Consider the following 107,849-nt stretch of genomic DNA (forward strand, 5'->3'; position numbering starts at 1 on the left):
CGACTTCCTCGCGGTCTGGGCCGCGACCCAGTGGGCCGAGGAGCGCGCCCGCACCAACCAGGGCGCGACGGTCATCGAGCTGTTCACCTATCGCGGCGCCCCGCACTCCACCTCCGACGACCCCAGCCGCTACCGCCCCGGCGACGAGCATGAGAAGTGGCCGCTGGGCGATCCGGTCGAGCGTCTGAAGCAGCACCTGATCCAGCTCGGCGAGTGGTCCGACGCGCAGCAGGAAGAGGCCGAGAAGGACGCCGTCGAACAGGTGCGGGCCGCGGGCAAGGAGTCGGAGGCGATCGGCACTCTGGGTCAGTCGCGCCCGTCGGTGAAGACCATGTTCGAGGAGGTCTACGCCACCGAGGACTGGCGTCTGGTCGAACAGCGCCGCGAGGTGGGAGTCTGAGCATGAGCGACAACGCCACCTTCACCGAGGCCGACCGCACGGACGGCGTCGAGCCCGACATGGTCGACCAGAAGAACGCCCCGGCATCGACCGCGCCGCGGTCCGACGTCCAGCCCATGAACATGATCCAGGCGCTGAACTCCGCGCTGGACGTGAAGATGTCGGAAGACCCCGACGTCCTGTCCTTCGGCGAGGACGCGGGCTACTTCGGCGGCGTCTTCCGCGTCACCGACCACCTGCAGAAGAAGCACGGTCTGACCCGCAGCTTCGACGCCCCGATCAGCGAATGCGGCATCGTGGCCGCCGCCATCGGCATGGGCGCCTATGGCCTGCGCCCGGTCGTGGAGATCCAGTTCGCCGACTACATCTATCCGGCCTACGACCAGATCGTCAGTGAGGCGGCCAAGCTGCGCTATCGCTCGGGCGGCCAGTTCACCTCGCCGATCACCATCCGCAGCCCCTACGGCGGCGGCATCTTCGGCGGACAGACGCACAGCCAGTCGCCGGAAAGCCTGTTCACCCACATCGCGGGCCTGAAGGTCGTCATTCCGTCCAATCCGTACGACGCCAAGGGCCTTCTGACGGCCGCCATCGAGGACGACGACCCGGTCGTCTTCTTCGAGCCGAAGCGCCTCTACAACGGCCCCTTCGACGGCTGGCACGAGAAGCCCGTTTCGCCGTGGAAGGCGCAGGAGCTGGCCCAGGTCCCGACCGGCAAGTACGTCGAGCCGATCGGCAAGGCGCGCATGATGAAGGAAGGCGCCGACGTCACCATCCTGGCCTACGGCACCATGGTCTGGGTCAGCCTCGCGGGCGCCGAGCACGCGGGCGTGGACGCCGAGGTGATCGACCTGCGCACCCTCGTGCCGCTGGACATCGAGACCATCGAGGCCTCGGTGAAGAAGACCGGCCGCTGCGTCATCGTGCACGAGGCGCCGAAGACGTCGGGGTTCGGCGCCGAGCTGTCGGCCCTGGTGCAGGAGCGATGCTTCCACTGGCTGGAGGCGCCGATCGCGCGCGTCACCGGCTGGGACACGCCCTATCCCCACGCCTTCGAGTGGGAGTACTTCCCCGGCCCGCAACGCGTGGCCGACGCCCTGAAAGTCACGATGAGCGGGGGCCGCTGATGGGTCGTTTCGTCTTCAAGCTGCCCGACGTGGGCGAGGGCACCGCCGAGGCCGAACTGGTCGGCTGGCACGTCAAGGTCGGCGACGTGGTCGCCGAGGACCAGATCGTCGCCGACGTCATGACCGACAAGGCGACGGTGGAGATCACCGCTCCTGTCAGCGGCAAGGTCACCGCCATTCACGGCGAACCCGGCCAGATGATCCCCGTGCGCGGCCCGCTGGTGGAGTTCGAGGTCGAGGGCGCGGGCAACGCGTCCGCCGACGAACCGGCCCCGGCGCCCGCGCCGAAGGCCGAAGCCGCTTCGCCTTCGGTCGAGACGCCCGCGCCCGCTGCGGCGTCGACCGCGCAGCCGGCCTCGGGCGCCAACTACGTCTTCAAATTGCCCGACGTGGGCGAAGGCACGGCCGAGGCCGAGCTGGTCGGCTGGCACGTCAAGGTCGGCGACGCCGTGTCCGAGGACCAGATCCTGGCCGACGTCATGACCGACAAGGCGACGGTCGAGATCACTTCGCCCGTCTCCGGCGTCGTCGTCGCCACGCACGGCGAGGCGGGCCAGCAGGTGCCGGTCGGCGGCCCGCTGGTCAGCTTCCAGGTCGAGGGCAAGGGCAACGTCGCGGCGTCCGCGCCCGCTCCGGCCACCGCGCCCGCCCCGAAGTCCGAGCCCGCTCCGGCTCCAGCCGCCAAGGCCGCTGCTCCTGTGCCCGAGGCCGCGTCGCGACCGCAGGCCGAAGCCTTCACCACCCGCGTCGCCGGCCAACGCCCGCTGGCCTCCCCCGCCGTCCGCGCCCGCGCCCGCGATCTGGGGATCGAGCTGCAATACGTCCCCGGCTCCGGCCCGGCCGGCCGCATCGAGCACGGCGATCTGGACGCCTATGTCGCCTCCGGCGGACGCGGATCGTCCGTGTCCGGAGGAACGACCGGCTCGACCTATGCGAAGGCCGAGGGCGCGACCGAAACCCGCATCATCGGCCTGCGCCGCAAGATCGCGGAGAAGATGGCCGAGAGCGTGCGCCGCATCCCGCACATCACCTATGTCGAGGAGATCGACGTCACGGCGCTGGAGGAGCTGCGCGCCCATCTGAACGCCGAGGCGAAAAAGACGGGCAAGCCCAAGCTGAACGTCCTGCCCTTCATCGCCCGCGCCATCGTCGTCGCCCTGCGCGACCAGCCGACCATCAACAGCTGGTACGACGACGAGGCCGGCGTGCTGACGACGCACAACGCCGTGCATCTGGGCATCGCCGCCCAGACGCCGAACGGCCTGATGGTGCCGGTCGTCCGCCACGCCGAGGCGCGCGATCCCTGGGACACGGCCGAGGAGATCGCCCGCGTCTCCGGCGCCGCCAAGTCCGGCAAGGCCAGCCGCGACGAGCTGTCCGGCTCGACCATCACCATCACCTCGCTGGGCACGCTGGGCGGCGTCGTCCACACGCCCATCATCAACCACCCCGAGGTCGCCATCGTCGGCCCCAACAAGATCCAGGAGCGGGTCGTGGTGAAGGACGGCCAGATGGTCGTGCGCAAGATGATGAACCTGTCCTCCAGCTTCGATCACCGCATCGTCGACGGCCACGACGCGGCGGTGTTCGTGCAGCGGATCAAGGGGCTTTTGGAGCACCCTGCGACGCTGTGGATGGGGTGAGGGATGCGGGCCCTCGCATTGGTTGGTGTCCTCGCGTTGCAAGCATCGCCCCTGATCGCCTGCGAGCCTGCGGAGATCGACGTGAGGGCAATGGCGTCGGTGCGGGACGTGCTGGGCGAGGTCGAGTCCGTTCGCTTCGACGGGATCGTCATGCGGGATTTCCGGATCGTGCGGCGTTGGACGGCGACCGTGCGTCCGGTCAGCACACTGCGCGGAACAGAGTCGGCCGAGCGTTTCATTTACCGGTTTGACGACGAGCGGCCCGGATGTGGCTGGCGGGACTTTCAGGTCCGTCGTGGCTCGCAAGCGGTCTTCTTCTTCGAGCCCGCATCGCGGTCGCCCTATTGGGCGCTCGCCCGATCTGACTACCGACTGGCCCGGCCCTGACCCGTCGCGCTCAACGCTAGCTGCCTCAGCTGAGACATTTCATGACCCAGACCCTCACCCCCAAAGTCCTCATCATCGGCGCCGGCACCGGCGGCTACGTCGCGGGCATCCGCTGCGGCCAGCTGGGGCTGGACACCGTGCTGGTCGACGGCGGGGACGGGTTGGGCGGCACCTGCCTGAACGTCGGCTGCATCCCCTCCAAGGCAGTGATCCACGCCGCGAACAAGTTCGAGACGGTCGCCAAGGCCGCCGACGGCGGCACGCTGGGCATCACGGCGTCGAAGCCCGCGATCGACCTGAAGGCCACGGTCGCGTGGAAGGACGGCATCGTCAAAAAGCTGAACGGCGGCGTCGCGGCCCTGCTGAAGAAGGCGAAGGTCAAGGTGGTGAAGGGCTGGGCCGAGTTCAGCGACGCCAAGACCTGCACGGTCAAGACCGCCGAGGGTGACGTCACCATCACCGCCGAACACGTGATCCTGGCCACCGGCTCCGAGCCCGTCGAACTGCCCTTCCTGCCCTTCGGCGGCGACGTCATTTCCTCGACCGAGGCCCTGTCGCTGGACAAGGTGCCGGGCGGGCTGGTCGTGGTCGGCGGCGGCTACATCGGGCTGGAGCTGGGCATCGCCTATCGCAAGCTGGGCGCCGAGGTGACGGTGGTCGAAATGGCCGACCGCATCCTGCCGCTCTACGACAAGGCCCTGACCGACCCCGTCGCCAAGTGGATGGAAAAGCACGGCGTCACCCTGATGCTGGGCGCCAAGGCCGGCGCTTTCGAAAAGGGCGCGCTGAACGTCACCGACAAGGACGGCAAGGCGATCAAGCTGAAGGCCGACAAGGTGCTGGTCACCGTCGGCCGCCGGCCTCGCACGCAAGGCTGGGGTCTGGAGAACATGGGCGTGGCCATGGACGGGCCGTTCGTGAAGATCGACGACCGCTGCGCCACCTCGATGAAGAACGTCTGGGCCGTCGGCGACCTGACCGGCGAGCCGATGCTGGCGCACAAGGGCTCGGCCCAGGGCGAGGTGGTGGCCGAGATCATCGCCGGCCATGACAGGCGCTTCGACCCCGTCACCATCGCCGCCGTCTGCTTCACCGAGCCGGAGATCGTGTCGGCGGGCCTCGGCCCGCAGGACGTGCAGGTGCGCGACGACGTGATCCAGGCCGTCTTCCCCCTGTCGGCCATCGGCCGCGCGCTGGCCATCGAGGCGGGCGAGGACGGCGGTTTCGTGCGCGTGATCGCGTCCAGGGCCGATCACCGCCTTCTGGGCGTCCAGGCCGTCGGCCAGCACGTCTCGGAAATGTCCAACAGCTTCGCCCAGATGCTGGAGATGGGCGCGGTTCTGGAAGACGTCGCCGGCGTCATCCACGTGCACCCCACCCTGGGCGAGGCCTTTCACGAGGCGTCCCTGCGCGCGCTTGGCCACGCGATCCATATTTAGTGGGCCCTACCGCTCGCGACGCGGTCGCTCGCTGCTTGAGGGCGGTCGCCGTCTACCCTTCCGCTCGACCCGAATGTCTGTAGGCTGAGGGTCGCGGCGGGGAGGCCGCGCCCATGAAGTTCATCCGCACCGCGACCGCAGTGGTCGCCATGGGGGCGCTGGCGGCCTGCGCCTCCACGCCCCGGGGGTTCGTTCCGGTCATGTCGGTCGCGCCCGAGGACGCGGCGGCCTTCCAGACGGCGTTCGACGTCTGCGGCGCGGAGGTCGCGGCCGGGCGGCGCGAAAATTTCCGCGAGGGACGGGGCGGATCGGCGGCCGGGGGACTGGCCATCGGCGGCGCGGCGGCGCTGGTCACCGGCGCCTCGGCGGCGTCGGGCGCCGGCATGCTGGCGGGGGTGGCGGGCGGCATCGGCCTGACCGCCGGTCTGATCGTCTTCGCGCCCCTGGCCATGTTCGGCGTCTCGCGGATGCAGCGCGCCCACAAGGAGCGCGAGATCACCGCGGCCATGAGTGCCTGCCTGGCCGAAGAAGGCTACGTCGTCGACGACTGGCGTCTGATGGAGCAGGGCGAGACCGGCCCGACGTCGCCGACGGCGGCGGCCGGCGGCGGCGCGGCGCCCTGAAGACAGGCACCTTACCGCGCTTTCACTTGAGGCGCGGACGCCGGGGACGCATCCTGCGGGCTCAATCCTGGAGCCCTTCATGCGCCTCGCCCTGTTCGCCCTCGTCTCCCCGGCGCTCGCCGCCGCCCTCCTGACCGCCGGCGCCGCCGCGGCCCAGGATCCCTCGACGGACGGCGAGTACCGCGCCGCCCTGACCCGGATGCTCGTCGAGACGACGCAGGGCGTCTGTCCCGCCGACGTCATGGCCGACAGCCTGCTGGAGGCCTGTGAGGGTCAGATCACCCAAATGGCCCCCGCGCTGCAGTCGCTGGGCGGCATCTCCTCGATGGTGCTGGTGAGCGCCGAAGGCGAGGGCGCCGCCAAGGTTGAGCGCTACGAGGTCACCTACGACGCCGGCCCCACGCTGGTGTGGTTCATCGGCGACCGCGGCGCCGACGGCCGCTTCAGCTCGGCGGGAACCGGCCGCTGATGCGCGCCGCGCTCGCCGCCGCCGTCTTCGCCACCGCCCTGCTTTCGTCAGGCGCGGCGGCGGCCCAGGACCCGACGAAGGACGGGGAGTTCCGCGTCCCGCTGGAATCCATCATCGTCGGTCTGGCCGAGGGGACCTGCGACCCGGTCCACCTCGCGCCCGATTTCATTCCGTTGTGCGAGGAGCAACTGTGGGAGGTCGGTCAGGCGCTGCAGATGTTCGGCGCGATCACCGAAATGCGGTTGATCGACCGGGAAGGCGAGGGCGACGCCCGGCGCGAAATCTATGAGGTCGATTTCTCGTCCGGGCGCACCGTGAAGGCCGGCATCGGCGGCCGCATCGACGGCAAGTTCACCAGCCTGTCGTTTGACGGCTGATCAGGCCGCCTTCGCCTGCATGGCCTCGGCGTTGACGGCCGCGTCCGCGATCGTCGTCAGGTCCTCGTCGGTCTGCGACTCCTCGGTCAGCGTCTCGTCGAGCAGCTTCACCGCCTCGTCCATGCCCAGCACCTGGGCCCAGCGCTTCAGCGTGCCGTAGCGCGTGATCTCATAGTGCTCCACGGCCTGGGCCGCCGCCAGCAGGCCGGCGTCCAGAGCGGGCGTGTCCTTGTACTCCTCGGCGATTTCGTCGCCCTCGGCCAGGATGCCCTCGATGGCGTCGCAGGTCTTGCCGCGGGGCGCCTTGCCGATGATCTCGAACACGCGCTGCAGGCGCTCGATCTGACCCTCGGTCTGATCCTTGTGCTTCTCGAAGGCCGCCTTCAGCTCCGGGGCCTGAGCCGCCCGGGCCATCTTCGGCAGTGACTTCAGGATTTTCCGCTCGGCGTAATAGATGTCGCGCAGGGTGTCGTGAAACAGGTCGTCGAGGGTCTTCTCGGCCATCGTGTCCTCCATGGGGTGAGGCCCATGGAAAGCGCGGCGCGGACGCCGGTTCCTGTGTCCTCAAGCCGACTCTGGCTGCATGGACGCCTCTCCCAGAACGGCTTCCGTCCGCGCCCGGAGCATGGCGTGGCATTCGCACGACGCGCTCTCCAGACCAGCCCGGTCCAGGATGCGGATCGTGCCGCGCGCGTAGGCGATCAGCTTGAGCCGCTTGAGCGACGAGGCCGCCTCGCTCACGGTCGTCCGGCGCGCGCCGATCAGCCGGGCCAGTTCCTCCTGGCGGAATGTCAGAACCTGCTCCGGCGACAGGTCCGCCGCCGTCAGGATCCAGCGCGCCACCCGCTGGGGCACGGGGTGGGCGGCGTTGCAGGCCGCCGCCTGCGCCGCCTGCGCCTGATAGAGGTCCGTAAGAGTCAGAAGCTTCCTCATCAGCGACGGCCGCTCGGCCGCCAGAGCCCGCAGGGCGGCAGCCGGGCAGACCCACGCCTCGCCGGGCGACCGGCACCTCACCTCCCAGGCGCAGGGCCGGTCCGCCATGAAGGGCGCAAGGCCGGTCACGCCCTCCTGACCGATGACCGCGGTCTCGATCGCCCGCCCGTCAGGGAACCGTATAAGGTTGGCGAACTGGGCGTCGGCGGGAAAGTGCACGTCCGTGACGGGCGCATTCTGGCGCACCACCACCAAGTCCATTGGAACGACGACGCGGCGGAGCAGCGGCGCCATTGCGGCGCGATCCGACGGCTCCAGCTGCGCCAGGAAGCGGTTGTTCATGTTCGGGGCCATGGGGACTGAACGCGAACGGCCACGCCCGGCTCCCGAGTCGGGGAGCGGACATTGGAACCGGGCTTTCTCCGGCCCCGTTCCGCCGTCGGAGGAAATGAACATGACCGAGGATCCCGAGAGGCGACGTCGCCCCGTCCGCCCTACGACGCGGGAAGACGCCGACTGTCTTCCCGCGACACCGCAGACCTCGTGGCCGCTCTGGTCGAGCGCGGCTTCTACGTGATCGGAGGCTTGCCTGACGATGACCGCGCCGGAACTGACCTCGACCCTTCCCCCGACGACCGCCGCCCGGCTGAAGGAGATCATGGGCCGACTGGATGACGACGGGCTCAGGCTGGCGCTCGCCGAGAGTTGCACCGGCGGGCTGGTCAGCGCCGCCTTCTCGGGCGTCGAGGGCCTGTCGCATCTGCTGGAATGCGGTTTCGTGACCTATTCGGACGCGGCCAAACGCGCGGTCCTGGGCGTGCCGTCGTCCGTGTTGGAACGGGCGGGCGCCGTCTCCCGTGTCTGCGCGGTGGCCATGGCCGAGGGCGCGCTGCGCCGTTCGCGGGCGGATCTGGCCGTGTCGGTCACGGGCTATGCCGGTCCGGCCGGTCCCGACGCCGAGGAAGGTCTGGTCCATTTCGCCCTCGCCCGCGAGGGCCGCGAGACCGAGGCGCGGGAGGCGCATTTCGGGCCCATCGGCCGCGATGCGGTGCGCCTGTCCTGCCTGAAATGCGTGCTCGACCTGATCGAGATGAGCCTGAACGCGGACGCCCGCGCGGCCGCCTGACCCGAAAGGACCTGCCATGCCCCGAGGCGACAAGTCGAAATACACCGCAAAGCAGGAGCGCAAGGCCGACCACATCGCCGAGGGCTACGAGAAGCGCGGCGTCTCCGAAAAAGAGGCGGAACGCCGGGCCTGGGCCACCGTCAACAAGGACGACGGAGGCGGCAACAGGTCCGGCTCAGGGCGCGGAAAGCGGACGGGCAATCCCGCCGCGCACAAGGGCGGCCGGAAGGGCGGCGCCGCTTCGGCTTCGCGTTCGAAGGCCGACCGTTCCGCCGCCGCGAAGAAGGGTTGGGAAACGCGCCGCCGCAAGGCCGGCAAGTCTTGAGGAGAAGGTGATGGACAGTCTGCAGAACTCCCCCTGGCTGGCGGTGGTCGCGCTCGGGCCGCTCGCCCTGCTGGTCGCCTTCATCTGGGCCCGCGTGCGCACCGGCAAGCGGAACGACCGGCTGGATCCGGACACGCCTTCGGACGACCCGTCCAAGGGCATGCCCGGCCACGACTGAGAGAACGGTCACGGATGAGCGACGTCATCTCGCCGCCGTCAGCCACCGGCGCGCGCGGTCGCGACCTCCCCGCCTATCTTTCGAACGGCCTGATCGGCCTGCGCGTGCGCGAGGATTCCCTGACGCCCGGACTTTGCATCGTGTCCGGCTTCGTCGGCGAGCACCACGAGCGCCGGATCGAAGCCGCCGCCCCGGGCCCGTATCCGCTCGGCCTCGACGTGGCGCTGGACGGTCTGTGGGCCTCTGGTCAGGCCGGCGCGGTCGAGCCTCTGGATCAGACCTACGACTTCGCCACAGGCGAACTGACGACGAGGGTCCGGCTGCGGGTCGGGGATGCGACGGCGGTGGTCGAGACGGTCGCCTTCTGCAGCCGGACCCATCCGACCCTGGTGTGCGAACGCATCCGGGCGACGCCCGAAGGCTCGCACGAGGTCCAGGTGCGTCCCCGGGTGGCCATCGCCGCCCTTCGGGGCAAGTCGCTCGAGCGCCGCCTCGACACGCCGGGCGAGCCGGAGCCGGCGGCGGACGGGACCCTGCTGTGGGAGTCCGAAGGCGGCGCCGGTCGGCTGGGCGTCGCCCTGTCGACCTCGGCCCGCGAGCAGGCGGCGCGGACCCAGGAGCCCTGGGACGAGCAGGGCCCCCTGTCGACGACGTGGAGCTTCCCGCGCGTCGCGCGTCCGGCGAGCGTCGACCGGCTCGTCTCCCTCGTGCCCGAGGTCATGCACGCCCAGCCGCACCGCCAGGCGCTCCGGCTCGTCGCCCCCGGCGCCGAACTCGGCTTCGACGAGCTGCGCCGCCGCAACCGCGCGGCCTGGGAAGACCTCTGGAAGGGCCGGATTCGCCTCGTCGGCGCGGACCGGAAGTGGCAGGCCCTCGCCGACGCCGGCCTTTTCTACCTGAACTCATCCGTGCACAGAGCGTCGCCCTCGTCGACGTCGATCTACGGCCTCGCGACCTGGATCGACTACCACTACTATTTCGGCCACGTGATGTGGGACGTGGACGCCTTCGCGGTTCCGCCCCTCAGCCTGCTCCAGCCGGAAGCCGCCCGCGCGATGCTCGACTACCGGACCCGGTGCCTGCCCGCGGCCCGGATGAACGCGCGCCTGCAGGGGCGCGTCGGGCTGCAGTTTCCGTGGGAGAGCGGACCGCGGGCCGGGGAGGAGACCAGTCCCGGGGCCGGCTCGGCGGCGGTGCGGGAGGTCCACGTCAACCTGCACGTGGCGCGAGCCTTCGCCCTGCACGCCGACGCCACCGGCGACCCGCGCTTCCTCGCCGACCGCGCCTGGCCGGTGCTTGAGGGCGTGTGCGACTGGATCGTCGACCGGGTGACGCCCACGCGGGACGGCTTCCGCTTCGAGGAGCTGGGCGGTCCGGCGGAGAATCCGGGCTTCATCGACGAGGACGCGCTGACGACCCTGACCGCCCGGACGGTCCTGCGCCGCACGGTCAGGGCCGCCGAACAGCTGGGCCGCCCCACCCCTGCGCGCTGGGCGGAGGTCGCCGACGGCCTGCGGCCCGTGATCCGGTCCGACGGCGCGGTCGCCTCCCACGCCGACTTCCGCGTGGACGAACCCAAGGGCGCCACGCCGGGGCCGTTGATGGCGATCTTCCCCGTTTGGGCCGAGATGGACGCCACGACGCGGGAGCGCACGCTGGCCTTCTATCTGGCGCACTGGCGCGACTACGTCGGGTCCCCGATGCTGGCCGCGCTGTACGGCACGTGGGCCGCGTGGGCCGGGGACCGCGACCTGGCCCTGAAGCTCTTCGACGAGGGCTATGCCAAGTATCAGACCGGCCGCTTCGCCCAGACGCTGGAGTATCGGCTGGACAAGATCGGCGGCGTCGCTTCCGGACCCTTCTTCGCCAACATCGGGGGCTTCGTCACCGGCCTCCTGACGGGTCTGCCGCGTCTGCGCGTCAGCGACGCCGATCCCGCGACGTGGGCGCAGGATCGGGTCGTCCTGCCGACCGGGTGGACGGCGATCGAATGCGACCGCGTGTGGATCCGGGGCGAGCCGTGGCGGCTGGTCGCCCGCCACGGCGAACGGGCCGAGCTGACGCCGGCCTGAGGCTCAGGTGAAGGGCGGCGTGCCGGCGTCGCTGGCCGCGGCGCCCGGCGTGACCTCGGCCAGTTCCGCAGCCTGCGACTTCGCCGGCCCCGCGTTCAGATCGTCCTGGGTGGTGTAGTCGCCGACCGCCTTCACGCCCAAGACGCTCTCACCCGGCAGGGCCAGAGGCATGGCCGCGTCGGTGGCCTGGACGTCGGTCTCGGACGGCACGCGCACGATGCGGATCTCTCCGCCGCGCCCCAAGGTCACCTCATAGACGCGCATGGTCATGATCGCTCTCCTTCTGCTTGACGAAGGAGCGCCGGGGCGCGCGAGCGGTTCCGAACGTCAGCCGCGCTTCAGGTCCGGCGGCGTCGCCTCTTCGGTCAGGATGCGGATGGCCTCCTCGACGGTGACCACCTCCTGCGCCTGGCTGCCCAGCCGGCGGATCGCGACCTCGCCCTTCTCGGCTTCGTTGCGCCCGACCACGGCGATGACCGGCACCTTGGCCACGGAGTGCTCGCGCACCTTGTAGCCGACCTTCTCGTTGCGCAGGTCGGTCTCGACGCGCAGGCCCGCGGCGCGGAACCTGGCGGCCACCTCCTCGGCATACGGATCCGCTTCCGACACGATGGTCGCCACCACGGCCTGCACCGGCGCCAGCCACAGGGGGAAGGCTCCGGCATAGTTCTCGATCATGATGCCGATGAACCGCTCGAAGCTGCCCAGGATGGCCCGGTGCAGCATCACGGGGCGATGCTTCTGACCGTCCTCGGCGACGTACTCGGCGCCCAGACGCTCCGGCAGGACGTAGTCCAGCTGGATCGTGCCGCAGGTCCATTCCCGCCCGATGGCGTCCTTGACGATGAAGTCCAGCTTGGGCGCGTAGAAGGCGCCGTCGCCCGGCGTGATCACCGGCTCGGTCCCGGCGGCGCGCGCCGCCTCGGCCATCAGCGCCTCGGCCTTGTCCCAGAACTCGTCCGAACCCGCCCGCGTCTCCGGTCGGGTGCCCAGGCTGATGTAGGCCGTCTCCATGCCCAGGTCGGCGTGGACGCTGCGGGCCAGCTCGATGAACCGCGCCGTCTCGTCGACGATCTGGTCCTCGCGGCAGAAGATGTGGGCGTCGTCCTGCACGAAGCCGCGCACCCGCATCAGCCCGTGCAGGCTGCCCGACGGCTCATACCGGTGACACGCCCCGAACTCGGCCATGCGGAGCGGCAGCTCGCGGTACGACCGCTGGCCCTGATCGAAGATCTGCACGTGGCCCGGGCAGTTCATCGGCTTGAGGGACAGCTCCTCGCCCTCGACCGTCTCGCACACGAACATGTTGGGCCGGTATTTTTCCCAGTGCCCGGACGCCTCCCAGAATTTTCGGTCCAGCACCTGGGGCGTCTTGACCTCGACGTAGCCCGCGGCGTCCAGCCGGCGGCGCATGTAGGCCTCGATGACCCGCCACAGTACCCAGCCCTTGGGGTGCCAGAAGACCATGCCGCGGCCTTCCTCCTGCATGTGGAACAGGTTCATCGCCCGTCCCAGCTTGCGGTGGTCGCGCTTCTCCGCCTCCTCGATGCGCGCCAGGTGCGCGTCCAGGTCCTCCCTGGTCGCCCAGGCGGTGCCGTAGATGCGCTGCAGCTGCTCGCGCCTGGAGTCGCCCCGCCAATAGGCGCCGGCCAGCTTGGTCAGCTTGAAGGCCTTGCCGACGTGCCGCGTGGAGGGGAAGTGCGGCCCCCGGCACAGGTCGATCCACTCGCCCTGCTTGTACAGGGTGATCGTCTGATCCTCCGGCAGGTCCCGGATCAGCTCGGCCTTGAACTTCTCGCCCCTGGCCTCGAAGAACTCGATCGCGTCGTTCCGGTCCCAGACCTCGCGCTCGAACTTCGCGTCGCGGTCGACGATCCGGCCCATCTCCTTCTCGATGGCGGCGAAGTCGTCGGTCGAGAACGGCTCCTCGCGGAAGAAGTCGTAATAGAATCCGTCCTCGATCGCCGGGCCGATGGTCACCTGGGTGCCGGGGAACAGGGTCTGAACGGCCTCGGCCAGCACGTGCGCGGCGTCGTGGCGGATCGTGTACAGCGCCTCGGGGTCGTCACGCATGATCAGGCGGAAGTCGCCGCCGGTCTCCAGCTCGCGGCCCATGTCGCGCTGCTCGCCGTTCAGCTCGGCCAGCAGGGCCTTCTTGGCCAGAGACGGCGAGATGGACGCCGCCACGTCGCGGGCCGTCGATCCGGCCGGATACTGGCGCACGGCGCCGTCTGGGAATTTCAGTTCGATCATTCTTCTGGCTTCTTCGGCGGCACCGGATCGTAGCCCGATCCGCCCCATGGATGGCACTTACACAGGCGGCGCGCCGTCAGCCATCCCCCGCGGACCGGCCCATGGGCGATCAGGGCGTCGCGGGCATAGTCCGAACAGGTCGGCAGAAACCGGCACTGCTGTCCGAACACCAGGCTGAACGACAGCTTGTAGGCCCTGTGGGCCAGCCGAACGCCGCGTTCATAGGGTCCTTCGCCGGTCGCCATCGCCGCGCTTATCCCCGATGCCGGAGACGGCGGCTAGGTGGAACCGGCGCGGCGAGTTCGCTCGGCTTCCTGCTGTTCCCAGTCGGGCTCGGCATAGAAGGGCGGGCTCCAGGTCAGACGGTTCTCGATCGCGTTCTCGATGGCGTCGCACAGAGCCTCGATCGCCACCATGGAAGAGGCGTGCCGCGCCGGATAAGCCGCCACGGGCTTCAAGATCCTCAGACCTTCGAATCGGCCCGTCGGTCCCTCGCCGCCCGACTTCAGCATGTCGCGCATCGCATCACGGGCGGCCCGCGCCTCGGGCAGGGCCGCGCCGACGGCGTTCGCCCCGATGATCGACGCCGCGGCCTGGCCCAGGGCGCAGGCCTTCACGTCCTGGGCGAAATGCTCGACCATCGTGCCCCGACCGATCTTCACGTCGACGATCGCGCGCGAACCGCACAGCTTCGCCGTGCGCTGGCCCGTGCCGTGCGGCCATTCCAGCCGTCCGGCATGCGGCAGGTCCGCGGCCAGACGCAGGATTTCTCTGGAATAGATCTCGTCGATCATGACCGGAACATAGGGTCTTGCGGACCCGGGGGCGAGCCTACTGCAGCGAGCTCCAGGTCCGGCCGCCCGCGCCGGTCCCGTCGGCGGACCTTTGCCGGATCCACGCGAGGTTCGCGTCGGCCATCTCCGGCGGCAGGTCGCGGCGCAGCATCCGCTCGGCCTCGCCCAGTTCGCCCTTGAGCCCCAGCACCAGCGCCAGGTTCTGCCGCACCTTCAGCCCCGCCTCGGGATGGGCCGCGGCGCGCCGCAGATAGTCTTCCGCCGTCACCAGGTCGCCCGCCATCATGGGCCCCATGGCCATGTTGGTCAGGATGGCGGGATTCTCCGGCGAGAGGGCCAGCCCCTGCGCCCAGGCCGCCGCCGCGTCTTCCGGCCGCCGCGTCTGCTCATAGGCCACGCCCAGCAGCGAATGCGGCCGCCAGTCGCGCGGCGCCAGCCGCGCCGCGCGCTCCAGAGGAGCGATGCCGTAAAAGGCCTGACCGCGGGCGATGTGGGCCCGGCCCGCTTCCAGCAGCACCTCGACGTTGTCCGGCTGGACGACGAGCGCCCGCTCCGCCGCCTCGGCCGCTTCCTGATGCCGGCCCAGCTCGCGCAGGGAGCGGGGCAGGGCCGCGCCCGCCTCCGGATCGGCCGGGTTCTTCTCGAACTCCTGCGACCAGAACAGGCTGCGGCTCAACGGATCCATGCGCTCGTAGCTCGCCCGCACCTCGGCCGTGGCGGGCGCGGCCGTTTGCTGCTGAGCCAGCGCGGGAGTGGCCAGCAGGGTCAGGGCGGTTGCGGCGAGGAGGAGGGTGCGCGACATGATCGACGTCCAATCGGCGTGACGTCGAGAATCGCGCCGCCGCGTCAAGGGAGCGTTAACGCTCGCCGCCCGGAGTGCCCGCATGATCGCCGCCGCCGACGTCCTGATCGCCGACTCCGAAGCCGCCCTGCCGGTGCGCCCCGCGCGCGGCGGTTCGGGACTGGAGGGCGCGGTCGCCGCATGGGCCGCGGCGAACGACTTCGTCGGCAAGCCGGGCCAGCTGCTGATCGTTCCCGGCCCCGCCGGCGCGCCCGACCACGCCCTCCTGGGCGTCGGCGACGCGGCCGTGGACGCCATGGCGGGTCGGGCGCTGGCCGCGAAGCTGCCCGTCGGCGACTGGCGGCTGGAGGGGTGGGAGCCGGCCGAGGCCCACGGGTTGGCCCTCTCCTTCGCCCTCGGGGCGTACCGGTTCGACCGCTACAAGGCGAAGCCCGCAGTCCCGCCCCGCCTGGTGGGGCCCGAGGGCCTCGACCTCGCGGCCGCGCAGGCCGTCGCCGACGCCTGTTTCCGGGTCCGACGCATGGTCGACACGCCGGCGGCCGACATGGGCCCGGCCGAGATCGAAGCGGAGGCGCGCGAGGTGGCGCAGGCGCACGGCGCTTCGATCCAGGTCACGACCGGCGACGCCCTGCTGAAGGCGAACTATCCCGCCGTTCACGCCGTCGGCCGCGCCGCCGCCCCGCATCGCGCGCCGCGGCTGATCGAGATGGGCTGGAACCTCGACGCCGCAGACCGGCCGCTGGTCGCGCTGGTCGGCAAGGGCGTGGCCTTCGATTCCGGCGGTCTGGACATCAAGCCCGCCGCCGGCATGCGCAACATGAAGAAGGACATGGGCGGCGCCGCCCACGTGCTCGGCCTCGCCCGGCTGATCATGGGCGCGAAGCTGCCGGTGCGGCTGGTCGTGCTGGTCGCGGCGGTCGAGAACGCCATCTCCGGCGACGCCTTCCGTCCCGGGGACGTGCTGAAGACGCGCAAGGGCCTGACCGTCGAAGTCGGCAACACCGACGCCGAGGGGCGGTTGATCCTGTCCGACGCCCTGGCCCGCGCGGGCGAGCACCGGCCGGACCTGACCCTCGACTTCGCCACCCTGACCGGCGCGGCCCGCGTCGCGCTGGGTCCGGAACTGCCGCCGCTCTACACCGACGACGAGGCGTTGGCCGCCGACCTGCTGGCCGCCTCGGCCCGCGTCGGCGACCCCATGTGGCGCATGCCGCTGTGGTCCGGATACCGGTCCTCGGTCGAGGCCGAGATCGCCGACCTGCGCAACGATTCCGCCGCCTGGGCCCAGGCCGGTTCGGTCACCGCCGCCCTGTTCCTCCAACGCTTCGCGCCGGAGACCGGCGCCTGGGCGCACCTGGACGTCTTCGCCTGGAACCCGCGCGCGCGCCCCGGCTGGCCCGAGGGCGGCGAGGCGCAGGGAATCCGCGCCGCCTTCGACATGCTGGAGCGCCGCTATGCGTCGAGGGCCCAGGGTTTGGGAAAAGGCGGAGCCGCGGCGTCTCCAGGCCCTGATTCCCAAGCCCTGAGCCCTCCCCCGCGTTAACGGCCCTTTTGGCCTTACGCGTCAGGATCGGCGACGAACCGGACCCGCCGCTTGACGCACGATCTCCACACACCGGACCCGCGCTTCCTGCCGGCGCGCCCCGCCTTCGCCGCCCAGGCGCTGGAGGGAATCGTCCGCGCGCCGGAGTATCGCGCCGTCGAGGCCACGCGCGGCGCGACGGCCGCGGCCGACGTGCTGGACGACGCGGGAAACCTGGTCAGCCAGCTGCTGCATGGCGAGGCGTTCGAAGTCCTGCTGCGCGAGGGCGGCCGGGCCTGGGGCCAGTGCCGCCGCGACGGCGTGGTCGGCTGGATCGCCGCCGACGCCCTGGCCGCCGGAAGCGGCGCCCCGACGCACAGGGTGTCGTCGATCGGGGGGCGCCTGCCGTTGAATGCGATGGTCGACGTGGCCGGCGCCCCCGTCGGGGACGTCGCCCTCATGCCCATCGGCGAATTCGAGCCCGACCTGGCCGCGGTGGCCGAGCGTCTTCCGGGCCTGCCGCACCGGCTGGGCGGCCGGTCCGACCGCGGCATGGACTGCGCCGGACTGGTCCAGACCTGCCTGATCGCCTGCGGCCGCGCGGCGCCCCGCTATGCCGATGGGCAGGCGGAGATGGGACGGCCCGTCGAACAGAAGGGCCTGCGTCGCGGCGATCTGGTCGTCTGGCCGCATGGGAGGGGCGGGCCGGGCTGGAGCGGCCACGCGGCGATCATGCTGGACGGCGAAACCCTGATCCACGCTTCCGGGCGGGCAGGTCAGGTCGTGCGAGAGGCGCTGTCCGACGTCGATGCGCGACAGCGGTCCGAAGGCTTCGACGCCCCGACGTTCCGGCGCATCTGAGCCTCAAACGAGAACGCGGGCCCGAAGGCCCGCGCTCCGATCCTGAAACTCAGCCGCCCGTCGGGGCGCTGGTCGCGGCCGGCGGGGCCGCCGGCGTCGTCTGGGTCGCCGGGGTTCCCGGAGCGCCCGTGGTCGCCCCTGCTTCGGCGGCGCCCTCGGCCGGAGCCTCGCCCTCGGCCGGAGCCGCGCCTTCCGCCGGAGCGGCCGCGCCCGGCTGACGCGAGGGATCCGGCGCCGGGATGGCGAAGCCGCCGGAACCCTGGGCCCGCAGATAGGCGATCAGGTTGACGCGCGTCTCTTCGTCGCGCAGGCCGGCGAACGACATCTTGGTCCCGGGCACGTAGCGGGCCGGGGCCGTGATGAAGGCGTCCAGCTCGTCATAGCCCCAGGTCGGGGCTTCGGCCTTGTGCGCGGCCATGGCGTCGGAATAGGCGAAGCCGGCCGAGTGCATCACCGGGCCGCCGACCACGCCGTACAGGTTCGGGCCGATGCCGTCGGCGCCGCCCGCCGTGATGGTGTGGCACGCCTTGCAGCGCGCGAAGGCGGCCTCGCCCGCGGCCAGGTCGGCCGTCGGCAGGACCGTGCCCCAGTCGATCGGCAGGGCCTCGGCCGCGCCGCCGGCCGCCGCCTCTTCGGGCGCGTCGACGAAATAGCCCATCTTCTCGGGGGGCTCGGAGTGATAGATCGCGCCGGTCACCTGCTGCACGCCGATGATCACGAAGGCGGTCGCCAGGCCGGCGCCCATGATCTTGTTCCACTTCAGGTCGCCGCTCATCGCGTCGTCGCATCCCATGTCTTGATGACGCCAGACCGCGCGCGCGGATGCGCGGGCGGCCTCGCCTTGCGTGGGCGTCTCTGACACGGTAGCGCGCCCTTCGCAACCGGCCCGCGGGGAGACTCCGCCATGAACCCGCTCGTCATCATTCCGGCCCGCATGGCGGCGACCCGGCTGCCGGACAAGCCGCTGGCCGACATCGGCGGCGTGCCCATGATCGTGCGGGCATGGGAGCGCGCCGCCGCCTCCGGCCTGCCCGTCGCCGTGGCCGCGGGCGACCCGGAGATCGTCGACGTCGTGACCGATGCCGGCGGCGTGGCCGTCCTGACCGATCCCGGCCTGCCGTCGGGGTCCGACCGCATCATGGCCGCGCTCCACGCCCTCGATCCCGACGGCCGCCACGACGCGGTGATCAACCTGCAGGGCGACATGCCCTTCGCCGATCCGGGGCTGGCGACCGCCTGCGCCGCCTTGCTGCACGGCCAGCCCGACTGCGACGTCGCGACGCTGGTGGCCCCCGAGGCCGACGCCTCGGATCGGTCGAACCCCGACGTGGTCAAGGCGGTGCTGGCCATGGAGCCGGGCGAGCGCCACGGCCGCGCCCTCTATTTCACGCGCTCGACCCTGTACGGCGACGGCCCGGTCTGGCGACATGTCGGAGTCTACGGCTATCGCCGGGCCGCGTTGGAACGGTTCTGCGCCGCCCCGCCGTCGCCTCTGGAGAAGCGCGAGAAGCTGGAACAGCTGAGGGCGCTGGAGATGGGCCTGTCCATCTGGGCGTCGGTGATCCACGCCCCGCCCCTGTCGGTGGACAACCCCGCGGACCTCGAGGCCGCGCGCGCGCTCGTCTGACCAACGACCTCCGGCGGCGAGACGCGGCGCGTCGAGCGGCAGGCCCCCGAAGTCAGAGTCCGTCATTTGCACGGCCCCTGAGTCGCGCGCATGGTTCCCGACATCATCGGAGGGATTTCCATGCTTCGCCACGCCGCCGCCGCCTTCGCCGCGCTCGCCCTGACGGGCGCCGCCGGAGCCGCTTCCGCCCAGGACGCCACCGGCGCCGCCCTGGTCGACTACATCTTCGGCCAGCTGGAGGCCGAGTTCGGCATTTCGCCGGCCAGCCGCGCCACGGGCCGCCTGTCGGCCGGCGCCTCGACCACCGGCACCTTCAACGTCGCCTCGGGGGCGGCCTACATCGTCATCGGCGCCTGCGACGAGGGCTGCTCGGACCTGGATCTGGTCGTCCGCGACGCCTCGGGCAATGAGGTCGGCTCGGACTATGAGGACGACGACGCCCCCATGGTGGTCATCCCCGCCGGCTCGGGCGGCCGCTATACTTTCGAGGCTCAGATGGTGACCTGCAGCTCGAACTGTCACTTCGGCGTCCGGTCCTACAACGCCGGCAACTGAGGCGGATCAGGCCTCGAATCCTTCGACCCACGCCCGGATCAGCGTCCGGGCGATGGCGACGGGCGGCGGGGCGATCACCGCCGGATGGCGGCCGGCGAGGGCGTCGGCGGCCTCCTGACGCGTCAGCCACACGCCCTCCGCCAGTTCGGCCGGATCCAGCGTCACCGCGTCGCTCTCGACCGCGCAGACCAGGCCGATCATCAGCTGCGAGGGGAAGGGCCACGGCTGGCTGGAATGGTGCCGCACCCGGGTCACCTTCAGCCCCGCCTCCTCGAACAGCTCGCGCGCGCAGGCCTCCTCGATCGTCTCGCCGGGCTCGATGAAGCCCGCCGGCGCCGACATCCGCCCGGGCGGCCACGTCGGGCCGCGGGCGACGAAGCACCGTCCCTCGAACACCGGCAGCATGATGCAGACCGGATCCACGCGCGGAAAATGCTCGACCGCGCAGCCCGGACAGACGCGCTTCCAGCCGCCGCAGGCCGGCTCGGTCGCCGCGCCGCAGTTGGCGCAGAACCGGTGCCGCCGTCGCCAGTCGAACAAGCTCTTCGCGGCCCCCGCCATGGCCGCGTCCGCCGGGGACAGCGCCATCGCCGCCTCGCGCAAGGGCGCCCCGCCGCTCTCGACCTCCAATGCGAACACCGGCGCGTCCTTCCAGAGCCCGAGGAAGATCTCGTCGCCGACCGCGCCGGGGCGCGCGGCCGCCAGCGGCGTCCAGACCAGCCGCGGCCCCTCCGGCCCGTCCTCCACCACCGGCCCCGCCGCGTCGCAGCTCAGGGCGAGGGCCTCGGGATGAGCGACCATTTCCGCGATGAAGTTCGGATCGTTCCGCCGGTCTCCCGCCCGGTCCAGCGGATTGCCGGCGAACATGTTGGCGGGCGCGTCGCTCATGCCGCCTGAATAGCGCGGCCCCGCTTGCGTCCGCGACCGCGAAATCGCATATGTCTCCCCGGAGATCGCGGGCGAAGGCTTCGCCAACCTGGTCAGGGCCGGAAGGCAGCAGCCACAACGAATTCACCTTCGGGTCGCGGTCTCCACCTCCCTTCTTTTTCGCCCTACCGCTCGACGCGCGGCGTCTCGCTGCTTGAGGGCGGGCGCGGAACCTCCCGCGCGCTGGCGTCCTTCCTTCCCGCGACAGCGGAAGGAGCGCCCCATGAGCATTCTCGGAAAAATCCTCGGCCCGATCTGGGAGCGCGCCAAGGCCGGTCCCGGCCACAAGCCCGACCGCACGGCGACGCCGACCTCGGCCCCCGCTCCGCGGCCCACGCCCGCCCCGACGTCCGCTCAGGCCCAGCCCGCCCCAACGCCGGCCGCGACCGCGCCACAACAGGTGGACGTCGACGGCATCTTGGACTTCATGAACGAGCAGCGGGACCAGAAGCTGAACTGGCGCACGTCCATCGTCGATCTGATGAAGCTGACCGGCATGGACTCCACCTTGGACGAACGCCGCGAGCTGGCCGACGAGCTGGGCTATGCGGGCGACAAGTCCGACACCGCCGCCATGAACATCTGGCTGCACGAAAGGGTGCTGGAGCGCATCCGCGCCGACGGCGGCCAGATCCGCGACCTGACGGACTGATCCACCGTTCCGCCGCGCATGGGGGATGCGCGCGACGCCGACTCCGCGCTATGCCTTTCGGATGAGCGACGCCGGACCGAATCCCGACGGCCCGCCGTGGGACGAGGACGAGCCCTCGGACGCGGTCGAGGAGCGGGACCCCAACACCGAGGACATGTTCGGCGCGCCCGAACCCGAAGGCATGCGCGTCGCCGAGGCCCTCGCCGCGCCGGACGAAACCGCGGAGCTGGTCTCCGCGGACGCCCCGGCCCTGCCCCGGGCGAAGAAGCCCGTCCCCATGCCCGGGCCGGTCGAGGCCGCGTCCGAGTACACCGTTCTCGCGCGCAAATATCGGCCCCGCGCCTTCGAGGACCTCATCGGGCAGGAGGCGATGGTCCGCACCCTGACCAACGCCTTCGCCACCGGCCGCATCGCCCACGCCTTCATGCTGACCGGCGTGCGGGGGGTGGGTAAGACGACCACGGCGCGCCTGCTGGCCCGCGCCCTGAACAACGAGACGGAGACGATCGACCGCCCGTCGCTGGAGCTGTCGCCCACCGGCCGGCACGACGCGGCCATCATGGCCGGCCAGCACATCGACGTCATGGAGATGGACGCCGCCAGCCACACCGGCGTGGGCGACATCCGCGAGATCCTGGACAGCGTGCGCTACGCCCCGGTCGAGGCGCGCTACAAGGTCTATGTGCTGGACGAGGTCCACATGCTGTCGACGCAGGCGTTCAACGCCCTGCTGAAGACGCTGGAGGAGCCGCCGCCCCACGCCAAATTCATCTTCGCCACCACCGAGATCCGCAAGGTGCCGGTGACCATCCTCAGCCGTTGCCAGCGCTTCGACCTGCGCCGCGTGGAGCCGGAGGTGCTGGTGGGGCACCTGAACAAGGTGGCCGAGAAGGAAGGCATGGCCATCGAGGCCGACGCCCTGGCGCTGATCGCCCGCGCCGCCGAGGGCTCGGTCCGCGACGGCCTGTCGCTGCTGGATCAGGCGCTGGTCCAGGGCGAGCGCGGCGCGGTGGTCGAAGCCGAGACCGTGCGCGACATGCTGGGCCTGGCCGATCGCACCCGCACGATCGCCCTGTTCGAACAGATCATGAGCGGGCGGACGCCCGAGGCTCTGGAGACCTTCCGCACCCTCTACGGCTACGGCGCCGACCCGGTGCAGGTCATGGGCGATCTGCTGGAACACGCCCACGCCGCCTCGGTGTCCAAGATGCTGGGGCCGCAGGCGACGCGCCTGCCCAACGACCAGGCCCAGGCCCTGGCGGCCTTGGGGGCGGCGATTTCCGCCGGCGCCTTGTCGCGCGTCTGGCAGATGCTGCTCAAGGGTCTCGACGAGGTCCGCCGCGCGCCCAATCCGGCCGACGCGGTCGAGATGGTCATCGTGCGCCTGGCCTATGCCGCCGATCTTCCGGGGCCGGAGGAGGCGCTGAAAGCACTCCGCGACGGCGACGTCACCGGTGGGGCCGGCCCGTCGCGCGGCGGTGGGGGAGGCGGGGGTGGCGGCGCCTCGGCCGCCCTGGCTCCGCGCGTGGCCGCGGCGCCGGCTCTGCCGGACCCCCAGACGTTCGAACAGGTCGTCGGCCTGATCGGGGCCAAACGCGACGTGGCGCTGCAGATGGACGTCCAGCGCTACGTCCGGCCCGTCTCGTTCCAGCCGGGCCGCATCACCTATGAGCCGGTGCAGGGCGCCCCCGCCAACCTGGCCACGCGCCTCGCCTCGCGGCTGAAGGAATGGACCGGCAAGGTCTGGCTGATCGCCGCCAACGGCCAGGGCGGCGGCGAGACCCTGATCGAGATCGAGAAGAAGGCCCGCGCCGCCCAGCGCGCCGAGGTCGAGGCCGACCCCTTCGTCGCCTCGGTCCTGTCGATCTTTCCCGGCGCCAAACTGGGCGAGATCCGCGTCCCGCCTCCCGCGCCCGACCTGCCGACGATTCCCGACGAGGTCGAGGACGAGGACTGATGGCGCGCCGCGACTTCGATCCCGCGACGGTCACGCCGGACGGCCGGCCCGCGTCGAAATCGCGCCTGTTCGACCCTGTCGCGGAGGGCCCGTGGCGCGGAGGCGTGCCGGGGCTGCTCCAGCAGACGGGGATCACCGTCCTGGCCTACGGCACGGACGAGATCGGGGTCGGGCCGCGTCTCCACGTCCATCCCTATGACGAGACCTTCATCGTCACCCAGGGCCGCGCCCGCTTCTTCGTGGGCGATGCGGTGATCGACGCCGAGGCGGGCGAGGTGGTGCTCGGTCCGGCCTGCGTCCCCCACCGCTTCGAGAACCTGGGTCCCGGCCGGCTTCAGACGATCGACGTGCATCACTCTCCGGAGTGGATCCAGACCGATCTGGACGAGGCCTGACGAAACCCGACGCCGGGGACCGCGGAGCTGGCCTTGTGGCGACGTATGGCGTCATGGTCTCCGCACGAAGGGGAGGCTCACCATGCGTTCGATGATTCTGGCCGGCCTGCTGGCGGGCGCCGCCCTGCTGTCCGCGCCGCAACCCGCGGCGGCCCAGATCGTCGCCGTCTCGGCGGAGGATCAGGCCGCAGTCCGCGAGGCCGTGAGTCAGCTGGACGCGGAGATGGCGCGGCTTGCCGAGAGCCTCGGCGTCGAGGCCCCACCGCTGGCGCCGTTGATGAAGAACCTCACCACGACGCTCTTCCACGGCCTGCCGGACGACGACGACTTATCCTTCGCCATCGGCTTCCGCCTCCGCAGCGAGCGGATCGAGGGAGGGGAACCGGATGCCGCCCTTCCCTCCGTCCTGCCCGACTCCGGCGCCTGCGCCGCCGCGAACCCCGGCCTGTCGGTCGTCCGGTTCGAGCGGCTGGATCGCGACGGCCTGACCGGCCACCGCTGCATTCTGTCCGGACCTGACGAAGACGATCCGAACGCCCACGCCCTCGTCTCCGTGACGGTCATGGTCGACGGGCGCCGGCATCTCGAGAACCGCGTCGCGGGGGCCGCATCGTCCGACATGCCGGGCCGGGCGGCGGAGGTGATCACCTCCCAGACCACGACCTTGTCGCGTCTGGCCGAGGAGATGGACCGCACGACCGCCGATCTGGTCTTCGCGCTGGACTGACCGGCTTCTCCCGCCGCCCCCGACGCCCTATCTAGGGGCCATGAAAGACCTCACCGATCTGATGAAACAGGCCCAGGCCATGCAGCAGAAGCTGCAGGAGGCCCAGGCCCGGATGGCCGAATCGACCGCCGAGGGCACCTCGGGCGGCGGGCTGGTCACGGTGGCCCTGAAGGGCCCCGGCGAAATCACGCGCGTCGCCATCGACGACAGCCTGATGCAGCCGGGCGAGGGCGAGATCCTGGCCGACCTGATCGTCGCCGCCCACGCCGACGCCAAGCGCAAGCTGGACGAGGTCAACGGCGAGCTGATGCGTCAGGCCGCCGGGCCCATGGCCGGGATGAACATCCCCGGCATGCCCAAGCTGTTCTGACGGCGTGGCCGCGTCCGCCGGACCCGAGATCGAGCGGCTGATCGGCCTGCTGGCCAAGCTGCCGGGCATGGGGCCGCGCTCGGCGCGGCGCGCGACGCTGGCCCTGCTCAAGCGGCGCGATCAGCTGCTGCTGCCGCTGGGCGAGGCTCTGGCGGACGTGGGGGCCAAGGTGAAATCGTGCTCGGTCTGCGGCACGCCCGACACCCGCGATCCCTGCGCCATCTGCTCGGACCCCGCGCGCGACGGCCGCCTGATCTGCGTGGTCGAGGAGGCGGGCGCCCTGTGGGCCATGGAGCGGTCGGGCGCCTTCCGCGGCCGCTATCACGTGCTGGGCGGCCTGCTGTCGGCGCTGGACGGCGTCGGCCCCGACGCCCTCCGAGTCGCCGAACTGGTCGGGCGGGTGAAGGGGGGCGAGGCGACCGAGGTCGTCCTGGCCCTGCCCGCCACCGTCGACGGCCAGACGACGGCCCACTATCTGGTCGAGCGGCTGGCGGGGGCGGGGGCCGAGGTCACCACCCTGGCGCGGGGCGTCCCCGTGGGCGGCGAACTGGACTGGCTGGACGACGGGACGATCGTGCAGGCGCTCAGGGCGCGACGCCCGGCCTGATTCCACGCGGGAATTCGTGATCGATCCGGCGCCGGTCGGGGGCGGCCATATCGCTCGGGTCGGCCATGTGGGTTCCGGGAACCCGGCGCCCCCGTCTTCTCCGCGAAGCCCACGGAGTCCACATCCGACCGATTCTGACGTGAGGGGAGCCGATGGTCCGTCGTCGCGACTCCCGCTAAGGAACGGAGCATGAACGCAGAATTCGCCTTCGCCCTCGCCCCCGCCGTGGTCGCCGTGGTGGCCCTCGTCTGGGCCCTGATGGAGCGCCGCCGCGCCGGGGCCGCCGAGACGCGGGCGTGGGAGCTGCGCGAGCGGTTCGCCGACACCGAGGCCCGTCTGCGTCTGGCCGAGGATCAGGCGGCGACGCAAGCGGAGTTCCTGCGCGCCCAGGCGGGCGAGCAGGCGCAGGCCGCGGCCGAGGCCCTGCTGAAGCGCACCGACGAGACCTTCCGCAATCGCGAGCTGATGGCCCAGCAGCGGCTGGAGGCGCAACTGAAGCCCGTGGCCGAGACCCTGGCGCAGTTCCAGCAGCACGTCGCCGCGCTGGAAAAGACCCGCGCCGACGAGACCGGCGGGCTGAAGGAGCAGCTGGCCCATCTGATGACCGCCTCGGCCGCCACCCGCGACGAGGCGCGCAAGCTGACCGAGGCCCTGCGCGGCAACACCGGCCGGCGCGGGCGCTGGGGGGAGCAGACCTGCCGCAACGTGCTGGAGGCCGCGGGCATGGCGGGGCGCTTCGACTTCGTGGAACAGACCTCGGCCGCCGACGACGCGGGGCGTCAGCAGCGTCCCGACTTCCTGGTGCGCATGGCCGGTGGCGGGCGCTTCGTCATCGACGCCAAGGTGCCGCTGGCCTTCGCCGACGAGGGCGAGGGCGACGACGAGGCGCGCGCCCGCGCCGCCGCGATCCGCACCGCCGCCAGCCTGAAGACCCACATGCGCCAGCTGGCGTCCAAGGCCTATCAGGACCAGTTCAGGCCCAGCCCGGACTTCGTCGCCCTGTTCGTGCCGTCCGACGCCTTCCTGTCGGCGGCGCTGGATCACGAGCCGGATCTGTTGTCGGACGCCATGGCCAGCCGGGTGGTGATCGTCACGCCGTCGACCCTGTTCGCCCTGTGCAAGGCCGTCGCCTACGGCTGGCGCGCCGAGGAGCAGGCAAGGAACGCCGAGGAGGTCGCGAAGTTGGGGCGCGAGCTTTACAAGCGCCTGTCAGTCATGGGCGGCCATGCGGCCGCCGTCGGCCGGGCGCTGGACACGGCGGTCGGCAAGTACAACCAGTTCGTCGGCTCGCTGGAGAGCCAGGTCATGGTGTCGGCCCGGCGTTTCGAGGACCTGCACGTCGACCACGAGGGCAAGGACCTGCCGGAGCTGGCGCCCGTCGAGCCGACGCCCCGCGCCCTTTCGCGGCCGGAACTGCTCGCTCCGCCGGCGGACGCGGCCGGGTAGAGACGACAAGCCTTGCGGACTTTATGACAAGGGCGCTTGACACGGGCGGCGGTCGATGTAAAACATCCTTGTCAAATCGACGCGGGAGCTTGTCATGACGGACCGACCCATACGCAAACGACGCCGCCTCGGCTACGTGGGCATGCTGGGCGTCAGCGCTCTGGTCGGCCTCGCCGTGGGCGGGCTCTCGGCCCTGATCGACGCCTTCGGCGGCGCCGCCGCGACCACCTTGCGCATCGCCCTGCTCACCGTGGGCGTCGCCGCCGTGTCCTGGATCTGCGTCGCCTGGTGGCGCAGCGCCGACGAGGCCGTGCGCGAGGCGCACAAGTGGGCCTGGTACTGGGGCGGCTCGACCGGCATGGCCTCCGTCATGGGCCTCTTCGCCCTGTCGACCTGGGGCGTCATCGACGTCACCCTGCCGCCGCTGGGGAGCGGACCGGACGACCTCATCATGACGGGGATCGCCCTGACGGTCGGGGCCCAAGGGGTGGGCTACGGGATCGCCTGGGCCCTCTGGTGGCTGCGGCATCGGTAGGGGCGCCCCATGAACAACCGCCTCAAGGTGCTGCGCGCCGAACGCGACTGGTCCCAGGCCGAGCTGGCCGACCGCCTCGGCGTCTCCCGCCAGACCGTCAACGCGCTCGAAACCGGCCGCTACGACCCGTCGCTGCCGCTCGCCTTCAAGATCGCCCGCGTCTTCGGACAGCCGATCGAAGCCATCTTCACGGAGGACTGACATGACCGAAGATCGTCCCCTTCCGCTGCCGCTCCGCATCGCCGGCATGGCTCTGCTGGCCGCGGCCGGCGCGGTCACCGGCGGCCTCGTCGCCCGGTTCGTGGACGCCGGCGGCCTGCCGCCCGACGACGCCCTGAACCTGTTCATCGCCGTCGTCCTGGTCGCCATGGCGGTGGTCAGCGGGGTCGTCCTGACCCTCCGGCCCTCGCGCTCGCCCAAGGGATGCGGCGTCCTTCAGGTCGTCGCCATGGCGCTGGCCGGGATCATGCTGATGATCCCGCTCTACGCCACGCGCTGGGTCTCGTCGGAGCTGGCCTTCGCCCTGGTCCTGGCCCTGCTGGCGGTGCAGACCGTCGCCAACCTCATGCTCTGGCGCCGCGCCGACGAGATGTTGCGCCGGATCATGGTGGAGACCGGCGGTCTGGCCTTCTGGACCCTCCAGCTGGCCCTGTTCCTCTATGCCGCCGGCGAGCGTCTGGGCCTGACCGGCGGCGTCACCGCCTGGGGCATGATCGGCGTCCTCATGGCCGTCTATCTGGTCGCCTCCGCCGTCGTCGCAGCCCGCCGCGGCATCAAATGAACCCTCCTTCACCCCACGCCCCCCGCTCCGCCTTGAAAGGACCTCCCATGACCCTCGCCTCCCGTCTCAGGACCTCCGCCGCCGCCCTGACCCGCTCCGTCGCCGGGGCCGCGCTGGGCCTCGGCCTCGTCGCCTCGCTCGCCGGCTCTCCCGCCGCATGGGCCCAGGAGATCGCGGTCGTCCCCGTCGTCGTGCCGCAGGCGCCCGCCGGCTCCGGCCCGGCCTTGTGGGTCATCAAGGACGCCGACTCGACCATCTATCTGTTCGGCACCGTCCACGTCCTGCGCCCCACGACCGCCTGGGGCAGCCCTCGCGTCGACGCCGCCTTCGCCGAGGCCGACGAGGTCTGGTTCGAGATCACCAACCCGGACGACCAGGCCGCCGTCCTGCCGCTGGTCATGGAGCACGGCATGGACCCGTCGCGCCCGCTGAACACCCTGCTCAGCGAGGCCGAGTACGCCAAGCTGGGCGAAGCGGCCGGCGTCATCGGCATTCCGGTCCAGCAGCTTAACGTCATGCGCCCCTGGCTGGTGGCCCTGACCCTGTCGATGGCCCCGCTGACCAAGGCCGGATACGACCCCAACTCGGGCATCGAGCTTGTCCTGCGTGCCCGCGCCGAGGCCGAGGGCAAGCCGGTCAAGGGGCTGGAGACCATCGAGGAGCAGGTCCGCATCCTCGCCGGCTTCCCTGAGGACGCCCAGCTGAACTTCCTGCGCCAGTCGCTGGAGACCTATGAGAACGCGGCGACCGAGCTCGACTCCCTGGTCGACGCCTGGTCGACCGGCGACCTCGACGGCCTGGCCGGCTTCGCCCACGAGATGCGCGACGGCGACGCCCGCGTCTATGACGCGATGCTGACCCGCCGGAACACCAACTGGGCCGGCCAGATCGAGACCATGCTCCAGGGCTCGGGCACCGCCTTCATCGCCGTCGGCGCCGCCCACCTGGCCGGCGACGACTCGGTCCAGGTCATCCTCGGCAAGCGCGGAGTCACCGTCGAACGCGTGCAGTGATCGCGGACGGCTGATCGGCACAGGACGCCCGCTTCCCTGCCCGGAGGCGGGCGTCCTCGTCTGCGGCGACGCTTCCTGTTGCATATGACAATGCTTCGCAATAGACGTGCGCGCCCTGTCGTCAATCGCCGTCGAGCCCATGCGCAACCTGTTCCTTCTGTCCGCCTCCCTGGCCGCCGTCGCCGGCGCCGCCCACGCCCAGCAGGGCCCCTCCGACCCGGGAGCCGCCGAGGTCGAGCCCATCGTCGTCACGGGCCGCGCGCGGGGCTATCAGGCCCTCGACACCGTCACGGCGACCAAGACCGACACTCCCCTGATCGACGTGCCTCAGAGCGTGTCGGTGGTCACGGCCGAACAGATCGAGGACCAGGGCCTGCGCTCCGTGGGCGACGTCCTGCGCTACGTGCCCGGCGTCACCGTCGGGCAGGGTGAGGGGAACCGCGACCAGATCACCCTGCGGGGGCAGAACACCACGGCCGACTTCTTCATCGACGGCGTCCGCGACGACGTCCAGTATTACCGCCCGCTCTACAATCTGGAGCGCATCGAGGTGCTGCGCGGCCCCTATGCCCTGATCTTCGGGCGCGGCGGCGGCGGCGGCATCGTCAACCGCGTGCAGAAGGCGCCCAGCGCCGACGCGGCGTTCGGAGAGGGGCGGGTCTTCGCCGACAGCTTCGGCGGCTACGGCGCCTGGATCGACGTCAATCGACCGCTGGGCGACCGCGTGGCCTTCCGCCTGAACGCCATGGTCGAGGAGAGCGAGAGCTTCCGCGACTTCGTCGACGGCTCGCGCTGGGCCGTCAACCCCTACCTCGCCGCCGAGATCGCGCCGGGCTGGAACCTGGGTCTGTCCTACGAGCATGTCGACGACGACCGCGTGCCGGATCGCGGCGTGCCGTCGTATCTGGGCGTGCCGCTGGAGGGTTATGACGAGCTGGTCTTCGGCGTGCCGGGCGTGAACCGGACCACGCTGGACGCCGACGTCGCCAAGCTGCGTCTGGACGGCCGCATCGCCCCGGGGCTGAGCCTGAACACGACGCTCGTCTACGCCGACTACGACAAGGTCTACGCCAACGTCTATCCGAACGGCCCCGCCACCTCGCCGACCGGAACCGTGCCTCTGGCGGCCTACGTCGACACCACGGACCGGACCAACGCCCTGTTCCAGTCGAACCTGATCTGGGAGGTGCTGGGCGGCCCGATCGAGCACCGCGTCATGATCGGCGTCGAGCATGGCGATCAGGAAACGGACAACGTGCGCCTCAACGGAACCCTGTCCGACCCGACCTTCAGCCTGACCTCGCCGACGTATCCGACCGTGACCTTCGGCACGGACGCGCGCGACACCTTCAGCCGCGTGACCACCACTTCGGTCTATGCCCAGGACCAGATCGGTCTGGGCCGGTTCTTCGACGTCATTCTGGGTCTCCGCTGGGACCGGTTCGAGATCGAGGGGACGGACTTTCTGCCGACGCCCGACCGCGCCTTCGGCCGCACCGACGAAATGGTGTCGCCGCGCCTGGGCCTGATCTGGAAGCCGGCCGAGAACGCCTCGGTCTACGCCAGCTACAGCCGGTCCTTCCTGCCGCGCTCGGGCGAGCAGTTCGCCTCGCTGACGCCGACGACGCAGAACCTCGAGCCGGAGGAGTTCGAGAACCTGGAGGTCGGCGCCAAGTGGGACGCGCGGCCGGGCCTCTCGCTGACCGCCGCCCTGTTCGAGCTGCGCCGGACCAATGCCACCACGCCGGATCCGGCCAATCCCGCCGCCACGATCAACGTCGGCGAGACCCGCACGCGCGGGCTGGAGCTGGGCGTCGCCGGCCGCGTCACCGACCGCTGGACCGTGGCCGGGGGCTACACCTGGCAGGACGCCGTCCTGGACGGGAACGACTCCGTCGAACTGGCCCAGGTGCCGGAGCACAGCCTGTCGCTGTGGAACCGCTATGAGGCGACCGACCGGCTGGGTCTGGGGCTGGGCGTCGTGCACCAGTCGGACCAGTGGGCGGCGATCCGCACCGCGCCCACGACCACCCGTCTGCCCGGCTTCACCCGCGTGGACGCGGCGGTGTTCTGGGCGCTGACGCCGACCGTGGACGTGCAGCTGAACGTCGAGAACCTGCTGGACGAGGGCTATTGGGCCGACGCGCACAACAACAACAACCTGTCGCCGGGCGCGCCCCGCAACGCGCGCCTGACCCTGTCCGCCCGGTTCTGAGCCTGAGCGCACCGGACATGAAAAGGCCCCCTCCGGCGACGGAGGGGGCCTTCGTCATTCAGACCCGCGAAGCGTCAGCCGCGCACGCCCAGTTCGCGCAGCAGGCGCGGCTGGGGATAGACGACCCGCAGCGACTCCGTGATCGCCGCCGTCGACACCGACACCGTCCGGTTCAGGGCGGCGTCGTAGCCGAAGGCGCCGCCCAGCGAGTGGATGTTGCCGTCGAAGGCCGCGCCGATCACCTCGCCGCGCGCGTTGATCACGGGCGAGCCCGAGTTGCCGCCGATGATGTCGTTGGTCGAGGAGAAGTCGAAGACCAGATCCTTGTTGATCCGGCCTTCGGCCGCCAGGAAGCCGGCGGCGGCGTTGAACGGTTCAGCCCCGGTATGGCGCTCATACAGGCCGCCGATGCGGGTGAAGGCCGGAACCTCGACCCCGCGATAGGTCCAGCCCTTCACCTCGCCGTAGCTGATGCGCAGGGTGAAGGTCGCGTCCGGATAGATGTCAGAGCCATAGACGGCGAAGCGGGCCTGGGCCACGCGCTCGGCGGCCTGGGCGGTCGGGATGGTGACCTTCTGGTTCCACTCGCCGGCCACGGCCTGGGCCGCGGCGTCGTTCGCCATGACCCAGGCGATCAGCGGATCGGCGGCGGCCAGTTCTTCGGGCGTCATCGACAGGGCGGCCACGCGGAAGGCCGGGTCGCCCAGCCGGGTGCCGCCGATCACGCGGTCGGCCAGACCTTCCGGGCTCTCCTTGCCCAGCAGGGCCTTCACCTGGGGATGGTCGACCGTCAGATACTCGCGCGTCTTGGACAGCCAGTAGCCCAGCCGGATCTCTTCCATGTCGACGTAGATCGGCGTCTCTTCGCCCAGGGCCGCTTCGAGCTGCGCCTTGCGCTCGGAGGTCAGCTGACCGGCCGCGTTCTGGGCCGACGCCCGACCGATGGCGCGGGCATAGGCGAACAGCTGCGAGCCGCCGCCGGCCGAAGCCGCCAGCTGGCGGTACGGCAGGTACAGGTCGCGGGCGACGGACTGGATGGCCTCGAGTTCGCTCCACGGGTCGCCGATGCGCTGTTTCAGGGCGGGATCGGCGTCGACCGCCGCACGAAGGCGCGCTTCCTCCTGGCGCTTGGTGTTCATGAAAGAGGGGTCCAGCAGGGCCTGATGCTGGCCGTACTGGGCCTTGAAGCTGTTCTCCAGGCCGAAGATCGGGTCGACCGAGACGCGCCTGGCCTCGTCGCCCGAGGCGGCGTAGGTCAGGAACCGTCCGCGCAGTTCCGACGCCTGGATCAGGGTCACGGGCAACTGCTGATCGCGCAGCCGTTCCAGCTGGCTCACGGTCAGCAGGCGCGAGGTGGAGCCGGGGTTGCCCACGACGAAGGTCGGCTCGCCCTCACGCGGAGCGTCGGCGTTCCACTTCAGGTGGTTGGGCGTCTCGACCGGCCTGCCGTCCTCGTAGGCGCGCAGGAAGGCGGCGTCGAGCGCGTAGCGGGGGAAGTTGAAGTTGTCCGGGTCGCCGCCGAAGAAGGCCGCCTGGAACTCCGGCGCGAAGGCGATGCGCACGTCCTCATAGCGGCGGTACTTGTACAGGGCGAAACGGCCGCCGCGATAGAAGTCGACCACCTGGCAGTTGAACTTCGGGTCCCCGGCACAGTTCTCCTGGGCGATGCGTGCGACCTCGGCCTGGCGCGCCTGGGCGAAGGCCTGGCCTTCCATCCCCATGCCGGCCATCAGCATGCGGTCGGTGACGTCGGCGATCTCGGTCAGCACCTCGGCCGTCTGGCCCGGGCACTTCTTCTCTTCCTCGCGCGAGCCGACGATGAAGCCGTTCTTGACGTAGTCGGTCTCCGGCGACGACAGCTCCTGCAGGCATCCGACCACGCAGTGGTGATTGGTCAGGATCAGTCCCTCCGGCGAGACGAAGCTGGCCGAGCAGCCCTGGATGCGCACCGCGGCCATGCGCACGCGGTCCAGCCACGCCTGATCGAGGTTCAGGTCGTACTTCTCGTTCACCGTCCGCAGCGGGAAGTTGTCGAAGGTCCACATGCCCTCGTCGCGCGCCGCCGAAACGCCGGGCGCGGCGATCATCATGGGAGCGGCGGCGATCACCGCCGAGAGCGCCATCGAAAGGCGCAGGGATCGGAATTTCATGCGTGAAAGGCTCCGGGGCCGCGGACCGCCCGCGGCCAGACGGAGGCGACCATCCTCCCGTCGACGGTCGTCGACAAGGGGGTCCGTTACCCCGATTTAACTTGGCCCGACGGACCCTGACGGGGGATACCGTAACCCTGTCAGGGGAACTCGCGTCGAATGTCGCTCGCGCTCGCAACGCTGCTCTATGAGTGGCGCCGCTACATGGCCGCCGTGATGGCGCTGGCGCTGTCCGGCCTGCTGGTCATGGCCATGACGGGCCTGTTCATCGGCATCGGCCGCGGCTTCACCGCCCAGATCGATCGCGCCGGCGCGGACGTCATGGTGCTGGCCCCCGGCGCCAAGGCGCTGGGCAACGGTCCGTCGGGCGTGCCCCGCCGCTTCATCCCGCTGGTCTACCGCCATCCCGAAGTGGTCCAGGTCCGGGCCCTGTCCGGATGGGGCGGCCAGTTCCAGAGCATCAAGGAATACGATCCGACCGAATCGGCCGCCGAACGGGCGAAGCGCGGAGCCCCGCGTCAGGAACAGGTCCAGATCAGCGTCATCGACACCGCGCCCGGCGCCGTCACGATCCCGACCGACTATTCCGACGAGCTCGTCAACGCCCTGCGGCAGCCCTACACCGTCGCCGTCGACGAGACCGCCCTCCGAAGGCTCGGCGTCAAGCTGGGCGACAAGGCCCTGCTGAACGGCAACACCGTGACCGTCGCCGCGGTGACGCGCGGCTATCCCAACATGATGGTCGCCCAGATCGTGGTGTCGCGCGACACTCTGCGCATGATCGGCGGACCGAACGACTCCAGCCTGCGGGTGGGGCCGCTGATGGTGAAGCTGAGGGATCCGACGCGCGCTCCCATCGTCGCGGCGCAGTTGAACGAGATGGGCGGCGGCCAGTACCGCGCCTGGACCCGCGGCGAGCTGGCGCAGGCCAACGAGGCCTCGATGTTCGAGGAGGGCATACTCGTCGTCATCATCGGCGGCTGCGTGGTGCTGGGCACCATCATCGGCGTGGCCATCACCTGGCAGACCCTGCGCGGCGCCATCATGGCCAACATCAAGGAGTTCGCCTCCCTGCGCGCGCTCGGAGTCGGCATGGGGTCGCTCAGACGGATCATCATGGAGCTCAGCTTCTGGGTCGGCATCGTCGGCGTCCTGGCCGCGGTCCTCCTGACGTGGCTGGTGTCGATCCTCGCGCTCGCGGGAGCCGTGATCATCGCCATCACGCCAGGCATGCTGATCGTCGTCGGCGGGGGCCTGATCCTCATCGCCATGCTGTCGGGCATGCTCTCGCTCGGCGTCCTCAAGAACAGCCAGCCGGCGGACCTGCTGCGATGATGACGACCAAGGTCCACGGAAATCATGGCGACTTCGCCATCGAGGCCAAGGGGCTGCGCAAGCGGTTCAAGACCGGGCGCACCTTCATCGAGGTGCTGAAGGGCGTGGACTTCGACGCCCGCCACGGCGACCTGACCATGGTCATGGGCCCGTCGGGGTCGGGCAAGTCGACGCTGATCGCCGCCCTGTCGGGCCTGCTGCGCCCCGAGGAAGGCCGCGTGGACGCGCTGGACGTCGACGACCTGTGGAAGCTGTCGTCGGGCCGCATCGACAAGTTCCGCCTCGACCACTGCGGCTTCATCTTCCAGGGCTTCAACCTGTTCCCCGCGCTGACCGCCCTGCAGCAGGTCGAGACCGTGCTGAAGTTCCAGGGCCTGTCGGACGGCGACGCGAAGAAGCGGGCCAAGGCGGCGCTGGAGGAGGTGGGCCTGGGGCCGCGCCTGCACATGCGGCCCTCGTCGCTCTCCGGCGGCGAGAAGCAGCGCGTGGCCATCGCCCGGGCCCTGGCCAAGGATCCCAAGATCCTGTTCGCCGACGAGCCGACCTCGGCGCTGGACGGCGAGAACGGCCAGATCGTGATCAAGCTGCTGCGCCGCGCCGCCAGCGAGCACGGCGCGGCCGTCATCTGCGTCACCCACGACCCGCGCCTGGAAGCGTGGGCCGACCGCATCATCAAGATCGAGGACGGCGTCATCATCGACGACCGTCGTCACGTCCCTGACCCGAACGCCGTCCTGGCGTCGCATCACTGAGCCGCGAAAACCCATGGCCATTCCCGGAATCCTGAAGAAGAAGCGAGTCTTCATCGGCATCCCGCTGATCCTGATCCTGATCGCGGGCTTCTTCTTCATGCAGTCGCAGGGGGCCGCGAAGAAGGCCGCCGAGGAGAAGGCGGCGGCCGAGGCGCCGGAGAGCCCCTACGCCGCCGTGGCCAACGGCAAGGCCGACGTCGAGGGCGGCATCATCCAGGTCGCGGCACGCCGCGGCGGGGTGGTCAAGGAAGTCTACGTTCAGGAGGGCGACCGCGTCGTCGCCGGCCAGATACTGGCCCGTCAGGAAGACGACGAGGCCCGCCTCGCCTACGGCCGCGCCGCCGCCGAGGTGGCCCAGGCCGAAAGCCAGCTGGCCCAGATCCGCGTCGAGCTGTCGACCGCGCGCCGCGAACTGGAACGCCTGTCGGCCCTGGTCGACTCGAACTTCGTCGCCGCCCAGCGCATCGATCAGGCCCGCGACGCCGTGGCCTCGGCCGAGGCCCGCATGCAGAGCCAGAACGCGACCATCCAGACCGCCCGCGCCCGTCTGGCCGAGGCCGCCTACAACCTGGAACTGACGGTCATCCGCGCGCCCATGAGCGGCCGCATCGTGCGCCGCTACGCCAATCCCGGCGCGGGCGCCTCGACCCTGAACGTCTCGACCATGTTCGACCTGGAGCCGGACGCGCCCCGCATCGTCCGCGCGGAGATCGTCGAGAGCGACATTCCGAACATCACGATCGGCCAGCAGGTCGAGATCAGCCCGGAAGGCGACCCGTCCAAGGTCTACGTCGGTCGCGTGTTGCGCCGCGCGGCCGTGTTCGGGGCCCGCAAGCTGGCCTCCGACGACCCGTCGCAACGCTCCGACGAGCGGGTGGTCGAGGTGGTGGTGGCCTATGACGAGGCGCCGCTGCTGATCGGCCAGCGCGTGCTGGTCAAGTTCATGAAGCCCGGCCAGACCGCCGGCGCCGCCCGCCCCGCCCTCGTCGGCGTCGGCCCCGACCGGGCCATGAAGAAGGCCGGCTGACGGCTCAGGCCAGAACGGTCGCCCGCGCGGCCACATAGACGGCGACGATCAGGATCAGACCGGCGAACAGCCGGCGGGCCAGCGCCGCGCGGTCGGCCAGTCGGCGCGCCAGCGGCCGGCCGGCCAACGCGCCGCCGACGCCGCCCAGCGTCATCGCGCCGACGATCGCCCAGTCGATCAGGCCTGAAGCGGCATAGTTCAGCGACGTCGTCGCCCCGAAAGCCGCCACGCTGACCAGCGAAGACGCCTGCGCGGCGGCCAGCGTCATGCCGGTCGCGGCCGTCAGGCCCGGCACGATCAGAAAGCCGCCGCCGATTCCGAAGAAGCCCGACGCCGCCCCGACCCCGGCGCCCGACACGGCGAGGGCCGGGACCATGCGGGGGCCGATGCCCGCGGCCGGGTCGCCCTCGCTGCGCGCCGGGCGCAGCATGGCCGCGCCGACCACGGCCATGGCCGCGGCGAAGAAGATCAGCAGGCTCTGACCGTCCAACCGCTTGGCCAGGCTGGATCCGGCCAGCGCGCCCAGAAAGCCGAAGCCCGCGAAGGTCAGCGCGCAGGGCCACTTGACCCGATCGTCCCCGGCGTGGCCGGCCAGGCCGGTCAGGGCGTTCAGCGCCACGCCTGCGGCCGACGCGCCGATCGCCACGTGCGGGTCGCGCACGCCGACGACGTAGAGCAGCAGAGGCACGGCCAGCACCGAACCTCCGCCGCCGAACACGGTGAGCAGGAGGGACACCAGTCCTCCGCTGGCGGCCGCCAGCGCCAGCTGCACAGGATCTGTGATCATGGCCTCATGCCTTCGCCGGACGGTTCCATGGCGCCAGCGCCATTAGACGCGCCATGCCGCAGAAGCCGGTGGCGCCCGCGAAGAACAGGCCGGCGCCGACGAAGGCCGACAGGCCCCAGAAGCCGGGATGCACCGTCGTGCCCAGGGCCGCGCCCAGCAGGACCAGGCCGCCGGCCGTCATCTGCACCTGGCGCATGATCTCGATCGGCGCCTTGCGGTCCATCTCGACCTGAAGACCGGCGGACTTCCAGGCCTCCAGACCTCCGTCCAGCACATAGGCCTGACCGGGCACGCAGCCCGCCAGCCGGGACGCATTGGCCCCAGTGCGACCACCCGTACGGCAGGTGAAGATGACCTGGCCGCCGTCCACCTGAGCGCCGTCGAACCGCGACAGCGGCATCAGGCGCGCGCCGGGGATGTGCTCGCGCGCGGCTTCGTCGGGCTCGCGCACATCGATCAGCACCGCGCCGCGGCGCAGGCGTTCGGCCACTTCGGCCGGGGACAGGGGATGCAGAATGGTCAGTCCTCCTTGGGACAATAGATGTCGATCAGAACCGCGATGACCTTCAGCGCGGCGGGATCGGCGATGCGGTAGAAGATCGACGTGCCTTCTCGCCGGGTGGCGACCAGGCCTTCCTCGCGCAGCACGGCCAGGTGCTGCGACAGGGCCGACTGCGACAGGCCGACCTGGGCCTTCAGCTCACCGACCCCGCATTCGGCCTCGCCCAGCCGGCACAGCACCATCAGGCGATGCGGGTTGGACAGAGCCTTCATCAGGGCGGCGGCCCGGCCGGCGCTGGCTTCGAGGGCGGACGGATCAAAGGTGTGGGCGTCGAACATGGCGACAATATATGCGGGATTGCTAATTTAGCAACAACTAATATATAGTCGGCTCAACAAGGAGGCTCCCATGCCCGCATCGCCCACCGTCGACGCCTGGTTCGACCCCGCCACCCACACGATCACCTATCTGGTCTCCGATCCCGCCACCGGAGCGGCGACGATCATCGATCCGGTCCTGGACTTCGACGCGCCCGCCGCCCGCACCAGCACGGCCTCGATCGATCGCGTGCTGGCGGCGGTGGCCGCCCGGGGTCTGACCCTGACCCACGTGCTCGACACCCACGCCCACGCCGACCACCTGTCGGGGGCCGACGAGATCCGCGTGCGCACCGGCGTTCCCGTCGGCATCGGCGCCCGGATCACCAGGGTTCAGAAGACCTTCGGCGACCTGTTCGAGGCCGCCGACGTCACGCCCGACGGCGCCGCCTTCGATCAACTGTATGCGGACGGCGACCGCTTCATGCTGGGGTCGCTGGAGGTCGAGGTGATGCACACCCCTGGCCATACGCCCGCCTGCGTCAGCTATCGCATCGGCGACGCGGTCTTCGTCGGCGACACCCTGTTCATGCCGGACTACGGCACCGCGCGCTGCGACTTCCCCGGCGGCGACGCCCGCACCCTGTGGCGCTCGATCCAGAAGATCCTCGCCCTTCCCGTCGACACCCGCGTCTTCACGGGTCACGACTATCTGCCCGAAGGGCGGACCGACTTCCGCTGGGAATCGACCGTCGCCGAACAGAAGCGCGCCAACATCCACGTCGTCGGCCGGACGGAGGACGAGTTCGTGACGATGCGGGAGGCCCGCGACGCCGCGCTGAAGCCCCCGCAGCTGATCCTGCCGTCGCTGCAGATCAACATCCGGGCCGGGGCCCCGCCGCCGCCGGAACCGTCCGGTCGCCGCTTCCTGAAGGCGCCCCTGAACGCGATCTAGCGTCCTTCGAAGTCGGCGGGCCGCTTCTCCAGCGCCGCCGCCACGCCCTCGGCGTGGTCGTCCGTCAAATGCGCCAAGGCCTGCATGGCGGCGGTCATTTCCAGCATCTGGTCGAAGGTGACGTCGCGGCCCTGGCGCAGCAGGGCCTTGGCCATACGCAGGGCATGCGGCGCCTGGGAGGCGATCTGGCCGGCGACGTCCATGGCCTCGTCCATGAGCCGGTCATGCGGCACGACGCGGTTGACCAGGCCCCAGCGCTCGGCCGTCTCCGCGTCGATCGACCGACCGGTGAACAGCATCTCGGCCGCCCGGGCGTAACCGACGTGCCGGGGCATGAGCCATGCCCCGCCGTCGCCCGGCACGATGCCCAGCTTCAGGAAGGGAATGCCGAAGACCGCGCGGTCGCTGGCGATCTTCACGTCGCCCAGTCCCGCGACGTCGCAGCCCAGTCCCATGGCGGGGCCGTTGATCGCGGTGACCAGCGGAACCTCCAGCCGGTACAGGGACCGCACGATCCGGTGCACCACCCGCCGGTACCGCTCGCGAATCTCGGCGCCGGAGCCGGCGAACAGGTCGCGCCGGTCCTTCATCGCCTTCAGGTCGCCGCCGGCGGAGAACGCCCGGCCCGACCCGGTCAGCACCACGCAGCGCACGTCCATGTCGGCGTTCGCGGCCTCGCAGGCGGCGGCGAAGTCCTCGCCGTCCGCAAGGTCGGGCATGGCGTTCAGCCGGCCGGCCCGGTTCAGGGTCCAGACCTCCACGTGGCCCTCGCGCCGCCGCTCGATCAGATCGCCCATGCCCGCATCCCCTTGAACCGGCCGCGGCGCGTCCGATATGGAGGCCGCAAGAGAGGCCACGTCCTCCCCCGTCGAAGCGCGGGATTCAAGTCCGGGACGGCCCGGCGTTCCTCAAGAGGAGAACGCCCGTGGCCTGGATCTATCTCATCGTCGCCGGACTGCTCGAAGTGGTCTGGGCCTATCTGATGAAGCGCTCGGAGGGTTTCACCCAGCTGTGGCCGTCGATCGGCACGCTGGCCTTCATGGGCCTGAGCTTCGGACTTCTGTCGCTGTCGATGAAGTCCCTGCCTCTCGGCACGGCCTACATGGTGTGGACCGGCATCGGCGCGGTCGGCGCCTTCGTCGTCGGCGTGGCGGTGCTGAACGAGAGCGTCGGGCCGATGCGCGTGGCGGCGGCCCTGCTCATCGTGGCCGGCATCGTGCTGATGAAGCTGTCGTCCGACTGAAACGAAAAAGCCCCGGCCGCTCGGGCCGGGGCTGTCGTCATGCCGAACTTGACGTCCTCAGCGGCGCCTGGGCCCGAACAGGCCCTTCAGCGTCATCAGCGGCGTCCGCCGCGGCTGGGGATTGGGGTCGACCAGCAGTCCGCCGAAGTAGGCGAACGAGGTCATGGCGTGTTGGAGGTTTCTGCGTTCTTCGTTCATTTTTGGCGTCTCCTTTCACGGAACGAGGAAAAGAGACGCGGCGTGCTCCCAGGGATTCTCACCCTCTCAGTCGTTTCGCGTCACCATTCCATATGGGGGCACGAGGCGACGCTTGTCCAGTTTTTTGATCCGGTTTCGGAGCAAATGTCGTGAAATCGTGTCCTGAGCGCGACGGCCCGCCGAAGGCGATCGCCACCCCCTGCGTGCAGGTCTGCGCGGTCGACGGGGCCTCGGGACTTTGCCTGGGCTGCAAGCGGACCCTGCCGGAAATCGCCCGGTGGTCGCGCTATTCCGACGCCGAACGCGCCGCCATCATGGCCGAACTGCCCCGTCGTGAGACGCCGCTCTGAGCGTCAACCTTTCGTCAGCCACGTCCCTTCACCGCGTTCTCACCCGCTCGTCCTAGAACGGTCGAGTCCGCAGAAGCGGGCGCGTGAGCGAGGCGTGGATGCGACTGGGCGGTTCCAATCTGGCGGCGGCGGTCATGGCCATAGGCTCGGCTTTCACCGCGGCGTGGTGGCTGAACCAGCTGGAGGGCGCGTCTCCGGCGCAGGCGGCCGTGCCGATGGTCGTCCAGCAGGACTGGCCCCGCGACGCGGGCGGCGGCGCGACGCAGATCCTGCGGGGCCCGGACGGCCATTGGTGGGCGGACGCCATGGTCGACGGCCGGGCCGTGCGCCTCATGGTCGACACCGGCGCCACCGTGGTGGCCCTGACGCCCGAGGACGCCGCCCGCCTCGGCCTGAAGCTTTCCGCCCCGGACTTCTCGGACGAGATCCGCACCGCCGCCGGGCCCGCTCGCGCGGCCCGGGTCCGCCTCGCCTCTCTCTCGGTCGGCGCCGTGCGCGTGACGGATGTGGACGCCGTGGTGGTCGAGCGCGGCCTGCCGCACTCCCTCCTGGGCATGAGCTGGCTGGGCCGCCTGTCGGGCTTCGAGGCCTCGGCCGACGCCCTGACCCTCAGGCCCTAGAGGGCCTTGATCACGACGGCGCCCGCCGCGACCAGCAGGTAGACCGCGAACGACGATCGCAGGGTCCGCCTCGGCAGGCTGTGGGCCAGACGGGCGCCCCACGGCGCGACCAGGCCCGTCACGGCGCCCATGATCAGGGCGGCGGGCACGTTGACCCAGCCCAGCGACAGGGGCGGGCGGCCCTCCGCCGACCAGCCGAACGCCACGAAGCCCAGCGTCGCCGCCGCCCCGATGGCCATGCCGAAGCCCGACGCCGTCGCCACGGCCTGATGGATGGGCCGCCCGCACAGGGTCATCATCAACCCGCCGAAGCTGCCGCCGCCGATGCCCATGAGGGCCGACAGGCCGCCGATGACCGAGCCGACCGTTCTCCGCGACCACCCTGTCGGCAGGTCGGGCGCGAGCCGGAACCCTTCGGGCGTGAAGGCGAGCTGAAGGGCCACCGCCCCGAGACCGAGGCCGTAGACGATCGCCAGCCCCTCCATCGACGCCACGCCCGCGATCGCCGCGCCGATCAGGGCGCCGATCCCGACCCAGGGCGTCCACGCCTTCAGCACGGCCTCGTCCACCGCGCCGTGGCGCCGGTGCGCCGCCAGCGACCGCCAGCTGGTGATGACGATGCTGAGCAGGCTGGATCCGACGGCCACGTGCAGGTTGCCCTCGCCGCCCATCCCAAGCACCTCGAACGCATAGAACAGCACCGGCACGATCACCGTGCCGCCGCCCACGCCGAACAGGCCGGCGATCAGTCCGGCGAACACGCCGGCGCCGAGCATGGCGGCGATCAGGGTCAGGATCTCGGCGAGGTTCACGCCGCGCGCCGCGCCTCGGCCTCGCGCACGGCGTCCAGCGCGCGGTCGACGACGTCCAGCCCCGCGGCGGGACGGATCGCCTCGACCGTCAGGATGCGACGGAAGGCGCGGGCGCCAGGCCTGCCGTGCATCACGCCCAGCATGTGCCGCGTCATGGCGGCCAGCGGCACGCCCTCGGCCAGCCGCGCGGCCAGATAGGACTTGTGCGTCTCCACCGCCGTGAAGGCGTCGACGTCCGCCACGTCCTGACCGAACACCCCCCGGTCCGCCGATCCCAGCAGGGCCGGCTCGTGATAGGCGGCGCGGCCCAGCATGACTCCGTCCAGCGCCACCCCGTCGGCGCCCGGCGCCAGATGGTCGAGTGCGGCCTCCAGAGACGGCACCCCGCCGTTCAGGCAGATCGTCAGCCCCGGCCGCTCCGCTTTCAGCCGCCTCACCAGACCATAGTCCAGCGGGGGCACGTCGCGGTTCTCCTTGGGCGACAGCCCCTGCAGCCACGCCTTGCGCGCATGGACGGTGAAGCTGGTCACGCCCGCGGCGGCGCAGGCGTCGACCAGGTCGAACAGCGCGACCTCCGGCTCCTGATCGTCGACGCCGATCCGGCATTTGACCGTGACCGGCACATCCACAGCGGCGCGCATGGCGGTCATGCAGTCGGCGACAAGCGCCGGCTCGCGCATCAGGCAGGCGCCGAAGCGGCCGGACTGCACCCGGTCCGAAGGGCAGCCGACGTTCAGATTGATCTCGTCGTATCCCATGTCCGCGCCGATCCGCGCGGCCTCGGCCAGCTTCGCCGGATCGGACCCGCCCAGTTGCACCGCCACCGGATGCTCCATGGCGTCGAAACCCAGCAGTCGCTCCCGGTCTCCGTGCAGGACCGCTTCGGCCGTGACCATCTCGGTGTACAGCAGGGCGTGTTTCGTCAGCGCGCGGTGGAAGGCGCGGCAGTGCCGGTCGGTCCAGTCCATCATCGGCGCGACGGACAGTCTGTGCGCGGGAGGCGTCATGACGGCGGCCTCCTACACGAAATCCCGGCGCCGCGCGACGCGCCCCATTCCCGGCGCCGTCTCGCCCAAGTTGCAAGTCCGTCGCAACTTCGGCTAGGCTGGAGGCAGCTCCCGGCCAGACAGGCGGATCGGGAGCCGCGGTTTCGTCCGCCCGGCCTCGTCGTCACTCCGGGGCCGCCCACCTCCCCAATCGCCACGACCCAAGGACAGTACATGCGCATCGCCTTCCTCGCCGCCGTCTCCGCCCTGGCCTTCTCGGCCGCTCCCGCGCTCGCCCAGGACGCCACGACCGACGCCGAGCCCGCAGGCGCCGCCGCCCAGGCCGGCGACTTCACCGACGCCGAGATCGAAGGCTTCGCCGCGGCCATGGCGAAGATCGCGCCGATCGCGCAGTCGCTGAACGGCGCCGCGCCGTCGCCGGAGCAGCAGGCCGAGATGGTCGCCGCGATCGAAGCCGCCGGCCTGACGCCGGACCGCTTCAACGCCATTTCGACGGCGGCCCGCGCCGACCGCGTCACCGGCGGTCGCGTTCTGGTCGCCCAGGCGCCGGCCGGCGCGGTGGACGCGGGCGTCACCGACCAGGAAGTGGAAGCCTACGCCGCCGCCATGGCCAAGCTGACGCCGATCGCCCAGTCGCTGAACGGCGCCGCGCCCGACGAGGCCCAACAGGCCGAAATGGCCGGCATCGTCTCCGCCTCGGGCCTTTCGCTGGAACGCTTCAACGAAATCAGCGCCGCCGCCTCGGCCGAGCCGCGCCTGCGCGCCCGCGTCGCCCTGGCGGACGCCCGCGCCGGTCGCTGAGTCCGAACGGAAGACCCGACGAAGGGGGTCGCCTCGGCGGCCCCTTTTTTCATGCGCCTCAGGCCTCGGCCTTGTCGACGTCGTCCTCGTTCAGCAGTCGGCCCTCGCGCTTCGGCTTCATGTAGGGCTCGGGCTGGGGCGTCGGCATGTTGCCGCGCATCATGTGGCGGCCGGCCGTCAGGCCGCCGGCCAGTTGAAGCGTGAGGCGCTCGCGGTCGCGCCAGCGCACCTCCTCGACCGTCTCGTCGGCCTCGACCGGGTCGAAGCCCAGGTTGACCAGCACCTCGTGGCCGAAGACCAGGGCGCTCTCGAACGTCTCGCGGATCTGGTAGTCGACGCCCGCCTGGATCAGGCGGATGGAATGGCCGCGGTCGAAGGCGCGCACGAACAGCTTGGTCAGCGGGAACTCGGACTTCACCAGTTCCACGATGCGATCGGCCTGCTCCGGCTTGTCGACGCAGACCAGCACGGCCTCCGCCTTGTCGACGCCCGAGGCGCGCAGCACGTCCAGCCGGGTGCCGTCGCCGTAGTAGACCTTGAAGCCGAAATTGCCGGCGACCTGGATCATCTCCACGTCGTTGTCGATGATCGACACGTCCACGTCGCGGGCCAGCAGAGACTGACAGACCACCTGGGCGAAGCGGCCGAAACCCACGACCAGAACCCGCTCGCGCAGATCCTTGGCCCGTTCCACGCCCTCCGCGCCGTCCGGCGACAGGGTCTCCGCCGGCATGAAGCGGCCCACCACCATGGTCGTGAGCGGCGTCAGCACCATCGACAGGATGACGATGGCCGTCATCGACGCCGAGACGCGCGCGTCGAAGATGCCCGCCATGCCGGCCGCGGCGAACAGGACGAAGGCGAACTCCCCGCCCTGGGCGAACAGGACGGCGCGCTCCACCGCCTCCCGCTCGGTCGCCCGGAAGATGCGCGCGACGGCGTAGATGGCCACCGCCTTGACCGCCATGAAGGCGATGACCCCGCCGACGATGACCTGCCAGTCCGCCAGCACCACGCCGAGGTCCAGGCTCATGCCGACACTCAGGAAGAACAGGCCCAGCAGGATGGCGCGGAACGGCTCCACGTCCGCCTCGAGCTGATGCCGGAAGGTCGACTCCGACAGCAGCACGCCCGCCAGAAACGCCCCCATCGCCATGGACAGGCCGCCGGCGCCCATCAGCCAGGCCGCGCCGACGGCGACCAGCAGGGCGGCGAAGGTCATCACCTCGCGCCCGCCGTACCGCGCCAGCACGCGGAACAGGGGGTTCATCAGGAATCGGCCGGCCAGAAAGACCACGGCGATCGCGCCGACGGCCAATCCGACGGTGCGCCACAGCGGCGGCGCGGCGTCGCCCGAGGTGCCCAGAAGACCGCCGAGCACCGCCACGATCGCCAGCAGCGGCACGATGGCCAGGTCCTCCAGCAGCAGGATCGAGACCGACCTCTGCCCCAGCGGCGTGCCGAGCTCGCCGCGCTCGTCCAGCATCTGCATGATCACGGCGGTGGAGCTCAACACGAAGCCCATGGCCGCCACGAAGGCCACGGCGACGGACAGGCCGGCCGCCATGCCGGTCAGGGTCAGCAGCAGGCCGGCGGCGGCCACCTGGGCCGCGCCCAGGCCGAAGATGTCCTTGCGCAGGCTCCACAACCGCGCCGGCCGCATCTCCAGACCGATGATGAACAGGAACATCACCACGCCCAACTCGGCGACGTGCAGTATGGCCTCCGGCTCGCGGACCAGACCTATGCCCCACGGCCCGACCAGCAGGCCCGCGGCCAGGTAGCCCAGCACCGATCCCAGCCCCAGCCGTCGGAACAGGGGCACGGCGACGACCGCCGTCGCCAGCAGCGCCACCGCATGTCCCAGTTCCAGCCCGCCGCCCGCCTCAGCCGCCATGTCGTCGATCCCCAAGCTTCAGCGACAGGTAGGGCGCCCGCCGCGATGACGCCAGTTTCCGTCAGCAGGGCCGTGCTAGGCAGGGGCGTGGATCAGATGACCCTGAAGACCGCCCGCCGCATCGCCCTGGCCGCCCAAGGCTTCGGCCGCGCGCGCCCGGCGACGCCCGACCGGCGGCAGGTGCGCGATCTCGTGCGGCGCCTGGGCGTGGTGCAGATGGACAGCGTCAACGTCCTGACGCGCACCCACTACCTGCCCAAGTTCGCCCGTCTGGGCCCCTATCCGCGTGAGGCGCTGGAGGCCGAGGCCTGGGGCCCGCGCCGGTCGCTGTTCGAATACTGGGGGCACGAGGCGTCGCTGCTGCCGCTGGAAACCCAGCCCCTGCTGCGCTGGCGCATGGAGCGGGCGCGCGACGGCGCCATGTGGACCGGTCTGGCGCGCTTCGGGCGGGAGCGGCGAGACTACGTCGACGGGGTGCTGGCCGAGATCGAGCGGCGCGGGCCGGTCACCGGCGGGGACTTCGCCAGCGGTCCGCGCGGCGCGCCCGGCTGGTGGGAATGGTCGGACGGCAAGCGCGCGCTGGAATGGCTGTTCTGGGCCGGGCTGATCACCACGAAGACCCGCCGGGGGTTCGAGCGCGTTTATGACCTGACCGAACGCGCCCTGCCGGCCCGCATCCTCGAGCTGCCGACGCCGACCGAGGCCGATGCCCAGCGCGACCTCGTCCGCATCGCCGCGCGGACCATGGGCGTCGCGACCGAGGCCGACCTGCGCGACGTCTTCCGCCTGCCGGTGGCCGAGACCCGCGCCCGCGTCGTCGAACTGGTCGAGGCGGGCGAGCTGACGCCGGTGTTGGTGAAGGGGTGGAAACAGACGGGCTACCTCGCGCCCGACGCCCGCGCCCCGCGCAAGGTGACCGGCGACGCCCTGCTGTCGCCCTTCGACAACCTGATCTGGACCCGCGGCCGCACCGAGCGCCTGTTCGGCGTGCGCGTGCGACTGGAGATCTACACGCCCGCCCACAAGCGCGCCCACGGCTACTACGTCCTGCCCTTCCTGCAGGACGAGGCCCTCACCGCCCGCGTCGACCTCAAGTCCGACCGCAAGGCAGGCGCGCTTCTGGTGCAGGCGGCGTGGCGAGAACCCGACGCGACGCCGGAGACGCCCGCCCGTCTGGCGGCGGAGCTGGCGCGGATGGCGGGGTGGCTGGGGCTGGAACGCGTGGAAGTGGCGGGGAAGGGGGATCTGGCCCGGGCGCTGGACGACGCCCTTCAAGGTTGATCCACAAGTGCGACCGCTTCTGGCGCAGGCGTCGTGCAGGATGTCTCGATCAAGGCCGGCCGGCGGTGGGAGTAATGGGAGTCAATTTTCGGGACTCCCACTCCCATTCACACCTCGAACTTCACTCCCTGCGCCAGCGGCAGGTCGCGGCTGAAGTTCACGGTCTGGGTCTGGCGGCGCATGTAGGCCTTCCAGGCGTCGGAGCCGGATTCACGCCCGCCGCCGGTGTCCTTCTCCCCGCCGAAGGCGCCGCCGATCTCGGCGCCGGATGGGCCGATGTTGACGTTGGCGATGCCGCAGTCGCTGCCCCAGGCCGACAGGAAGGCCTCGGCCTCGCGCACGCTGTCGGTGAAGACGCAGCTGCTCAACCCCTGCGGCACGGCGTTCTGCATCTCGACCGCCTGATCGAACTCGCGCCAGGTCAGGACGTACAGGATCGGCGCGAAGGTCTCGTGCCGCACCACCGCCGTCTGCGCCGGCATGCGCACGATTGCCGGCCGCACGTAGGCGCCGTCGCCGCCCAGGCGCGCGCCGCCGACGATCATCTCCCCGCCCTCGTCCACCGCCTGCGCCAGCGCCCGGTCGAACGCCTCGGCCGCGTCGGCGTCGATCAGCGGGCCGACCAGCGAGCCCTCCTCGCGCGGGTCGCCGACGGGCAGGGACTCATAGGCGGCCTTCAGCCGCCCGATCAGGGCCTCGGCCACGTCCTCGTGAACCAGCAGGCGGCGCAGGGTCGTGCAGCGCTGGCCGCAAGTGCCGACGGCCGAGAAGGCGACGGCGCGCACCGCCATGTCCAGATCGGCGCTGGGCGTCACGATCATCGCGTTGTTCCCGCCCAGCTCCAGCAGGCTGCGCCCCAGCCGCGCCGCCACCGTCTGCGCCACCGCCCGGCCCATGCGGGTCGAGCCGGTCGCGGAGACGAGCGGGATGCGCGCGTCGGCCGACAGCGCCTCGCCCGCCTCGCGCCCGCCGATCACCACCTGCGACAGGCCCTCGGGCGCGTCGCCGCCGAACCGCGCCAGCGCCCGATCGAACACCGCCTGGGTGGCCAGTGCGGTCAGCGGCGTCTTCTCAGACGGCTTCCAGATCACCGGGTCGCCGCAGACCAGCGCCAGCGCCGCGTTCCACGCCCACACCGCGACCGGGAAGTTGAAGGCCGAGATCACGAGCACCGGCCCCAGCGGCTGCCACGTCTCGCGCATGTGGTGCCCCGGCCGCTCGCTGGGCAGGGTCAGGCCGTACAGCTGGCGCGACAAACCGACGGCGAAGTCGCAGACGTCGATCATCTCCTGCACCTCGCCCAGGCCCTCGGAGGTGATCTTGCCGGCCTCCAGCGTGACGAGCCGGGCGAGGTCGGCCTTGGCCGCGCGCAGCTCCTCGCCGAACAGCCGCACCAGCTCGCCGCGCCGCGGCGCGGGCACGCGACGCCAGGCGTGGAAGGCCGCAACCGAGCAGGCGACGATCCCGTCCAGGTCCGCCGTCTCCGTCAGCGCCGGACCTGCCGAGCCGTCGACCGGCGAGCGCGAGGCCCGGCCGGCCTCGGCCGTCCGCGGCGTCACGCCCAGACCCTTCAGGATGCTCCAAGCCTCGTCGATCGCCGTCATCGTCCGCTCTCCGTTCAACGCCCGCATAGCGGCCCGGACGAGGCCGCGGAACCCCGCGGCGCGCGCCGGGTTCTCAGGTCACCCCCGAAGCTTGAGAGGACAAGACCATGAAGGTGCGCGACGTGATGAGCCGGGACGTCCAGGTGGCTCGCCCCAACGACACCCTGCGCGAGGTCGCGGGGCGCATGCGCGCCGGCGATTTCGGCTTCATGCCGGTGGCCGACGGCGACCGCCTGCTGGGCACGGTGACCGACCGCGACATCGTCGTGCGCGGCCTCGCCGAGGGCGTCGGCCCCGACGCCACGGTGGACGGCTGCATGACGCGCGACGCCAAATGCGTACGGGAGGACGACGACCTGAAGTCGGCGCTGGAGTCGATGGGCGGCTCGCAGATCCGACGTCTGCCCGTGCTGGACAAGCACGAGCGCCTGGTCGGCGTGGTCTCCCTGGGCGACCTGTCGACCCGCGTGAAGGAGAAGTACGCCGGCGAGGCCCTGGAAGAAATCTCCCGTTAACCGGACGGGCAAACCGGGCGTTCACCCGCGCGCGTCATCCTCGTCGGTCGAGGATCGGAGACGTCGATGGCGCGCGCGCAGTTCCAGAAGGGTCAGAAGGTCTGGGTCGAGTGCGTCGGCGCCTGGGCCCAGGTCGAGAAGGTCCAGCCCGTCTGGGCCAAGGGCTTCGACGAGCCTGTCCGGGTGACCTACGACGTGGGTCTGGGCCGCGAGTTCCTGGCCCACGAGCTGTTGATGCCGGTCGAGGACGCGACCTCGCACGGCGGCGAGCACTGGCGCCTGCTGCGCGCGCGGAACAAGTGGCAACAGGCCGAGGACTGTCCCCATCACCCCTTCCCGGGGACCTATCCGGTGGTCGTCACCGATCCGACGGACTGGGGCGGCTGGCGCGTGCCGGGCGCGGAATATGACCGGGACCCCGACCGGATCGAGCGTCAGGCCCGCCTGATCGCGGCGTCCCCGGCGCTGGAAAAGCTGGCCCGCGAGCTGCTGGACGCGGTGGTCGAGGCGCCGGACGACGCCCCGCCCGCCATGCAGGAACTGGCCCGCCGCGCCCGTGACGTGCTGCGGCCCGTCGATGAGGTGCTGGCTCCGCCGGAGGCCGCGCGCGCGGCCTGAACGCGGGCGCTTCTCAGGGTCGACAAGATTCGGCGACGCAGCCTAGATTCGTCGCTCAGGGCAGTTTGACCGGAGGGCGCTTTGCGGGGCCAGGAGCGCCGCATTTCGGGAGACGGGCGCCGCGTGGCCGATCGCCGTCGCGGGCCGCCGCCGTGGGCGCGCATCCTCGTCCTGATCACCGCCGTCGGCCTGGGCCTCTATGCGCTGTGGGTGACCCGCGCCCACGGCATCTCGCTGAACCCCGGCGACCTGACGCGCGACGGCTGGATCCTGATGATCCCGGCGGCGGTCGGGCTGATGATGATCGGCCTGGTGCTGGCGCTGAACGCACGGCAGGCCGCCATCCGGCGGGAGTGGGCGGAAACCGAACAGCGCTTCCGCATCGCCGTGGAAGGCGCGCGTTGCGGCATCTGGGAATGGGACATGGCGACCGATCAGGTCGATCTGTCCGACTACATGGGGGCCCTTCTGGGTCTGGGCGGGGGCGTGCATTCCTCGGACGCGATCCTGTCCCGCGTGCACCCGGACTTTCGCGAGCCCCTCGTTCACGCCCTGCGGCAGGCCCAGACCTTCGGCCATTTCGAAGCGACCTTCCCCGTGCCGGACGCGCAGGGCCGTCCCCGCTGGATCGACGCGCGCGGGCAGGCGCAGGGCCGTCGCGACGAGATCGGCTTCACCCGGATCATGGGCATGGCTCTGGACATCACCGAGGAACGACGGGCCAAGGCGCAGGCCCAGGCCGCCGAGGGGCGGCTGCGCGACGGCATCGAGAGCGTCACCGACGCCTTCGTCCTGTTCGACCGTCATGGCCGCCTCATCCTGTGGAACCGGGCCTTCGAGGACGCTTTCGGCTTCGCGCCCGGGGCCGTGAAGCGCGGAGCCCTGAAGGACGAGCTGAACCGCATCGCGGCCCTGGCCGTGAAGTCCGATCAACCCGCCACCGGCGGCCGGGCCGGCGCGCGCGAACTGGAGCTGCACGACGGCCGCTGGCTGCAGGTGTCGGAACGCTTCACGGGCGACGGCGGCACCGTGGTCACCGCCGCCGACGTGACGGCCATCAAGCGTCAGGAGGAGGAGCGCCGGAAGTCGGCCGAGAACCTGCGGGTCATGGTCTCGCAGCTGGAGGCCAGTCAGGAAAAGCTGGCCCAGCTGGCGCGCAAATACGAGGTCGCCATGACCCGGGCCGAGGCGGCCAACCAGGCAAAGTCCGAGTTCCTGGCCAACATGAGCCACGAGCTGCGCACGCCGCTGAACGCCATCAACGGCTTCTCCGAGATCATGTCGGCCGAGATGTTCGGACCGCTCGGCGACCCGCGCTACAAGGGGTATGCCGCGGACATCCTGAGGTCAGGCCAGCACCTGCTCAGCCTGATCAACGACATCCTCGACATGGCCAAGATCGAGGCCGGCAAGATGACGCTGCACTATGAAACGGTGTCGCTGAAGGAGCTGTGCGACGACGCCCTGCGCCTCATGCGCGGCAAGATCGGGGAGGCGGGCCTGACCGCGACGCTGGACGGTCCGGACCTGCCGGACGTCGACGCCGACCATCGCGGCCTGAAGCAGGTGCTGCTGAATCTGATCTCCAACGCCGTGAAGTTCACGCCCGAGGGCGGGTCGATCGTCGTGGCTCTGTCGCAGCCCGACCGCGACCATGTGCGCGTCGCGGTGACCGACACCGGCATCGGCATCGCGCCGGAGGACATCGACCGTCTGGCGCGGCCTTTCGAACAGGTCGAGGGCCAGCATTCCAAGACCACCCAGGGCACGGGTCTGGGCCTGGCCCTGACCAAGGCCCTCGTCGAGATGCACGGCGGCGAACTGGGTCTGGAAAGCGAGCCGGGCAGGGGGACGACGGTGAGCTTCATCATGCCCGTCCGCAAGCCAGCCTCGGCCGCCGCCCTGGGAGTCGGAGCCACGGCCCGCGCGGCCTGACGCCGCATTACCGCACCGTAACTTTCGCCCCCTTGTCGCCCTGATAGGGTCCGGCCGACCCCTTCTCAGGAGCTTCGGCCATGATCCGTCCGCGTCCCATCCGCGCCGTCCTTCTCACCGCCTCGGCGCTGACGCTGCTGACCGCCGTGCCCGGCGCCGTGCAGGCGCAGGAGGCGGCGATGGCCGTTCCGCCGCTGCAGTACACGCATCGCGAATTGCCGAACGGACTAGACGTCTACGCCATGCCGGATCCGACCGCGGGCACGGTCACGGTCCAGGTCTGGTACGACGTGGGCGGCAAGGACGACCCGGAGGGGCGGTCCGGCTTCGCCCACCTGTTCGAACACATCCTGAGCCGCAAGACGGTCAACATCCCCTACGGACAGATCTCGACCTGGGTCGAGAATGCGGGCGGCAGCCGCAACGCCTCCACCGGCCAGGACTTCACCAACTACTACGAGACGGTCCCGCCCGAGTATCTGGAGACCATGCTCTGGACCCACGCCGAGCGAATGGCGCGGCCCGTGGTCGACCAGGCCGTGTTCGACGCCGAGCGGTCGATCGTGAAGGAGGAATTGCGTCAGCGCGTCTACGCTCCGCCCTATGGCCGGCTGGGCCGCTTCGTCATCGGCGACAACAGCTTCGACGAGAGCATCTATCGCCGCAGCGTGATCGGCTCGATCGAGGAGCTGGACGCCGCCACCATCGACGACGCCCGCGCCTTCCACGAGGCCTATTATCGGCCGGCCACGGCCACCCTCATCGTTTCCGGCAACTTCGATCCCGCCCAACTGGACCGCTGGGTCGACCAGTATTTCGGCGACATCCCGAATCCGGAGCGGCCGGTTCCGGTGTTCCAGCGCCCGGCCGAGACGCCGCGCACCCAGCCGCGAGATGTGGTGGCCTATGCGCCCAACGTGCCGCTGCCCGCGGTGGGTCGCATCTGGCCGGGCGTCGAGGCCACCCATCCGGACGCGGCCGCCCTGGACGTGCTGCAGGGGATTCTGTCGCGGGGCCAGAACAGCCGCCTGTACCAGCGGCTGGTCTACACCGATCAGGTCGCCACCAGCGCCTCGTTCGGGGCCAACACCATGGAGGAGGACGGGGTCATCTCCGGCACGGTCATCGTCGCCCAGGGCAAGTCGCTGGAGGACGCCGAGGCCGCGTACGACGCCGTGATCGCCGACATCCGGATGAATCCGGTGACCCGGGCCGAGCTGGAGGAGGCCAAGGTCGAGATCATCTCGTCGGAGCTGCGCCAGCGCGAGACGGCTTCGGGCCGGGCCTTCATCCTCGGCCAGGCGCTGGTCTCCGAGGGCGACGCCGGCGCGCCCGACGCGCGGCTCGCCGCGGTTCAGGCCGTCACGGCCGACGACGTCCTTCGCGTGGCGCGCACCTATCTGCGCGACGACGCCGTGGTGCGCGTCCGCTATCTCGACGAAAGCCAACGGCCCGAGGGCGTGCCGGAAGACAGCTGGCGCAATCCGGCGCCCGTGCCGACGTTCGTCACCGTGCCGCCGGCCATCCTGCCGCCCAACGAACTGCTGCCGGAAGGGCAGCGCATGGCGCCGCCGGCGCCGGGCGCGGCCCGGATCGCGGCGACGCCCGCCGTCGCCGAGCGCACCCTGCCGAACGGGCTTCGGGTCATCGTCGCGAAGTCGACCGACCTGCCGATCATGAACGCGCAGCTGATCATCGGCGGCGGCGCCTCCGGCGATCCGGAGGGCCGCATCGGTCTGGCCTCGGCCACGGCGAACCTGGCCCGCGAGGGCGCGGGCGGCCGCACGGCGCCCCAGATCGCCGCCTCGCTGGAATCGCTCGGCGCATTCATCGGCGCGGGGGCCAATCCCGACGTCACGACCGTCAGCCTGTCGGCGCCCATCGCGTCGCTGGACCGGGCCGCGCCCATCTTCGCCGACGTGGTCCTGCGCCCCGACTTCCCCGCCGCCGAGCTGGAGCGGCAGCGCGCCCGGGCGCTGAACGGCCTGCGCGTGGCGCTGCGCGATCCGGCGAACCTGGCCGCGGCGACGCTGAACCGCGTCGTGTTCGCCGGCGCCCCCTACGGCGCGCCCAACTCGGGGACGGCCGAAAGCCTCTCGGCCATGTCCCGCGACGACGTGGTCGCCCACCACGCCCGCTGGTGGCGTCCGGACAATGCCGCGCTGGTGATCACGGGCGGCATGGAGCCGGACGCCGCCTTCGCCTTCGCCGAGAGCGCCTTCGGGGGCTGGACGAAGCCTTCGGTCGCCCTTCCGACCATCGACGACCGCGCGGGTCAGGCCACGGCGCCGCGCGTCGTCGTGGTCGACATGCCCGGCGCGGGCCAGGCCGCCGTCGCCGTCGCCGTCCGCGGGCCGGACCGGTCCGACGCCGACTGGTATCCGGCCTCGATCGCCAACGCCGTCATCGGCGGCGGCAGCGGCGGCCATCTGTTCAACGAGGTGCGCGCCAAGCGTGGCCTCAGCTACGGGGCCTATTCCAACCTGGTCACCCGCGTGGACGGCTCGCTGTTCGCCGCCCAGACCCAGACGAAGAACGAGAGCGCCGCCGAGGTCGTGGAGCTGGTCCTGCTGGAGATCGACCGCCTCACCCGCGAGCCGGTGACCGATCAGGCCTCCACTGATCGGGAAAGCTTCGTGCTGGGCGGCTTCTCGCGCTCCATCGAGACCACCGGGGGGCTCGGCGGCTTCATCGGCGACACGGTGACCCTGGGCCTGCCCCTGTCCGAACTCCAGACCTATCCGGAGCGGTTGCGCGCGGTCGATCCGGCCGCCGTGTCGGCGGTCGCCGGCCGTTGGCTGGGCCGCGAGCGGGCCTATGTCGTCGTGGTCGGGGACGCCGCGCAGTTCATCGACCCGCTGCGCGCGGCCCACCCCGATCTGGTGGTGACCAAGGCCGAGGACGTCGACCTGAACGCCGCGGATCTGGGGATCGAATGATAGGGGAGGGCGTCAGCCCTCCCTGAACGCCTTTACCGCGTCGACGGCCGATCGGACGTGGGCGGCGATGCCGTCCCACTCGCCGGCCTTCACGGCCGCGTCGGTGATGAGCTTCGAGCCCATGCCGGCCGCGACGATGCCGCTGCCGAACCATCTGGCGATGCTCGCCGCGTCCGGGTCGACGCCGCCCGTCGGCATGATCTTGGTCCAGGGCATGGGGCCCAGCACCGCCTTGACGAACTCCGGCCCGCCCACGGAGGCGCCGGGGAAAAGCTTGACGATCTCGCAGCCCAGCTCCTGCGCCTTCAGGATCTCGGTCACCGAGCCGCAGCCCGGGAAATAGGCGGTCATCCGGCGGTTGCAGGTCCGCGCGACCTCTTCGACCAGTCCCGGGCTGACCACGAAGCGCGCGCCGCGGTTCAGGAAGGTCGCGGCCGTTCCCGCGTCGATCACCGAGCCGATCCCCAGCACCACGCCGGGGTCGGTCTTCTGCAGCTCGCGGGCGATCTCGGCGAACAGGTCGACGGCGAAGTCGCCGCGGTTGGTGAACTCCACCACCGGCGCCCCGCCCCGCGCGCAGGCCCGGATCACGTTCAGGCAAACCTCGGGGTCCGCGTGATAGAAGACCGGACACACCCCCTGCGCCTCCAGGGCGGTCAGAACGCTCAGACGGTCGTGGGGCATTCGAAAGTCTCCGTTGGCCCCTTGCTCGACCGACGGTCGTGTGGCGTCAAGTGACGACCTGTTTCGCATAGCCCAAGCCGTTGTCTCCCAAGGCGGCCCAAGGCATGGTCCATGGGTGTTGCGAGGCCTTCAAAAGGGTTTTGAACGCATGGCCTGGCTCGAGCGGTCCCGCCTTGAGCAGAGCGCGAGATGGGCTCGCGGCGGAGCGGCGCGAAGGATCGTCGATCTGCTCGGTCGAGACGTCAGGCTGCTGCGCTGGGCGCTCGCCACCCTTCACGCAGTGCTTTTGGCCGCGCTGCTGGTAGGACTTGCGAGGCCAGACCTCGTGAACGACGCCTTGGGTTGGGCCGTGCAGACCTCGGGCGTCCAGATGCCCGCATTCGACTGGCAAGTGAGCTTCTGGGGAGTCTTTCTGCTGACCTTGGTTCACTGGGGGCATCACGTTCTGATCAAGCAGCGAAACCTGCTAAGGGGGGAGGGCAGGCTTTAGAGGCCAGCCATCTCCACCACCCGCCCCACCATCCCGCTCTCCGCATCCCGCAGCGGGTCCAGCACGGTGAAGTGGTTCAGGCCCTTGAGCACCTCGACTTGCGTCTCCACGCCCCGCGCGCCCCAGAGCGTCGCCATGTCGCGCGACTGGCGAATGAACTCCGCGCTTTCCTCCCCGCCGACCCAGCAATCCAGCATGGTGCCGCCGGGCGTCGAGCCGTCCGGCACGGGCCAGTTGGTGACGCTCAGCGCGCGGGCCTCCGGCACGTCCAGGCCCAGGGCGACGTTCAGCGAGGTCGGGATCAGGGGCTCAAGGTCGAACACGCCGCTGATGGCCAGCGCCGCCGACGCGCGACCTTCAGACAGCATGGCCGCCGCCATGTGGCCGCCGGCGGAGTGGCCGAAGACCATAGGGCGCGCGCCGGTGCGGGTCCGCACCGTCTCCACCGCCGCGCGCGCCTGCATGAGGATGCGCCCCAGGCGCACCGACGGGGCCAGGTCGTAGGAGGGGAAGGCCACGCTGACGCCCCGGCTCACGAGCGCTGGCGCGATCCAGCTGAACCAGCTGCGGTCCAGCGCCTGCCAGTAGCCGCCGTGCAGGAAGACGGCGACGGGCGCGCCCTCGCCCGCCTCGAACAGGTCCATCACCTCGCGCGCGCCGGGGCCATAACGCAGCTCGACGGGCGGGGCCGCGGCCCGCGCCGCCTCACTGTTCGCCTTCCAGCGCAGCATGACCGTCTGGTGGTCCGGCACGCGGGCGCGGTTGTTGTACTCGGCTTCGAGATCGATCGGCTTGCCGCCCGCCGCGTCGTCCGCCACTAGAAGCCTCGCACCAAGGGAACCGCCGCCATGATGACCGCCATCTTCGTCTTCATCAAATGCGAGCTGGGTCACGCCAACGACGTGGCGGCCGACATCGTGGACGAGGTCGAGCACGTGTCGGAGGTCTATTCCACGTCCGGCCAGTACGACCTGCTGGCCAAGTTCAACCTGCCGAAGGACCTGGACATCGGCACCTTCGTGACGCGGTCCGTTCAGACGCGCCCGCACATCCGCGACACCTTCACCGTCATCACCTTCTCGCCTTTCCTGCCCACCCGGGGCTGAAGCTGCGGCAACCGCGCAACACCGGCGCCGCTTTCGATCCGGACCCGGAACGCCGCGACTCCCTGCCGCATTTCATCGGTCGAAGGAGTCGACTCATGCCCGCCGACAAGCCCCGCCTCCATGTCGTGGGGGACGCCGAAATCTACGACCTGATGCGCACCCCCGAGACGACGGCGGACCGCGTCAAGCGCCTGCAGATGGAAGCCCGGGCTCTGGCGCTGGAGGAGGTCGAGGATCTGGCCCGAACGCTGAAGGCGGCCGCGGAGATCGCCGGCCGCATCGCCCAGGGCGGCGAAGCCTATCCTGTAGGGGCCCGCGAACTGGCCTCGCGCCTGTCCTCCGACCTGCCCGCCAAGGCCGAAAGCATCCGCGCCATCGCGGCGAAGACGCTCTAGGCCGGGCGCGCCCGCGCGTCGCGCCAACGCCGCAACCGCCGCGCCAGCCGGAACACCAGCACCGCCAGCACGACCAGCAGCACGGGGATCAGGATCGGCGCCAGAAACGCCAGGATCACGGTGAAGAAGCTCAGCACGTCCTCGATCAGGCTCAGCACCGGATTGCCCAAGCCGGCCGTCGTGGCGGTCGACGCCACCCGAGCCCCGCCCTGCGCGGCATTGAATACAAGCGCCGTCGGCGCGCCGACGATGACGCCGGCCACCGCCGCCGTCGTGGGATCGACGCCGGCGAACAGGCCGCCCGCCGCGACCGCCGCCGCGACCGGCCGCGCCACCAGCCCCAACGAATGCAGGGCGTGATCGACGCCGGGGATCTTGTCGCCCACGAACTCGACCACCGCCGCGACGCCCAGCGCGATCATCGCGGCGTCCGACGTGACCCAGCTCCAGCCGTCGTTCAGCTGCAGGCCGAACAGGTTCAACCGCTCGACCCCCGCCATCATCAGCAGCGGCAGGAAGGTCCGCAGCCCCGTCGCGGCGGCAAGGCCGAGGCCCAGCAACACGGGCAGCACCCAGGTCACGCCCGCCTGACCCCACAGGCCCGTCAGCGTCTCGCGCGCCGCCTCGATCGAAACCCCGTCCATGTCGTGTCTCCGGCCCGACGCCTGAACGCGGGCGGCTTCATCCTGATCCGGTTCAGGAGTATCGTCGAGCCATGCCCGCCGCCCCGCGCGTCCGCGCCGTCGACGTCTTCACGCCCGAACAATGGGCGCCGTTCCAGTCGCGCGCCGGCTGGGTGGGGCCGCTGCTGGTGGCGCACTGCTGGGGCGTGATCGCGCTGGCCGTCGCCGCGGGCGTCCTCTGGCCCATCCTGATCCCCGTCTGCGTCATGGTGATCGGCACGCGCCAGCTGGGGCTGGCCATTCTGATGCACGAGGCGGCGCACGGCGGCCTGTCGCCGAGCCGGCGGGTGAACGACTTTCTGGGTCACTGGCTGTGCGCCGTGCCGGTGGGGGCGAGCCTGGACGCCTATCGCCCCTATCACCTCGCCCATCACAAATACGCTCAGCAGGCCGAGGACCCCGACCTGGTCCTGTCGGCGCCCTTTCCGGTCACCCGCGCGAGCCTGCGCCGCAAGATCATCCGTGACCTGACGGGGCAGACCTTCTTCAAGCAGCGGGTGCTGTTCGCCTTCAAGGCGTTCGGCTCACGGCGCGACGCCGACGTGGCCGAGGGCGCAGTGGTCACGGGCAAGTCGGTGGCGCCGTTCCTGTTGGTCAACGCCGCCCTGTTCGCCGGGACGGCGCTGGCCGGGGTCTGGTGGGCGTGGTTCGCCCTGTGGCTGCTGCCGCTGGCGACCTGGTTCCCGATGGTCACGCGGCTGAGGAACATCGCCGAGCACGCCTGCGTCGAGGGCTCGGCCGACGACCCCTTCCGCGCCGCCCGCACCACCCGCGCCTCGTGGTGGGAACGCGCCTTCATCGCCCCCTACTGGGTCAATTTCCACGCCGAGCACCACCTGTTCATGCATGTGCCCTGCTGGAAGCTGCCCGGCCTGCATCGTGCCGTGCGGGCGACGGAGCCGGGCCGCCGAATGGAGGTGGCGCCGGGCTATCTCGCCGTCCTGGAGCAGGCCTCTCGCGGCTGAGGGGGCGAACGAAAAGGGCGGCCTCCTTGCGGATGCCGCCCGTCTTCATTCCCGGTCCTGAGACCGATCAGGCCCGGCGCTTCACCAGACCCAGCAGGAACAGCAGGATGATCGCGCCGATCGTGGCGACGATGGTCGAGCCGATCCAGCCGCCCCAGGCGAACCCCAGCGCATTGGCCAGGAAGCCGCCGATGACGGCGCCGACGATGCCGACGATCAGATTGGTCAGCAGGCCGTGGCTGCGGCCCATGATCTGTTCGGCCAGCCAGCCGGCGATGATGCCGACGATGATCCAGAAGATGATGTTCATGTCGCTCAGTGCTCCCTTCGTGCCAAGCTGACGTAACAATGCACGGCGGACCTCAGGGTTGCCTTGACCATAAACAACCCCGTTCGGCGGGCGCCTTTCGACGAACGGCGTCACTCTCCCCTCGCGCGATCCCGGCATGTCCCTTGCCGCGTGGGGGGCGAGCCGTTCCGTTTCGGGACGGTCCGCGAAAGGGGACCTTGGGGCCATGGCCACCGACATCGATCTTCACCTCGGCCGCCGACTGCGCCGGCGCCGCCGTCTTCTGGGTCTGACCCAGCAGCAGCTCGCCGCCCAGGTCGGCATCCGCTTCCAGCAGATCCAGAAGTACGAATGCGGCGCCAACCGCATCTCCGCCGCCCGCCTGTGGCAGCTGTCGGAGGCCCTTGAGGCCCCGGTGAGCTATTTCTACGACGGTCTGACCGAGGCGCTGGAGCGCCGCGAAGTCGCCCAGACCAACCACGGCGGCGAGATGTACTCCCGCAAGGAGACGCTGGACCTCATCCAGGCCTACTACCAGCTGGACGAGAAGCCGCGCCGTCGCCTGCTGGACCTGGCCAAGTCGCTGCACGTCGAGGGCGACGCCGCCTGAGGCAGGTTCAGGCGTCAGGGGCAGGTGGTAGGGCAGTATTGATCCGAGCCCGCTTCCCTACCCCTGCGCCTATCCCTAAAGCCTCCGGGATGACCGAACTCGAAGCCTTCGCCGTCGATCTGGCCCGCGCCGCGGGCGCCGCCAGCCTGCCCCTGTTTCGTACCGGGGTCGGCTTCGACGACAAGAACGAGGGCGGGGCGTGCGATCCCGTCACCCGCGCCGACCGCGACGCGGAGGCGGCCATGCGCCGACTGATCGCGGAACGCTTTCCCGATCATGGCGTGATCGGCGAGGAGTACGGCGAGGACCGTCCGGACGCCGAGCACGTCTGGGTGCTGGACCCCGTCGACGGGACCCGCGCCTTCGTCGCCGGCCTGCCGCTGTGGACGTGCCTGATCGGCCTGCGCGTGGCGGGCAGGCCGACCGTGGGGGTGGTGGCCCAGCCCTATCTGGACGAGATCTTCCTCGGCGGCCCTTCGGGCGCGCGGATGATCCGCGGGGCAGGGGAGACCGCGTTGCGGACCCGCGACTGCTCGAATCTGAACGACGCCGTGATCGCCACCACCGACCCGGACATCTTCACCGGCGCCGAACTGGGCGCCTGGCGGCAGGTCCGCGCCGCCTCCCGGCTGGCCCGCCTCGGCTGCGACGCCTATGCCTACGCCATGCTTGCGGCGGGCCACCTCGATCTGGTGGCCGAGACCGGACTTAAGGTCTGGGACTGGACGGCGCTCGTCCCGCTGGTCGAGGCGGCCGGCGGGCGCGTCACGGACTGGCTGGGCGAGGCGCCGAACGACGACGGCCGCGTCCTGGCCGTGGGCGACGGGGCGCTGACGGATCAGGCGCTGATCGCGCTGAGAAGATCCGTCGTCTGATCCGCATTACCGACGGCGTCGCGCGGCGCCGTGCGGCTTCTCGGTGAAGGCTGCCGCCACCATCGTGGCCAGCGCCGGATTGCGCAGGAATATCCACCCTCCGGCCAGCGCGGCGACGGTGCCGAGGATGGGCCGCTGGCGGAACAGGGCGAAGGCGCGGGCGCCCAGGCCTTCCGGCTCGTCGTACTCGTCCTCTTCAGCGTCCGGCGCGCCCAGGAAAACGGCCGCGATCACCGCCGAGGCGACGGCGAAGAGCAGAAGCGTGATGGCGGCGGCGGCCAGGGGAACCACCACCAGGCACAGGGCGAAGTAGACCGTCGCGCCGAGGGCGACGACGGCGACGAAGGCCGCCGCGGCGGCCGCGGCGCCCGCGACCGCCTTCTTGATCAGGCCCCGTCCCAGCATCAGCGGCGGCGGCCGGCCAGCAGCATGCCGATCAGGACGCCGACGCCCAACGCGATGGCGGTCGACTGGACCGGGCGCTCCTGCACGCGCTCGATGACGTAGCGCTGGGCTTCGTCGAAGCGTTCGGCGGCGTCGTCGTAGACCTCACGGCCGCGCACGCGGGCCTGCTCGTAGTAGGCTTGCGCCTGGACCCGCGCCTGTTCCGCCTTGGCGCGGACGACCGCGTCGGCCTCCGCGGCCCTGGCGCGGATGCGGGCCTCGGTCTCCGAAGCCTTGGCGCGCAGGCGGGCGGCCTCCTCGCGGCCGGCGACCTTCACGTCCTCCTTGAGGGTCTTCAGGTCGTTCTTGACGTCTTCCCGAGCCTTGGTCGTGGCCATGTGATGCGCTCCGCTGTTCAAGCTTGACGGTTTAGATAGGGAACCCCGCCTGTCAACGCCATGACGGCATGTGAGTTCCGCATTGCAGCATGGTCGCGGGCGTCCGGCCTGCTAGTGTGCGCCCATGAGCGACTGGCTGTTTCCTCCCGCCCCGATCCCCTCTCTGCCGATCGCCGGAACGGACGCGCGGTTCCCGGTTCGGCGCATCCTGTGCGTCGGCCAGAACTACGCCGCCCACGCCCGCGAGATGGGCGCCGAGCGGGCCGAGCCGTTCTTTTTCTCGAAGCCGGCCGACGCGTTGGTGACGGACGACGCCGATCCGACCTATCCCACCGCCACCGACGATCTGCATCACGAGGTTGAACTGGTCTGCGCGATCGGACCGGACGGGATCGTCGGCTGGGCGGTGGGCTGCGACCTGACGCGCCGGGACCTCCAGGCGGCGGCCAAGAAGGCCGGGCGGCCGTGGGACGCGGCCAAGGGCTTCGACATGTCGGCGCCCTGCGGCGCGATCACCGCGGGACCGGCGCCTGCGCCCGGGGCGGCGATCACTCTTTCGGTCGACGGCGAGACGCGGCAATCCGGCCGGATCGGCGACATGGTGTGGGCGCCCGAAGAAGTGCTGGCCAAGGCGCGGAGCCTCTGGGACGTGCGGCCCGGCGACCTGATCTTCACCGGCACGCCAGAGGGCGTAGGCCCGATCCTGCCCGGCCAGAAGGTCGAGGCGACCATCGCGGGGCTGGCCCCCCTGACCTTCACCATGAGGCCCCGATGATCCTGCACGGTTACTGGCGCTCGGGCGCCGCCTACCGCGTTCGCATCGCCCTGAACCTGAAGGGCGTCGCCTACGACCGGAAGGGCGTCGATCTGCGGACGGGAGCCCAGCGCGATCCGGCCTTCCTCGCGCGAAATCCCCAGGGCCTCGTGCCGGCGCTGGAGGCCGACGGGGGCATGTTGACCCAGAGCCCCGCCATCCTGGAGTGGCTGGAGGAGACGCGGCCGGAGCCTCCGCTGCTGCCGCAGGACCCGGCCGACCGCGCGGCGGTCCGGGCCATGGCGGCCCTGATCGCGTGCGACGTCCATCCGCTGAACAATCTGCGGGTCCTGAACGCCCTCCGTGGCGATTTCGGCGCCGATCAGGCGCAGATCAACGCCTGGGCGGACCGCTGGATCACGGCCGGCTTCGACGCTCTGGAGCGGCTCGTGGAGCGCCATGGCGGCGGCTTCTGCTTCGGCACGGCCCCGACCTTCGCCGACGTGAACCTGATCCCGCAGATGTATTCCGCACGTCGTTTCGAGGTCGATCCGGCGCGCTGGCCGCGCCTGTCGGCGGTGGAGGAAGCGGCGCTCGCCCTGCCGGCGTTCGCCGAGGCCCATCCCGATCGCCAGCCGGACGCCGACTGACCGGCGGCAGGGTTAATCGGCCGTCAAGGTGTTGGAAAACCGGCCTTAAGCTTTCCGCGTCAGTGTCGGGCGGTGACGATCCCGTCGACCCGACCCGGCCCCGCGTCCGCCCTGGCTCTCGCCGTGGTGACCGAGCCGCTGCGCGCCGCGCCGGCCGCGCCCGGCGCACGGGAAGAGAATCTCCGGGCCCTGTTGCAAACCGCCGCCGACGGCGGGGTGCGCGCCGTGGTCAGCCGTCCGGACGGGGATCAGGAGCGGCTGCTGGGCCACGCCTGGCCCTTCCCCTCGCCGTTCGAGGTCACCGTCCTGACCGTCGCCTCGACCGAGGGGCTGGACCGCGTCGAGGCGCGCGCCCGTCGCTCGCTGGAGCGGATGGGTCTGCCGCGGGCGGGCGTGCTTCTGGTGTCCAGCGCCGCCGATCTCGCCGGTTCGGAGGGTCGCGCCCTCTGGGACCGGGTTCAGGGTCTGAAGGACCGCGGCCTGTTCAAAAAGGTCGGCTTCGTCGCCGAGGTCGACGACGGCCCGTCGTTGCTGGCCCGTCGTCTGTCGCCAGACGTCGTGCGGCTGCCGTGCAGTCTGCTGGATCAGAGCGCATCCAGGTCGGGCGAGCTGGAGGCCCTGAACGGCCTCGGCGTCGAGTTGCAGGTCTCCTCGGTGTTCGCGCGGGGCGCGTTGTTCGGCGGCGCGGCCACGCCCGAGGCCTGGCACGGCCGCGAACTGGACCTGTCCCGCGCGCGTCGCCGCCTGGCCGAGGCACGCGTCGACCCCATGCAGGCCGCCCTCGCCTATGGTCTGTCGCTGCCTGGCGAGCCGAGACTGGTCGTTTCAGTCGCCTCCGCGGCCGAGATGCGGGCGATCCTCGCCGCCGTCCACGCGCCGGCCCCGAACGTCGACTGGGCCGAGCTGGACCTTGGCCGCAGGACGCCGGGAGCCGAAGCCCCCGGCGCCCGCAGGATCACCAGCGCAGCCTGACTCCGACGAAGCCGGACCGGCCCGGCTCGCCGTAGCCCAGCAGCTGCTCGTAGGTCTCGTCCGCCAGATTCTCGATCCGACCCGTCAGTTCGACGCGTTCGGTGAGCCGCCACGTGGCGTTCAGGTTTGCCGTGACGAAGCCTTCGCGCTCGCCGCCGGAGTCGGGCATGTCGCCTTCCGCCCGCACGGTCAGGGCCGCCGTCAGACGTCCGCCGGTCCACGCCAAGGTCGCGGAGCCGGCATGTTCGGGCACGCGGAGGACCGGGGCGCCGGCGCCGACGTCCTCGGCGTCGGTCCAGGCATAGGCCAGGCTGAGGTAGAAGCCGCCGCCCAGCGCCGCGCGCCCTTCAAGCTCCACGCCGTCCGTCCGCGTCTCGTCGATGTTCACATAGTAGAACTCGAAGGTGCCGGGATCGAAGAAGCCGTCGATCTGATCCTCGACCTCCAGCCGATAGGCGGTGACCCGCCCGTCGAACCGGCCGTCGGCGGACCGCCAGCCCAGCGCCACCTCGCCGCCCCGCGCCGTCTCCGGGACCAGCGCCGGAACGACGGTCCCGGGCAGGACGAAGCAAAAGTCGCACACCGCCTGGCTGACGCTGGGTGCCTTGAAGCCGGTGCCGTACGCGCCCGACACGGTGAAGCCGCCGCCGAGGTCGTACGCGGCCGACAGCCGACCCGTGGTCTCGCCGCCGAAATCGTCGGTTGAATCGTGCCTCAGGCCGAGGGTCAGCGTCAGCCGGTCGGTCGCGCCCCAGCGCAGCGTCCCGAAGGCCGAGTCCACGCCAAGTTCCGCCGAGTAGCCGTTCAGGAAGGCCTCGGTTTCCTCGCGCTCCAGTCCGAAGGCGTAGCCGACGTCGGCCCCCGCCCGGCCGTCGGCCTGCCAGCGCAGCAGACGACGCTCCCCCTCATAGGTCGAGGGGAAGGCGCTGTCGGTGACGCGCTCGATGTCCGAACCGGCCGCCGTCAGCCGGTGGTCCAGCCCGAGCAACCCCACCGCGGTCAGGCGCACGAACCCCGAGCGATTGCGCGTGTCCGTCGTGTCCGGGCTGTCGACCGGGCCGAAGGCGTCGATCTCGGCGAAGACGTCCGACTGGCGGGCCCGCGCCTCCAGCGACAGCCGGTCGGTCAGGGCGAGGCGGCCGTTCAGGGCGATCGTCTCGGCCTCGACCCCGTCGGCCTCGGTGCCGGAGGCGGCGGCGGAGATGCCGTCGGTCTCGTAACGCGACCAGGAGGCGCCGAAGGCATGGCGCTCCGTCGAGACGCCCGCGGCCAGGCGACCCCGCACGGTGTCGAAGGATCCGGCCTCAACGTCGGCCTCGAGCCCGTCCACCTCGCGGCTGACGACGGCGATCACGCCGCCGATGGCGTCGGAGCCCCACAGGGACGACTGCGGCCCGCTCAGCACTTCGAGGCGATCGACGACCCCCAGGTCGAAGCCGGAGAAGTCGAAGCCGCCGGCGGGCTGAGAGGGATCGCCGACGGGCACGCCGTCGACGAGGACCAGGGTCTTGTCCTGGCTGGCCCCGCGGATGCGCACGGCCGTCACCCCGCCGGGACCGGCGCGATAGACCGACAGGCCGGGCACGTCGGCCAGAACGTCCTGGGCGAAGACGGCGCCGCGGAGGCGGATGGTCTCCTCGTCGATGACGCGGGCGCCGGGCGAGTCCTGAACCACGGCGGTCAGGCGGGTGGCGGTGACGACGACGTCGTCCACGCGGGTGGTCTCCTGCGCGAGAACGCCGGAGGGCGCGGCGAGGACGGCCGCGGTGGTCAGAAGGAGTCGCTTCATGGCGACGGTCTCCTCGGCCGGAGCATGCGCGACCCCGACGGATGAAAGCGACCGATCCGCCGGACCTCTCGGTTCGGACGGCGCACGGATCGGGTCGCTTCGAAGAGACAAACCTGTCCCCGCGCCTTCGTCTGGTCCCGGACGACGGGCGAGCGACGTCGGCGGCCAGGTCTCCTGGCTTGCGGGTCAAAAGCGGTCGTTCTCGCCTTCCCGGTTTCCCAGTGGCGCCGGATCCGAAGACCCGGAACGAACGACGGCCTCGCCGCCTACAGTTGCGGGCACAGCCGCGGTGTCTGACCGCGTTCCCTTAACCGCCTGCCTTCGCTGTGGACCGATGCCGTCGCGCGCGCAAGCCGGGAGCGCACGCCCTTGAGCGCCCGGGCGCGATCCGTCACCCTTCGGCCACGCATGAACGCCCGAGTCCCGCCAGAGCATTTCACGGCCCCCGAGGGCTCGACGCCCGTCATGGCCCAGTTTCTGGAGGCCAAGGCGCAGCACCCCGACGCCCTGCTGTTCTTCCGCATGGGCGACTTCTACGAGTTGTTCTTCGAGGACGCCGAGCGGGCGGCGGCGGCGCTGGGGCTGGCGCTGACCAAACGCGGCAAGCACCTGGGCGAGGACATCCCCATGGCGGGCGTGCCCGCCCACGCCATGGAGGGCTATCTGGCCCGCCTGATCCGTCAGGGCTTCCGCGTCGCCGTCTGCGACCAGCTGGAGGACCCGTCCGAAGCGAAGAAGCGTGGGTCCAAGGCGGTGGTGAAGCGCGGCGTGGTGCGCATCGTGACCGCGGGCACGCTGACCGAGGACGGTCTGCTGGACGCGCGGGCGGCGAACCGGCTGGCGGCCGTCGCGATCCGGCGCGGGAGGGCCGCGGTGGCGACGGTGGAGCTGTCGGCCGGGGCGGTGGAGGTCATGGCCTGCGCGCCCGGCGATCTGGGCGCGGCGCTGGCCTCGGTGCGGCCCAGCGAGGTGCTGGCGCCGGACCGGCTGTTCTCGGACCCGACGCTGAAGGCCGCGCTCGACGGGTCCGGCGGCGTGGTGCAGGCCGTCCCGCAGGCGCAGGCCGAGCCGGAGGCGGCGCGGGCCCGGGTCGAGCGGCTGTACGGGGTCGCTTCGCTGGACGGCTTCGCCGCCTTCGAGGAGGCGGAGGTTTCGGCGCTTGGGCTGATCGCGGCCTACGTCGAGCTGACGCAGGCGGGAAAGGCGCCTGCGCTGCTGCCGCCCCGCCGGCTGGGCGAGACCGGCCGGCTGGCCATCGACGCCGCCACGCGCCGCAGTCTCGAGATCGACCGAACGCAGTCGGGCGATCGCGAGGGGTCTCTGCTGGGCTGTCTGGACCGCACCGTGACGCCGGGCGGGGCGCGGGCGCTGGCTGACCGCATCGCGCGGCCGCTGTCGGATCCTCTGGAGATCAATCACCGGCTTGACGCGGTGGACTGGCTGCTGGAGCGGCGCGGCCTGCGGCGCACCCTGCGCGACGGGATGAAGGGCTCGGCGGACGTCGCGCGCGCGCTGTCGCGGCTGACGCTGGGACGCGGCGGGCCGCGCGATCTGGCGGCGATCCGCAGCGGACTGCACTGCGCCGAGAGCCTGTCGGCCTGTTTCCTGACCGGCGGCGACGGCTTGCGGCCGCAGCCGCGCGACATCGAGACAATTCTGGCCGACCTCGCCTTCCCGGCGGAGCTGAGCGCCCTGCTGGCCGAGCTGGACGCGGGCCTGTCGCCGGAGCCGCCGCATCTGGCGCGCGACGGCGGGCTGGTGAACCCCGGCTTCCGGCCGGAGCTGGATCAGGCGCGGACCCTGCGCGACGACGCCCGGCGGGTCATCGCCGATCTGGAGGCCCGCGCCTCGGCCGAGGCCGGCGTTCCGTTCAAGGTCCGGCACAACGCCGTGCTGGGCTATTTCCTGGAGACCACGGCGCAGAAGGCCGAGCCGCTGCTGCGCCGCGGACCGGACAGCCCCTTCATCCACCGTCAGACCCTGGCCAATCAGGTCCGCTTCACGACGGTGGAGCTGTCCGATCTGGACGCCCGCATCGCCCAGGCCGGGCACAGAGCGCTGGCCATCGAGGTCGAGACGTTCGAGGGCTGGCGGGCCGCCTGCGCTGCCAATGCCGCCGCGTTGCAGGCCGTCGCAGAGGCCTTGGCCGCATTGGACGCCGCCTGCGCCCTGGCGGAGTGGGCCGAGGAGACGGGGGCCGTTCGGCCGGTCGTCGACGCCTCGACCTGCTTCTGCGTGGAGGCGGGGCGCCACCCGGTCGTGGAGGCGGCCGTGCGGCGCGCGGGCGACCCCTACACGCCCAACGACTGCCTGCTGGACGGCGACGCGGCGGCCGGGCCGCGGCTGGCGCTGGTCACCGGGCCGAATATGGCGGGCAAGTCCACCTTCCTGCGCCAGAACGCCCTGCTGGTGATCCTGGCGCAGGCGGGGGCGTTCGTGCCCGCCCGTTCCATGCGACTGGGCGTGGTCGACCGGCTGTTCAGCCGCGTGGGTTCGGGCGACGATCTGGCGCGGGGCCGGTCCACCTTCATGACCGAGATGGTCGAGACGGCGGCCATCCTCAGCCAGGCGGGCGAGCGCAGCTTCGTGGTTCTGGACGAGATCGGGCGGGGCACGGCGACCTACGACGGTCTCGCCATCGCTTGGGCGGTGACCGAGGCCCTGCACGATCGGGCCCGCAGCCGCACCCTGTTCGCCACGCACTATCATGAGCTGGCGGCGCTGGAGGACCGGCTGAGCGGCCTCGCCAACCTGTCGATGCGCGTTCGCGAGTGGGAGGGCGAGCTGGTCTTCCTGCACGAGGCGGCGGCCGGCGCCGCGGACCGGTCATACGGCGTGCAGGTGGCGCGACTGGCCGGCGTGCCGCCCCAGGTGGTGGCGCGGGCGCAGGCGGTGCTGGAGACGCTGGAAGGGCGGGGCCGGTCGGCGGGCCGGCTCGCCGAGCTGCCGCTGTTCGCCGCCGTGGCCGAGAGCCCTGCGACCGCTGTCGGCCCCACGCCGCTGGAGCGGGCGCTGGACGAGGTCGAGCCGGACGATCTGTCGCCGCGTGAGGCGCTGGAGGCGCTCTACCGACTGAAGGCGCTGAAGACCTAGCCCGCGGGCGGTCCCATCGGCGTGGCGAAGGTCACGACGCAGATGGTCCGCCAGCGCGGGTGCGGGCCGCAGGCGGCGCCGACCATCTGATAGTCAGGGCTGAAGATGATCGCCCGATGGCCGCGGTCGGGGACGCCGTCGTCGACGATCAGCTGCATCACTGCGTGTTCCGGCGTCGGGCCGTAGGCGATGGTCTCGGCCGTCGCGCGCCACGCGCCGTGCCTGCGCATGCGCTGGTGCGGACTGGAACCGTCGGACCCCACGTGGCCGACCTGACCCGTCCGGCCTTGATCGCGCGCATGATCCGCGGCCGCCCGATCCAGCAGCGGCGACCGGGTCAGGGGCGGCAGGGGCGGCTGGGTCTCGAGGAAGCGGATCGCTTCGTCCACGGCCGCCACGCCCTCCTGCGTCACCACGGCGATCTCCCCGGGCCGCTGGAAGCGGTCGCCCCTGAACAGCGCGCGGAATTCCCGCGCGCGGCGAGCGTAGGCGCGCGGGTCGCGGCGCGCCTGGTTGAGCTCGGCCAGCATGGCCGGGACGTCTTCGGCGTCGGCGATCGAGGGGGCGTCGACCGGCCATGACGGGGCCGCCGGGGCGCAGGCCGAGCCGATCAGCAGCGCGGCGAGGGGCGTCAGGACGAGGCGGCGTATGCGGCGCATGACGCGACCCTGCCAGCGTCTGGTGCGGCGCGCCAGCGGGCGGTCTATATCGGGGCCATGAGCGACCGCCGCCGCGCCACGCCGACCACCGCCGCCGCCGTGGCCGACGCTTGGGCGGCCGCCGCGCGGGCCGCGGATCCGAGGGTCGTCGTCGCGCCGCTGGTGGGCGAGCTTCTGGCCGCCGGCAGGGACCGCGCGACGCGTCGGCTGGAGGCCGGCGGCGACGGCGTCGAGGTCGCGCGCCTGTACGCCCAGGCGGCGGACGAAGCCCTGAGCGCGCTCTGGCATTTCGCGGCCGACGGACTGTTTCCCGCCGCGAACCCGACGCAGGCGGAGCGACTGTCCCTGTTGGCGGTCGGCGGCTACGGCCGGGGCGTGCTGGCCCCGTTTTCCGACCTGGACCTGCTGTTCCTGCGTCCGTGGAAGACCACGCCGCGCGCCGAGCAGGTGACCGAGTTCGTCCTCTACGTCCTGTGGGACCTGGGGCTGAAGGTGGGGTCCGCCGCGCGGTCGGTGGATGAATGCCTGAAGCTGGCGAAGTCGGACATGACCGTGCGCACGGCCTTGCTGGAGGCGCGCCCGCTGGCAGGCGACGCGGCCCTGGCCGAGGAGATGATCGGGAGGTTCCGCGTCCAGGTGCGCAAGGCGGACCCTCGCCCCTTCATCGCCGCCAAGCTGGCGGAACGGGACGCGCGTCATGAAAAGGCGGGCGCAGTGCGGAACCGCGTCGAGCCGAACGTCAAGGACGGCAAGGGCGGGCTGCGCGACCTCAACGTCCTGTTCTGGATCGCACGCGGCCTGTCGCCCGAGAGTCCGGACGGCGAGGCGACCCTGGCGGACATACTGACGTCGCGGGAGCGGCGCCTTTTCGCAGAGGCCTTCGACTTCCTGTGGCGCGTCCGGCACCACATGCACCTGACGGCGGGGCGGGCGGTGGAATCTCTGACCTTCGATCTGCAGCCGGAGGTGGCGCGGCGGATGGGCTGGCGCGGCCGCGGCGACGAGCCGGCGGTGGAGCGGTTCATGCGCCGCTACTTCATCGTCGCCGGCGACGTCGGGGCCCTGACCCGCGCCTTTTCCGCCCAGCTGGAGGCGCGAGGTCAGAAGGCGACCATGACCCTGTCCCGCCTGTTCGCGCCCCGGCCGAAGAAACTGGCGACGGAGGGCTTTCTGACCGTCGGCGGGCGCCTGTCGGTGACGGGGGCCGAGGTGTTCGCGGCCGATCCGGTGAAGCTGCTGGACCTGTTCCGCGTCATGGACGCCGAGGATCTGGACCTGCATCCCGACGCCTTCGCAGCGGTCTCCCGATCGCTGCACCTCGTGACGCCGCAGCTGCGTCGAAATCCGGAGGCGGCGCGCGCCTTCCTCGATGTGCTGGCGCGGGGGCAGAGGCCGTATCGGGTGCTGAGCGTGATGAACGCGGTGGGCCTGCTGGGCCGGTTCCTCCCCGAATGGGGGCGGATCGTCGGACAGACGCAGTTCAACATGTACCACGCCTACACGGTCGACGAGCACACCCTCCAGGCGGTCGGCATCATCAACGACATCCAGCGGGGCAAGCTGAAGGACGACCATCCGCTGGCCAGCGAGATCGTGCACCGCATCGCCGATCCCGAGGCCCTTATGCTTGGCATGCTGCTGCACGACGTCGGCAAGGGCGGGGACCGGGGGCAGCTGGAAGACGGCGCCATCGCCGCGAGGCGCGCATGTCAGAGGCTGGGCGTGGACGCGCGCCGGATCGAGCTGGTCTGCTGGCTGGTGGCCAACCACCTGGCCCTGTCGGACGTGGCCCAGAAGCGGGACGTGTCGGACCCCGCCACGGTGCGCGCCTTCGCCGAGCGGGTGGGCGACCCGGAGCGGCTGCGCATGCTGCTTGTGCTGACGGCAGCCGACGTGCGGGCGGTGGGTCCGGGCGTCTTCAACAGCTGGAAGGGCGGGCTGATGCGCGACCTCTTCCTGCGGGTCGACGCCCTGTTCCGCGGCGAGGACGCCGACGAGCTGGATCCGACCGAGGGGTTCGAGGCCCTGCTGGAGCGTGCGCAGGCCGAGGGGGCGGCGGCCGACGCAGTCGTGGATTGGGAGGGCGACCGGCATGGCGGCCGCGCGACCACACGGGTGGCCGTGGCGGCTCCCGACCGGCCGCGCCTGTTCGCCGATCTGGCCGCCGTGCTGGCGGCGGAAGGCGCGGACGTCGTGGGCGCCCGGATCGGATCGGTCGGGGACGGTCTGACGCTGGACGTCTTCGAGGTGCAGGACGGCGCGGCCCGGCCCTACGGCCAGGACGAACCGCGCCGCCTTTCGCGCCTGCTGGAGCGGCTGACCGGCGCGGCGGGCACGAAGCCGGCGCGCCAGGCCGTCCCGCCCGCCGCCGCGCCCAGCGCGCGTCGGGCGACCTTCGAGGTGCGGCCGGTGGTGATGATCGACCTCGAGACGGTGGACGACGCGGCGGTGGTCGAGGTCTCGGGCCCTGACCGCCCGGGGCTTCTGGCCGCGCTGGCCGGCGCCCTGGCCGACGGAGGCTGGCAGGTGCGCTCGGCCCACGTCGCCGGCTTCGGCGAGCGGGCGGTCGACGCCTTTTACCTGACCGACCGCGACGGCGCGAAGCCGAAGCCCGGAAAGCGGCTGGACGCCCTGCGCGACGCGCTGACCACGGTCCTGGAGGCCGCGCCTGCCCCCGTCGCCGACGGTCGGCGGATCACCCCCGTGCGGGCGTCGACCCGCGACGTGTCGGACCTGTCGCGCGCGACCGTTTCGCGGCGGGGCAAAGCGGGATAAGCGGGGAGGGAACCTCTCCGACGGGACGCCCGGACCTTGACCATCACGCCCGTACCCCCGTCCGGCCCCACCGCCGCCGAGGCCCCCACCACGCCGGATCCGCAGCCGCCGAGGAAGGGCGGGGGCATGCTGCGCTCCTCGGCCATCTTCTCGGGCCTGACGCTGGTCAGTCGGCTGGTCGGGTTTGCGCGCGACGTGGTGATCACCGCCGCCCTGGGGGCCGCCGCCGGGCCCGCCGGCGACGCCTACAACACGGCCCTGAGCTTCCCCAACCTGTTCCGGCGCATCTTCGCCGAGGGCGCCTTCGCCGCGGCCTTCGTTCCCGCCTATACGAAGACGCTGAAGACCGAGGGCGAGGCCGAGGCCGACCGTGTGGCGACCCAGGCGCTGGCCGCCGTGGCCTTCGCCACCGTGCTTCTGACCGTGGCCGCCCAGTTGGCCATGCCGTGGATCATGACGGTCATCAACGTCGGCTTCCTCGACGATCCGGCGCGCTTCAAGCTTGCGATCGTCCTGACCCAGATCACCATGCCCTATCTCCCCTGCATGGCCATCGCGGCCTTGCTGAGCGGCGTGCTGAACGCCCGGGGCCGGTTCATCGTCTCGGGCGCCTATCCCATCCTGCTGAACCTCATCATGCTGGTCGCCGTCATCCCTGCGCAGGGCGGACAGATCGGCGCGGCCTACGCCGCCAGCTGGGCCGTGCTGGTCGCGGGCGTCAGCCAGGCGGGCCTGTGCTGGTGGGGCGCACGGAGGGCGGGCGCCGACGTGCGGCTGGCCCTGCCGCGCCTGACGCCGCCGGTGAAGGCCATCATCATCACCGCCATTCCCGCAGCCGTCGGCAATTCGGCGACCCAGATCAACGTCTTCATCTCCGGCAATCTGGCCAGCTTCGTGGACGGCGGGCGAACCTGGCTGGCCACGGCGGACCGGCTGTACCAGCTGCCGCTGGGGCTGGTCGGGGTGGCCATCGGCATCGCCCTGCTGCCGCGCCTTTCGGCCGCGGTGGCGACGAAGGACCACGCCCAGGAGCAGGCGGCCATGGATGAAGCGGTGATCCTGTCGATGGCCCTGACCCTGCCGGCGGCCGCCGCCCTGATGGCCATGCCTTATTTCCTGATCGACGGCCTGTTCACGCGGGGCGAGTTCCTGCAGCTGGACGCCCGCGCGACCGCGGCCGCCCTGTTCCAGTTCGGCTGGGGCGTGCCGGCGTTCGTGCTGATCCGCATCCTGTCGCCGGGCTTCTTCGCGCGAGGCGACACCCGCACGCCGATGACCTTCGCCCTCGTGTCGGTGGCGGTGAACGCCGCGCTGGCCTTCGCCCTGTTCTACGGCGGCATGGGGGTGCCGGGCATCGCCGCCGCGGTGTCGGGCGCGGCCTGGGCCAACGCCCTGCTGCTGGGCTTCACCCTGTGGCGGACCGGGCACTGGCGGCCGGGGCCGGCGGTGGTCGGTCGGGTGGCGCGGATCGCGCTGGCGGCCGTCGGACTGGCCGGCGCGGTGTGGGCGGCGCAGCTGGGTCGGCCGGCGGTCGAGGCCTTCGTCGACGCCACGTTCGGCGGCCTGACGCACGGTCATGGCGGCAAGGAGATCGCCCTGATCCTGACCACCGCCGCGGGCGGGCTGGCGTATGTGGCGCTGGCCTTCGCCACCCGGGCGGTGACGCCGGCCGAGGTCCGCAAGCTGATCCGTCGCGGCCGATGAGCTTGCGGGCGGGGCGGGGCTGAGGCAAAGCCGCAGCCATGTCCGAGACCGCGTCACCGTCCGCCCCCGCCTATTCCGGCCCGCGCCGCATCCTGTCCGGGATACAGGCGTCCGGCGCCCTGCACCTGGGCAACTATCTGGGGGCCCTGAAACGCTTCACCCAGCTGCAGGACCAGGGCGCGCCCTGTTTCCTGTTCGTCGCCGACCTCCACGCCATCACCGTGTGGCAGGATCCGAACCTGCTGGCGGCCCAGACGCGCGAGATCGCGGCGGCCTATCTGGCCTCGGGACTGGATCCCGCGAAGTCGGTGATCTTCCCCCAGTCGGCGGTGCGTGCCCACTCGGAGCTGGCGTGGATCTTCAACTGCGTCGCCCGCCTGGGCTGGCTGGACCGGATGACCCAGTTCAAGGAGAAGTCCGGCAAGCACAAGGAGCGGTCGTCGGTCGGCCTCTACACCTATCCGGTGCTGCAGGCGGCGGACATCCTGCTGTACAAGGCCACCGAGGTGCCGACCGGCGAAGACCAGAAGCAGCATCTGGAGCTGACCCGCGACATCGCCGCCAAGTTCAACGGAGACTTCGGGGTCCCGGGCTTCTTCCCCCTGCCCGAGCCGCTGACGCAGGGTCCGGCGCCCCGCGTGATGAGCCTGCGCGACGGCACGGCCAAGATGTCGAAATCGGATCCGTCCGACGCCAGCCGGATCAACCTGACCGACGACGCCGACGTCATCGCCGGCAAGATCCGCAAGTCCAAGACGGACATGGGCGTCATGCCGGAACCGGGCGAGAGCCTGGACGCCCGGCCCGAGGTGCGGAATCTGCTGACGATCTATGCGGCGCTCTCCGACCGCTCGCGCGACGACGTGACCGCGGAGTTCGCGGGGCAGGGCTTCGGCGCCTTCAAGCCGAAGCTGGCCGATCTCGCGGTCGAAAGTCTCGCGCCCGTGACCGCCGAGATGCGCCGCCTGATGGCCGACCCCGCCGAGATCGACCGCGTGCTGAAGGACGGGGCCGACCGCGCGGCGGCCGTGGCCGACGCCACGGTGGCCGAGGTCAAGGACGTCGTCGGCTTCTGGAAGGGCTGACGGCGGCCTTCGGACGTCGCGTTCCGCGGCGCCGCTGACGCCGGCGCCAAGCGTGGCTATATGCGGGCCATGCCGCATCCCCTCGACCGGCCGATCTGGAGTTCCCTGACGACGCGGCAGGCCCGTCTGGCCGTCGGCGGCGAGCGCGCGCTGCGCTTCGACCCCGACTACGCCCTTTTCGCCGCAGGCGCCGACGCCGGCGAGGCGGCGGCCGAAGCGATCGCGGGCCTGATCCCCGAGGGCGGCGTGGTGGGGCTGGTCGAGGCCGGGCCGGTCGCCCTGCCGGCGAAGGCGCGGGTGGTGACCGCGGCGGCCTGCGTTCAGATGACGCTGGAGGCGCTTCGGCCGGCGCGTGGCCGCGAGCCCGACTGGATCGATCTGGGCGACGAGGACGCCCCGGAGATGCTGGCCCTGGCCACGCTGACGGAGCCCGGTCCGTTTTTCTCGAAGACGCACCGGCTGGGCGACTTCGTCGGCGTGCGGATCGACGGTCGGCTCGCGGCCATGGCGGGCGAGAGGATGAAGCCGGACGGGTTCACCGAGGTGTCGGGCGTCTGCGCCCATCCGGCCTTCCGCGGGCGCGGCCTGGCCGGCGCACTGATGCGGATCGTGACCGGGCGGATCCTCGCGCGGGGCGAGACGCCCTTCCTGCACGCCTATGCGCACAAGCCGGAGGCGCTGGCCCTGCATCAGGCCGTGGGCTTTTCGGTGCGCACCCCGATCACCTTCACCGTCCTGAACCGGAGAGACGACGATGAGCGAACATACGGCCACGGTTGAGTGGAGCCGGGGCGACCAGCCTTTTTCCGACAACCGCTATTCGCGCGCCCACGACTGGCGCTTCGACGGCGGCGCCGTGGTGCGCGGCTCCTCGGCGCCGTCCAGCGTGCCGGAGCCGATGAGCGATCCGGCGGCGGTCGATCCGGAGGAGGCGCTGGTGGCGGCCGTTTCCAGCTGCCACATGCTGTTCTTTCTCGCCTATGCGGCGAGGGCCGGGCTGGTGGTCGACCGGTATTCGGACGCCGCCTCGGGCACGCTGGCGAAGGACGAGCGCGGCAAGGTGTCGATGACCGAGATCGTGCTGCGGCCACGGATCGACTGGATCGGCGACGGGCCTTCGGCCGAGGTTCTTGCGGAGCTCCACCACCGGGCGCACGAGAGCTGCTATCTGGCCAACTCCGTGCGCGGCGAGGTCCGGGTCGAGGCCTAGGGCGCGACCGCCACGTCTTCCAGCAGCCGGCGGAAGCGGTCCAGCGCCTGCGTGGTGAGCGCGTCGTCGTAGCGCATGGGCGGGGCGTTCATGGGCTCGTCGAAGCTGTGCGTGCCTTCGGCGATCCAGGTCTCGACGTCGGCGCCGCAGTCGCGGATCATGTCGTGCACCCGCTCGGCATTGCGCACGGTGGTCAGGTGGTCGCGCCGGGCGACGAGGGCGAGGGTGCGCGGACAGTGCCGCCAGGGCCTCATGCGGTTCAGCGCCGCGACCCCGACGTAGGGATAGGCCAGGAAGGTGGCCCGCACTCCGGACAGGTCGCAGGTCGCCGCGTCCTTCACGCCCAGCGCCCCGGGGCGAGCCGGATCGGCGCTCATCGCCTCCATGATGCCCCAGCCGCCGTGGCTCCAGCCCGCAAGGCAGAGGGCCGAGGCGTCGACGTCCGGACGCCGCGAGGCGCCATGCACCGCCGCCAGGACGTCGCCGCCGCGCTCCCAGCCGCGGAACATCAGCCCCGTGCAGACCGTGGCCATGGCCCATTCTCGCGACCAGCCGCGCGGCGCGTAGGAATCCACGATCGCCGCCCGCCAGCCGGCGCGGGCCGCGGCGTCGGCGTAGCGCGGCAGATGCGCGCGCACGCCGCCGCAGCCGTGGAACAGCAGGGCGATCGGGCGGGGCCGGTCGTCGTCCGGTCCGTGCCATGAGACGTGCGGTTCGAGCCTGGCCCAGCGTTCAGAAAGGGTGTCCATGATCCAGCAGTAGCGGTTTCTTCGGGTCAGGAGGAGCGGGGCGGACTTCCTGCCCACCCGCTTCGGACCCGGTCCTTCCCGGGAACCGGCATGACCGCCGCGTCCGTTGACCCGCCCGAAGGCGGGGCCGCGCGACGCCCGACGCCCCGTTGCCCCCCGGGCCGGCGAGACGCCCCTCGTCCTGCGGCGGACCCGGTGCCGGCCGTCCGTGACGATGAGACGCCCCGGACGAGCCCCCCGCTCGAACCGCTCCCGCCGCGACAAGCTCGCAAGGCCTTGCGCCCGTCCCCCGCGACGGAACCGCCCCGAGGTTGGCACGGGATCGGACCGGTCGCGGCGAAAAGGCCGAAGATTCCGGGCGGACGTTGATCGGATTGGGAAATCCGGCGCGGGCTGACGCAATCGGGCGGGATCGGCCGCCGGAAACTCGCCTTGGCCGCGCGAGAGATGAAAAAGGCCGGGGCGCACCCCGGCCAATCCCAGTCTGTTCGAGGTCTCAGCCCGCCGCGAGATTGCGCAGCACGTAGGGCATGACGCCGCCGGCGCGGAAGTAGTCGAGCTCGGTCTGGTTGTCGATGCGGCAGCGGACCGGGAAGCGGGCCATCTTGCCGTCCGAGGCGCGGAACAGCTCGACCCACAGGTCCTGACGCGGCTTCAGCTTGCCGACGTTGGCGTCGGACAGGCCGCGGATCGTGACGATCTCCTCGCCCGTCAGGCCCAGGCGGGTCCAGCCCTCCTGTTTGAACTGCAGCGGGACGACGCCCATGCCGATCAGGTTGGAGCGGTGGATGCGCTCATAGCTTTCGGCGATGACGGCGCGGACGCCCAGCAGGCGCGTGCCCTTTGCCGCCCAGTCGCGCGACGAGCCGGTGCCGTATTCCTTGCCGGCGAAGACGACCAGCGGCCGCCCCTCGGCCTGGTAGCGCATGGCCGCGTCGTAGATCGACATGACCTCGCCGGACGGGAAGTGCTTCGTCACGCCGCCCTCGATCTCGGGCGTGATCCGGTTGCGGATGCGGATGTTGGCGAAGGTGCCGCGCATCATGACTTCATGGTTGCCGCGGCGCGCGCCGTAGCTGTTGAAGTCCAGCGGCTCCACGCCGTGGTCGACGAGGTACTTGCCGGCCGGCGACGACGCCTTGATCGAGCCCGCGGGGCTGATGTGGTCGGTGGTGATGCTGTCGCCGAAGATGCCCAGGATGCGGGCCTCGACCACGTCCTTCACCGGCGCGGCCTCCATCGACATGCCCTCAAAATACGGCGGGTTCTGCACGTAGGTGGACCCCGCGTCCCACTGATAGGTCTGGCCGCCCTCGACCGAGATGGCCTGCCAGTGCCTGTCGCCCTTGAAGACGTCCTTGTAGCGCTTGGCGAACATGGCCGGGGTGACCGACTTCTTCTGGATGTCGGCGATCTCCTGCGACGTCGGCCAGACGTCCTTCAGGAAGACGTCCTTGCCCTTCTTGTCCTGGCCGAGCGGCTGGGTGGCCAGGTCGATGCGCATCGAGCCGGCGAGCGCGTAGGCGACCACCAGCGGCGGCGAGGCCAGGTAGTTGGCCTGCACGTCCGGGTTCACGCGGCCCTCGAAATTGCGGTTGCCCGACAGCACCGAGGTGGCGACCAGGCCGTTCTCGTTGATCGCCTTGGAGATGGCCGGGTCCAGAGGGCCGGAGTTGCCGATGCAGGTGGTGCAGCCGTAGCCGACCAGGTTGAAGCCCAGCGCGTCCAGATCCTTGGTCAGGCCGGCGTCGGTCAGATAGTCGGTCACGACCTGCGAGCCCGGGGCGAGCGAGGTCTTGACCCACGGCTTGGGCTTCAGGCCCAGCGCATTGGCCTTGCGCGCGACCAGGCCGGCGGCGATCAGGACGGAGGGGTTGGAGGTGTTGGTGCAGCTGGTGATGGCGGCGATCACCACGTCGCCGTCGCCGACGGTGAACTTCGCACCGTCCACGGCGGCGCGGGCGGCGTCGGCGGGGCGGTTGAAGGTGCCGGTCAGATGGCCTTCGAACTCGGCCGCGGCCTGGGTCAGCTCGACCTTGTCCTGCGGACGCTTGGGCCCGGCCAGCGACGGCACGACGGTGGCGAGGTCCAGTTCCAGCACGTCGCTGAAGACCGGCTCTTCCGAGCCCGGCTCGATCCACAGCCCCTGCGCCCTGGCATAGGCTTCGACCAGAGCCACGCGCGCCTTGTCCCGGCCCGTGGCGGTCAGATAGTCGATCGTCGCCTGCGAGGTCGGGAAGAAGCCGCAGGTGGCGCCGTATTCCGGGGCCATGTTGGCGATGGTGGCCTGGTCTTCCAGCGTCATGCCGGCCAGGGCGTCGCCGAAGAATTCCACGAACTTGCCGACCACGCCCTTCTTGCGCAGCATCTGGGTGACGGTCAGCACCAGATCGGTGGCGGTGGCGCCTTCCGGCAGGCGGCCGGTCAGCTTGAAGCCCACGACTTCCGGGATCAGCATCGGGATCGGCTGGCCCAGCATGGCGGCCTCGGCCTCGATGCCGCCGACGCCCCAGCCCAGCACGGCCAGGCCGTTGATCATGGTCGTGTGGCTGTCGGTGCCGACCACGGTGTCGGGATAGGCGACCGTCGCCTTGCCCTCGGCGTCGGTCCAGACGGTCTGGGCCAGGTTCTCCAGGTTCACCTGGTGGCAGATGCCGGTGCCGGGCGGCACGACGCGGAAGTTGTTGAAGGCCGACGAGCCCCAACGCAGGAACTTGTACCGCTCGATGTTGCGCTCGTACTCGCGCTCGACGTTGGCCTCGAAGGCGCCGGGCGTGCCGAAGTGGTCGACCATGACGGAGTGGTCGATGACCAGGTCGACGGGGTTCAGCGGATTGATCTTCGACGGATCGGCGCCCAGGCCGGTCATGGCGTCGCGCATGGCGGCCAGGTCGACCACGGCGGGAACGCCGGTGAAGTCCTGCATCAGGACGCGTGCGGGGCGGAAGGCGATCTCGTGCTCGACGGCGCCCTTGTTCTCGATCCAGGCGGCCACGGCCTTCAGATCGGCCTCGGTGACCGAGACGCCGTCCTCGTTGCGCAGCAGGTTCTCCAGCAGCACCTTCATGGAGCGCGGCAGGCGCGAGATGCCGGTCAGACCGGCTTCCTCGGCGGCGGGAAGGCTGTAATAGGCGTATTTCTTGCGCCCGACGGTCAGGTCCCGGCGGGTTTTCAGGCTGTCCAATGACGGCATGGGAGTGCTTCCTCTGGTCCTCGCCGCCCGAACATCCGGTCGCACCCTCCCGCGCATATCGACGGGGCGCACAGGTCCCCGCCGCGCGCGCTCAGGGCCTGCTGCGGCTGGGGCGGTCATAATCCGCGCGGGCGCGCCCGTCCATGAGTCCGCGACGCCGTCGTGGACATTGAGAACGGGTCGCAGATGATCGCGGCTTTGCACGTGTCCGACCTGTCGATCTCACGCGGCGAACGGCGGCTGTTCGCGGGGCTCTCGTTCGCGGTGAAGGCAGGCGAGGCGGCGCAGCTGACCGGGGCCAACGGGGCGGGGAAGACGTCGCTGCTGCGGGCTGTGGCGGGGCTGCTTCGGCCCGACGCGGGCGAGGTGCGGTTCGACGGCGCGGGCGGCCCGCTGGACGCGGGCACGGCGCGGTCGGGCGGCGTCCAGATGCTGGCGCACCAAGAGGGCTTTCGCCCCGGCCGCACGGCGCGTGCGGAGCTGACGTTTCAGGCGCGCTGGTTCGGCGCCTCGGCCGAAGCGGTGACGGCGGCGGCGAAGCGGCTGGATCTTGTGCCCCTGCTCGATCTGGAAGTGCGGGTGCTGTCCGCGGGACAGAGGCGCCGGCTGGCGCTGGCGTCGCTGGTGGCGGCGAACCGCCCCCTGTGGCTGCTGGACGAGCCGCTGGCCCCGCTGGACGCGCGGCGTCGGGCGCAGGCGGCGGAGATCATGGCCGAGCACCTGAACGGCGGCGGCCTGATCCTGGCGGCGGTGCACGACCCGCTCCCCGTCGCGGCGCGGGACATCGTCGTGGGGGCGGCGGCATGAGCGCGCTCCTGCTGCTTTATCGGCGCGAGGTGTCGCTGCTTTGGGCCGGGGGCGGCGGACCCCTGCTGGCCTGCGGCTTCGCCCTGGCGGTGACCGCGGCATTGCCGCTTGCGATCGGGTCGGAGCCGGTGCGGCTGGTCCCCGTGGCGGCGGGGACGACGTGGATCGTGCTGGCGCTGGCGTCGCTCCTTTCCCTCGAGCGGCTGTTCGAGCGGGATCACGAGGACGGGGCGCTGGACCTCCTGGCGCTGGGGCCGCCGACGCTGGAGGCGGTCTTCGCGGTCAAGACGGCGGCGCAGTGGACGGCGGTGGGTCTGCCCCTGTCGCTGGCTGCGCCGGTCGCGGCCCTGTCGCTGGGACTGGATCCGGCGCTGGCGCCGCTGACGGCCGGCGCGGCGGCGCTGGCGGGGCTTGCCTTCGCGGCGGTGGGCGCGTTGGCGGCGGCCCTGTCGCTGGGATCGAAGCGCGGGGGTCTGCTGGTCGCGGTGATCGCCCTGCCGCTGTACGCCCCGCCGGTGATCTTCGGCGCCGGGACCGTGACGGCCGCGCAGGAGGGAACGAGCCCCGGTCCGGCGCTGGCCCTGCTGGCCGCCTATGCCCTGTTCGCGTGCGCGCTGACGCCCTTCGCGGGCGGGGCGGCGATCCGGAACGCGCAGGGGTGAGCGGCCGCCGCGACGGCGCGTCGCTTGTTCCGCGCGGCGGTGAGGGGTAGAGCGCGCGCCATGTTCGGTCTGGCCAATCCCGAGCGCTTCATGCGCTTCTCGGCGCCGCTGGTCGGGCCGCTGTGGATCGCGGCCGGCCTGCTGCTGGCCGCGGGGAGCTGGCTCTCCCTGACGGCGCCGCCCGACTACCAGCAGGGCGACAGCGTGCGGATCATGTTCGTGCACGTGCCGGCCGCCTCCATGGGACTCATGGCCTATGCCGCGCTGGGCGTCAGCTGCCTGTTCTCGCTGGTGTGGCGTCATCCTCTGGCGGACGCCGCGGCGCGCGCCGCCGCCGTGCCGGGCGCCGCCCTGACCGGTCTGGCGCTGATCACCGGCGCGATCTGGGGCAAGCCGATGTGGGGCGTCTGGTGGACCTGGGGCGACGCGCGGCTGGTGTCGGTGCTGGTGCTGTTCCTGTTCTATCTGGCCTGGCTGGCGCTGAGGGCCGCGATCGAGGACGAGAGCAAGGCCGCGCGCGCCGCCGCGGTGCTGGGGCTGGTCGGCCTGATCAATCTGCCGATCGTGAAGTTCTCGGTCGACTGGTGGAACACCCTGCACCAGCCCGCCAGCCTGCTGCGCGCCGACGGGCCGTCGATGACGGCGGCCTATCTCACGCCCTTGCTGACCATGATGGCCGCCTACGCCGTGCTGTTCGCCGCCGTGTGGATCACGGGCGTCCGCACCGAGGTGATGGGCCGTCGCCTGCGGACCCTGCGCGCCCGCCGGGCGATGGAGGCATGATGCCGGAAGTCGCCCGCAGCTACGTCGAATACGTCGCAGCCGCCTGGGGGATCAGCGCGGTCGTGCTGGTCGTGGTCGCCGGACGGGCGCTCGTGGCCGCGCGGCAAGTGCGCGCCCGGCTGAAAGAACTGGAGGACGGCGAATGAGTCGCTGGCTGGCGTTCGCGCCCCTCGTGGTGCTGGCTCTGCTGGCGGCCCTGTTCATCGGCTGGTCGCTGAAGCGCGATCCGGACGTGAAGCCCGCCGCCCTCGTCGGCCGGCCGGTGCCCGAGACGGTGCTCCCCATGCTGGCGGCGGACGGCACGGGCGCCGTGCTGGACCTGAAGACCGCCGGGCGCGGGCGCCCGATGCTGATCAACGTCTTCGCCAGCTGGTGCGCGCCGTGCCGTGTCGAGCATCCGAAGCTGCTGGCGCTGAAGGAACAGGGCGTCACCGTGATCGGCGTCGCCTACAAGGACCGGCCGGAAGACACGCGCGCCTTCCTGACCGAGCTGGGCGATCCGTTCGCCTTCGTGCTGGTCGATGCGGACGGGCAGGCGGGGCTGGATCTGGGCATCACGGGCGCGCCCGAGACCTTCGCGGTCAACGCCATGGGCACGGTCACGGCCAAGCATTCCGGTGCCCTGATCGACGACGCCGACGTGGCGCGGCTGGTCGAGGCCATGCAGCACGTCGGGCCGCGCGAGCCGCGTTAACCGTTCCGCGACGGATTTCGTTAACCCTGAGGCCATGACCGCCATCGGCCCCGGCTTCGCCCCCGTCGTCACGCCCGCCCAGACCGGCGCCAGCCCCGGCGCCCGCGCGGCCCAGGCGGCCTTCTTCCGCGCCGCCATGGCGGCCGCCCAGAACATTCAGCCCGTCGCGCCCGTGGCCGCCCCCGCGCCGCAGGTCTGCGCCGCGCCGGTGGAAGAGACGGCCGAGGCGCGGCCGACGCGACCCGGCGCCCTGCTGGACATCCGCGTCTGACGCCTTCGCAAGACGCGCGGATCGTGGTTTCAGTCCGGCCATGACGACGCCCGCCCGATCCCCGTTCGTGACACCGGAGATGCTGCGCGGCGTGGCCGTGGCGGCGCTGGGCGGAGTGGTTCTGGCCCTGACCGGCGCCTTCCAGACCCATCATGCCCCGCTGTGGCTGCGGCTGGCCTACTGGATCTTCGTGATGATCACCGGCGGTGTGTGGGCGCACCTGGTTTCCCGCCCCGTCGAGCGGCGCATCGACATGTACGAGCGGCCCTGGCTGATGGTGGCGGCGCTGACCGCGCTCATCACCCTGCCGATGACGGCCTGGGTCTGGGCGGTGACCGGACCGGTGCTGCACGGGCACATGATGCCCGTCGAGGCCCTGCCGCACCTGTTCGTGCCGGTGCTGACGGTGACCGCCGCCTTCAGCGCCCTGAACGTCTTCCTGGGGCGGGGCAAGCCGGTGCAGACGCATGCCGGTCCGGTGGACGCCGGTCCGGCCCGTTTCCTCGACCGTCTGCCGCCGAAGCTGCGGGGCGCGCGGCTGATCGCGGTGCAGGCCGAGGATCACTATCTGCGCCTCCACACCGACCGCGGCTCCGACCTGATCCTGATGCGGCTGTCCGACGCCGTCGCCGAGCTGGAGGGGCTGGAGGGCGCCCAGACCCACCGCAGCTGGTGGGTCGCCCGCGACGCGGTGCGCGACGTCGACCGCGGCGACGGCCGGGCCAGCCTGACGCTGGACGGCCCCCTGATCGCCCCCGTCAGCCGGCGCCACGCCAAGGCGTTGCGCGCCGCCGGCTGGTGGTGAGCGTCACCCCTTCCACGTCCCGTGGAAGCCCGCCGGCAGCGCCACGTCGCCCCGCCAGCTGACGACGGGGCCGTCCGACACGCGGGCGGCATCGAGCACGTGCAGTTCGGTCCGCGCCGCGGCCAGGTTGATGGACGGCACGACCAGCCACGCGTCGCGCTCGGCCGTCCGTCCCGGTTTGGGCACGAACAGCGCCTCTTCCATCACATGGCCGTCGCCGAAGTCGAAGACGTCCGATCGGCCCGAATTCCAGTCGCGCACCGCCAGACCGGTGGCCAGCGGACGGTCGCCGCGTTCGCCGGTGACGTGGACGGTCAGCGACCGGCGCAGGCCGCGCCGGCGCGGATCGGCGCTGACGAACTCGGCGGTGACGTCCGTCCGCTCGAAGCCGGCGCGGCCGTCGGGACGCAGGGTCACCATGGACAGAAGGCTGGGAGCGCCGGGGACGCGACCCTTGCCCTCGACCAGAACGCGCGCGCCGTCGACCCCGAACTGCACGTCCTCGCCGGCCGGCACGTCGAAGCGGATCGTGCCGTCCGCCTCCTCCCAGGCGTCGCCCAGATGGAAGTGGCTGAAGGGCGGCAACTCGTACGTCCGCGTCGTCGACAGGTCGCCCTTGTCCACGACGGCGACCAGGGTCCCCATCTCAGGTCGCCAGTCCAGGCGGGCCGAGAACGGCATGGTGTTTCGCGCGAAAACCCACGGCTGCAGCACGAAGACCAGATGGCGGTCGGTGGCGGTGAAGTCGTGCATGTAGCTGGCGCGGGGCAGCTTCAGCATCCGCCCGTCGATCAGCCCGCCGTCGGGGCGGAGCGCCCAGATCACGGCCATGTCGCCGTTCGTTCCGACGTTCCAGATCGTGCCGTCGGGGTCCACGCGGGGGTGGGCCTGGAACGGCATGCCCTTGAGGTCGTCGCGCAGGGTCACGAACCCCTCGGTGGCCAGGGTGGCGCCGTCCATGGCCATGGGGGAGCCGCCCTCCCACAGGGCCCAGACCTTGTCGCCGACGGCCATCACCGCGGTGTTGGCCGCATTGGCGTCGTCGTTGGATCCGACCTTCGCCCGCGCGTCGCCGACGGTCCCGAAGCCCGGCGTGACCATGGCGTCCAGCTCGCTTTCCCAGCGGCGCTTGGGCGTGTCGGCGAAGCGGGCCTCCATCGTCGCGGCGCCGTCCGACACCCGGAAGGCGCGCATCAGGCCGTCGCCGTCGAACCAGTGGGTGACGCTGCCGCCGGGGCGGCGGAACTTCGCCGGGCCGTTGCGGAACAGCGTGCCCTCCAGCCCCGCCGGCGCGCGGCCGTGGAGACGGGTCATGGCATGGCGCGACACGTCGGCCTCGACGTCGCGGGTGGCCAGGCTCCAGTCGTGGGCGACGCGGTCCAGCACGGCGGCCCGCACCAACTCGGGCGTGGCGACCGCGGCCGACAGGGCGGCGCAGCCGGTGAGGAAGGAACGGCGGCTGGTCATCACTTCAGCTCGATGGCTTGGGTGACCGCGCCCTCGACGCGGAAGGCGGCGCGATCCCAGCCGGCAGGCCCCATGTTGCCGACCGCGTTGTTGGAGAAGGCGTACGGTTCCGTCGGCATGCCGAACGGGTTGACGTTCATCTCGCCGTCGCCGTTCACGTCGTGGAACGACCGCATGGCGTAGTCGCCGGCCGGCAGGTTCTCGAAGGTCACCACGGCGCCGTGGGCGCCCACCGGCGCCTGCTTCGTCGCCACGGGCGCGCCGCCGCCATAGGCCTCGGCGGAGTCGAACAGGGCGACCATCACGGCCCCTTCGGCGCGGGCCGTTTCGAACTCGAACGTGATCTTGCCGGGGTCCTGGGCCACGGCGGCGGTCGGGGCGGCGAGCAGCAGGGCGGCGGCGATCAGGGTCTTCATGGCGTGTCCTTCCGTGAGCGGCGCCGGGGCGGCGTCCGTCGATGGAGAAACCCTGCCGACGACCCGGGCGGCCCGCCACGGGACATGCGTCGCCGACCGCCCGGATTTCGCGGACGACCGCGTCCGGCCGTTCGCGCTTCGCCAATGACCGCGTCAGTCGGCCTCGATCGTGTCGATGTCGTCGTCGGTGAGGCCGAAGTGGTGGCCGATCTCGTGGATCAGGACATGGGCGACCATCTCGCCCAGCGTGACCTCCCCATGCTCGGCCCACTCGTCGAGGATCGGGCGGCGATACAGGAAGATGCGCGAGGGCTCCGCCGCCGGCCCCATGGAGTCGCGGGCGCCGAGGTCGACTCCGAAATACAGGCCCGTCAGCTCGAACGGGTCCTCCATGTCCATCATCTTCAGCGTCTCGTCGTCCGCGAAGTCGTCGACGCGGATCACCACGTCGCCCGCCAGCCCCTTGAAAGGCTGGGGCAGGGCGTCGAACGCCGCGCGCGCCAGCGCGGCGAAGTCGTCGAGTGAGGGCGCGGCGGCGTGCTTCCAGTCCATGCCGGGAAGTTAGCGGCCTGCGGGGGTGGACGGTAGGGAGGGGCGACCTGCGCCGTGCCACGCTGCCCCCGCCCCTAATGCCTAACCCTTCCCCCTGCGGTATGGTTACCGAATCAGGACGCCGGGAGCTGATCGAGGGGCATGGCCGACGCCGACATGGCCTATTGGGCGACCGCGGGGGCGGCCGGACTGGCGCTGGCCGTCGGGGCCTGGGCGTGGCGCTTCACCGGCCGGGCCCGCGCACGGCTGGACGGCCTCGCCCACGCCGTCGAGGCCGAGAAACGAAAGGGCGACCTTTGGCGGGCGGCGTTCGCCGCGGGGGGGGATCTGAGGCTTGGACCGTTGGGCGGCTTCGACGGACCTCGGCTTTATGGCTCCGAAGCCGTCGCGCAGGATCTGACCGGAGACCAGCGCCCCAGCGGTGAGGACGTGCTGGCCCGGCTGCGCGTGGAACTCGCCGGCGCCATCGACCTTCTCGAAGCGGAGGGACGGCCGTTCGACGCGCGCGTGGCCGCGGGGGAGAAGGCCTGGAGGGTCAGTGGCCACGTCGAGGCCGGTCAGGCCTGGCTGGCCGTGTCCGACGCCCCCGCCGCCCGGACGACCGACGGCGCCGCCGCGGGCTTCGTCGCGGAGGCTTCACCGGTGCCGACGTGGGCGCTGGACGGCGCAGGCCGGCTGGTCTGGGCCAACCGCGCCTGGCTGGAGACCGTCAAGGCGACCAGCGTCGAGGAGGCGGTGCGCCGCGAGATCAGCTTCGACCGTGGGGCCGACGCCCTGGCCATGGAGGCGGCACGGCTGGGTCAGCGCCAGGAGGGCTTCCGCTGGACCGCCGCCGACGGCCGCCGCCGCGCCTGGCGCATCGTGGCCGAACCGACGCCGGGTGGCGCGGCGACCGTCTATGCGCTGGAGGTGACCGAGGCGGAGGAGACCCGGGACACCCTGCGGCGTCACGTCGAGGCGCATGACGAGACGCTGAACCACCTGGCCGACGCCGTGGCCATCTTCGGGCCGTCCCGCCGACTGGCCTTCCACAACGTGGCCTTCCAGCAGCTGTTCGGCCTGGACCCGGCGTGGCTGGACGAACGGCCCACGCACGCCGAACTTCTGGACCGCCTCCGCCAGCGCCGCCTGCTGCCGGAGGTGGTGGACTATGCCGGCTGGAAGGCGGCGGAGCTGGACTTCTACGGCGCGGCCGAGGCGGGCCCGGACGACGGCTGGTCGCTGCCCGACGGCCGCACCCTGCGCGTGGTGCGCCAGCCGCACCCGCTGGGCGGCCTGCTGCTGCTCTTCACCGACATCACCGACGAACTGAAGCTGCGCAGCCGCTTCAACGCCCAGCTGCAGGTCCAGACCGCGACGCTGGACAAGCTGAACGACGCGGTGGCGGTGTTCGGATCGGACGGCCGGCTGCGGCTGCACAACGAGGCGTTCGAGAGCTTCTGGAAGCTGGGCGGGGACGAGCTGCGCGCCGCGTCGGACTTCGACGCCGTGGCCGAGCTGTGCCGGCGCGTGATGCCCGACCCCGGCCTGTGGCTGGGGCTGAAGGCGCGGATCGCCGACCCGGATCCCGAAAGCCGCGTGGCGGTGTCGGGCGAGGGGGCGACGGCGGACGGTCGGCTGGCGGCGTGGCAGACCCGGCCCCTGCCGGACGGGGCGACCCTCGTGGCCTTTTCCGACGTCACCGCGAGGCGTGGCCTGGAGCGGGCGCTGCAGGATCGCGAGGCGGCGCTGGAGGCCAGTCAGGCCCTCAAGCGCGAGTTCGTCGGCAGCGTTTCCTACGAACTGCGCACGCCGCTGACGACCATCGTCGGCTACTCGGAACTGCTGGAGATCGCCGGCGATCTGCCCGACCGGGCGCGACAGCACGCCGGCGCCATCCGCACCGCCGCGCAGCAGTTGGCGCGGTCGATCGACGACGTTCTGGACATGGCCCAGATCGACGCGGGCGAGATGGAGCTGGTCCATGCGGAGACGTCCATTCCGGTCTTGCTGGAGGATGCCGCAGAGCGTGTCCGGGCCAAGGTCGAGGGTCGCGGCGCGACGCTGGTGGTCGAGGTCGATCCCGGCGTCGGCGCCATCCAGGCCGACGGTCGTCGCGTGGCGCAGGCGCTGGATCATCTGCTGGAGAACGCGGCGCGCGCCGTCGCCGAAGGGGGGCAGGTGAGGCTGGAGGCGCGCGCGGGGCCGGACGAGGTGCGCCTGCGCGTGTCGGACACCGGGCGCGGCATCCCCTACCACCTGCAGGCCCACGTCTTCGACCGCTTCGTCCGGCGCGAGCGGGGCGGGCCCGGCGTCGGCCTGGCGCTGGTCAAGGCGCTGGTCGAGCTGCACGGCGGTTGGGCCGAGGTGGAGAGCGAGCCCGGCAAGGGCGCGACCTTCATCCTGCATCTGCCGCGCCGCGCCGCGGGCAAGGTGTCCGCTCCCGAACTGGAACTGCGGGCCTGACCCTCGCGGGACGGGGGCTCCGCGCCTATCTGCGCTTCACGTCGCGCAGGAGCTCTCCATGAAGACCATCGGTTACGCCGCCCAGTCCACCACCTCGCCGCTGGAGCCCTGGGCCTTCGAGCGCCGCGACCTGCGGCCCAACGATGTTCAGATGCGCATCGACTGGTGCGGCGTCTGCCACTCGGACCTGCATCAGGCGCGCAACGACTGGGGATGGTCGTCCTATCCGGTGGTGCCGGGGCACGAAATCGTCGGCGTGGTCACCGCCGTGGGCTCCGACGTCACGAAGTACCGCGAGGGCGACCGGGTCGCCGTCGGCTGTCTGGTCGACAGCTGCCAGCACTGCGACCAGTGCGAAAAGGGCGAGGAGCAGCTCTGCCGCGAGGGCAACACCCAGACCTACAACGGCCGCGACCGGATCACGGGCGAGCCGACCTATGGCGGCTATTCCAAGGACCTGGTGGTGCGCGAGGAGTTCGTGCTGCGCATGCCCGACGGCCTGGATCCCGCCCGGGCCGCGCCCCTGCTGTGCGCAGGCATCACGACCTGGTCGCCGCTTAAGACCTGGGGCGTGACGGAAGGCACGCGGGTCGGCGTCGTCGGGCTGGGCGGTCTGGGCCATATGGCGGTCAAGCTGGCCGTCGGCCTGGGCGCGCACGTCACCGTCATCAGCCGGTCGGCGGACAAGGCGGCCGACGCCGCGGAGCTGGGCGCGCACGCCCTGCTGGTTTCGTCGGACAAGGCGGCGATGAAGGCGGCGTCCGACAGTCTGGACCTGATCATCGACACCGTGCCGGTCGAGCACGACCTGAACCCCTATCTGCCGCTGCTGGACGTCGACGGCACCCTGGTGCTGGTGGGCCAGCTCGGGCCCATCCCGAACATGTCCAGCCTGCCGCTTCTGCTGGCGCGTCGCCGCGTCTCGGGATCGCCCATCGGCGGCATCAAGGAGACGCAGGAGATGCTCGATTTCTGCGCCGAGAAGGGCATCCTGCCCGACGTCGAGATGATCCGCATGGACGAGATCAACCACGCCTTCGAACGGCTGGAGAAGTCCGACGTGCGCTACCGCTTCGTCATCGACATGAGCACGCTGGACGCGGCGGCCTGATCGCCCGGTTTTGACAGCCGTCATGCGCGGGCCTAACGGCTCGCGCATGGCCCTGCTCAAGACAGCCCTGATCTACGACTTCGACGGAACGCTCGCGCGCGGCAACATGCAGGAGGTGACCTTCATCCCCTCCGTCGGCATGGGGATCGGCGACTTCTGGGGCGAGGCGGACCGGCTGACGCGCGAGGCCGACGGCGACAACATCCTCATGTACATGCAGCTGATGCTGCAGCGGGCGCGGGAGAACGGCGCGCCGATCACCAGGGCCACGCTGCGCGAGCACGGCCACGACGTGAAGCTGTTCGACGGGCTGAAGACCGACCTGACCGGTCAGGGGTGGTTCGACCGCATCAACGCCCTGGGCGCCGAGTGGGGCCTGGAGATCGAGCACTACATCGTCTCGGCGGGCCTGGAGGAGATGATCGAGGGCTGTCCGATCCGCGACGCCTTCACCCACGTGTTCGCCAGCCACTTCGCATATGACGCCGAGGGCGTGGCCGTCTGGCCGGCGGTTGGCGTGAACTACACCACCAAGACCCAGTACCTGTTCCGCATCAACAAGGGCGTGCTGAACCACTACGAGCATGAGGCGATCAACCGCTTCATGCCCGACGACGCGCGGCCGATCCCGTTCGAGCGGATGATCTTCCTGGGCGACGGCGACACCGACGTGCCGACCATGAAGATGATGCACACAAAGGGCGGCTTCTCGATCGCCGTCTACGACCCCCGCAACTCCGAACGGGACCAGCAGAAGATCTACTCGCTGATTTCGGAGGACCGCGTGAACTTCGTCGCGGCCGCCGACTATCGCGAGGGGCGGCCGCTGGACCTGATCGTCAAGGGTCTGCTGGGCCGCATCGCCATCACCGCCGGGACGATGCCGGCGGGAGTCTGATCGTCGCGCCCTTTCCGCGACGCCGCCCGGCGCGCTAAAGCTGGCGCACGGGAGAAAACGACGCATGACGACGCGAACCAACGCGCCCGCCTGGATGACCGGCTTCGGCAACCACTTCGCGACGGAAGCGGTCGCGGGCGCCCTGCCCGAAGGCCGAAACTCGCCGCAGCGGCACGCGCTTGGCCTGTACGCGGAGCAGCTGTCCGGCACGGCCTTCACCGCGCCGCGCACCGAGAACCGCCGGAGCTGGCTGTACCGCCTGCGGCCGTCGGCGCAGCATCCGGCCTATCGCCCGTTCGGGCAGGGCCGCGTCCGGTCGGGCCCCTTCACCGAGGCGCCGCCCAGCCCCAACCGCATGCGCTGGGACCCGCTGCCCCTGCCGTCCGAACCGACCGACTGGATCGAGGGGCTGGTCACCTATGGCGGCAACGGCGACCCGGAGGCGGGGGTCGGCACGGGCATCCATCTGTACGCCGCCAACCGGTCGATGACGGACCGCGTCTTCTACTGCGCCGACGGCGAGCTGCTGATCGTGCCGCAACACGGCGACCAGACCTTCGTCACCGAGATGGGCCGCATCGACGCCCTACCGGGCGAGATCGTGCTGATCCCGCGTGGGGTGCGCTTCCGGGTGGAATGCGGCGGGCCGATCCGCGGCTACGTCTGCGAGAACTACGGCGCGGCCTTCCGCCTGCCGGATCTGGGGCCGATCGGGTCCAACGGCCTGGCCAATCCGCGCGACTTCAGGACGCCGGTCGCCTGGTACGAGGACGTCGATCGCCCGACCGAGTGCGTGCAGAAGTTCGGCGGCCGACTCTGGGCCACGACCTTCGACCACAGCCCGCTGGACGTCGTCGGCTGGCATGGAAACTACGCCCCGTGCAAATGGGACACGGCGAACTTCAACACGATCGGCACGGTCAGCTTCGACCATCCGGACCCGTCGATCTTCACGGTGCTGACCAGCCCGTCGGACACGCCAGGCACGGCGAACTGCGACTTCGTGATCTTCCCGCCGCGCTGGATGGTCGCCGAGGACACCTTCCGCCCACCGTGGTTCCACCGGAACGTCATGAGCGAGTTCATGGGGCTGGTGTTCGGCGAGTACGACGCCAAGGAGGGCGGCTTCGCTCCCGGCGGCGCCAGCCTGCACAACTGCATGAGCGGACATGGCCCGGATCAGGCCAGCTACGACAAGGCGGTGAAGGCCGATCTCAAGCCGGTGAAGATCGAGGACACCCTGGCCTTCATGTTCGAGACGCGCATGCCGATCCGCACCACGGAATGGGCGCAATCCAGCCCGACGATGCAGCTGGACTATGACGACGTCTGGACCGGTTTCGACAAGGGAAGCGTCTGACATGAAGCTCGCCGCCGCGGCCGCATTCGCCTTGATCCTCGGCGCCTGCCAGCCCGTGCCGCCGGCGGAGGGGCCCTCCGCCGAGCGTCCCGAGGTTCCGACCACGGCAGAGGCCTGCCGCGCCGCGGGAGGAAGCTGGGGCCGGCAGGGTCTGCTTGGGACCGAGCAGTGCGTGATGCCAATGCCCGACGCGGGCAAGGTCTGCCGCGACGGCGACGACTGCGTCGGCGATTGCCGCGGGGATCCGGAAGCCGGGGGCGCCGCCCCCGGCGACCCCATGACCGGGAAGTGCCAGGCCACCACCAGCCCGTTCGGGTGCTACACCCGGGTCGAGAACGGCAGGGCCGAGGGCATGCTGTGCGTCGACTGACGCGATGATCCGAAGGAGAGGGCCGCGATGCGCTTCCTGCTGACCGCGACGGCTTCGCTGGCGATGCTCGCCGCCGGCGCCTGCACCCCGTCGATGACGCCGCAGCAGCTGGCCGAGCGCGACTGCGCCGCGCAGGGCGGGCAGATGCAGCGGGTGGGGCGGGCGCAGACGCTGCAGTGCGTGATCGCCTATCCCGACGCCGGCAAAACCTGTCGCGACGGCGACGACTGTCTGGGAGACTGCCGCGTGCCGGGCGGGGTGATCGTCGAGGACGGCCGGCCTGTCGCCGGCCAATGCGCCGCCACCAGCGACCGCTTCGGCTGTTACACCCGCGTGGAGGACGGCCGGGCGACGGCGGCGATCTGCGTCGATTGATCGGCGGGCACGGCGCATCCGGAAGCGTCGCCGTGGCGTTTCTTGAGGCATGACCGACGTCCTGATCCTGCTCGCCCTGAACCTGGCCTTGGTGGTGGGCGCCATGGCCGCTCTGTGGCTGGTCGCGTTGCGGCTGAAGGACGTCAGCTTCATCGACGCGGTCTGGCCCATGGCGATGCTCCTGCTGGCGCTGGCGACCTGGCCGCGCACCGACGGCGACGCGACCCGCAAGCTGCTTCTGGTCGGCCTCTGCGCCGCCTGGGCCCTGCGGCTGGGCGGGCATCTGTTCATCCGCTGGCGGGGCCATGGCGAGGACCGGCGCTACAAGACCCTTCTTCAAGGACGGGCGGAAGCGGGCTTCGGCTTCGCGTCGGCGTCCCTGCTGTTCGTCTTCCTGCCCCAGGGCGCCTTCGCGTGGCTGAACAGTCTGCCGGTCCAGCTGGGTCAGGTGGACGCGACGCCCGCGGTCGGATGGATCGGTTGGGCCGGAGTGGCGCTGGCCGTGTTCGGCATCGTCTTCGAGGCCGTGGCCGACGCCCAGCTGGCCGCCTTCCGCAAGGATCCGGCGAACAAGGGCCAGGTGATGGACCGGGGCCTGTGGAACTGGTCGCGGCACCCCAACTACTTCGGCGAAGCCTGCGCCTGGTGGGGCCTGTTTCTACTGGCGGCGGAGACGACGACCGGACTCTGGTCCGTCGCCGGGCCGATGTTCCTGACCTTCACCCTGACGAAGTGGTCCGGCATCGGCCTGACGGAGAAGGGCATGAGCGACGGCCGCCCGGGCTATGCCGGGTATGTTCGGCGGACGTCGGCCTTCATCCCCCTGCCGCCCGGGAAGGCCTGAATCCAAAGAGAAGCCCCCGCCGCTTGCGCGACGGGGGCCAGATCCTCCGATCCGTTTCCGGGGGTCATGACGCCCCGGAGCCGGGATCACATGGCCTTGTCGGCCGTGGTCGGCGAGGTGTTCGGGGTGTTCTCGGTGGTCGCGCCGCCGTCGGCGTTGCCGGCCTGCTGCTCGATCATGTCGGCCTTTTCGTTCAGGGCCTGTTCCTGGGCTTCGGTCGGAGCGGCCGCGGCCTGCTCTTCCAGGGCGTCGGCCTGCTTTTCAGCGGCGGCGTCCTGCGGGCTTTCGCAGGCGGCCAGACCGGCCAGGGCGAAGGTGGCGGCGGCGGCGACGATCAGTTTACGCATAGTGGGATGCTCCCTTCCACAGTGGAGCCTGTTGAATGCATTCACCCGCCAAGGGTTCACGCCTCCGTGAGAATTTCTGTGAGTTCCTTCACGTCCGGGCGAAGGCGACCCGCGCCGCGCCTAGCAGCGCCGCGTGCTCGTGCGTGATGACCCGGGTCGGAATGGCCCTCATGTAGTCGGTGAACCTGCCCTTGCGCTCGAAGCGCTCGCGGAAGGGGCTGACCTGCAGAAAGGGCAGGATCCGCTGGGCGATGCCGCCGCCGACGTAGACCCCGCCACGGGCGCCGCAGGTGAGGGCGATGTCCCCCGCCACGGCGCCGAGGATGGCGCAGAACCGGGCCAGGGTGTGGCCGCATGGGCTGTCCGGATCGGCCAGGGCGTCGCGGGTGATTTCGGCGGGATCGTCGATGTGGGTTTCGCGTCCGTCGATCTCGGCCAGGGCGCGGTGCATGTTGAGCAGGCCGGGGCCGCAGATCAGCCGCTCGATGGAGACGCGGTCGTAGCGGCGGCGCAGAATGCGCAGGATCTCGTCCTCGACCGCGTCGCCGGGCGCGAAGCAGGCGTGGCCGCCCTCGCTGGGCATGGCCATCTCTCCGCCGCGGCCGTCCCGGACGAGGGCGGACATGCCGAAGCCGGTGCCGGGGCCCAGAACGGCCACGGTGGAGTCCGGGTCGCCCTCCACGGGCTCACCCAGCCAGGCGAGATCGGCGTCGGGGACCACGGGCGCGCCCCAGGCCAGGGCCTCGAAGTCGTTGATCAGCTTGATGGGATTCAGGCCCAATGTGGCCAGCTCCGCCTCCGACACGCGCCAGGGCGAGTTGGTCAGGTCTATGGTTCCGTCCGTCACGGGCCCGGCCACGGCGATGACGCCGCCCGTCGGCTTCTCCTCGCAGCCGTCGATGAAGGCCTTCACGCCGTCGAGGAAGGTCGGATGGTCGGCCCCCTTGAAGCTTTCGAAGTGCTCCAGCACCGGTCGCCCCTCGATCATGTGGGCCACCGCGAAGCGGGCGTTGGTGCCGCCGACGTCCCCGACCAGCAGGGTCCTGTCCCAGTGTATCGTCATGACGGTCTCCTCAGGCGTCCACGGCGCGGTCGACGACGTTCGGGTCGGGCGGCACGTCGACGTGTTCGGGGGCGTGCGTCGGGGCGGCGAAACAGACGCTGGCGCCCTCTTCGGCGGTCGACACGGCCTGTCGGAACGCCCCGAACAGCTCGCGTCCATATCCCCAGGCCGAGCCTGCGGCGTGCTCTTCCGATCTTGCGGCGGCGGGCCGGGCGGCGAGGTCGCCCGCGCCCACGGTGGTCAGGACTCCGGAGACGGCGTCCAGCCGGATCACGTCGCCGTCGCGCACGTGGGCCAGCGGCCCCCCGGCCAGCGCCTCGGGCGAGACGTGGATGGCCGCCGGCGTCTTGCCCGACGCCCCGGACATGCGGCCGTCGGTGACGAAGGCGACCCTGAACCCCTTGTCCTGAAGCACCGAAAGGGCCGGCGACAGGCTGTGCAGCTCAGGCATTCCATTGGCGCGCGGTCCCTGGAAACGCAGCACCACCACCACGTCCCGGTCCAGCTCGCCGGCCTTGAAGGCCTCAAGCGCCGCTTCCTGGGTCTCGAACACGGCGGCCGGCGCCTCGATGATCCGATGCTCCGGCTTGACGGCCGACACCTTGATCACCGCGCGGCCCAGGTCGCCTTGCAGAAGGCGCAGGCCGCCGTCCTTCTGGAAAGGGTCGGAGGCGGGCCGCAGGATGTCGAGGTCCAGGCTCTCGCTCACCCCGTCGACCCAGACCAGCTCGCCGTCCTGCATCGTCGGCTCGCGGTAGTAGGCCTCGACGCCCTCGCCCATGATCGTCGTCACGTCGGCGTGCATGTGGCCGTTCTCGGCCAGCTCGCGAATGACGAAGGCCGTGCCGCCCGCCGCCTGGAAGGCGTTCACGTCGGCCGAACCGTTCGGATAGACCCGCGCCAGCAGCGGCGTCGCCGAGCTCAGCCGGTCCATGTCGGTCCAGTCGATCAGCACGCCCGCCGACCGCGCCATGGCCGCGAGATGGATGGCGTGATTGGTCGACCCCCCGGTGGCCAGCAGGGCCACGATCATGTTCACGATCGTACGTTCGTCGACCACGTCGGCCATGCGGCCGCGCTTCTCGGAGGCCAGAAGGATCGCCTGCTTCGCCGCCGCGGCGGTCAGGGCGTCGCGCAGACCCGTCTCCGGGTGAACGAAGGCGGTCGAGGGCATGTGAAGGCCCGCCATCTCCATCATCATCTGATTGGAGTTGGCCGTGCCGTAGAAGGTGCAGGTGCCGGGCGAGTGGTAGCTGCCGATCTCGCTCTCCAGCAGGGTCTGGCGGTCCACTTTCCCTTGAGCGTACTCGGCGCGGACGCGGGCCTTTTCGGCGTTGGGGATGCCGCTCGGCATCGGCCCCGCCGGCGCGAAGACGACGGGCAGGTGACCGAAGGCCAGGGCGCCCATGAACAGGCCCGGCACGATCTTGTCGCAGACGCCCAGCATCATCGCCGCGTCGAAGGCGTCGTGGGTCAGGGCCACGCCGGTCGACATGGCGATGACGTCACGGCTGAACAGGGACAGCTCCATGCCCGGACGTCCCTGGGTGACGCCGTCGCACATGGCGGGCGTGCCGCCGGCGACCTGCGCCGTCGCGCCCATCTCCCGCGCGGCCTGACGGATGACTTCGGGAAAGCGCTCGAACGGCTGATGCGCCGACAGCATGTCGTTGTAGGCGGTGACCACGCCCAGGTTCGGGGCCTTGCCGGCCATCATGGTCAGCTTGTCGGCGATGGTCTGGCCCGCGAAGGCGTGGGCCCAGTTGGCGCAGGACAGCTTGGCCCGGCCGGGTTCGTGGCCGGAGGCGGCGTCCATGCGGCGCAGATAGTCGGCGCGGGTCGCGGCGCTGCGCGCGCGGATGCGGTCGGTGATCTCGGCGACGACGGGGTTCAGGGGTTTCACCGTGCGCCCTCCGTCCACAGGACCTCAAGCGGCACGTCGGCGGCGATCAGGGCGGCGATGGGCGTGACATTCGGATCGCCCGCCGCGTCGCGCTCGAACACCGCGCGCTTCTGCCTGCCGGTGATGGCCAGAACCACGCGGCGCGCGGTCATCAGCCACGGCAGGTTCATCGACAGACGCTCGCGGCTGGGCGCCAGGCCGTCGCGGCCGGGCGGGACGCCGAGGATGGCGGGCCTCAGCGTGGGGGTGAGCAGGGTCTTCAGCGTCGGGCTTTGCGGGAACATGGAACAGATATGGCCATCCTCCCCCATGCCGAGAAGGACGGCGTCGAGACGATCCGTCGCCGCCGCCAGTTCGCGCGTCGCCATCGCCGCGGCGCGGTCGACCGTGACGGCCGGGTGGAAGAGGGGCACGAAGGCTGCGTCGGCGGCCCGCCCGACGAGCAACGTCCGCTTCAGCAGGGCGGCGTTCGACTCGGGGTGCTCCGCGGGCACGTAACGCTCGTCGATCAGCGTCGTCGTCACCCGCGGCCAGTCCACGCCGGCCGCCGCCATCCGCGCATAGACCGGCGCCGGCGTGGATCCGCCGGACCCCGCGAAGGTCGCCCGCCCGCCGTCCCCGATCGCTCGTGCCAGCGCATCGACCAGCCGGGCCGCGCAGGCGTCGGCCCAATCGTCCGGAGTGGCGAAGGGCTGGACCTCACGCATCGCCGACGTTCCAACTCCGGCCGGTGCGGGCCAGCAGGTAGGACGCCTCCTTCGGGCCCCACGTCCCGGCCTCGTACTCGATCGGCTTCACCTGACCCTCGGCCCAGGCGTCGGAGACCTCGTCGACCCATTTCCACGCCTGCTCCGCCTCGTCGCGGCGCACGAACAGGGTGGAGTCGCCGTTCAGCGCGTCCAGCAGCAGCCGCTCGTAGGCGATGCGGCGGCGCGGGGGCTTGGCGCCCTTGTCCTCCTGCCCCCACGACAGGGACATGCGGATGGGCTGCAGCTGCATCTTCTGGTCCAGCCCCGGGCGCTTGTTCATGACCGAGAGCGAGATGTCCTCGTCGGGCTGCAGTTCGATCACCAGCTTGTTGGCCTGGATCACGCCGCGCCCGCCGTCGAAGATGCTGTGCGGCACCTCCTTGAACTGGATCACGATCTCGGTGCGCTTTTCCGGCAGCCGCTTGCCGGTCCGCATGAAGAACGGCACTCCGGCCCAGCGCCAGTTGTCGATGTCCGCGCGCACGGCGACGAAGGTCTCGGTGTCCGACGGCTGACCCCGTTCCTGGTCATAGCCGGGCACGGGCCTGCCCTCGATCGTGCCGGCCACGTACTGGCCCCGCACGGTGACGCGGTCGGCTTCTTCCGGCGTGATCCGGCGCAGCGACCGCAGCACCTTGACCTTCTCGTTGCGCACCGAGTCCGGCTCCAGATCGCTGGGCGGCTCCATGGCCACCAGGCACAGCAGCTGCAGCATGTGATTCTGCAGCATGTCGCGCAGCGCGCCGTACTCGTCGTAATAGGGCCAGCGGTCGCCGACGCCGACGGTCTCGCCCACCGTGATCTGCACGTGGTCGATGTTCTGGCTGTTCCACAGCGGTTCGAACACCGTGTTGCCGAAGCGCAGGGCGATCAGGTTCTGGACCGTCTCCTTGCCCAGGTAGTGGTCGATCCGGAACACCTGCTGTTCGGAGAAGGCGTCGGACACCGCGTCGTCGATCTCGCGGAAGCTCTCAAGGTCGCGCCCGACCGGCTTTTCCAGCACCACCCGGTCGTCGGCCTCGGCCAGACCGGCGGCGCGCATGGCGGTGACGATGCGGGCGTACAGCGACGGCGAGACGGCGAGGAAGCTGGTGCAGGTGCCCGGACCGACCTTGTCCTTCAGAGGCTTCAGGCTCTCGGCCGAGGTCGCGTCGACGGCCAGATAGTCCAGTCGGGCGGCGAACCGCTCCCAGACGTCGTCCGACCAGGCCCCGTCGGCCTTGCCCTCCACGGCGGCCCTCACCTTGGCGACGTACTCGGCGGGCGTCTCTTCCGAGCGGGCGGCGCCGATGATCTTCAGCCCGTCGGGCAGCAGCCCGTCGTGCTCGAGGAAGTAGAGCGAGGGCAGCAGCATCCGCATGGCCAGATCGCCGCCGCCGCCGAACAGCACCAGGGCCGCCATGCACGCTCCTTTCCTTCGATGTCCCATCGCCTGTTAGGCCGCCGACCGCCGTCCCGCCAAGCTTTCGCCGGTCGGTGAAACAGCAAGTGACGGCCGCCCCTTGCCGAACCAACGTGGCGTCGCCGCATCCGTTGCCCCAATCCGCTTGGCGAGCGGCCACGCGGCGTCCTATCTGCCGGTCATGACCAAGGTTCTGATCGTCGGCGCCGGACATGCGGGCGGCTCGGCCGCGGCCCTCCTGAGGCAGTACGGCTTCGAGGGCGGGATCGTGCTGGCGGGGGCCGAGCCCGTCGCGCCGTATCAGCGTCCGCCGCTGTCCAAGGCCTGGCTGAAGGGCGAGGCCGGCGAGGAGGAGCTGCTGCTCCGTCCCGAAAGCTTCTACGCGGAGCAGGCCATCGATCTGCGCCGCGGCGTGACGGCCACGGCGATCGACCGGACGGCGAGGACCGTGACCTTCGCGGACGGAACGGTGGAGACCTGGGACCACCTGATCCTGGCGCTCGGCGCCGAGGCGCGGCGGCTCGAGGGCAAGGGCTGGGACGATCCGCGCGTCCTCGTCCTGCGCGACATGGCCGACGCCGAGGTGCTGAAGGCCGCGCTCGGGCCGGACCGGAAACTGGTCGTGGTCGGCGGCGGCTACGTCGGCCTCGAGGCGGCGGCCTCGGCGCGGGCCCTCGGGGCGCAGGCCGTGGTGCTGGAACGCGAGGCCCGCGCCCTGTCGCGCGTGGCGTCGGACATCGTCGGAAACTTCCTGTCGGCCTACCACTGGCGGCGGGGCGTCGAGGTCCTGCCCTCGACCAATGTGCTGGGAACCTATGGCGGCCAGAACCCCGGAGTGGCGACGGACGGCGCCGCGGTCTTCCCCTTCGACGTCTGTCTGGTCGGCGTCGGCGCTCGCCCGGTGACGGCTCTGGCCGAGGCGGCCGGCCTGACCTGCCGCGACGGCGTGATCGTCGACGATCAGGCGCGGACCAGCGACCCGGCGATCTTCGCCATCGGCGACATGACCCGCCGCCCGGCGCCGATCCTCGGTCTGACCGACGTCCGCCTCGAAAGCGTGCCCAGCGCCCTGGAACAGGCCAAACAGGCCGCGGCCGCCATCGCCGGCCGGGCGCCGCCCGCGCCCGAAGTCCCGTGGTTCTGGTCGGATCAGTACGACCTGAAGATCCAGATCGCCGGCCTGCCGGACGGCGCCGACGCGCGCGTGGTCCGCGGCGAGGTCGATCCCGCGAAGATCGGCGGCGGCTTCGCCGTCTTCCATCTGAAGGGCGACCGCATCGTCTGCGTCGAGGCCGTCAACGCGCCCGCCGAGTTCATGGGCGGCCGCCTGATGATCCAGAAGGGTCAGGCCGTGGACGCGACCAGACTGGCGGATACCGCAGTGCCCATGAAGGCGGTCGCCACCTGAACCCGGAGGCGCAGGCGTGAGGTCAACTGCTTGAAAAGAATGGTGGACGCGACAGGGATTGAACCTGTGACCCCTACGATGTCAAAAACCCCGAACGCATTTTTGCCACATTTCATCGCGTTTCGCCGCGTTTCAAGTTCAATATATCCAGTGCGTTAGATTGAAACGGCGTTTCAGGGCGTTTATCCCGAGTGCTGCGAAACGCGTCGCGGATGCCCCACTAGCTACCCCACCGGCGAAACGCATAACGGTCACAGGATTTTCGGCTTTCCTGAGCGGTTTCAGAGGCCTCTGAAATCCGCCCGAAAATGAGGGCCGAAAGGGCCCTCGTAGGGGTCACAGAAATCGCCCCACCCCCGCCCCACAAGGGTTTGCGGGTCACAGCCGCTTTTCTGGTGGGGCAGAATTAGCGGGTCATCGGGGCTGCGCATAGGGGGTCACAGGAGGAAGGGCGTCAGTGGGGCAGGAATGTGAAAGGAGCCCTACATGCCCTCGTCCAGCGGCCTGTCCACCGACCGTCAGATCTCGGCTCTGAAGCCCAGAGACAGTCCCTTCGAAGTCGTCTTAGCCGGCGCCAGGGGTCTCTATATCCGGGTGTTCCCCACGGGCGCACGCAAGTTCGAGTACCGCTACACCAGCAAAGGCGGCAGCCGACGACGGATGGTGCTCGGGGCGTGGCCCGACCTGTCTCTCTCCGAGGCGCGACTGCGGGCCTCGCAGCTGCGCCAGTCGGTGCATGACGGCGCCGACCCCGCCGAGAAGAAGGCCCTGGAGAAGCTGCAGGCCCGGACCGGCGAGACCTTCGCCGAGCTCGCCGACGCCTACTGGGCCGCCGCCGCACGGGGCCTGCATGGCGGCCGCCGACGGCCCAAGCGTGACGCCACAATCCAGACGGAGAAGTCCTGGTGGCGGACCCATGTGGAGAAGAAGCTTGGGCATCGCCGGTATCAGGACCTGCGGCGCACCGACATACGGCTCTTCATGAAGGCGCTGGTCATGGAAAGCCGACTGGCGCCCGCCAGCATCGCCGCAGTCGGGGCCCTCATTCAGTCGATCCTGCAATATGCGGTTCTCGAAGAGAAGATCGACGCCAACCCGGCAGCCGGTCTGGCGCGGCCGCTTGCCCTGACCTCGCGTGACCGTCTGTTCTCCGACGACGCCATGACGACGATCTGGAAAACGGCCAGAACCGCCGCGACGGAGCGTGATCCGACCCGGAGCCCCCGCGCCCAGCTCTCGCCGGAGATGGGTCTGGCGATCCAGTTCCTGATCCTCACCCTGACCCGCCGCGCCGAGACGACGGGCGCTCGCTGGTCGGAGTTCGACCTGAAGGCCGGGCTCTGGACCATCCCGGCCAGCCGCACCAAGGCGCTTCATACCCACATCGTCCCCCTGACCGAGCCGATGGTCGCGATCCTGGATGAGATGCGCAGACGCCATCCGGTTCGGGCCGCGGTGTTCCCGCCGCTCAGGGGCCGCGGCGATCATCTGGACCCCCATGCCCTCACGCGGGCCTTCGCACGCATCTGCGATCAGCATCGCCTGCCGGCCGGGTCGCCGCACGACGTGCGCCGCACGGGCGTGACGACCCTGATCGGCCGCTACCGCGTGCCGCGCATGATCGCCGGCCTGCTGCTGGGGCACACGATCCGGGAGGGTGCGGCGGCGACGAGCGTTTATGACCGGCACAGCTATCTGCCGGAGAAGCATGAGGCGCTGCAGATCTGGGGGCGGCACCTTGAGGCGCTCGAACGGGCCGACGCGGAGACCGGCGAGGGGTTCGGGGAAGGGGGCGCTGCGATCCCGGCCTCGGTCCCGGCTCTGCCCGCTCCCTGGTGGGAGGCGGGTCAGCGCCAGCGGTGAGTGCCGAAGTCCCGGCCGTCGTCGTCTCCGAAGAGCTGCTCAGTCGAGAATCGGGATTCGAGGCCGACCGACGAAAGGCTCTCGGAACGCCTGGCGAGCTCGACGTCCGCCCAGGCGAGGAAGGCGCGGACCCGTCCCTCCGGGGCCGGCCCCTGTTCCGCGTGAAGACCGGCCACCAGGCGACGCAGGCGGTCCAGGCTCTCAAGCTCTGCGAGGATGCCGTCGAGGGCCTTGCGTCGCCGCTCTTCCACCCAGGCGTTCCGCGCCGCCTCCTGGCGCCTCGCCTGTTCTTCCTGCCATTCCCTGTGCGCCGCCTCTCGGCGCAGACGCTCCTGAGTCTTGGCGGCGGCCAAGACGGCGAGACCGACGGCGATGTCGGCGACCATGGATTCGAGCGTCTGCGTCTTGCCGTCCCGGAACGCGCGGCGAGGGCTTGTGCGTCCCTGGACCCAGACCTCTTCGAACTCCAGACCCAGACGACCGCTGGGAACGTGCTCGAACTCAGGGATGACGGGGCGATCGGTCAGAAAGGACCACGGGTCGCGTCGGCTTGCGGCGGCGCGCTTCTTTTCCCATGCGGCCAGTTTCGCCACTTCGGCGTCGGTCGGCGTATGCGGCCGACGGTCCAGAGCCTCGGTGATGGAGAAGCCGATCGTTTCCGTGTCGGATCGGAAGCGACAGCCGCCCTCCGCCTCCTCGAGCTCAAACCCCTGGCGGGCGGCGGCGCCGAGAAGGGCCGGCAGAAACTCGGTCAGGCGGTCGACGGACGCAGTCGCCACGGTGCACCGGATGACGTCGGGGCCCTCCGCTGAGGCGAGAGCAGTCTTCCCGCCCGCCTTGCGCAGAGCCTTGAGCGTCCGGCCGATCGCCGGGTGCATGGCTGCGGCCGAACGCACGACGCCGGATGACGCCAGAACTCTCGCCTGTTCGCGCACCTCGGCGAGCACCGCGCCGCCCGGCGTCAGGTCCGGGCTCGCGATCACGATCTCCCCCGCATCGTCCGGCTGAGGCAGAGGGGTGCGTTCGACCGGCTTACCGGCCGCATGGCGGGCCCACCATCCGACTGGAGGCGTCGGAACGTCGTGCTTGCGGCAGATCTTGTGCAGCGCCACGTCCGACAGGGCGAATTCTTTGGCCAGCTGCGTCATGGGGCGGGACCAGACGAGGTCGTGGAAGGCCTGCCGCGTGTAGCGTCTTGCCATGGAGAGGGGGTCCCTGCGGCGCTCGGATCAGGCCGCGACCAATGACCGGACGACGTCGGCTCGGCGATTGACGAGGTCGATGAGCGCCTTCAGCACGGCGGGGTCCGAGCCTTCGGAGCCGAGCGTCTCAGCCACGCCGGGCGCGGCCGCTCGAGCCTGGTCGGCGAGGGCGCCGGCTCTGCGCCTGACCCATGGAGCCCCCACGCCGACCTGGGCCGCGAAGTCCGTAAGGGTCTGGCGGGTGAACTCTTCCAGACGACTTCGTCCGCCCATGCGCATGGCCATGTTGGCGTGAACCTCCGGATAGAAGGCCGTGCAGAGAAGGTCATAGAGCGGGGCAAGACGCAGCCCTTCGTCGGTGTGGAGCAGGCTGAAGTTCTTTCCGTGGGCGTCGGCGTTGCCGATGATCAGATTGAACAGGGCGGCGTCGAGCAGGGTCAGAACAGCCGGCGCCGGCGGACGGACCGTACGTCGGAGAAGGTCGAAGCTGCTTCTGAAATCAGGGCCGCGCTCGGAGGCGTATTTGTGCTCGGGCGTCACGCCCAGGGCCTGGCAGAAATCCTCCTGATGGAGCCGCCGCAGACGGCCGTCTGCAGTCTCGATTCGATCGTAACGCCGCACGAGAAGGCACCGCTGATCTCCTGCGAGAAGGGGGCGCGCCTCAGCGACCGGCAGACCCAGCGTCGAGGCCAGCCGCATGCAAAAGGCTTCGTTGTCGGGAAAGGTTGGATACTCCTTCGGGGCAGGCTTCAGGATATGCGTGGTGGGCTGGCCCCGAAGCGGAACGGCGAAGCCGCCGTCGACCTGGACCACCGGCAGCTTCGTCTGCGCGCCCGCAAGCGACAGACGCACGCCCCCTTCGCCCGCCATCAGAGGCCGGCGCGGCAGTTCGAGAAGGATTCGCTCCAGCTCGGCTTCAGAGAGAGCGACGAGCGACGCGCCGACCTCCTCGGAGGGCGGCGGCTCTCCTTCGGGCCACAGGGTCAGGGCCCCCGCGACGTCGCCCCCCAGACCTTCCAGAAGGCCGAAGTCGTTCTCGCGCGAGACGCCGAGGATGCGGGCGACCGCCTGGCGGGGCCCCTCTTCCGGCAGCAGGCCGGCGAAGAAGGGGCGGGTCTGGGCCCGGCCGAAGGGCCCATCCTGCTTCGGCAGGGACAGCGAAATCGGCGGACGGCGATCGTCGGCCAGCCAGGCCGCCTCGTACTGGAAGGCCAGATCGCCGTTCTCGTCCAGCCTCAGAACGCCCACGGGGGCGTCGTTCCACCAGACCGTGAGCGCCCGCGTCATGTCTCCCGCTCGCCGGCGGAGTCGTCCGACGACCGAACGTCCAGGGTCAGCCCGAGGGCCTCCAGCACGCTGAGCACCTTGTCGAGGCGCACCGTAGGCTTGCCGCGCTCCAGGTCCACCAGGAACCGGAGGCCGACGCCCGCGCTGGCGGCCAACTGATCCTGGCGCAGGCCGAGCCGTTTGCGTTCCGCGCGAACCCGAGATCCAAGAGCGAGAGGCGTCATGATGTTTTCCCGTTCGGGAATATCGGCTGCACTTCACCCCGTATCAAGCTAATTTTACTGATTGGGACATTTCTTGTCCCCTAATGACCATCGCACCACATTATTCCCGGTCGGGAAATTTAGGTGTCTAAAGCCTAGTCCACTCATCCGTCGTGTCGGCAGGAACGACCAAAGCCGCCGGACCGCCGATCAGCCACTTCGTGAGAGCAGGCGAGTGAGCGACCATATCCAAGCTGCCGCTCTGGACACGAGCCTGCCCCAGGGCACAACGCTGCCGGCCGACCGGCACCGTTAGCACGCCAGAGGCATCACACCTTCCCTTGCCGTGAGCAGCGCGGCTGGCGGAAGCTTATCTCCAGAACGACAAGGTCTCGGTCAACGAAATCGCCCTGTTGGTCGGCTATTCCGAGCCCGCGGCCTTTTCGCGGGCCTACAAGCGCTGGACGGGCCTGAGTCCTCGAATGGGTCGGAAGGCGCGCCTGCCGGGTGACCGCAGGCGATAGTCGCGCTGCCCGAGCGGAAGTCGGTCGGAGGAAGACCGTCGGTGCTCAGGGGCTGGGCAGTTCACGGAAGCGCCGGCGCGTGTCGAGCAGAGACCAGCTTCGTAGCAGCAATTCCCCGACGTCGTAGGGTTTGAGCAGAACGTCTTTGGCCCCGAGAGACAGGGCACGTAGACGGGCCTTCATGGTGGAGTCCGCCGTCAGCACGAGAATGGGCAGATAGCTGCTGTCGTCCGTCAGCCGCCGAAAGGCCTCAAGCAATTCATAGCCGTCCACACCGGGCATCATCAGGTCCAGAAGAACGAGGTCCGGCGGACGGGTCGCGAAATCTTCCAAGGCCGCTCGAGCGTCCAGAAAAGTGATCACGTTCTCGAATCCCTCTCTTCTGAAGGCGCGTTCGACGAGGCTGAGGTTCGCGGCTTCGTCGTCAACGGCCAGAATGCGCGCAGCCTTCAGTCTGTCGTCGCTCGGGACGATCCTCATCACGATTGTCCTCCGTTCGGCGCCGAGCGCGGCAGGTCGAGAATGAACGTGGCCCCCGGCCGACCGTCGCGCGAGGCATAGGAAAGGCGTCCGCTCTGAGCCTCGGCGAGGCCCCGCGAAAGCGCCAGTCCCAGGCCCGAGCCCTGCACGCCGCTCCAGCGTTCCGCGTCCAGGCGATCGAATGGCGTGAACAGGCGATCGACCATCTCGGCCGGCACGCCCGGGCCCTGGTCCGTCACCTCGATCGCGACGCGGTCCGTCCCCGCTGCGACGGTCAGGGTCACGATGGCGGACGCGGGTCCGTACTTGATCGCATTGGAAAGCAGGTTGAGCAGGATCTGCACGACGGCCCGACGGTCGGCCAGAACCCTCGCGTCGACGTCGCCTGTGACGCGCACCTCCACGCCTGCCTCCTGAGCCTGGGGCGCGATCAGATTGCGCACGTCATCGAGCACCGGGCGGACGTCCAGAGGTTCAGGAGCCAGGGCGTGTCCGCCGGCCTCGATCCGGGCGATGTCCAGAACCTCTTCGATCATGGCCAGCAGATGCCCCCCGGCCTTGGCGATCTGGTCCACCGCGTGGCGCTGGTCCTCGGTTAGCGCCTCCCGGTCCATGCCGGTGAGTTGATTGAACCCCAGGATGGCCGTCAGGGGCGTCCGCAGCTCATGGCTCATGCGAGACAGGAACTCGCTCTTGGCCCTGCTGGCGCGCTCGGCCTCGGCCCTGGCCTGACCCAGCGCCTGCTCGGCGCGCCGCCGGTCCGTGACGTCGCGCGTAACCTTCGAGAAGCCGGTCAGGGTCCCGGCTCCGTCGCGCAGGGCCGTGATGACGACATTGGCCCAGAAGCGATCTCCGTCGCGGCGGACGCGCCATCCCTCGTCTTCCACCCGCCCGTCGCGACGGGCGATCTCCAGCAGCCGGGGCGGCGTCTCGTCGCGCGCCTCAGCGGGATAGAAGACCGAAAAGTGCCGCCCGAGAATCTCGTCGGCAGTCCAGCCCTTGATCCGCTCCGCGCCGGCGTTCCAGCTGACGACGCGACCGTCCACATCCAGAGCGAAGATGCCGTAGTCGCGCACGCCTTCGATGACCCGACGATAGCGTTCCTCGCCCTCGCGCAGCGCCGCCTCCCGTGACCGTAGCAGCTCGCTGGCCTCGACCAGCCGCCGCGCAAGGCGGCCGATTTCGTCCTGGGCCTCGTCGGCGCGATCCAGCGGCTCCCCTCGCTCCAGTCGCTCGGCGTCCCGCTCCAGGCCTCGCACGCGC

Annotated in this window: 115 protein-coding genes, 1 other RNA gene and 1 riboswitch (2 of these 117 cut by a window edge); of the genes, 74 read left to right on the forward strand and 42 right to left on the reverse strand. The window is 71.0% G+C overall.

Annotation, left to right across the window (positions count from 1 at the left end):
• The 8 genes from EFJ44_RS02980 to EFJ44_RS03015 all read left to right on the forward strand — a co-directional run.
• Positions 1-400 carry the final stretch of a 3-methyl-2-oxobutanoate dehydrogenase (2-methylpropanoyl-transferring) subunit alpha gene (locus EFJ44_RS02980; protein WP_125255692.1) on the forward strand. It extends 839 nt beyond the left edge of the window, so 400 of the gene's 1,239 nt are visible here — the last part of the coding sequence; the start codon falls outside the window, past its left edge; the stop codon is at positions 398-400.
• 2 nt (positions 401-402) lie between these two features.
• The gene (locus EFJ44_RS02985) at positions 403-1,527 is read left to right on the forward strand and encodes an alpha-ketoacid dehydrogenase subunit beta (protein ID WP_206426850.1); all 1,125 of its coding nucleotides are present in this window, start codon (positions 403-405) and stop codon (positions 1,525-1,527) included.
• On the forward strand, positions 1,527-3,170 hold the full coding sequence (locus EFJ44_RS02990) for a 2-oxo acid dehydrogenase subunit E2 (RefSeq protein WP_125255693.1): 1,644 nt from the start codon (positions 1,527-1,529) through the stop codon (positions 3,168-3,170). The genes EFJ44_RS02985 and EFJ44_RS02990 overlap by 1 nt, the downstream gene beginning before the upstream one ends.
• Before the next feature lie 3 nt (positions 3,171-3,173).
• Positions 3,174-3,557 carry a hypothetical protein gene (locus EFJ44_RS02995; RefSeq protein WP_125255694.1) on the forward strand — a complete coding sequence of 128 codons (384 nt, stop codon included), beginning with the start codon at positions 3,174-3,176 and terminating at the stop codon, positions 3,555-3,557.
• Between the two features lie 41 nt (positions 3,558-3,598).
• Complete coding sequence (gene lpdA, locus EFJ44_RS03000; protein WP_125255695.1) at positions 3,599-4,996, forward strand: dihydrolipoyl dehydrogenase; 1,398 nt, start codon at positions 3,599-3,601, stop codon at positions 4,994-4,996.
• Between the two features lie 113 nt (positions 4,997-5,109).
• Positions 5,110-5,619 (forward strand): hypothetical protein, encoded by a 510-nt coding sequence (locus tag EFJ44_RS03005; RefSeq protein ID WP_125255696.1) that lies wholly within the window; start codon positions 5,110-5,112, stop codon positions 5,617-5,619.
• A 79-nt stretch (positions 5,620-5,698) separates the two neighbouring features.
• On the forward strand, positions 5,699-6,088 hold the full coding sequence (locus EFJ44_RS03010; protein WP_125255697.1) for a hypothetical protein: 390 nt from the start codon (positions 5,699-5,701) through the stop codon (positions 6,086-6,088).
• Complete coding sequence (locus tag EFJ44_RS03015; protein ID WP_125255698.1) at positions 6,088-6,465, forward strand: hypothetical protein; 378 nt, start codon at positions 6,088-6,090, stop codon at positions 6,463-6,465. Before EFJ44_RS03010 ends, EFJ44_RS03015 begins: the two co-directional genes overlap by 1 nt.
• Here the strand turns inward: EFJ44_RS03015 and EFJ44_RS03020 are convergent, their stop codons facing one another.
• Both EFJ44_RS03020 and EFJ44_RS03025 read right to left on the reverse strand, forming a co-directional pair.
• The gene (locus EFJ44_RS03020; RefSeq protein ID WP_125255699.1) at positions 6,466-6,969 is read right to left on the reverse strand and encodes a YciE/YciF ferroxidase family protein; all 504 of its coding nucleotides are present in this window, start codon (positions 6,967-6,969) and stop codon (positions 6,466-6,468) included.
• Positions 6,970-7,029: 60 nt separating this feature from the next.
• Complete coding sequence (locus tag EFJ44_RS03025) at positions 7,030-7,740, reverse strand: Crp/Fnr family transcriptional regulator (RefSeq protein ID WP_125255700.1); 711 nt, start codon at positions 7,738-7,740, stop codon at positions 7,030-7,032.
• Between the two features lie 253 nt (positions 7,741-7,993).
• On the opposite strand from EFJ44_RS03025, the gene EFJ44_RS03030 reads away from it, so the two are divergent.
• From EFJ44_RS03030 to EFJ44_RS03040, 4 genes are read left to right on the forward strand one after another with little or no spacing between them, the layout of a single operon-like run.
• Positions 7,994-8,524 carry a CinA family protein gene (locus EFJ44_RS03030; RefSeq protein ID WP_125255701.1) on the forward strand — a complete coding sequence of 177 codons (531 nt, stop codon included), beginning with the start codon at positions 7,994-7,996 and terminating at the stop codon, positions 8,522-8,524.
• A 16-nt stretch (positions 8,525-8,540) separates the two neighbouring features.
• On the forward strand, positions 8,541-8,849 hold the full coding sequence (locus EFJ44_RS03035) for a plasmid stabilization protein (RefSeq protein ID WP_125255702.1): 309 nt from the start codon (positions 8,541-8,543) through the stop codon (positions 8,847-8,849).
• A gap of 10 nt (positions 8,850-8,859) precedes the next feature.
• Positions 8,860-9,027, forward strand: coding sequence for a hypothetical protein (locus EFJ44_RS13745; RefSeq protein WP_164511828.1), 168 nt, complete (start codon positions 8,860-8,862; stop codon positions 9,025-9,027).
• A gap of 14 nt (positions 9,028-9,041) precedes the next feature.
• Positions 9,042-11,099: a glycoside hydrolase family 65 protein gene (locus EFJ44_RS03040; protein WP_125255703.1), complete on the forward strand. Its 2,058-nt coding sequence runs from the start codon at positions 9,042-9,044 to the stop codon at positions 11,097-11,099.
• A gap of 3 nt (positions 11,100-11,102) precedes the next feature.
• Here EFJ44_RS03040 and EFJ44_RS03045 read toward each other — a convergent pair whose 3' ends face one another.
• Genes EFJ44_RS03045 through EFJ44_RS03065 form a run of 5 tightly spaced genes read right to left on the reverse strand, consistent with a single transcriptional unit; the run spans position 11,103 to position 14,948 of the window.
• The gene (locus tag EFJ44_RS03045) at positions 11,103-11,369 is read right to left on the reverse strand and encodes a hypothetical protein (protein WP_125255704.1); all 267 of its coding nucleotides are present in this window, start codon (positions 11,367-11,369) and stop codon (positions 11,103-11,105) included.
• A gap of 57 nt (positions 11,370-11,426) precedes the next feature.
• A complete protein-coding gene (gene thrS, locus EFJ44_RS03050; protein ID WP_125255705.1) occupies positions 11,427-13,352 on the reverse strand; it encodes a threonine--tRNA ligase in 1,926 nt (641 codons plus the stop codon).
• Positions 13,349-13,597 (reverse strand): membrane protein insertion efficiency factor YidD, encoded by a 249-nt coding sequence (gene yidD / locus EFJ44_RS03055; protein ID WP_125255706.1) that lies wholly within the window; start codon positions 13,595-13,597, stop codon positions 13,349-13,351. The genes thrS and yidD overlap by 4 nt, the downstream gene beginning before the upstream one ends.
• Before the next feature lie 33 nt (positions 13,598-13,630).
• Complete coding sequence (locus EFJ44_RS03060; protein ID WP_241209653.1) at positions 13,631-14,146, reverse strand: iron-sulfur cluster assembly scaffold protein; 516 nt, start codon at positions 14,144-14,146, stop codon at positions 13,631-13,633.
• Positions 14,147-14,183: 37 nt separating this feature from the next.
• Positions 14,184-14,948 carry a tetratricopeptide repeat protein gene (locus EFJ44_RS03065; RefSeq protein WP_125255707.1) on the reverse strand — a complete coding sequence of 255 codons (765 nt, stop codon included), beginning with the start codon at positions 14,946-14,948 and terminating at the stop codon, positions 14,184-14,186.
• Positions 14,949-15,030: 82 nt separating this feature from the next.
• Here EFJ44_RS03065 and EFJ44_RS03070 point away from each other — a divergent pair, with 82 nt between their 5' ends.
• Both EFJ44_RS03070 and EFJ44_RS03075 read left to right on the forward strand, forming a co-directional pair.
• Entirely contained in the window at positions 15,031-16,491 is a 1,461-nt protein-coding gene (locus tag EFJ44_RS03070) for a leucyl aminopeptidase family protein (protein WP_125255708.1), read from the forward strand.
• Between the two features lie 51 nt (positions 16,492-16,542).
• Positions 16,543-17,331, forward strand: a complete 789-nt coding sequence (locus EFJ44_RS03075; RefSeq protein ID WP_125255709.1) for a C40 family peptidase — start codon at positions 16,543-16,545, stop codon at positions 17,329-17,331.
• Between the two features lie 49 nt (positions 17,332-17,380).
• On the opposite strand, the gene EFJ44_RS03080 is transcribed toward EFJ44_RS03075, so the two are convergent.
• Positions 17,381-18,106, reverse strand: a complete 726-nt coding sequence (locus EFJ44_RS03080) for a c-type cytochrome (protein ID WP_125255710.1) — start codon at positions 18,104-18,106, stop codon at positions 17,381-17,383.
• Between the two features lie 129 nt (positions 18,107-18,235).
• Between EFJ44_RS03080 and EFJ44_RS03085 the strand changes: the two genes are divergently transcribed.
• Both EFJ44_RS03085 and EFJ44_RS03090 read left to right on the forward strand, forming a co-directional pair.
• Positions 18,236-18,958 carry a 3-deoxy-manno-octulosonate cytidylyltransferase gene (locus tag EFJ44_RS03085; RefSeq protein ID WP_125255711.1) on the forward strand — a complete coding sequence of 241 codons (723 nt, stop codon included), beginning with the start codon at positions 18,236-18,238 and terminating at the stop codon, positions 18,956-18,958.
• 120 nt (positions 18,959-19,078) lie between these two features.
• Positions 19,079-19,513, forward strand: a complete 435-nt coding sequence (locus EFJ44_RS03090) for a hypothetical protein (RefSeq protein ID WP_125255712.1) — start codon at positions 19,079-19,081, stop codon at positions 19,511-19,513.
• A 6-nt stretch (positions 19,514-19,519) separates the two neighbouring features.
• Here EFJ44_RS03090 and nudC read toward each other — a convergent pair whose 3' ends face one another.
• The gene (gene nudC / locus EFJ44_RS03095) at positions 19,520-20,401 is read right to left on the reverse strand and encodes an NAD(+) diphosphatase (RefSeq protein WP_125255713.1); all 882 of its coding nucleotides are present in this window, start codon (positions 20,399-20,401) and stop codon (positions 19,520-19,522) included.
• Between the two features lie 57 nt (positions 20,402-20,458).
• On the opposite strand from nudC, the gene ffs reads away from it, so the two are divergent.
• From ffs to EFJ44_RS03160, 13 genes are all read left to right on the forward strand, one after another.
• Positions 20,459-20,552, forward strand: an RNA gene (gene ffs, locus EFJ44_RS03100) — signal recognition particle sRNA small type.
• Between the two features lie 111 nt (positions 20,553-20,663).
• Positions 20,664-21,092 carry a DUF3597 domain-containing protein gene (locus tag EFJ44_RS03105; RefSeq protein ID WP_125255714.1) on the forward strand — a complete coding sequence of 143 codons (429 nt, stop codon included), beginning with the start codon at positions 20,664-20,666 and terminating at the stop codon, positions 21,090-21,092.
• 61 nt (positions 21,093-21,153) lie between these two features.
• Entirely contained in the window at positions 21,154-23,049 is a 1,896-nt protein-coding gene (locus EFJ44_RS03110; protein WP_125255715.1) for a DNA polymerase III subunit gamma/tau, read from the forward strand.
• Entirely contained in the window at positions 23,049-23,444 is a 396-nt protein-coding gene (locus tag EFJ44_RS03115) for a cupin domain-containing protein (RefSeq protein WP_125255716.1), read from the forward strand. The genes EFJ44_RS03110 and EFJ44_RS03115 overlap by 1 nt, the downstream gene beginning before the upstream one ends.
• An 82-nt stretch (positions 23,445-23,526) precedes the next feature.
• Positions 23,527-24,171 carry a hypothetical protein gene (locus tag EFJ44_RS03120; RefSeq protein ID WP_125255717.1) on the forward strand — a complete coding sequence of 215 codons (645 nt, stop codon included), beginning with the start codon at positions 23,527-23,529 and terminating at the stop codon, positions 24,169-24,171.
• A 40-nt stretch (positions 24,172-24,211) separates the two neighbouring features.
• Positions 24,212-24,541, forward strand: coding sequence for a YbaB/EbfC family nucleoid-associated protein (locus EFJ44_RS03125; protein ID WP_125255718.1), 330 nt, complete (start codon positions 24,212-24,214; stop codon positions 24,539-24,541).
• Between the two features lie 4 nt (positions 24,542-24,545).
• Positions 24,546-25,148 carry a recombination mediator RecR gene (gene recR / locus EFJ44_RS03130; protein ID WP_125255719.1) on the forward strand — a complete coding sequence of 201 codons (603 nt, stop codon included), beginning with the start codon at positions 24,546-24,548 and terminating at the stop codon, positions 25,146-25,148.
• Between the two features lie 189 nt (positions 25,149-25,337).
• Complete coding sequence (locus tag EFJ44_RS03135; protein ID WP_164511829.1) at positions 25,338-26,594, forward strand: DNA recombination protein RmuC; 1,257 nt, start codon at positions 25,338-25,340, stop codon at positions 26,592-26,594.
• A gap of 94 nt (positions 26,595-26,688) precedes the next feature.
• On the forward strand, positions 26,689-27,129 hold the full coding sequence (locus EFJ44_RS03140; protein ID WP_125255720.1) for a hypothetical protein: 441 nt from the start codon (positions 26,689-26,691) through the stop codon (positions 27,127-27,129).
• 9 nt (positions 27,130-27,138) lie between these two features.
• Positions 27,139-27,330, forward strand: a complete 192-nt coding sequence (locus EFJ44_RS03145; RefSeq protein WP_125255721.1) for a helix-turn-helix transcriptional regulator — start codon at positions 27,139-27,141, stop codon at positions 27,328-27,330.
• A 1-nt stretch (position 27,331) separates the two neighbouring features.
• Complete coding sequence (locus EFJ44_RS03150) at positions 27,332-27,910, forward strand: hypothetical protein (RefSeq protein WP_125255722.1); 579 nt, start codon at positions 27,332-27,334, stop codon at positions 27,908-27,910.
• Positions 27,911-27,957: 47 nt separating this feature from the next.
• The gene (locus EFJ44_RS03155) at positions 27,958-28,923 is read left to right on the forward strand and encodes a TraB/GumN family protein (RefSeq protein WP_125255723.1); all 966 of its coding nucleotides are present in this window, start codon (positions 27,958-27,960) and stop codon (positions 28,921-28,923) included.
• Between the two features lie 106 nt (positions 28,924-29,029).
• The gene (locus tag EFJ44_RS03160; protein ID WP_206426851.1) at positions 29,030-31,138 is read left to right on the forward strand and encodes a TonB-dependent receptor; all 2,109 of its coding nucleotides are present in this window, start codon (positions 29,030-29,032) and stop codon (positions 31,136-31,138) included.
• 74 nt (positions 31,139-31,212) lie between these two features.
• On the opposite strand, the gene EFJ44_RS03165 is transcribed toward EFJ44_RS03160, so the two are convergent.
• Positions 31,213-33,288: a S46 family peptidase gene (locus tag EFJ44_RS03165; protein WP_125255724.1), complete on the reverse strand. Its 2,076-nt coding sequence runs from the start codon at positions 33,286-33,288 to the stop codon at positions 31,213-31,215.
• Between the two features lie 159 nt (positions 33,289-33,447).
• Between EFJ44_RS03165 and EFJ44_RS03170 the strand changes: the two genes are divergently transcribed.
• From EFJ44_RS03170 to EFJ44_RS03180, 3 genes are read left to right on the forward strand one after another with little or no spacing between them, the layout of a single operon-like run.
• On the forward strand, positions 33,448-34,623 hold the full coding sequence (locus tag EFJ44_RS03170) for an ABC transporter permease (protein ID WP_125255725.1): 1,176 nt from the start codon (positions 33,448-33,450) through the stop codon (positions 34,621-34,623).
• A complete protein-coding gene (locus EFJ44_RS03175) occupies positions 34,623-35,375 on the forward strand; it encodes an ABC transporter ATP-binding protein (RefSeq protein ID WP_125256065.1) in 753 nt (250 codons plus the stop codon). Before EFJ44_RS03170 ends, EFJ44_RS03175 begins: the two co-directional genes overlap by 1 nt.
• Before the next feature lie 19 nt (positions 35,376-35,394).
• The gene (locus EFJ44_RS03180; RefSeq protein ID WP_125256066.1) at positions 35,395-36,402 is read left to right on the forward strand and encodes an HlyD family secretion protein; all 1,008 of its coding nucleotides are present in this window, start codon (positions 35,395-35,397) and stop codon (positions 36,400-36,402) included.
• Positions 36,403-36,406: 4 nt separating this feature from the next.
• Here EFJ44_RS03180 and EFJ44_RS03185 read toward each other — a convergent pair whose 3' ends face one another.
• From EFJ44_RS03185 to EFJ44_RS03195, 3 genes are read right to left on the reverse strand one after another with little or no spacing between them, the layout of a single operon-like run.
• Positions 36,407-37,189 carry a sulfite exporter TauE/SafE family protein gene (locus tag EFJ44_RS03185; RefSeq protein ID WP_125255726.1) on the reverse strand — a complete coding sequence of 261 codons (783 nt, stop codon included), beginning with the start codon at positions 37,187-37,189 and terminating at the stop codon, positions 36,407-36,409.
• A gap of 4 nt (positions 37,190-37,193) precedes the next feature.
• Positions 37,194-37,727 (reverse strand): rhodanese family protein, encoded by a 534-nt coding sequence (locus tag EFJ44_RS03190; protein ID WP_241209654.1) that lies wholly within the window; start codon positions 37,725-37,727, stop codon positions 37,194-37,196.
• Positions 37,709-38,029 (reverse strand): ArsR/SmtB family transcription factor, encoded by a 321-nt coding sequence (locus EFJ44_RS03195; protein WP_125255727.1) that lies wholly within the window; start codon positions 38,027-38,029, stop codon positions 37,709-37,711. Before EFJ44_RS03195 ends, EFJ44_RS03190 begins: the two co-directional genes overlap by 19 nt.
• A gap of 70 nt (positions 38,030-38,099) precedes the next feature.
• Here EFJ44_RS03195 and EFJ44_RS03200 point away from each other — a divergent pair, with 70 nt between their 5' ends.
• Complete coding sequence (locus EFJ44_RS03200) at positions 38,100-38,963, forward strand: MBL fold metallo-hydrolase (RefSeq protein ID WP_125255728.1); 864 nt, start codon at positions 38,100-38,102, stop codon at positions 38,961-38,963.
• Here EFJ44_RS03200 and EFJ44_RS03205 read toward each other — a convergent pair.
• Positions 38,960-39,760: a crotonase/enoyl-CoA hydratase family protein gene (locus EFJ44_RS03205; RefSeq protein ID WP_125255729.1), complete on the reverse strand. Its 801-nt coding sequence runs from the start codon at positions 39,758-39,760 to the stop codon at positions 38,960-38,962. The genes EFJ44_RS03200 and EFJ44_RS03205 overlap by 4 nt on opposite strands.
• Before the next feature lie 128 nt (positions 39,761-39,888).
• Between EFJ44_RS03205 and EFJ44_RS03210 the strand changes: the two genes are divergently transcribed.
• Positions 39,889-40,206 (forward strand): DMT family transporter, encoded by a 318-nt coding sequence (locus EFJ44_RS03210; RefSeq protein ID WP_125255730.1) that lies wholly within the window; start codon positions 39,889-39,891, stop codon positions 40,204-40,206.
• Between the two features lie 57 nt (positions 40,207-40,263).
• On the opposite strand, the gene EFJ44_RS13750 is transcribed toward EFJ44_RS03210, so the two are convergent.
• The gene (locus EFJ44_RS13750) at positions 40,264-40,404 is read right to left on the reverse strand and encodes a hypothetical protein (protein WP_164511830.1); all 141 of its coding nucleotides are present in this window, start codon (positions 40,402-40,404) and stop codon (positions 40,264-40,266) included.
• Positions 40,405-40,553: 149 nt separating this feature from the next.
• On the opposite strand from EFJ44_RS13750, the gene EFJ44_RS03215 reads away from it, so the two are divergent.
• Positions 40,554-40,754, forward strand: coding sequence for a DUF1289 domain-containing protein (locus EFJ44_RS03215; RefSeq protein WP_125255731.1), 201 nt, complete (start codon positions 40,554-40,556; stop codon positions 40,752-40,754).
• A gap of 83 nt (positions 40,755-40,837) precedes the next feature.
• Positions 40,838-41,374 carry a TIGR02281 family clan AA aspartic protease gene (locus tag EFJ44_RS03220; RefSeq protein WP_241209655.1) on the forward strand — a complete coding sequence of 179 codons (537 nt, stop codon included), beginning with the start codon at positions 40,838-40,840 and terminating at the stop codon, positions 41,372-41,374.
• Here EFJ44_RS03220 and EFJ44_RS03225 read toward each other — a convergent pair.
• Positions 41,371-42,186 carry a sulfite exporter TauE/SafE family protein gene (locus EFJ44_RS03225; protein ID WP_241209656.1) on the reverse strand — a complete coding sequence of 272 codons (816 nt, stop codon included), beginning with the start codon at positions 42,184-42,186 and terminating at the stop codon, positions 41,371-41,373. The two genes, EFJ44_RS03220 and EFJ44_RS03225, sit on opposite strands and share 4 nt — an antisense overlap.
• Complete coding sequence (dusA, locus tag EFJ44_RS03230) at positions 42,183-43,193, reverse strand: tRNA dihydrouridine(20/20a) synthase DusA (protein ID WP_125255732.1); 1,011 nt, start codon at positions 43,191-43,193, stop codon at positions 42,183-42,185. Before dusA ends, EFJ44_RS03225 begins: the two co-directional genes overlap by 4 nt.
• A gap of 213 nt (positions 43,194-43,406) precedes the next feature.
• On the opposite strand from dusA, the gene EFJ44_RS03235 reads away from it, so the two are divergent.
• Positions 43,407-43,994, forward strand: a complete 588-nt coding sequence (locus EFJ44_RS03235; RefSeq protein ID WP_125255733.1) for a DUF4168 domain-containing protein — start codon at positions 43,407-43,409, stop codon at positions 43,992-43,994.
• 58 nt (positions 43,995-44,052) lie between these two features.
• Here EFJ44_RS03235 and EFJ44_RS03240 read toward each other — a convergent pair whose 3' ends face one another.
• The gene (locus tag EFJ44_RS03240) at positions 44,053-45,891 is read right to left on the reverse strand and encodes a monovalent cation:proton antiporter-2 (CPA2) family protein (RefSeq protein WP_125255734.1); all 1,839 of its coding nucleotides are present in this window, start codon (positions 45,889-45,891) and stop codon (positions 44,053-44,055) included.
• 96 nt (positions 45,892-45,987) lie between these two features.
• Here EFJ44_RS03240 and EFJ44_RS03245 point away from each other — a divergent pair, with 96 nt between their 5' ends.
• Positions 45,988-47,172, forward strand: a complete 1,185-nt coding sequence (locus EFJ44_RS03245) for a winged helix-turn-helix domain-containing protein (RefSeq protein ID WP_241209657.1) — start codon at positions 45,988-45,990, stop codon at positions 47,170-47,172.
• Positions 47,173-47,279: 107 nt separating this feature from the next.
• Here the strand turns inward: EFJ44_RS03245 and amaB are convergent, their stop codons facing one another.
• A complete protein-coding gene (gene amaB / locus EFJ44_RS03250) occupies positions 47,280-48,776 on the reverse strand; it encodes an L-piperidine-6-carboxylate dehydrogenase (protein WP_125255736.1) in 1,497 nt (498 codons plus the stop codon).
• 107 nt (positions 48,777-48,883) lie between these two features.
• On the opposite strand from amaB, the gene EFJ44_RS03255 reads away from it, so the two are divergent.
• The 4 genes from EFJ44_RS03255 to EFJ44_RS03270 all read left to right on the forward strand — a co-directional run bounded on the left by EFJ44_RS03255 (position 48,884) and on the right by EFJ44_RS03270 (position 54,783).
• Positions 48,884-49,291 carry a CBS domain-containing protein gene (locus EFJ44_RS03255; protein ID WP_125255737.1) on the forward strand — a complete coding sequence of 136 codons (408 nt, stop codon included), beginning with the start codon at positions 48,884-48,886 and terminating at the stop codon, positions 49,289-49,291.
• Positions 49,292-49,357: 66 nt separating this feature from the next.
• On the forward strand, positions 49,358-49,909 hold the full coding sequence (locus EFJ44_RS03260) for a hypothetical protein (protein WP_125255738.1): 552 nt from the start codon (positions 49,358-49,360) through the stop codon (positions 49,907-49,909).
• A gap of 123 nt (positions 49,910-50,032) precedes the next feature.
• Positions 50,033-51,844: a sensor histidine kinase gene (locus EFJ44_RS03265; protein ID WP_241209658.1), complete on the forward strand. Its 1,812-nt coding sequence runs from the start codon at positions 50,033-50,035 to the stop codon at positions 51,842-51,844.
• An 80-nt stretch (positions 51,845-51,924) separates the two neighbouring features.
• Entirely contained in the window at positions 51,925-54,783 is a 2,859-nt protein-coding gene (locus EFJ44_RS03270) for a M16 family metallopeptidase (protein ID WP_125255739.1), read from the forward strand.
• A gap of 12 nt (positions 54,784-54,795) precedes the next feature.
• Here the strand turns inward: EFJ44_RS03270 and EFJ44_RS03275 are convergent, their stop codons facing one another.
• Positions 54,796-55,467, reverse strand: coding sequence for a bifunctional 4-hydroxy-2-oxoglutarate aldolase/2-dehydro-3-deoxy-phosphogluconate aldolase (locus EFJ44_RS03275; protein WP_125255740.1), 672 nt, complete (start codon positions 55,465-55,467; stop codon positions 54,796-54,798).
• Between the two features lie 148 nt (positions 55,468-55,615).
• On the opposite strand from EFJ44_RS03275, the gene EFJ44_RS03280 reads away from it, so the two are divergent.
• Positions 55,616-55,957: a hypothetical protein gene (locus EFJ44_RS03280; protein ID WP_125255741.1), complete on the forward strand. Its 342-nt coding sequence runs from the start codon at positions 55,616-55,618 to the stop codon at positions 55,955-55,957.
• On the opposite strand, the gene EFJ44_RS03285 is transcribed toward EFJ44_RS03280, so the two are convergent.
• On the reverse strand, positions 55,954-56,775 hold the full coding sequence (locus tag EFJ44_RS03285; RefSeq protein ID WP_241209659.1) for an alpha/beta hydrolase: 822 nt from the start codon (positions 56,773-56,775) through the stop codon (positions 55,954-55,956). The two genes, EFJ44_RS03280 and EFJ44_RS03285, sit on opposite strands and share 4 nt — an antisense overlap.
• Positions 56,776-56,805: 30 nt before the next feature.
• On the opposite strand from EFJ44_RS03285, the gene EFJ44_RS03290 reads away from it, so the two are divergent.
• Both EFJ44_RS03290 and EFJ44_RS03295 read left to right on the forward strand, forming a co-directional pair.
• Positions 56,806-57,063 (forward strand): Lrp/AsnC ligand binding domain-containing protein, encoded by a 258-nt coding sequence (locus EFJ44_RS03290; protein ID WP_125255742.1) that lies wholly within the window; start codon positions 56,806-56,808, stop codon positions 57,061-57,063.
• A 95-nt stretch (positions 57,064-57,158) separates the two neighbouring features.
• The gene (locus EFJ44_RS03295; RefSeq protein ID WP_125255743.1) at positions 57,159-57,458 is read left to right on the forward strand and encodes a hypothetical protein; all 300 of its coding nucleotides are present in this window, start codon (positions 57,159-57,161) and stop codon (positions 57,456-57,458) included.
• Here the strand turns inward: EFJ44_RS03295 and EFJ44_RS03300 are convergent.
• On the reverse strand, positions 57,455-58,102 hold the full coding sequence (locus EFJ44_RS03300) for a DUF4126 domain-containing protein (protein WP_125255744.1): 648 nt from the start codon (positions 58,100-58,102) through the stop codon (positions 57,455-57,457). The two genes, EFJ44_RS03295 and EFJ44_RS03300, sit on opposite strands and share 4 nt — an antisense overlap.
• A 71-nt stretch (positions 58,103-58,173) precedes the next feature.
• Between EFJ44_RS03300 and EFJ44_RS03305 the strand changes: the two genes are divergently transcribed.
• Positions 58,174-59,106 carry a fatty acid desaturase family protein gene (locus EFJ44_RS03305; RefSeq protein WP_125255745.1) on the forward strand — a complete coding sequence of 311 codons (933 nt, stop codon included), beginning with the start codon at positions 58,174-58,176 and terminating at the stop codon, positions 59,104-59,106.
• A 67-nt stretch (positions 59,107-59,173) separates the two neighbouring features.
• On the opposite strand, the gene EFJ44_RS03310 is transcribed toward EFJ44_RS03305, so the two are convergent.
• The gene (locus EFJ44_RS03310) at positions 59,174-59,416 is read right to left on the reverse strand and encodes a GlsB/YeaQ/YmgE family stress response membrane protein (RefSeq protein WP_123287986.1); all 243 of its coding nucleotides are present in this window, start codon (positions 59,414-59,416) and stop codon (positions 59,174-59,176) included.
• 205 nt (positions 59,417-59,621) lie between these two features.
• On the opposite strand from EFJ44_RS03310, the gene EFJ44_RS03315 reads away from it, so the two are divergent.
• Positions 59,622-60,005: a helix-turn-helix domain-containing protein gene (locus EFJ44_RS03315; RefSeq protein ID WP_125255746.1), complete on the forward strand. Its 384-nt coding sequence runs from the start codon at positions 59,622-59,624 to the stop codon at positions 60,003-60,005.
• Between the two features lie 89 nt (positions 60,006-60,094).
• Positions 60,095-60,880, forward strand: a complete 786-nt coding sequence (gene hisN / locus EFJ44_RS03320) for a histidinol-phosphatase (RefSeq protein ID WP_125255747.1) — start codon at positions 60,095-60,097, stop codon at positions 60,878-60,880.
• 6 nt (positions 60,881-60,886) lie between these two features.
• Here hisN and EFJ44_RS03325 read toward each other — a convergent pair whose 3' ends face one another.
• On the reverse strand, positions 60,887-61,285 hold the full coding sequence (locus tag EFJ44_RS03325) for a hypothetical protein (RefSeq protein ID WP_125255748.1): 399 nt from the start codon (positions 61,283-61,285) through the stop codon (positions 60,887-60,889).
• Complete coding sequence (locus EFJ44_RS03330; protein WP_125255749.1) at positions 61,285-61,662, reverse strand: ElaB/YgaM/YqjD family protein; 378 nt, start codon at positions 61,660-61,662, stop codon at positions 61,285-61,287. The genes EFJ44_RS03325 and EFJ44_RS03330 overlap by 1 nt, the downstream gene beginning before the upstream one ends.
• Before the next feature lie 124 nt (positions 61,663-61,786).
• Between EFJ44_RS03330 and EFJ44_RS03335 the strand changes: the two genes are divergently transcribed.
• The 3 genes from EFJ44_RS03335 (at position 61,787) to EFJ44_RS03345 (ending at position 64,038) form a co-directional block, all read left to right on the forward strand.
• Positions 61,787-62,437 carry a fumarylacetoacetate hydrolase family protein gene (locus EFJ44_RS03335; protein WP_125255750.1) on the forward strand — a complete coding sequence of 217 codons (651 nt, stop codon included), beginning with the start codon at positions 61,787-61,789 and terminating at the stop codon, positions 62,435-62,437.
• Complete coding sequence (gene maiA, locus EFJ44_RS03340; protein WP_125255751.1) at positions 62,434-63,066, forward strand: maleylacetoacetate isomerase; 633 nt, start codon at positions 62,434-62,436, stop codon at positions 63,064-63,066. The genes EFJ44_RS03335 and maiA overlap by 4 nt, the downstream gene beginning before the upstream one ends.
• Before the next feature lie 72 nt (positions 63,067-63,138).
• Positions 63,139-64,038 carry an aldo/keto reductase gene (locus tag EFJ44_RS03345; RefSeq protein ID WP_241209660.1) on the forward strand — a complete coding sequence of 300 codons (900 nt, stop codon included), beginning with the start codon at positions 63,139-63,141 and terminating at the stop codon, positions 64,036-64,038.
• Here EFJ44_RS03345 and EFJ44_RS03350 read toward each other — a convergent pair.
• Complete coding sequence (locus EFJ44_RS03350; protein WP_125255752.1) at positions 64,022-65,827, reverse strand: TonB-dependent receptor plug domain-containing protein; 1,806 nt, start codon at positions 65,825-65,827, stop codon at positions 64,022-64,024. The two genes, EFJ44_RS03345 and EFJ44_RS03350, sit on opposite strands and share 17 nt — an antisense overlap.
• Before the next feature lie 146 nt (positions 65,828-65,973).
• Positions 65,974-66,178: riboswitch (cobalamin riboswitch) on the reverse strand.
• A gap of 57 nt (positions 66,179-66,235) precedes the next feature.
• Here EFJ44_RS03350 and mutS point away from each other — a divergent pair.
• Positions 66,236-68,920: a DNA mismatch repair protein MutS gene (mutS, locus tag EFJ44_RS03355; protein ID WP_125255753.1), complete on the forward strand. Its 2,685-nt coding sequence runs from the start codon at positions 66,236-66,238 to the stop codon at positions 68,918-68,920.
• Here the strand turns inward: mutS and EFJ44_RS03360 are convergent.
• Positions 68,917-69,579 (reverse strand): CAP domain-containing protein, encoded by a 663-nt coding sequence (locus EFJ44_RS03360; RefSeq protein WP_125255754.1) that lies wholly within the window; start codon positions 69,577-69,579, stop codon positions 68,917-68,919. The genes mutS and EFJ44_RS03360 overlap by 4 nt on opposite strands.
• A gap of 57 nt (positions 69,580-69,636) precedes the next feature.
• Between EFJ44_RS03360 and glnD the strand changes: the two genes are divergently transcribed.
• The 5 genes from glnD (at position 69,637) to EFJ44_RS03385 (ending at position 76,353) form a co-directional block, all read left to right on the forward strand.
• Positions 69,637-72,354, forward strand: coding sequence for a [protein-PII] uridylyltransferase (glnD, locus tag EFJ44_RS03365; protein ID WP_125255755.1), 2,718 nt, complete (start codon positions 69,637-69,639; stop codon positions 72,352-72,354).
• A gap of 126 nt (positions 72,355-72,480) precedes the next feature.
• Positions 72,481-74,058 carry a murein biosynthesis integral membrane protein MurJ gene (murJ, locus tag EFJ44_RS03370; RefSeq protein ID WP_125256073.1) on the forward strand — a complete coding sequence of 526 codons (1,578 nt, stop codon included), beginning with the start codon at positions 72,481-72,483 and terminating at the stop codon, positions 74,056-74,058.
• Positions 74,059-74,096: 38 nt separating this feature from the next.
• The gene (gene trpS / locus EFJ44_RS03375; RefSeq protein ID WP_125255756.1) at positions 74,097-75,143 is read left to right on the forward strand and encodes a tryptophan--tRNA ligase; all 1,047 of its coding nucleotides are present in this window, start codon (positions 74,097-74,099) and stop codon (positions 75,141-75,143) included.
• Between the two features lie 69 nt (positions 75,144-75,212).
• Positions 75,213-75,923 carry a GNAT family N-acetyltransferase gene (locus EFJ44_RS03380; protein WP_125255757.1) on the forward strand — a complete coding sequence of 237 codons (711 nt, stop codon included), beginning with the start codon at positions 75,213-75,215 and terminating at the stop codon, positions 75,921-75,923.
• Positions 75,898-76,353, forward strand: coding sequence for an OsmC family protein (locus EFJ44_RS03385; RefSeq protein ID WP_125255758.1), 456 nt, complete (start codon positions 75,898-75,900; stop codon positions 76,351-76,353). Before EFJ44_RS03380 ends, EFJ44_RS03385 begins: the two co-directional genes overlap by 26 nt.
• Here EFJ44_RS03385 and EFJ44_RS03390 read toward each other — a convergent pair.
• On the reverse strand, positions 76,350-77,102 hold the full coding sequence (locus EFJ44_RS03390) for a dienelactone hydrolase family protein (protein ID WP_125255759.1): 753 nt from the start codon (positions 77,100-77,102) through the stop codon (positions 76,350-76,352). The two genes, EFJ44_RS03385 and EFJ44_RS03390, sit on opposite strands and share 4 nt — an antisense overlap.
• Positions 77,103-77,598: 496 nt before the next feature.
• Positions 77,599-80,295 (reverse strand): aconitate hydratase AcnA, encoded by a 2,697-nt coding sequence (gene acnA, locus EFJ44_RS03395; RefSeq protein WP_125255760.1) that lies wholly within the window; start codon positions 80,293-80,295, stop codon positions 77,599-77,601.
• Between the two features lie 186 nt (positions 80,296-80,481).
• Between acnA and ccmA the strand changes: the two genes are divergently transcribed.
• From ccmA to EFJ44_RS03430, 7 genes are read left to right on the forward strand one after another with little or no spacing between them, the layout of a single operon-like run.
• Positions 80,482-81,102: a heme ABC exporter ATP-binding protein CcmA gene (ccmA, locus tag EFJ44_RS03400; protein WP_125256074.1), complete on the forward strand. Its 621-nt coding sequence runs from the start codon at positions 80,482-80,484 to the stop codon at positions 81,100-81,102.
• A complete protein-coding gene (locus EFJ44_RS03405; RefSeq protein ID WP_125255761.1) occupies positions 81,099-81,764 on the forward strand; it encodes a heme exporter protein CcmB in 666 nt (221 codons plus the stop codon). The genes ccmA and EFJ44_RS03405 overlap by 4 nt, the downstream gene beginning before the upstream one ends.
• A gap of 60 nt (positions 81,765-81,824) precedes the next feature.
• Positions 81,825-82,547: a heme ABC transporter permease CcmC gene (ccmC, locus tag EFJ44_RS03410; protein WP_125255762.1), complete on the forward strand. Its 723-nt coding sequence runs from the start codon at positions 81,825-81,827 to the stop codon at positions 82,545-82,547.
• Entirely contained in the window at positions 82,544-82,693 is a 150-nt protein-coding gene (gene ccmD / locus EFJ44_RS03415; protein WP_125255763.1) for a heme exporter protein CcmD, read from the forward strand. Before ccmC ends, ccmD begins: the two co-directional genes overlap by 4 nt.
• Positions 82,690-83,241, forward strand: a complete 552-nt coding sequence (locus EFJ44_RS03420; RefSeq protein ID WP_125255764.1) for a DsbE family thiol:disulfide interchange protein — start codon at positions 82,690-82,692, stop codon at positions 83,239-83,241. The genes ccmD and EFJ44_RS03420 overlap by 4 nt, the downstream gene beginning before the upstream one ends.
• 34 nt (positions 83,242-83,275) lie before the next feature.
• Positions 83,276-83,512 (forward strand): hypothetical protein, encoded by a 237-nt coding sequence (locus EFJ44_RS03425; RefSeq protein ID WP_125255765.1) that lies wholly within the window; start codon positions 83,276-83,278, stop codon positions 83,510-83,512.
• A gap of 40 nt (positions 83,513-83,552) precedes the next feature.
• Positions 83,553-84,317 carry a LytTR family DNA-binding domain-containing protein gene (locus EFJ44_RS03430; RefSeq protein WP_125255766.1) on the forward strand — a complete coding sequence of 255 codons (765 nt, stop codon included), beginning with the start codon at positions 83,553-83,555 and terminating at the stop codon, positions 84,315-84,317.
• A 3-nt stretch (positions 84,318-84,320) separates the two neighbouring features.
• Here the strand turns inward: EFJ44_RS03430 and EFJ44_RS03435 are convergent, their stop codons facing one another.
• The 3 genes from EFJ44_RS03435 to EFJ44_RS03445 form a co-directional block, all read right to left on the reverse strand.
• Positions 84,321-85,784, reverse strand: coding sequence for a carotenoid oxygenase family protein (locus EFJ44_RS03435; RefSeq protein WP_241209661.1), 1,464 nt, complete (start codon positions 85,782-85,784; stop codon positions 84,321-84,323).
• Positions 85,784-86,200: a DUF2141 domain-containing protein gene (locus EFJ44_RS03440; protein ID WP_125255768.1), complete on the reverse strand. Its 417-nt coding sequence runs from the start codon at positions 86,198-86,200 to the stop codon at positions 85,784-85,786. The genes EFJ44_RS03435 and EFJ44_RS03440 overlap by 1 nt, the downstream gene beginning before the upstream one ends.
• A 153-nt stretch (positions 86,201-86,353) precedes the next feature.
• The gene (locus tag EFJ44_RS03445) at positions 86,354-86,752 is read right to left on the reverse strand and encodes a metallopeptidase family protein (protein ID WP_125255769.1); all 399 of its coding nucleotides are present in this window, start codon (positions 86,750-86,752) and stop codon (positions 86,354-86,356) included.
• A 141-nt stretch (positions 86,753-86,893) separates the two neighbouring features.
• Here EFJ44_RS03445 and EFJ44_RS03450 point away from each other — a divergent pair, with 141 nt between their 5' ends.
• The 7 genes from EFJ44_RS03450 (at position 86,894) to EFJ44_RS03480 (ending at position 94,155) form a co-directional block, all read left to right on the forward strand.
• Positions 86,894-89,197: a PAS domain-containing sensor histidine kinase gene (locus tag EFJ44_RS03450; RefSeq protein WP_125255770.1), complete on the forward strand. Its 2,304-nt coding sequence runs from the start codon at positions 86,894-86,896 to the stop codon at positions 89,195-89,197.
• A 58-nt stretch (positions 89,198-89,255) separates the two neighbouring features.
• Positions 89,256-90,308, forward strand: coding sequence for an NAD(P)-dependent alcohol dehydrogenase (locus EFJ44_RS03455; protein ID WP_125255771.1), 1,053 nt, complete (start codon positions 89,256-89,258; stop codon positions 90,306-90,308).
• 46 nt (positions 90,309-90,354) lie between these two features.
• On the forward strand, positions 90,355-91,206 hold the full coding sequence (locus tag EFJ44_RS03460; RefSeq protein WP_125255772.1) for an HAD family hydrolase: 852 nt from the start codon (positions 90,355-90,357) through the stop codon (positions 91,204-91,206).
• 64 nt (positions 91,207-91,270) lie between these two features.
• A complete protein-coding gene (hmgA, locus tag EFJ44_RS03465; RefSeq protein ID WP_164511831.1) occupies positions 91,271-92,566 on the forward strand; it encodes a homogentisate 1,2-dioxygenase in 1,296 nt (431 codons plus the stop codon).
• Position 92,567: 1 nt separating this feature from the next.
• Complete coding sequence (locus EFJ44_RS03470; protein WP_125255773.1) at positions 92,568-92,936, forward strand: hypothetical protein; 369 nt, start codon at positions 92,568-92,570, stop codon at positions 92,934-92,936.
• Positions 92,937-92,963: 27 nt separating this feature from the next.
• A complete protein-coding gene (locus EFJ44_RS03475) occupies positions 92,964-93,311 on the forward strand; it encodes a hypothetical protein (RefSeq protein ID WP_125255774.1) in 348 nt (115 codons plus the stop codon).
• 49 nt (positions 93,312-93,360) lie between these two features.
• Positions 93,361-94,155, forward strand: coding sequence for a DUF1295 domain-containing protein (locus EFJ44_RS03480; protein ID WP_125255775.1), 795 nt, complete (start codon positions 93,361-93,363; stop codon positions 94,153-94,155).
• Positions 94,156-94,241: 86 nt separating this feature from the next.
• On the opposite strand, the gene EFJ44_RS03485 is transcribed toward EFJ44_RS03480, so the two are convergent.
• From EFJ44_RS03485 to zwf, 5 genes are all read right to left on the reverse strand, one after another.
• On the reverse strand, positions 94,242-94,502 hold the full coding sequence (locus tag EFJ44_RS03485; RefSeq protein ID WP_125255776.1) for a hypothetical protein: 261 nt from the start codon (positions 94,500-94,502) through the stop codon (positions 94,242-94,244).
• 88 nt (positions 94,503-94,590) lie between these two features.
• Entirely contained in the window at positions 94,591-95,565 is a 975-nt protein-coding gene (gene glk, locus EFJ44_RS03490; protein WP_125255777.1) for a glucokinase, read from the reverse strand.
• A 10-nt stretch (positions 95,566-95,575) separates the two neighbouring features.
• Positions 95,576-97,468, reverse strand: coding sequence for a phosphogluconate dehydratase (gene edd / locus EFJ44_RS03495; protein ID WP_241209662.1), 1,893 nt, complete (start codon positions 97,466-97,468; stop codon positions 95,576-95,578).
• On the reverse strand, positions 97,465-98,175 hold the full coding sequence (gene pgl / locus EFJ44_RS03500; RefSeq protein ID WP_125255778.1) for a 6-phosphogluconolactonase: 711 nt from the start codon (positions 98,173-98,175) through the stop codon (positions 97,465-97,467). Before pgl ends, edd begins: the two co-directional genes overlap by 4 nt.
• A complete protein-coding gene (zwf, locus tag EFJ44_RS03505) occupies positions 98,168-99,619 on the reverse strand; it encodes a glucose-6-phosphate dehydrogenase (protein WP_125255779.1) in 1,452 nt (483 codons plus the stop codon). The genes pgl and zwf overlap by 8 nt, the downstream gene beginning before the upstream one ends.
• 181 nt (positions 99,620-99,800) lie before the next feature.
• Here zwf and EFJ44_RS03510 point away from each other — a divergent pair, with 181 nt between their 5' ends.
• Complete coding sequence (locus EFJ44_RS03510) at positions 99,801-101,027, forward strand: NAD(P)/FAD-dependent oxidoreductase (RefSeq protein WP_125255780.1); 1,227 nt, start codon at positions 99,801-99,803, stop codon at positions 101,025-101,027.
• Positions 101,028-101,513: 486 nt separating this feature from the next.
• Positions 101,514-102,890: a tyrosine-type recombinase/integrase gene (locus EFJ44_RS03515; protein ID WP_125255781.1), complete on the forward strand. Its 1,377-nt coding sequence runs from the start codon at positions 101,514-101,516 to the stop codon at positions 102,888-102,890.
• Here the strand turns inward: EFJ44_RS03515 and EFJ44_RS03520 are convergent.
• The 3 genes from EFJ44_RS03520 to EFJ44_RS03530 are packed head-to-tail and all read right to left on the reverse strand — an operon-like array spanning position 102,875 to position 105,603.
• Positions 102,875-104,092 carry a hypothetical protein gene (locus EFJ44_RS03520; RefSeq protein ID WP_125255782.1) on the reverse strand — a complete coding sequence of 406 codons (1,218 nt, stop codon included), beginning with the start codon at positions 104,090-104,092 and terminating at the stop codon, positions 102,875-102,877. The two genes, EFJ44_RS03515 and EFJ44_RS03520, sit on opposite strands and share 16 nt — an antisense overlap.
• A gap of 27 nt (positions 104,093-104,119) precedes the next feature.
• Positions 104,120-105,379 (reverse strand): type II toxin-antitoxin system HipA family toxin, encoded by a 1,260-nt coding sequence (locus tag EFJ44_RS03525; RefSeq protein ID WP_125255783.1) that lies wholly within the window; start codon positions 105,377-105,379, stop codon positions 104,120-104,122.
• A complete protein-coding gene (locus EFJ44_RS03530) occupies positions 105,376-105,603 on the reverse strand; it encodes a helix-turn-helix transcriptional regulator (RefSeq protein WP_125255784.1) in 228 nt (75 codons plus the stop codon). The genes EFJ44_RS03525 and EFJ44_RS03530 overlap by 4 nt, the downstream gene beginning before the upstream one ends.
• Before the next feature lie 338 nt (positions 105,604-105,941).
• On the opposite strand from EFJ44_RS03530, the gene EFJ44_RS03535 reads away from it, so the two are divergent.
• Positions 105,942-106,106, forward strand: a complete 165-nt coding sequence (locus EFJ44_RS03535) for a helix-turn-helix domain-containing protein (RefSeq protein WP_125256077.1) — start codon at positions 105,942-105,944, stop codon at positions 106,104-106,106.
• 45 nt (positions 106,107-106,151) lie between these two features.
• Here EFJ44_RS03535 and EFJ44_RS03540 read toward each other — a convergent pair whose 3' ends face one another.
• Positions 106,152-106,586 (reverse strand): response regulator, encoded by a 435-nt coding sequence (locus EFJ44_RS03540; RefSeq protein WP_125255785.1) that lies wholly within the window; start codon positions 106,584-106,586, stop codon positions 106,152-106,154.
• On the reverse strand, positions 106,586-107,849 hold the 3' portion of the coding sequence (locus tag EFJ44_RS03545; RefSeq protein WP_206426853.1) for a sensor histidine kinase. It continues 662 nt past the right edge of the window; only the last 1,264 of its 1,926 coding nucleotides appear in the window; its start codon lies off the right edge, out of view — the gene reads right to left on this strand; the stop codon is at positions 106,586-106,588. The genes EFJ44_RS03540 and EFJ44_RS03545 overlap by 1 nt, the downstream gene beginning before the upstream one ends.

Origin of the sequence: Brevundimonas fluminis, from assembly GCF_003934285.1 — a bacterium.
Classification (GTDB): domain Bacteria; phylum Pseudomonadota; class Alphaproteobacteria; order Caulobacterales; family Caulobacteraceae; genus Brevundimonas; species Brevundimonas fluminis.

Coding starts and splice junctions, on each gene's coding strand:
- EFJ44_RS03335 (WP_125255750.1), top strand. CDS start 61,787: ATGAGCGACTGGCTGTTTCCTCCCGCCCCGATCCCCTCTCTGCCGATC.
- EFJ44_RS03085 (WP_125255711.1), top strand. CDS start 18,236: ATGAACCCGCTCGTCATCATTCCGGCCCGCATGGCGGCGACCCGGCTG.
- EFJ44_RS03450 (WP_125255770.1), top strand. CDS start 86,894: ATGGCCGACGCCGACATGGCCTATTGGGCGACCGCGGGGGCGGCCGGA.
- EFJ44_RS03030 (WP_125255701.1), top strand. CDS start 7,994: ATGACCGCGCCGGAACTGACCTCGACCCTTCCCCCGACGACCGCCGCC.
- EFJ44_RS03010 (WP_125255697.1), top strand. CDS start 5,699: ATGCGCCTCGCCCTGTTCGCCCTCGTCTCCCCGGCGCTCGCCGCCGCC.
- EFJ44_RS03430 (WP_125255766.1), top strand. CDS start 83,553: ATGACGACGCCCGCCCGATCCCCGTTCGTGACACCGGAGATGCTGCGC.
- EFJ44_RS03135 (WP_164511829.1), top strand. CDS start 25,338: ATGAACGCAGAATTCGCCTTCGCCCTCGCCCCCGCCGTGGTCGCCGTG.
- ccmD (WP_125255763.1), top strand. CDS start 82,544: ATGATGCCGGAAGTCGCCCGCAGCTACGTCGAATACGTCGCAGCCGCC.
- EFJ44_RS03170 (WP_125255725.1), top strand. CDS start 33,448: ATGTCGCTCGCGCTCGCAACGCTGCTCTATGAGTGGCGCCGCTACATG.
- glk (WP_125255777.1), bottom strand. CDS start 95,565: ATGACGATACACTGGGACAGGACCCTGCTGGTCGGGGACGTCGGCGGC.
- thrS (WP_125255705.1), bottom strand. CDS start 13,352: ATGATCGAACTGAAATTCCCAGACGGCGCCGTGCGCCAGTATCCGGCC.
- EFJ44_RS03035 (WP_125255702.1), top strand. CDS start 8,541: ATGCCCCGAGGCGACAAGTCGAAATACACCGCAAAGCAGGAGCGCAAG.
- EFJ44_RS03295 (WP_125255743.1), top strand. CDS start 57,159: ATGCCCGCCGACAAGCCCCGCCTCCATGTCGTGGGGGACGCCGAAATC.
- EFJ44_RS03350 (WP_125255752.1), bottom strand. CDS start 65,827: ATGAAGCGACTCCTTCTGACCACCGCGGCCGTCCTCGCCGCGCCCTCC.
- EFJ44_RS03520 (WP_125255782.1), bottom strand. CDS start 104,092: ATGGCAAGACGCTACACGCGGCAGGCCTTCCACGACCTCGTCTGGTCC.
- EFJ44_RS03270 (WP_125255739.1), top strand. CDS start 51,925: ATGATCCGTCCGCGTCCCATCCGCGCCGTCCTTCTCACCGCCTCGGCG.
- EFJ44_RS03045 (WP_125255704.1), bottom strand. CDS start 11,369: ATGACCATGCGCGTCTATGAGGTGACCTTGGGGCGCGGCGGAGAGATC.
- EFJ44_RS03080 (WP_125255710.1), bottom strand. CDS start 18,106: ATGAGCGGCGACCTGAAGTGGAACAAGATCATGGGCGCCGGCCTGGCG.
- EFJ44_RS03260 (WP_125255738.1), top strand. CDS start 49,358: ATGGCGCGCGCGCAGTTCCAGAAGGGTCAGAAGGTCTGGGTCGAGTGC.
- EFJ44_RS03455 (WP_125255771.1), top strand. CDS start 89,256: ATGAAGACCATCGGTTACGCCGCCCAGTCCACCACCTCGCCGCTGGAG.
- EFJ44_RS03005 (WP_125255696.1), top strand. CDS start 5,110: ATGAAGTTCATCCGCACCGCGACCGCAGTGGTCGCCATGGGGGCGCTG.
- EFJ44_RS03090 (WP_125255712.1), top strand. CDS start 19,079: ATGCTTCGCCACGCCGCCGCCGCCTTCGCCGCGCTCGCCCTGACGGGC.
- EFJ44_RS03175 (WP_125256065.1), top strand. CDS start 34,623: ATGACGACCAAGGTCCACGGAAATCATGGCGACTTCGCCATCGAGGCC.
- EFJ44_RS13750 (WP_164511830.1), bottom strand. CDS start 40,404: ATGAACGAAGAACGCAGAAACCTCCAACACGCCATGACCTCGTTCGCC.
- EFJ44_RS03065 (WP_125255707.1), bottom strand. CDS start 14,948: ATGTCGCGCACCCTCCTCCTCGCCGCAACCGCCCTGACCCTGCTGGCC.
- lpdA (WP_125255695.1), top strand. CDS start 3,599: ATGACCCAGACCCTCACCCCCAAAGTCCTCATCATCGGCGCCGGCACC.
- EFJ44_RS03325 (WP_125255748.1), bottom strand. CDS start 61,285: ATGCTGGGACGGGGCCTGATCAAGAAGGCGGTCGCGGGCGCCGCGGCC.
- EFJ44_RS03140 (WP_125255720.1), top strand. CDS start 26,689: ATGACGGACCGACCCATACGCAAACGACGCCGCCTCGGCTACGTGGGC.
- murJ (WP_125256073.1), top strand. CDS start 72,481: ATGCTGCGCTCCTCGGCCATCTTCTCGGGCCTGACGCTGGTCAGTCGG.
- EFJ44_RS03040 (WP_125255703.1), top strand. CDS start 9,042: ATGAGCGACGTCATCTCGCCGCCGTCAGCCACCGGCGCGCGCGGTCGC.
- EFJ44_RS03290 (WP_125255742.1), top strand. CDS start 56,806: ATGATGACCGCCATCTTCGTCTTCATCAAATGCGAGCTGGGTCACGCC.
- EFJ44_RS03425 (WP_125255765.1), top strand. CDS start 83,276: ATGACCGCCATCGGCCCCGGCTTCGCCCCCGTCGTCACGCCCGCCCAG.
- EFJ44_RS03165 (WP_125255724.1), bottom strand. CDS start 33,288: ATGAAATTCCGATCCCTGCGCCTTTCGATGGCGCTCTCGGCGGTGATC.
- EFJ44_RS03380 (WP_125255757.1), top strand. CDS start 75,213: ATGCCGCATCCCCTCGACCGGCCGATCTGGAGTTCCCTGACGACGCGG.
- EFJ44_RS03405 (WP_125255761.1), top strand. CDS start 81,099: ATGAGCGCGCTCCTGCTGCTTTATCGGCGCGAGGTGTCGCTGCTTTGG.
- maiA (WP_125255751.1), top strand. CDS start 62,434: ATGATCCTGCACGGTTACTGGCGCTCGGGCGCCGCCTACCGCGTTCGC.
- EFJ44_RS02985 (WP_206426850.1), top strand. CDS start 403: ATGAGCGACAACGCCACCTTCACCGAGGCCGACCGCACGGACGGCGTC.
- EFJ44_RS03275 (WP_125255740.1), bottom strand. CDS start 55,467: ATGCCCCACGACCGTCTGAGCGTTCTGACCGCCCTGGAGGCGCAGGGG.
- EFJ44_RS03185 (WP_125255726.1), bottom strand. CDS start 37,189: ATGATCACAGATCCTGTGCAGCTGGCGCTGGCGGCCGCCAGCGGAGGA.
- mutS (WP_125255753.1), top strand. CDS start 66,236: ATGAACGCCCGAGTCCCGCCAGAGCATTTCACGGCCCCCGAGGGCTCG.
- amaB (WP_125255736.1), bottom strand. CDS start 48,776: ATGACGGCGATCGACGAGGCTTGGAGCATCCTGAAGGGTCTGGGCGTG.
- EFJ44_RS03060 (WP_241209653.1), bottom strand. CDS start 14,146: ATGATCGACGAGATCTATTCCAGAGAAATCCTGCGTCTGGCCGCGGAC.
- EFJ44_RS03440 (WP_125255768.1), bottom strand. CDS start 86,200: ATGAAGACCCTGATCGCCGCCGCCCTGCTGCTCGCCGCCCCGACCGCC.
- dusA (WP_125255732.1), bottom strand. CDS start 43,193: ATGACGCCTCCCGCGCACAGACTGTCCGTCGCGCCGATGATGGACTGG.
- EFJ44_RS03240 (WP_125255734.1), bottom strand. CDS start 45,891: ATGGCGGCTGAGGCGGGCGGCGGGCTGGAACTGGGACATGCGGTGGCG.
- EFJ44_RS03435 (WP_241209661.1), bottom strand. CDS start 85,784: ATGACCAGCCGCCGTTCCTTCCTCACCGGCTGCGCCGCCCTGTCGGCC.
- EFJ44_RS03015 (WP_125255698.1), top strand. CDS start 6,088: ATGCGCGCCGCGCTCGCCGCCGCCGTCTTCGCCACCGCCCTGCTTTCG.
- EFJ44_RS03360 (WP_125255754.1), bottom strand. CDS start 69,579: ATGCGCCGCATACGCCGCCTCGTCCTGACGCCCCTCGCCGCGCTGCTG.
- EFJ44_RS03195 (WP_125255727.1), bottom strand. CDS start 38,029: ATGTTCGACGCCCACACCTTTGATCCGTCCGCCCTCGAAGCCAGCGCC.
- EFJ44_RS03480 (WP_125255775.1), top strand. CDS start 93,361: ATGACCGACGTCCTGATCCTGCTCGCCCTGAACCTGGCCTTGGTGGTG.
- EFJ44_RS03420 (WP_125255764.1), top strand. CDS start 82,690: ATGAGTCGCTGGCTGGCGTTCGCGCCCCTCGTGGTGCTGGCTCTGCTG.
- EFJ44_RS03540 (WP_125255785.1), bottom strand. CDS start 106,586: ATGAGGATCGTCCCGAGCGACGACAGACTGAAGGCTGCGCGCATTCTG.
- pgl (WP_125255778.1), bottom strand. CDS start 98,175: ATGCGTGAGGTCCAGCCCTTCGCCACTCCGGACGATTGGGCCGACGCC.
- EFJ44_RS03510 (WP_125255780.1), top strand. CDS start 99,801: ATGACCAAGGTTCTGATCGTCGGCGCCGGACATGCGGGCGGCTCGGCC.
- EFJ44_RS03445 (WP_125255769.1), bottom strand. CDS start 86,752: ATGGACTGGAAGCACGCCGCCGCGCCCTCACTCGACGACTTCGCCGCG.
- EFJ44_RS03530 (WP_125255784.1), bottom strand. CDS start 105,603: ATGACGCCTCTCGCTCTTGGATCTCGGGTTCGCGCGGAACGCAAACGG.
- EFJ44_RS03460 (WP_125255772.1), top strand. CDS start 90,355: ATGGCCCTGCTCAAGACAGCCCTGATCTACGACTTCGACGGAACGCTC.
- EFJ44_RS03330 (WP_125255749.1), bottom strand. CDS start 61,662: ATGGCCACGACCAAGGCTCGGGAAGACGTCAAGAACGACCTGAAGACC.
- EFJ44_RS03475 (WP_125255774.1), top strand. CDS start 92,964: ATGCGCTTCCTGCTGACCGCGACGGCTTCGCTGGCGATGCTCGCCGCC.
- hmgA (WP_164511831.1), top strand. CDS start 91,271: ATGACGACGCGAACCAACGCGCCCGCCTGGATGACCGGCTTCGGCAAC.
- EFJ44_RS03245 (WP_241209657.1), top strand. CDS start 45,988: ATGACCCTGAAGACCGCCCGCCGCATCGCCCTGGCCGCCCAAGGCTTC.
- EFJ44_RS03315 (WP_125255746.1), top strand. CDS start 59,622: ATGGCCACCGACATCGATCTTCACCTCGGCCGCCGACTGCGCCGGCGC.
- zwf (WP_125255779.1), bottom strand. CDS start 99,619: ATGGCGGCCCTGGTGCTGTTCGGCGGCGGCGGCGATCTGGCCATGCGG.
- EFJ44_RS03155 (WP_125255723.1), top strand. CDS start 27,958: ATGACCCTCGCCTCCCGTCTCAGGACCTCCGCCGCCGCCCTGACCCGC.
- EFJ44_RS03485 (WP_125255776.1), bottom strand. CDS start 94,502: ATGCGTAAACTGATCGTCGCCGCCGCCGCCACCTTCGCCCTGGCCGGT.
- EFJ44_RS03305 (WP_125255745.1), top strand. CDS start 58,174: ATGCCCGCCGCCCCGCGCGTCCGCGCCGTCGACGTCTTCACGCCCGAA.
- ccmA (WP_125256074.1), top strand. CDS start 80,482: ATGATCGCGGCTTTGCACGTGTCCGACCTGTCGATCTCACGCGGCGAA.
- EFJ44_RS03110 (WP_125255715.1), top strand. CDS start 21,154: ATGAGCGACGCCGGACCGAATCCCGACGGCCCGCCGTGGGACGAGGAC.
- EFJ44_RS02995 (WP_125255694.1), top strand. CDS start 3,174: ATGCGGGCCCTCGCATTGGTTGGTGTCCTCGCGTTGCAAGCATCGCCC.
- EFJ44_RS03390 (WP_125255759.1), bottom strand. CDS start 77,102: ATGGACACCCTTTCTGAACGCTGGGCCAGGCTCGAACCGCACGTCTCA.
- EFJ44_RS02990 (WP_125255693.1), top strand. CDS start 1,527: ATGGGTCGTTTCGTCTTCAAGCTGCCCGACGTGGGCGAGGGCACCGCC.
- yidD (WP_125255706.1), bottom strand. CDS start 13,597: ATGGCGACCGGCGAAGGACCCTATGAACGCGGCGTTCGGCTGGCCCAC.
- EFJ44_RS03120 (WP_125255717.1), top strand. CDS start 23,527: ATGCGTTCGATGATTCTGGCCGGCCTGCTGGCGGGCGCCGCCCTGCTG.
- EFJ44_RS03525 (WP_125255783.1), bottom strand. CDS start 105,379: ATGACGCGGGCGCTCACGGTCTGGTGGAACGACGCCCCCGTGGGCGTT.
- EFJ44_RS03310 (WP_123287986.1), bottom strand. CDS start 59,416: ATGAACATCATCTTCTGGATCATCGTCGGCATCATCGCCGGCTGGCTG.
- EFJ44_RS03070 (WP_125255708.1), top strand. CDS start 15,031: ATGATCGCCGCCGCCGACGTCCTGATCGCCGACTCCGAAGCCGCCCTG.
- nudC (WP_125255713.1), bottom strand. CDS start 20,401: ATGAGCGACGCGCCCGCCAACATGTTCGCCGGCAATCCGCTGGACCGG.
- EFJ44_RS03300 (WP_125255744.1), bottom strand. CDS start 58,102: ATGGACGGGGTTTCGATCGAGGCGGCGCGCGAGACGCTGACGGGCCTG.
- EFJ44_RS13745 (WP_164511828.1), top strand. CDS start 8,860: ATGGACAGTCTGCAGAACTCCCCCTGGCTGGCGGTGGTCGCGCTCGGG.
- ccmC (WP_125255762.1), top strand. CDS start 81,825: ATGTTCGGTCTGGCCAATCCCGAGCGCTTCATGCGCTTCTCGGCGCCG.
- EFJ44_RS03205 (WP_125255729.1), bottom strand. CDS start 39,760: ATGGGCGATCTGATCGAGCGGCGGCGCGAGGGCCACGTGGAGGTCTGG.
- hisN (WP_125255747.1), top strand. CDS start 60,095: ATGACCGAACTCGAAGCCTTCGCCGTCGATCTGGCCCGCGCCGCGGGC.
- EFJ44_RS03025 (WP_125255700.1), bottom strand. CDS start 7,740: ATGAACAACCGCTTCCTGGCGCAGCTGGAGCCGTCGGATCGCGCCGCA.
- glnD (WP_125255755.1), top strand. CDS start 69,637: ATGAGCGACCGCCGCCGCGCCACGCCGACCACCGCCGCCGCCGTGGCC.
- EFJ44_RS03020 (WP_125255699.1), bottom strand. CDS start 6,969: ATGGCCGAGAAGACCCTCGACGACCTGTTTCACGACACCCTGCGCGAC.
- EFJ44_RS03235 (WP_125255733.1), top strand. CDS start 43,407: ATGCGCATCGCCTTCCTCGCCGCCGTCTCCGCCCTGGCCTTCTCGGCC.
- EFJ44_RS03145 (WP_125255721.1), top strand. CDS start 27,139: ATGAACAACCGCCTCAAGGTGCTGCGCGCCGAACGCGACTGGTCCCAG.
- EFJ44_RS03125 (WP_125255718.1), top strand. CDS start 24,212: ATGAAAGACCTCACCGATCTGATGAAACAGGCCCAGGCCATGCAGCAG.
- EFJ44_RS03385 (WP_125255758.1), top strand. CDS start 75,898: ATGAGCGAACATACGGCCACGGTTGAGTGGAGCCGGGGCGACCAGCCT.
- EFJ44_RS03255 (WP_125255737.1), top strand. CDS start 48,884: ATGAAGGTGCGCGACGTGATGAGCCGGGACGTCCAGGTGGCTCGCCCC.
- EFJ44_RS03470 (WP_125255773.1), top strand. CDS start 92,568: ATGAAGCTCGCCGCCGCGGCCGCATTCGCCTTGATCCTCGGCGCCTGC.
- acnA (WP_125255760.1), bottom strand. CDS start 80,295: ATGCCGTCATTGGACAGCCTGAAAACCCGCCGGGACCTGACCGTCGGG.
- EFJ44_RS03515 (WP_125255781.1), top strand. CDS start 101,514: ATGCCCTCGTCCAGCGGCCTGTCCACCGACCGTCAGATCTCGGCTCTG.
- EFJ44_RS03280 (WP_125255741.1), top strand. CDS start 55,616: ATGGCCTGGCTCGAGCGGTCCCGCCTTGAGCAGAGCGCGAGATGGGCT.
- trpS (WP_125255756.1), top strand. CDS start 74,097: ATGTCCGAGACCGCGTCACCGTCCGCCCCCGCCTATTCCGGCCCGCGC.
- EFJ44_RS03200 (WP_125255728.1), top strand. CDS start 38,100: ATGCCCGCATCGCCCACCGTCGACGCCTGGTTCGACCCCGCCACCCAC.
- EFJ44_RS03115 (WP_125255716.1), top strand. CDS start 23,049: ATGGCGCGCCGCGACTTCGATCCCGCGACGGTCACGCCGGACGGCCGG.
- EFJ44_RS03105 (WP_125255714.1), top strand. CDS start 20,664: ATGAGCATTCTCGGAAAAATCCTCGGCCCGATCTGGGAGCGCGCCAAG.
- EFJ44_RS03150 (WP_125255722.1), top strand. CDS start 27,332: ATGACCGAAGATCGTCCCCTTCCGCTGCCGCTCCGCATCGCCGGCATG.